The organism is Thalassoglobus sp. JC818 (genome assembly GCF_040717535.1).
Lineage (GTDB): Bacteria > Planctomycetota > Planctomycetia > Planctomycetales > Planctomycetaceae > Thalassoglobus.
The window spans coordinates 1-106,907 of sequence record NZ_JBFEFI010000011.1 but is presented as its reverse complement, the minus strand read 5'-3'; the positions used below and the strand labels follow the sequence as shown (position 1 = coordinate 106,907).

64 protein-coding genes, 2 tRNA genes and 1 pseudogene are annotated in these 106,907 nt (G+C 51.8%); 34 read left to right on the top strand and 33 right to left on the bottom strand.

From position 1 onward, the window contains the following. The first annotated feature begins 1,370 nt into the window (after positions 1-1,370). From AB1L42_RS21450 to AB1L42_RS21440, 3 genes are all read left to right on the top strand, one after another. Positions 1,371-2,372 (top strand): glycosyltransferase family 2 protein, encoded by a 1,002-nt coding sequence (locus AB1L42_RS21450; protein WP_367061297.1) that lies wholly within the window; start codon positions 1,371-1,373, stop codon positions 2,370-2,372. 4 nt (positions 2,373-2,376) lie between these two features. Further along, positions 2,377-3,060 carry a polysaccharide deacetylase family protein gene (locus AB1L42_RS21445; RefSeq protein ID WP_367061292.1) on the top strand — a complete coding sequence of 228 codons (684 nt, stop codon included), beginning with the start codon at positions 2,377-2,379 and terminating at the stop codon, positions 3,058-3,060. A gap of 176 nt (positions 3,061-3,236) precedes the next feature. Continuing rightward, positions 3,237-4,454, top strand: a complete 1,218-nt coding sequence (locus AB1L42_RS21440; protein WP_367061287.1) for an ATP-grasp domain-containing protein — start codon at positions 3,237-3,239, stop codon at positions 4,452-4,454. Positions 4,455-5,550: 1,096 nt separating this feature from the next. On the opposite strand, the pseudogene AB1L42_RS21435 reads toward AB1L42_RS21440, so the two are convergent. Together AB1L42_RS21435 and AB1L42_RS21430 are read right to left on the bottom strand one after the other, a co-directional pair. Then, a pseudogene (locus tag AB1L42_RS21435) lies at positions 5,551-6,147 on the bottom strand (IS630 family transposase); the annotation flags it as partial. A 131-nt stretch (positions 6,148-6,278) separates the two neighbouring features. Next, on the bottom strand, positions 6,279-6,479 hold the full coding sequence (locus AB1L42_RS21430) for a hypothetical protein (protein ID WP_367061284.1): 201 nt from the start codon (positions 6,477-6,479) through the stop codon (positions 6,279-6,281). Between the two features lie 325 nt (positions 6,480-6,804). Between AB1L42_RS21430 and AB1L42_RS21425 the strand changes: the two genes are divergently transcribed. Next, positions 6,805-6,993, top strand: coding sequence for a hypothetical protein (locus AB1L42_RS21425; protein WP_367061279.1), 189 nt, complete (start codon positions 6,805-6,807; stop codon positions 6,991-6,993). A gap of 447 nt (positions 6,994-7,440) precedes the next feature. Here AB1L42_RS21425 and AB1L42_RS21420 read toward each other — a convergent pair whose 3' ends face one another. The 3 genes from AB1L42_RS21420 to AB1L42_RS21410 all read right to left on the bottom strand — a co-directional run bounded on the left by AB1L42_RS21420 (position 7,441) and on the right by AB1L42_RS21410 (position 13,402). Next, positions 7,441-8,949 (bottom strand): sulfatase, encoded by a 1,509-nt coding sequence (locus AB1L42_RS21420; protein WP_367061276.1) that lies wholly within the window; start codon positions 8,947-8,949, stop codon positions 7,441-7,443. A gap of 110 nt (positions 8,950-9,059) precedes the next feature. Further along, entirely contained in the window at positions 9,060-10,286 is a 1,227-nt protein-coding gene (locus tag AB1L42_RS21415; protein WP_367061272.1) for a hypothetical protein, read from the bottom strand. A gap of 125 nt (positions 10,287-10,411) precedes the next feature. After that, positions 10,412-13,402 (bottom strand): FG-GAP-like repeat-containing protein, encoded by a 2,991-nt coding sequence (locus AB1L42_RS21410; RefSeq protein ID WP_367061267.1) that lies wholly within the window; start codon positions 13,400-13,402, stop codon positions 10,412-10,414. Between the two features lie 605 nt (positions 13,403-14,007). On the opposite strand from AB1L42_RS21410, the gene AB1L42_RS21405 reads away from it, so the two are divergent. The 5 genes from AB1L42_RS21405 to AB1L42_RS21385 all read left to right on the top strand — a co-directional run bounded on the left by AB1L42_RS21405 (position 14,008) and on the right by AB1L42_RS21385 (position 20,563). Then, entirely contained in the window at positions 14,008-15,114 is a 1,107-nt protein-coding gene (locus tag AB1L42_RS21405; RefSeq protein ID WP_367061264.1) for a DUF1559 domain-containing protein, read from the top strand. A gap of 162 nt (positions 15,115-15,276) precedes the next feature. Beyond that, positions 15,277-15,777, top strand: a complete 501-nt coding sequence (locus tag AB1L42_RS21400) for a carboxypeptidase-like regulatory domain-containing protein (RefSeq protein WP_367061260.1) — start codon at positions 15,277-15,279, stop codon at positions 15,775-15,777. A 48-nt stretch (positions 15,778-15,825) separates the two neighbouring features. Continuing rightward, a complete protein-coding gene (locus AB1L42_RS21395) occupies positions 15,826-16,932 on the top strand; it encodes a DUF1559 domain-containing protein (RefSeq protein ID WP_367061254.1) in 1,107 nt (368 codons plus the stop codon). 170 nt (positions 16,933-17,102) lie between these two features. Then, on the top strand, positions 17,103-17,579 hold the full coding sequence (locus AB1L42_RS21390; RefSeq protein ID WP_367061248.1) for a hypothetical protein: 477 nt from the start codon (positions 17,103-17,105) through the stop codon (positions 17,577-17,579). 98 nt (positions 17,580-17,677) lie between these two features. Then, positions 17,678-20,563, top strand: coding sequence for an FG-GAP-like repeat-containing protein (locus AB1L42_RS21385; RefSeq protein ID WP_367061245.1), 2,886 nt, complete (start codon positions 17,678-17,680; stop codon positions 20,561-20,563). Positions 20,564-20,609: 46 nt separating this feature from the next. Here the strand turns inward: AB1L42_RS21385 and AB1L42_RS21380 are convergent, their stop codons facing one another. From AB1L42_RS21380 to AB1L42_RS21370, 3 genes are all read right to left on the bottom strand, one after another. Then, the gene (locus tag AB1L42_RS21380) at positions 20,610-22,151 is read right to left on the bottom strand and encodes an arylsulfatase (RefSeq protein WP_367061242.1); all 1,542 of its coding nucleotides are present in this window, start codon (positions 22,149-22,151) and stop codon (positions 20,610-20,612) included. Positions 22,152-22,435: 284 nt separating this feature from the next. Further along, positions 22,436-23,740, bottom strand: coding sequence for a hypothetical protein (locus AB1L42_RS21375; protein ID WP_367061240.1), 1,305 nt, complete (start codon positions 23,738-23,740; stop codon positions 22,436-22,438). Positions 23,741-24,108: 368 nt separating this feature from the next. After that, on the bottom strand, positions 24,109-27,114 hold the full coding sequence (locus AB1L42_RS21370) for a protein kinase (RefSeq protein ID WP_367061237.1): 3,006 nt from the start codon (positions 27,112-27,114) through the stop codon (positions 24,109-24,111). A 449-nt stretch (positions 27,115-27,563) separates the two neighbouring features. Between AB1L42_RS21370 and AB1L42_RS21365 the strand changes: the two genes are divergently transcribed. After that, positions 27,564-28,091, top strand: a complete 528-nt coding sequence (locus AB1L42_RS21365) for an ECF-type sigma factor (RefSeq protein WP_367061234.1) — start codon at positions 27,564-27,566, stop codon at positions 28,089-28,091. 154 nt (positions 28,092-28,245) lie between these two features. On the opposite strand, the gene AB1L42_RS21360 is transcribed toward AB1L42_RS21365, so the two are convergent. Next, positions 28,246-28,319: transfer RNA gene (locus AB1L42_RS21360), tRNA-Val, on the bottom strand. 213 nt (positions 28,320-28,532) lie between these two features. Beyond that, a complete protein-coding gene (locus AB1L42_RS21355; RefSeq protein WP_367061231.1) occupies positions 28,533-30,152 on the bottom strand; it encodes an arylsulfatase in 1,620 nt (539 codons plus the stop codon). Positions 30,153-30,635: 483 nt separating this feature from the next. Here AB1L42_RS21355 and AB1L42_RS21350 point away from each other — a divergent pair, with 483 nt between their 5' ends. From AB1L42_RS21350 to AB1L42_RS21335, 4 genes are all read left to right on the top strand, one after another. Beyond that, positions 30,636-32,096: a sulfatase gene (locus AB1L42_RS21350; RefSeq protein WP_367061228.1), complete on the top strand. Its 1,461-nt coding sequence runs from the start codon at positions 30,636-30,638 to the stop codon at positions 32,094-32,096. 169 nt (positions 32,097-32,265) lie between these two features. Next, on the top strand, positions 32,266-33,333 hold the full coding sequence (locus tag AB1L42_RS21345; protein ID WP_367061225.1) for a DUF1611 domain-containing protein: 1,068 nt from the start codon (positions 32,266-32,268) through the stop codon (positions 33,331-33,333). After that, the gene (locus AB1L42_RS21340; RefSeq protein ID WP_367061222.1) at positions 33,330-34,370 is read left to right on the top strand and encodes a dipeptide epimerase; all 1,041 of its coding nucleotides are present in this window, start codon (positions 33,330-33,332) and stop codon (positions 34,368-34,370) included. Before AB1L42_RS21345 ends, AB1L42_RS21340 begins: the two co-directional genes overlap by 4 nt. Positions 34,371-34,489: 119 nt before the next feature. Further along, positions 34,490-36,883: a serine hydrolase gene (locus AB1L42_RS21335; RefSeq protein WP_367061219.1), complete on the top strand. Its 2,394-nt coding sequence runs from the start codon at positions 34,490-34,492 to the stop codon at positions 36,881-36,883. Between the two features lie 120 nt (positions 36,884-37,003). Here the strand turns inward: AB1L42_RS21335 and AB1L42_RS21330 are convergent, their stop codons facing one another. From AB1L42_RS21330 to AB1L42_RS21315, 4 genes are all read right to left on the bottom strand, one after another. Beyond that, on the bottom strand, positions 37,004-37,729 hold the full coding sequence (locus AB1L42_RS21330) for an N-formylglutamate amidohydrolase (protein ID WP_367061216.1): 726 nt from the start codon (positions 37,727-37,729) through the stop codon (positions 37,004-37,006). Then, positions 37,719-38,966 (bottom strand): glutamate-cysteine ligase family protein, encoded by a 1,248-nt coding sequence (locus AB1L42_RS21325; protein WP_367061212.1) that lies wholly within the window; start codon positions 38,964-38,966, stop codon positions 37,719-37,721. The genes AB1L42_RS21330 and AB1L42_RS21325 overlap by 11 nt, the downstream gene beginning before the upstream one ends. Positions 38,967-39,035: 69 nt before the next feature. After that, complete coding sequence (locus AB1L42_RS21320; protein WP_367061209.1) at positions 39,036-40,502, bottom strand: RimK family protein; 1,467 nt, start codon at positions 40,500-40,502, stop codon at positions 39,036-39,038. After that, positions 40,480-41,241 carry a hypothetical protein gene (locus AB1L42_RS21315; protein ID WP_367061206.1) on the bottom strand — a complete coding sequence of 254 codons (762 nt, stop codon included), beginning with the start codon at positions 41,239-41,241 and terminating at the stop codon, positions 40,480-40,482. The genes AB1L42_RS21320 and AB1L42_RS21315 overlap by 23 nt, the downstream gene beginning before the upstream one ends. A 577-nt stretch (positions 41,242-41,818) precedes the next feature. On the opposite strand from AB1L42_RS21315, the gene AB1L42_RS21310 reads away from it, so the two are divergent. The 4 genes from AB1L42_RS21310 (at position 41,819) to AB1L42_RS21295 (ending at position 48,895) form a co-directional block, all read left to right on the top strand. Beyond that, positions 41,819-44,221, top strand: coding sequence for a DUF1592 domain-containing protein (locus AB1L42_RS21310; protein WP_367061203.1), 2,403 nt, complete (start codon positions 41,819-41,821; stop codon positions 44,219-44,221). After that, the gene (locus AB1L42_RS21305) at positions 44,218-45,564 is read left to right on the top strand and encodes a DUF1552 domain-containing protein (protein WP_367061200.1); all 1,347 of its coding nucleotides are present in this window, start codon (positions 44,218-44,220) and stop codon (positions 45,562-45,564) included. Before AB1L42_RS21310 ends, AB1L42_RS21305 begins: the two co-directional genes overlap by 4 nt. 13 nt (positions 45,565-45,577) lie before the next feature. Beyond that, complete coding sequence (locus tag AB1L42_RS21300) at positions 45,578-47,047, top strand: ankyrin repeat domain-containing protein (protein WP_367061197.1); 1,470 nt, start codon at positions 45,578-45,580, stop codon at positions 47,045-47,047. 267 nt (positions 47,048-47,314) lie between these two features. After that, entirely contained in the window at positions 47,315-48,895 is a 1,581-nt protein-coding gene (locus AB1L42_RS21295; protein ID WP_367061194.1) for an L-serine ammonia-lyase, iron-sulfur-dependent, subunit alpha, read from the top strand. Positions 48,896-49,086: 191 nt separating this feature from the next. Here the strand turns inward: AB1L42_RS21295 and AB1L42_RS21290 are convergent. Next, positions 49,087-49,160, bottom strand: a tRNA-Val gene (locus AB1L42_RS21290). A gap of 281 nt (positions 49,161-49,441) precedes the next feature. On the opposite strand from AB1L42_RS21290, the gene AB1L42_RS21285 reads away from it, so the two are divergent. Then, entirely contained in the window at positions 49,442-50,755 is a 1,314-nt protein-coding gene (locus tag AB1L42_RS21285) for a PLP-dependent aminotransferase family protein (RefSeq protein ID WP_367061191.1), read from the top strand. A gap of 140 nt (positions 50,756-50,895) precedes the next feature. On the opposite strand, the gene AB1L42_RS21280 is transcribed toward AB1L42_RS21285, so the two are convergent. The 4 genes from AB1L42_RS21280 to AB1L42_RS21265 all read right to left on the bottom strand — a co-directional run bounded on the left by AB1L42_RS21280 (position 50,896) and on the right by AB1L42_RS21265 (position 59,686). Then, a complete protein-coding gene (locus AB1L42_RS21280; protein ID WP_367061188.1) occupies positions 50,896-52,413 on the bottom strand; it encodes a glutamate synthase subunit beta in 1,518 nt (505 codons plus the stop codon). Between the two features lie 295 nt (positions 52,414-52,708). Beyond that, complete coding sequence (gltB, locus tag AB1L42_RS21275; RefSeq protein WP_367061185.1) at positions 52,709-57,316, bottom strand: glutamate synthase large subunit; 4,608 nt, start codon at positions 57,314-57,316, stop codon at positions 52,709-52,711. A gap of 423 nt (positions 57,317-57,739) precedes the next feature. Then, entirely contained in the window at positions 57,740-58,675 is a 936-nt protein-coding gene (locus AB1L42_RS21270) for a LysR family transcriptional regulator (protein WP_367061182.1), read from the bottom strand. A gap of 291 nt (positions 58,676-58,966) precedes the next feature. After that, positions 58,967-59,686, bottom strand: coding sequence for a hypothetical protein (locus tag AB1L42_RS21265; protein ID WP_367061179.1), 720 nt, complete (start codon positions 59,684-59,686; stop codon positions 58,967-58,969). A 214-nt stretch (positions 59,687-59,900) separates the two neighbouring features. Here AB1L42_RS21265 and gatB point away from each other — a divergent pair, with 214 nt between their 5' ends. Both gatB and AB1L42_RS21255 read left to right on the top strand, forming a co-directional pair. Beyond that, positions 59,901-61,400 (top strand): Asp-tRNA(Asn)/Glu-tRNA(Gln) amidotransferase subunit GatB, encoded by a 1,500-nt coding sequence (gene gatB / locus AB1L42_RS21260; RefSeq protein ID WP_367061176.1) that lies wholly within the window; start codon positions 59,901-59,903, stop codon positions 61,398-61,400. A 413-nt stretch (positions 61,401-61,813) separates the two neighbouring features. Continuing rightward, positions 61,814-62,833 carry a hypothetical protein gene (locus tag AB1L42_RS21255; protein WP_367061173.1) on the top strand — a complete coding sequence of 340 codons (1,020 nt, stop codon included), beginning with the start codon at positions 61,814-61,816 and terminating at the stop codon, positions 62,831-62,833. 109 nt (positions 62,834-62,942) lie between these two features. On the opposite strand, the gene AB1L42_RS21250 is transcribed toward AB1L42_RS21255, so the two are convergent. Both AB1L42_RS21250 and AB1L42_RS21245 read right to left on the bottom strand, forming a co-directional pair. Next, positions 62,943-63,437, bottom strand: a complete 495-nt coding sequence (locus AB1L42_RS21250) for a hypothetical protein (RefSeq protein ID WP_367061171.1) — start codon at positions 63,435-63,437, stop codon at positions 62,943-62,945. A 1,514-nt stretch (positions 63,438-64,951) separates the two neighbouring features. Continuing rightward, positions 64,952-67,417 carry a DUF4185 domain-containing protein gene (locus tag AB1L42_RS21245; protein ID WP_367061168.1) on the bottom strand — a complete coding sequence of 822 codons (2,466 nt, stop codon included), beginning with the start codon at positions 67,415-67,417 and terminating at the stop codon, positions 64,952-64,954. Between the two features lie 312 nt (positions 67,418-67,729). On the opposite strand from AB1L42_RS21245, the gene AB1L42_RS21240 reads away from it, so the two are divergent. From AB1L42_RS21240 to AB1L42_RS21230, 3 genes are all read left to right on the top strand, one after another. Then, entirely contained in the window at positions 67,730-67,900 is a 171-nt protein-coding gene (locus tag AB1L42_RS21240; protein WP_367061165.1) for a hypothetical protein, read from the top strand. Between the two features lie 49 nt (positions 67,901-67,949). Next, the gene (locus AB1L42_RS21235; protein ID WP_367061162.1) at positions 67,950-68,588 is read left to right on the top strand and encodes a hypothetical protein; all 639 of its coding nucleotides are present in this window, start codon (positions 67,950-67,952) and stop codon (positions 68,586-68,588) included. A gap of 124 nt (positions 68,589-68,712) precedes the next feature. Then, a complete protein-coding gene (locus AB1L42_RS21230; RefSeq protein ID WP_367061159.1) occupies positions 68,713-69,063 on the top strand; it encodes a hypothetical protein in 351 nt (116 codons plus the stop codon). Between the two features lie 115 nt (positions 69,064-69,178). Here AB1L42_RS21230 and AB1L42_RS21225 read toward each other — a convergent pair whose 3' ends face one another. From AB1L42_RS21225 to AB1L42_RS21210, 4 genes are all read right to left on the bottom strand, one after another. Then, the gene (locus tag AB1L42_RS21225) at positions 69,179-69,820 is read right to left on the bottom strand and encodes a DNA alkylation repair protein (protein WP_367061156.1); all 642 of its coding nucleotides are present in this window, start codon (positions 69,818-69,820) and stop codon (positions 69,179-69,181) included. Between the two features lie 187 nt (positions 69,821-70,007). Further along, positions 70,008-71,081, bottom strand: a complete 1,074-nt coding sequence (locus tag AB1L42_RS21220) for an FUSC family protein (protein ID WP_367061153.1) — start codon at positions 71,079-71,081, stop codon at positions 70,008-70,010. Between the two features lie 12 nt (positions 71,082-71,093). Continuing rightward, a complete protein-coding gene (locus AB1L42_RS21215; RefSeq protein WP_367061150.1) occupies positions 71,094-72,359 on the bottom strand; it encodes an HlyD family secretion protein in 1,266 nt (421 codons plus the stop codon). Between the two features lie 63 nt (positions 72,360-72,422). Beyond that, the gene (locus AB1L42_RS21210) at positions 72,423-72,641 is read right to left on the bottom strand and encodes a DUF1656 domain-containing protein (protein ID WP_367061147.1); all 219 of its coding nucleotides are present in this window, start codon (positions 72,639-72,641) and stop codon (positions 72,423-72,425) included. Positions 72,642-72,912: 271 nt separating this feature from the next. On the opposite strand from AB1L42_RS21210, the gene AB1L42_RS21205 reads away from it, so the two are divergent. From AB1L42_RS21205 to AB1L42_RS21180, 6 genes are all read left to right on the top strand, one after another. Continuing rightward, positions 72,913-74,469: an efflux transporter outer membrane subunit gene (locus AB1L42_RS21205; protein ID WP_367061144.1), complete on the top strand. Its 1,557-nt coding sequence runs from the start codon at positions 72,913-72,915 to the stop codon at positions 74,467-74,469. A gap of 23 nt (positions 74,470-74,492) precedes the next feature. Further along, positions 74,493-74,837: a potassium channel family protein gene (locus AB1L42_RS21200; protein ID WP_367061141.1), complete on the top strand. Its 345-nt coding sequence runs from the start codon at positions 74,493-74,495 to the stop codon at positions 74,835-74,837. A 269-nt stretch (positions 74,838-75,106) separates the two neighbouring features. After that, positions 75,107-76,459 carry a Gfo/Idh/MocA family oxidoreductase gene (locus tag AB1L42_RS21195; protein ID WP_367061138.1) on the top strand — a complete coding sequence of 451 codons (1,353 nt, stop codon included), beginning with the start codon at positions 75,107-75,109 and terminating at the stop codon, positions 76,457-76,459. 48 nt (positions 76,460-76,507) lie between these two features. Further along, positions 76,508-77,812, top strand: coding sequence for an arginine deiminase family protein (locus AB1L42_RS21190; RefSeq protein WP_367061135.1), 1,305 nt, complete (start codon positions 76,508-76,510; stop codon positions 77,810-77,812). A gap of 89 nt (positions 77,813-77,901) precedes the next feature. After that, the gene (locus AB1L42_RS21185) at positions 77,902-79,989 is read left to right on the top strand and encodes a sigma-70 family RNA polymerase sigma factor (RefSeq protein WP_367061132.1); all 2,088 of its coding nucleotides are present in this window, start codon (positions 77,902-77,904) and stop codon (positions 79,987-79,989) included. Positions 79,990-80,219: 230 nt separating this feature from the next. After that, entirely contained in the window at positions 80,220-81,119 is a 900-nt protein-coding gene (locus AB1L42_RS21180; protein WP_367061129.1) for a hypothetical protein, read from the top strand. 191 nt (positions 81,120-81,310) lie between these two features. On the opposite strand, the gene AB1L42_RS21175 is transcribed toward AB1L42_RS21180, so the two are convergent. The 5 genes from AB1L42_RS21175 to AB1L42_RS21155 form a co-directional block, all read right to left on the bottom strand. Further along, complete coding sequence (locus AB1L42_RS21175; protein WP_367061126.1) at positions 81,311-82,696, bottom strand: DUF1501 domain-containing protein; 1,386 nt, start codon at positions 82,694-82,696, stop codon at positions 81,311-81,313. A 153-nt stretch (positions 82,697-82,849) separates the two neighbouring features. After that, positions 82,850-85,750, bottom strand: coding sequence for a DUF1553 domain-containing protein (locus AB1L42_RS21170; protein WP_367061123.1), 2,901 nt, complete (start codon positions 85,748-85,750; stop codon positions 82,850-82,852). 300 nt (positions 85,751-86,050) lie between these two features. Beyond that, positions 86,051-87,505, bottom strand: coding sequence for an arylsulfatase (locus AB1L42_RS21165; protein ID WP_367061120.1), 1,455 nt, complete (start codon positions 87,503-87,505; stop codon positions 86,051-86,053). 171 nt (positions 87,506-87,676) lie between these two features. Beyond that, positions 87,677-89,971, bottom strand: a complete 2,295-nt coding sequence (locus AB1L42_RS21160) for a DNA translocase FtsK 4TM domain-containing protein (RefSeq protein WP_367061117.1) — start codon at positions 89,969-89,971, stop codon at positions 87,677-87,679. Positions 89,972-90,282: 311 nt separating this feature from the next. Beyond that, positions 90,283-94,371 carry a proprotein convertase P-domain-containing protein gene (locus AB1L42_RS21155; RefSeq protein ID WP_367061114.1) on the bottom strand — a complete coding sequence of 1,363 codons (4,089 nt, stop codon included), beginning with the start codon at positions 94,369-94,371 and terminating at the stop codon, positions 90,283-90,285. Between the two features lie 877 nt (positions 94,372-95,248). Here AB1L42_RS21155 and AB1L42_RS21150 point away from each other — a divergent pair. Beyond that, entirely contained in the window at positions 95,249-97,729 is a 2,481-nt protein-coding gene (locus AB1L42_RS21150) for a DUF1549 domain-containing protein (protein ID WP_367061111.1), read from the top strand. 117 nt (positions 97,730-97,846) lie between these two features. Here the strand turns inward: AB1L42_RS21150 and AB1L42_RS21145 are convergent, their stop codons facing one another. Further along, positions 97,847-100,108 carry a hypothetical protein gene (locus tag AB1L42_RS21145; protein ID WP_367061108.1) on the bottom strand — a complete coding sequence of 754 codons (2,262 nt, stop codon included), beginning with the start codon at positions 100,106-100,108 and terminating at the stop codon, positions 97,847-97,849. 91 nt (positions 100,109-100,199) lie between these two features. After that, complete coding sequence (locus AB1L42_RS21140) at positions 100,200-101,327, bottom strand: M20 family metallopeptidase (RefSeq protein WP_367061105.1); 1,128 nt, start codon at positions 101,325-101,327, stop codon at positions 100,200-100,202. Positions 101,328-101,801: 474 nt separating this feature from the next. On the opposite strand from AB1L42_RS21140, the gene AB1L42_RS21135 reads away from it, so the two are divergent. Beyond that, positions 101,802-103,379, top strand: a complete 1,578-nt coding sequence (locus tag AB1L42_RS21135; RefSeq protein ID WP_367061102.1) for an ABC transporter permease subunit — start codon at positions 101,802-101,804, stop codon at positions 103,377-103,379. Positions 103,380-103,418: 39 nt separating this feature from the next. On the opposite strand, the gene AB1L42_RS21130 is transcribed toward AB1L42_RS21135, so the two are convergent. Beyond that, complete coding sequence (locus AB1L42_RS21130; RefSeq protein ID WP_367061099.1) at positions 103,419-104,273, bottom strand: purine-nucleoside phosphorylase; 855 nt, start codon at positions 104,271-104,273, stop codon at positions 103,419-103,421. A gap of 270 nt (positions 104,274-104,543) precedes the next feature. Here AB1L42_RS21130 and AB1L42_RS21125 point away from each other — a divergent pair, with 270 nt between their 5' ends. Then, complete coding sequence (locus tag AB1L42_RS21125; RefSeq protein WP_367061096.1) at positions 104,544-105,338, top strand: hypothetical protein; 795 nt, start codon at positions 104,544-104,546, stop codon at positions 105,336-105,338. A 52-nt stretch (positions 105,339-105,390) separates the two neighbouring features. Next, positions 105,391-106,104 (top strand): phosphatase PAP2 family protein, encoded by a 714-nt coding sequence (locus AB1L42_RS21120; protein WP_367061093.1) that lies wholly within the window; start codon positions 105,391-105,393, stop codon positions 106,102-106,104. Positions 106,105-106,907: the final 803 nt, after the last annotated feature.

The following is a 106,907-nucleotide window of genomic DNA, read 5'->3' as shown; positions in this document are numbered from 1 at the left end:
CTAGTGCCCCGATGCGAAACGTTACTGAAGGACAAAAGTTGACCTCCGATCCTAACCAGTCCGATTGGTCGTTTGAAGACTTGTCACCCAGTCCATTCCGAGGAGTCGACACAACTGCTTGACATGCATGAGGTCGCTGGTTCGAGTCCAGCCGGGTGGATGTCCTGGAGACTCTTTTAGTACTCCAATCTAGTAAACAGGTTTGGCGAGGGGTAGCATAGTTGATTGGGCGAATGGAGACGCTCATGCTCAATCCCCTGTGCCGTAAGTTGACAGAACGTCGGTCAATGAGAACAGGGGCCAGATTGGACCGTCGGCGATCGCGCCGAACACGGCTCCGAAGCCGTATCTCTCGAATTCACAACAGCTTCTGATTGCAGACATGTTTCCGAGTGTATCGAACTCCTGCAACTGGGGACGCGCCAGAGTTTCTCCGCTGCTGTGTTTGGAGGTTGTATTATGCGTAGTTCAAACTGGTGCTCGATGGCAATTCGGAACCTCTCAAGTTGGCGAGAACGGTTTCCAAGTCCTACAACATTCTGGCGTCGATTCGATCAGTGAACAAGCTTCGGGTGGATCAAGTCAGCCTAGTTGAGACTGTTCGGAAAGCTTGACGCATTGAAACAACTTTGTTGGATAAAGTTCATGCTAGATGCCACGTTTCCCCCAGAGAAAGAGGGGGAGGCAGCGTCGGCCTGACGAAAAAGCGAAATTCTACGAAGAGCGGCCTAATGGTCGATGGTCACGGTCTGCGGCTTTCCGCTGTCATCACAAAAGCCCACTGCTTTTGAACGGTTGACGGCTTCGTCGTTACCGTCGGAGGTGAAAAGTTGAACGAACACTTGCCTAGCTCCGGAGCATTCATTTACTCGTGATCTGCTAAGAGAATCAATATTGTTCTTCAATGGTTTCGTTCAACTCGCCTACACCTTTCACTATCATTGTTGGTTTTGATAGGTCCTTGCAGAGTTTCCGGTGCCCTTTCGTTAAAATCGCCCCAGATCTCAAGAAAGTTCCAATATTCTACAAAGTTCCAACATTCTGCTGATATCGGCTTTCAAATGATTGAAATTGAAACAAGTCTCAAGGAGTTTGCACCTCTTGAATGACGAGCGCTGAGTGAGTCGACTCTATTTTATCGACAAGTGGCAGCACTGTCGGTTCCACAGAATTTGCGTCGCGTCGATGATGAAAGTTCGATTTGGCAGAAGGGCTTATAGTCATAACAAAGTGTTCTCCCAGAGTCGAGTCCTGACCAAATTCTGATCAAGAACTCGCCCCACAGGTTACTAGAATATCACGCATCAATGATCTCTCAAACATCTCCCATTGATTCACCCCAAACTGACAATCTATTGGGGGTTGTCATTGTGTCATTCAATTCTTCGGATGTGATTATTCCTTGCCTTCAAAGTCTCATTGAATCGAGCCACCAGGCTTTGAGGATTGTCGTTGTTGACAATGCATCTCCAGACAACACCATCGAGCTGATCGAGAGATGGGCTGGACAGCTCGTAGAATCGGGCCGACTTTCATTTGATATCATCACAAGTAATGAGAAAGAATTTCCCAACGACGCCAAAGCCCATTCCGTGACAATTTTCCGCAACCATCGAAACTCTGGTTACGCCGGGGCCTGCAACATCGGATTTCAGCTCCTCTACTGCAATTCCAAAATACTGAATTACTGGATTCTCAATCCTGACTGCGTCGTCTTGCCTGACACAGCAATAAACGCACAGAAAGCAATTGACAAGAACCCCGAGTACTCACTCATGGGCGGAAGAATCAATTTCACAGAGCCTGCCAACTCAATCCAGTCTGATGGCGGACAGGTCAACATGTGGACGGGGAGATGCAGAAACATTCACCAAGGACTTCCGCAAGACTCGACACCTTATCCCGAACTCTCGGAGATTGATTATTGTCCAGGTGCGCACTTCTTTGTGTCGCGTACTTTTTACGAGATGACAGGTGGAATGCAGGACGACTACTTTCTCTATTTTGAGGAGATTGACTGGGCGTTTCGACGGGGAGAACTTCCTTTGCAGTATTGTCATCATTCAGAGGTTTTTCATCAAGGAGGTACATCGATTGGCAGTCGAACGATGTACAATCGAGCGTCTGCCTTTTCGAATTACTTCAATTTTCGCAATCGAATCTTGTTCCTGATTCGATTTCACCCCTTGGGGATTCCAACTGCCTATGCCTATTCCATGGCATTGATTGCAAGACTTTGCCTGTACCGAGCATGGGATGAAGCGTATGGAGCATTCTGCGGTTTACACCAATTGCCCCCTCCAAAAAACATTAAAAAGCGACTCCAACAAACCAACGCGACATTTCTCAAGAACGCATTCGTCGAAACGTGAAAATATGAACTCTTCTAGAATTTCAATCGTAAATTTCCACGGCGTTGGTCAGCCATCGGGCGACATTCCGAGAGACGAACTGCCTTACTGGATCAGCGTAACTAAATTCAATGACATTATCGACCTAGCAATCAAGGAAATAGCCCTAGGCAATAAGATCGAATTCACAGTGGATGACGGAAATAGCTCAGACATTGAGATTATTGCCCCCAAACTTGCTGAAAACGGATTGAGTGCAACTTTCTTCATTTTAACCGGACGATTGACCATGTCTGGTTACCTGGATGCAGACGCAATTAAGAAACTTCTGGACTCCGGAATGTCGATTGGGCTTCATGGAAAAGAACACTGTGATTGGCGTGCTGTGAACGACACACAATTTTATTCTGAAACGATCGAAGCAAGACATCAGCTTGAAGAGATTTGTCAGTCTCCAATTGACACGGTCAGTATTCCCTTTGGAGCTTACAACAAGGCCGTTATCCGAAGACTGAAGGCAACTGGCTTTCAAAAGATTTTCACGAGTGACGGTGGCACGTCAACCCACTATTCTCAGATATGCCCCCGCACATCTATCCGCAATGATATGTCGGATGGGCAGATCACTGATATTCTCACTGGTAGAATGTCCATTAAGCGATTTGTGAAACGAAATGTTTCAATGTTTTTACGAAGGCATGTCGTTTGAATTTTGTTTTACAAAAAAGAACATTAGAATCAACAAAATCTACATGGTAGCGAAGGTAGAGTCTCGTTTTACACAACAATTGAGGCGGTGAGGATGGTTACTAATTTAATAGGTGTCAAATCAAGTATTAGAGGTGCTCGTATGATAACAATGAAACGCTTTTTGGTTCGTCAGTCATGAAGACTTCTATTGGAGGCCGTCAGCAACCACGTATTCTGATTGGGTTCGCGGATGCGATTTCAGCACCGGAAGTCGTATGGAGTTTGATTGACTCAGGTTTCTCAGTTGTTGTATTCCAGAGAAAAGCGACTTCATGCAGCCTTCGCTGGAGTCGTTTTGTAGAGATTATTGAGATCACAGCGCCAGAGGTCAGTGTTCTGCAATGCCAAGAAGAGTTGGTCACTGTATACAAGAGGCATTGTTTTGATGCAGTCCTGCCGTTAGACGATCAGGCTTTATTGGTTTGCTCCTCCTTGAACAAAGATGGCACGCTGATTCCACTCGCGTGTGCAGATGGCGCGAATGCATCGTTTGCACTTGACAAACGTCTCCAGATTCAGGTAGCTGTGGAGTCGGGGATGGATGTACCGGAGACGCATTTCATTCAATCTGTTGACGATCTCCGCATCGAGAATATCGCCTATCCTGTCATATTCAAACCTGCAATGGCAGCACGCGTATCGGGCAACAAAGTAACTCGCGGAAAGGCTTATTATTGCAACGATGGAAATGAAATGGCTCAAGCGGTTAAAGTGTGGAATGGGCAAGAGCCAATGTTGCTGCAGCCAATTCTTCACGGGCAGGGAGTCGGAGTTTTTGGTATCGCAAAGCACGGCAAAGCTTTGCATCTTATTGGGCACTCTCGAATCCGAATGATGAACCCTCATGGTTCCGGTTCAAGTGCATGTCAATCGATCGAAGTGGTTCCGACTCTTGCCGAGCAGGTTAGGAGATTCATTAGTAAAGCCGAATGGCATGGACTGTTTATGGTCGAAACTCTGATGGATGAATCTGAAAATTATTGGTTTATGGAACTGAATGGGCGACCATGGGGAAGCATGGCTCTCGCTCGAAGTTGCGGTTTCGAATATCCGTCCTGGACTGTGCAACAAAAGTTGGGGGCTGAACTCTCACCGCCTCCACCCGAAAACTGCTCTCACAAGATATGCCGTAATCTTGGAAGAGAGATTGTTCACCTAATAATGGTGGTTCGTGGACCTCAGTCAGATGCGATTCAACAATGGCCGTCAGTCACATGGACAATACTTCGACTTCTTAAATGGACTCCATTTCAATCCTGGTACAGCTTCCGTTGGTCAGATCCGATGGTTTTCGTTTTAGACACGTTACTGACACTCAAAAAGCAAGTCTTTGACAAACTGAGGTCAAGATGATTCTTCGCGCTGCGTGTCACGTTCATTCGACTTGGTCTTATGACGGGTCTTGGACGATCAATGAGTTGTCACAACTCTTCAAGGGTCGAGGATACGATGTTGTGCTTCTGACAGAGCACGATCGTGGATGGTCTGAAGAAAAGAGGCTCCGGCATCGCAATGAGTGTCGAACTGTATCTTCAGATGGGTTTTTGGTTATTTCAGGAATCGAGTACAGCGAGTCAACGAATACAAACCACGTCTTAACCTGGGGAGATGTTCCATTTGCAGGAGAAAACGTCCCAACTGTAGATCTTTTGAGGCATGTCAAGATTCACGAGGGCATCTGTGTGTTCGCACACCCTGCTCGCAAGAATGCCTGGAAGAATTTTCTACCGGAATGGAAAGACTTGCTAGATGGAGTTGAAGTTTGGAATCGAAAATCTGATGGATGGGCGCCAAGTGAATCAGGTATAGAGATCGCGAATGAATACGGCTTGCCTGGTTATGTCGGCCTTGATTTTCACACTCGCAAGCAGCTCTGTCCAATTACATTGAGAATCGATGTCGACGGTGGATTAACTGAAGAGAATGTCCTCCTAGCGATGCAGCAAAGATGTGTTACCGGAATCGCCTTCACTGTGACATCGGATACTTTCTTGCGTCCTGTCTTTCGTAGTGTCGCTGTTGTCCCTGAGAAAATTAGGTCAATTGGGGCGTTTCTTCTGAAGTGCACACAAAGATCAGTTTCTCAATTCAAGTGATGACTTCGTTAAAGCACATTTCAAAACCCGTTTCTATTGGATTTGCAACTTTCTTGCCAATCGACAAAAAAGCGGTTTCGAAATAGCCTCGGTGCATGTGAATTGTAGAAACCGTCGAGTTGCAATAAAGTAGCTTTACTCGCGGGCCCTTCTCGAAATCGAACAGTGTTGGAACATTCGCTAATGGAGATTTAAGTCTCCGAGTGTTGGGCCTCAAGGTTCTTGATCGGCCTCGCAGCAGCCAGCGCTATGAGCTTCATTCAAGAGATGGTGAAGTGGCTTTGTCAATGCGATGTTGAAACTGGTTCGTTCGCTTCCGTATTCGGTTATCGTCAAGTTAGAGCGCGTCCTAGTTAGGTGTAGCGGTAGCCGCAGTGTTTGAGGTAGTTTGCACACTCGTGGGCGGGGAAACGATCGAGCAATTGGCCACAGGTCTCCCAAAGCGCGTCCACCGTACGGCAGCCGCTCCTGCATAACAGCCATTTGAGTTTTGAGAACACCTGTTCAATCGGATTGAAGTCCAGGCAGGGGGGAGGCAGATACAGCACTCGGGCGCCGACCTCTTCGATGGCTTCGTGTACGCCAGCAACTTTGTGACTGTTGAGATTGTCCATGATCAGGATGTCTTCCGAATGGAGCACTGTTGCCAAGTGTTGGCGGACATAATTCACGAAGACTGCTCCGTTCACAGCGCCATCGATCACCAGCGGAGCAATCAGTCCGTTCAGCCGTAACCCCGCCAGGAAGGTCGTCGTCTTCCTATGCCCAAACGGTGCGTGACACACCAAACGTTCGCCACACAGAGCACGTCCACGAGGCCGGGTCATGTTTGTCTTGGCGCAGGTTTCATCGAGAAACACCAGCTTTTCAGGATCGAATCCCGATTGCATCAGTTTCCAAATCTCTCGATGAGCTGCCACATCAGGACGAAACTGTTCAGCCGCTCTTAAGACTTTTGTTTCAAATGGAGTTTCGAATGTTGCAGCGCGCGACACAACGTTTGAACGCTCAAATTTGTTCCGAGGATAGCCTTGAATTCCTTCAGCGTAAGATCAGGCTGACGCTGAATGGCCCCCTTGATCTATTCGACTTCAGGCATCCACTTTGGAGTCCGCTTTCGCGTCGGTGTAGGTGTCGTCTTTCCCTGTTCGCGGCGCTCCTGCTTGATTCGACGCACCCATGATTCACCGACATTGAACCGTAGTGCGACAGCGCGCGAGCCCCCACCCGCATCGCACGCAGCAAGAACATCCCTGCGAAATTCCTTCGAATATGGCTGCATCACCAACTCCCTTGTTATGACGCAACGCAACCTACCTAAACTTCGCAAAGGGCGCTAGTCACTCAAGGAATGCGCTTTAGTCGCCCGTTGCGTCATGACGGCTGGCAGGTGAGTGCAACGAGAGTTTATCGCTTGTGGCGTTGAGAAGGGTTGAAGGTCCTGAAAAAGATGCGGAAAAGAGAAGGCGGGGAACTAGTGGAAATGGTTGTCATCGGCATTTTGCGGAGTCCAAGGATCATGACTGGAGCTGGAACTTCATTTTTGATTACATCGAAAATGGGACCAAATTGAAGCGGCTCTTCATCGTCAAAAAGTACTTCAGAGAGTGTCTGGAGTTGAAGGCGATCGCATGATCACATGCGAGAATGGAGTTTATATTACGGCAGAAGTGTTTTCGGTGAGAGGAGAATCGCAGTACATCCGTACCGACAGCGGCCCTGAGTTTATCGAAACTGCGGTCTATCGATGGTTGGCTGAACGGAAGATCGAGGCATTAGATATCGAACCCAGTTAGCATTGAGAGAACGGTTATGCCGAGACCTTTCGCAGTCGTCTTGGAGACGAACTTCTGGAGATGGAAGACTTTGAGAGTTTATTCATCGCACTGAGACAAATGGCTTCTTAGAACGATGATTACAACCAAGACCGGCTACGCAGTTCGCCGGGCTATCTAGCCCCTTCCACAGAGTACACGTCTCCGCGTCGCGACAGGATGAATGACGCGGCTAGTTGCTCGGCATCCGCTCGGCTTATGGCCTCACTCCAGCAGTGCAACGAAAACTACCTAACGCAACTTTCATAATAGCTGATACCATTTTTGCAGACATCCCACATTTCGGCCGATTTGTGATCGTGAACTCCCGCGTACTACGGGGACGAGCCGATTTTTAGTGAGGTGCTGCCGGTTTTTCGTTCTAACAAACAACTGAGCTGCACCGACGATGACCCGATGTGATGTTCGTTACAGTCGCTCGGGGTTGAACGGCGTTTCGGGGATCGCTCCGGAAGCAAAGTTTCGGAGGAGCGGGCGCAACCGTTGAATCACTCGTGCCGCGCGCTCATCTGGAGAGACAGCCAAATTGTGAAACTCTCCGGGGTCGGTCTGATGGTCGTAGAGTTCGATTCCGTGCTGGCCGTCACCCCATTCAGTGTATCGGTAACGGTCAGTCCGAATACTGCAACCCATCACAGGTGTTTCGAGACGATCATCCTGAGGACGTAAGACCTGTGTGATCGCTAATCCGTCCCAGTCGGCATTCACGTCATCCAGAAGTGGGCGAAGGCTGCGACCTGCGAGTTCTTCAGGAGCTTCGATTCCGGCCAGGTCGGTGATCGTTGGATAGATGTCCACGAACTCGACGATGCGCTGGCACGGTCCTCTATCTTGTTGATGACCCGGAGAACGAATCATCAACGGAGCGCGGGCTGATTGTTCGAACAACGATCGTTTCTGCCACATCCCGTCGTGTTCTCCGAGATGGTATCCGTGGTCGCTCCACAAGACGACGATCGTTTTGTCGGCAATCCCAAGCCGGTCGAGTGCTTCCATCAGACGACCCACTTGAGCATCAATAAATGACACCGAAGCATAGTAAGCCTGAGTTGCTCTCAGCAGCGTCTCCTCATCGAGTCCATAGTTCGGGACGGGGCAGTTGTGAGCGAACGCTGCCACGGGGATGTCAGCGCGATCATCCGGCGGGCTGAAAGGGAGACGAAGGTCTCGAAGCGGGTATTGAGCGAAGTATTTCTTGGGAGCGACATAGGGCGTGTGCGGTCGAAAAAATCCAACACCCAGAAAGAACGGCTCGTCACGTTTTTCTTCGAGGATGCGAATTGCCTCCGTTGCGATCATTCCGTCGGTTTGTTCGGCGTCGTTCCCTTCCGCAGCCAGCCAACTCAGAGCTGCGCTGATCTTGCGATGAGGTTCCGCATTGAAAATCAACTCTTCTTCAACCTTATCACGCCCCGACGGATTAACCGTCCGATTCCAGGATGGAGGATCATCGAATCCGTCCGTCCCGATCGAGGCAGGTACGTTGTAGTGATAAATCTTCCCGACGCGGCCAGCAAAGTAACCTGCCTTTTGAAAGGCCTGCGGGAGCGTCACAGCATCCGGGACTTCGTCGCGAAAATGACGGTCGAGGTCATAGACCTTAATGACATCAGGTCGCAGCCCAGTCATCACCGATGCCCGCGTTGGATTGCAGAGCGGTAACTGATTGTAAGCACGCTGGAAGCAAACACCTTCCGCAGCGAGTCGATCAATGTGCGGTGTATGGGCGATCAGATCGCCATAGCATCCCAGCGTGCACGCTAGATCGTCGACAGCAATGAATAGCACGTTGGGCGATTCATCTTCACCTGCGACGATGCTAGCCAGTGGGACAATTAACAAAGCGACCGAAAGCACCAGTCGTTCGATTGGAGCAAACACGGGACAGATCTTCCTGAAGATGTTTGCTGAAACCATGATCGCCTCTTTCAGACCATGAAGGTGAGTTCGACGCTTACACTCGATGAGAAGCTGAAGAATTCGGAATCGCTGCAGCGACCAGGTTTCGAAACCTGCTCTGCACGTACCTATCCGCCGATTGCAAAAGTCGCAGCAATATCAGGTGTGACTTTCGATCCTCGAAGTTCGATGTGAGTGATGTGCCGGAGTTTCCTCAGGTAGTCTACGCACTCATCGGTCACATTCGTCCCAGCGAGATTGACGAATGACATCTTGCGAAGTTTTTCGAGAAACTCGACTTGCTCACACGTAATCGGTGAGTCGATCAAGCTCAGTGACTCCAAGTCCGGATGCAATTCGGAAAGCTCATCAAAAGCCGATTGTTCAGCATTCGGAAACGAGAGTCGGAGAAGTTTGACGGTTCCAAGGCGACCGAAATTCTTTAAACCGCTCGCCAGAGGTGACTGGGAGATGATCTCTAAGCTTTCGAGCACGCAATCCTCGGGAAGGCGATCTAACCCGTCAGATGTAATGTTGGCGTTCTCGAGTGTCAGATACCGAAGATGATCCAGGCCAACGAGAAGGATGAAGTCATCGTCGTCAATTTCCTGACCAACTTTCACTTCCTTCAAGTTCTCAAAAGTGGTGGCTGGCTGATAATCAATGTCTGCTTCAACTTCGACCGGGACGAGCAAATTCGCGATCAACTGCGGCTGTTCAACCGTTGAAAGAATGTCTGCCGGGGAATCCTCGGTCAGTTGAATGGTGATCATTCTCTGGTCATCCCATTCGTACACAGCTTTCGCTTCCTCGGGGCTTCCAAACACACTTTCAGCATTGATGAAGATGTCCGTGTTCTCGCCGAGATCATCTTCAAGTTGAAGCAATTCTTTGTACGGGATGGAGACGTCGTAGACAGAAAGCTCAATCAGATTGGGAAGTCCTGCTAGTGCCTTGAGTGCTTCAGGGCTGACGGCACATCCATCCAGCACGAGCGTCTCCAGCGACTTCAGTTCCGTAAGTGTTGGGATCGCAGAGTCGTCGACAGAAGTATTTGCGAGCGAAAGATATTCGAGCTTGGGAAGCTTCTGTAAATGTTGAAGGCCTTCGTTCGTGATCGATGAGTTCGATGCGTTTAAGGATTCAAGGGTCTCGATCTTTGAGACGGTCTCCAGGTCGGAGTCATTAAACTGATCGGTCTTCATTTCGACGGAAACAATCTCGCCGGAATCCAGCTGGCGAAGACTCATGCCTCGACTCCGAAGTGAATCCGCCGGTCCGTTGGATTGAGTGAACCAGTAGATCAAGCCAGCCACAACGATCAGAGCGGGCAACCAGATTTTCGCTTTATTCATTCTCAAACACCTGACAAAAGATACATCAACGATTGAGAATGGGAGTCTAATCGTTCATCCGCCAGCTGTCTATTGGGCGATTTGAGAGACTTTCATCGATCTCTTGCAGAGAGCGAATCAAGAAATCAGTTGGTAATCGTGGAGTCAGGTCGATCGTTTTGAGAAGCATTCACACCGATGGAATAGATTTTTTCTTGTTCTTCGACGATCAAAAAATGCCCCGGCACATTCACATCTTGGATGACCTGTCGAATGCCGCTGGGCCACTGAATTTCAATCTGAACAGCGCGGTCGAGGTCAGCCCATCCGATATTCAAAACGCGCTCGTTTGAGGCCAGATACCCATCTCCCGCTGTCAGTTGCACGAGTCGAGAGCTCTCCTTTCCGGTGATGCGAACTCGCGCACCGATGGCATCTCGTGCAGACTGAACCCCTTTCAGGGTGAGCTTGAGATGCTTTCCGACAGGGAGAGTCTGATTCGTCAGTAGGGCATAATCTTCGTCAAGATGACCGACAATCAAGTCGTCGAGGCCATCACGATTCCAGTCAAGCTTGACAGCTGCTCGTCCCAGGTGAAGTCGTTGAAAGTATTCGCCGACTTCTGATCCTGGCAGCTCGTGAAATTGGATTCCCGCTTGATAGAAGAGTTGCGGCGCCATTCGAAACGGCCGACCAAAACGTGTGAGGTCTTGAAGATGCCCGTTCGCAACGAACAGTTCTGGAGTGCCGTCAAGATCGGAGTCGAGTGACTGCGTTCCAAATCCGAGGCTGTTCCATGTCGTGCTTTCAAGTTGACTGGCGACTGTCCGGTCTTCGAAAAATCCCGGAGTCAGTTGCTGGTAGAAGGTATTCGACTCAGCCAGGAAATTAGTCGTATGAAGATCAAACAGGCCGTTCTGATCGAAGTCGCTGACAACGACTCCCATGCAACCTTCCGCTTTTCCATCGCGGTTAAACGCCACTCCAGAAGTTAAAGCGACATCGTTCAGTTGAAGCCCGTCAGTCTTGCTGCTGCATTGAAACAGGTAATTCGCGGTTGTGTCGTTCGCCACAAACAGCAACGGCCCGTCGGAGTGTTCTTCCCGCCAGGTCACGATTCCGAGCCCTTTGCCGTCCATCGCTGGGAGTACGTTGGGCTGAATGGATTGAAACATTCCTGATCGAGTATTCAGCCGGATTGAGTCCGGTGCCCCGTCAAAATCGTACGGCTGACACATTGCAAGTGAGCCGTCAGCATGAAGACAGGTCTTGCTGAGACCGTCGGTCCCGCTGAGGTAGTTGACGTCATAGAGGTCCGCCAGACCATCGGAATTGAGGTCTGCCACGAGGCAACTCGTCGTCCACTGTTCTTCAGAATCGAAATCAGCTGACAGCGCAAAAGTTCCGTCCCCGTTGTTGATGTGCAGAGCGTTTTTGCCGAAGTTCGCGATGTAGACATCAGGGAATCCATCAGAGTTGACATCGCCGATCGAAACTCCCTGTCCGAAACCTGTCTCTTCGACGAGAGCACGCTGCTCGACGGAAACAAACTGTTCGCCGGACAGATTCCGGAACAGTTGATCGTGACTTGATCCCGCAGGTTCCAATGGGCGGCAGTCAGCTTGTGTGCAAATCACGTCCGGCCATCCGTCCAGATCGAAGTCAATGACTCCGATGCCACCTCCTGAAAACGTCCAGATCAGTGGCTTCCCATCGGCACCGGTTTTGTTTTGGAACCGAAAGTGAAAACCAGTTTGCTGTGCTTGATCGACAAAGGCGATTGCAGGAACTGCCTGGCTCGGAGCGTTCTGCTGAGGAGAATCATCTCGAGACGGCGGCGAAAGTGGAAATTCATCCGGAGTCAACGGGACAGGATCGATAAAAGAGATGAGCGTTAGTCGAAGTGGAGTTTCGCGACAATCGCTTTGCAGCTGTTCGTACAACTTGCGAAACGCTGAAGAGTTCGGATCGATATCGATTGCGATCTTGCAAAAGTGAAGTGCTTCCCAAGCACGGCCGACTTCATAATAAGCGTTCGTCACTGCCAGAAGATCGTCGATTCCTCCCTGTTGTCCTCCGAAAAGAACGCGCGAAATGACTTGTTCAAATTGGTCGAGCTTCTGAAGTCGATCTTTGAGGACAATCACCCCTTCGTCTCGATCAGCGTCGGCAGCCAGTTGAATGAGTTGGCTGGTCACAGATCGAGATTCCGGAGCGAGTTGCCAGGCTTTCAGGTAGCAGTGCATTGCAGAAGAACGATCACCTTGTCGGGCAGCAAGCTCTCCTCGTGCTTGCCAGTATTGCGGATATGACAACTCTCGATCTCTTGCCGTCTCAATTTCAATCGAAAGCTCTCGGTCTCTTTCAAGTTTCGACAGTTCAAGCATGAGCAGTGGTCGAGTGATTGAAGGAGCGTTGCTCAATTCCAGGGCTTCTCGCAATAGTCTGATCGCCGCTTCGGGATCGTCATTGAGAATGGCTCGCTGTGCGAGTCCGAGAATTGGAAAGGAATCCTCTGGGGTCGCTTCTCGTGCTGCGAGTAACGTCGGCAGATCATCGATTCCGCTTTCCTCGCGAGCGAGTAGCATCACGAGATCCGTCTCAGCTCCAGACTGAATCACTCGTAAGATCAGCTCGACCGAGTCACTCTTTTGACCACACAGGGTGAGCAGATTCGCCTGGTCGGTAAGCGTCTGAACGTCGTTCGGTTCAGCATTGAGAGCGAGTTGAAAGCATTTTGCTGCTTTGTCGAGCTGAAGTAAGTGATCGCGATAAATCAACGCAGATCGCTTCTGCAGTCCTGCACTCTCAGGAAACTGCTCGATCAACGAAACGGCCTCCTGAAACTTCTGTTGGCCTGTCAGACATCGAGCAAGAAGTTCTGCGGAAACGGTGTCTTTTGGAGAAGACTCGTGCAGTTCGCGAGCGAGTTCTTCCGCCTCAATAAACTCACCAGTCTTTAACGATTGTTCTGTCTTCTCAATGAGCAACTCGCGGGTTGGAGTCGCGTTGAAGGTTCTCAGTAGTACTGTCCCGACGACTCCAATCAGGATGCCGGCGAGAATGATTCGCATCGCGAGAGCAGAACGTGATCGAGTGATCGGCGGTTGATTGCTTTCTTCGATTTGCACAGCCACTGCAAGTGTCTTGAGATTTGATGTTTGAGCAGCGAACGAAAAGTGTACGTGCCGTTTTTCGGGGAGGGGATACTCTGATCCAGCTTCAGAGGATCATCATATCCGTTGGCATTGATGCAATGCGAGCAGTCAAGGTCGAAAGCCAGAACTGCCGACGTTGCATAACAGCAAAAGCAACGAACGCGTCAAAGGTTGTTGATGGGTTTTGCCGAGTTGAGTTTACAGCAAGATCTGTGCCTCCATGTGGTTCACTAAGCTGGGAAAACATGATGTGGAAACATCAGTTCTCTCAGATGTGACAGTATGGTTCATAAGTCTCATAGGTGGAGTTGTTTACGATTCTCTGTGACGTACTCGTTGTTGCTGTTGTGATTGGGGTTCACAAAACTTTTGTGTATTTTTGCGAACGTTGGGGTTGCATCCCGAAACCCATCAACTATTCTCAATGAATGCGGGGCGTTCTGACCCGGTAGTCTGATCGACATTTCTATTCAATATCCATCTCGTTCACGTCTCCCAACCACGGGGGATTGCGTCTGCTTGAATGGCATTTCTGATAACTTTTCCCTGTTTCGCGTTTTATGAAATTTTCGAAAGGATGTGGCATGCTGAGGCCAACTCTCCAACGAAAACGAGGGTTCACGCTGATCGAACTCCTCGTGGTGATCGCGATCATCGCGATTCTGATTGCACTCTTGCTGCCAGCTGTGCAGCAGGCACGTGAGGCGGCTCGCCGTACTCAATGCCGAAACAACATGAAGCAGTTGGGACTCGCTCTCCACAACTACCATGATGTCTACCGCTCCTTTCCTGCTCGACAGGGTGGAACAGGAACAATTCAGAGTCGAGCCCTTCGTTTGAGAATGTCGGCCTACGTCGCTTTGCTTCCTTACATCGATCAAAGTCCGCTCTACAACGTCATCGTCGACAACCAGACCAACGCCTGGGCGAACAACGAGTGGAACAAATCCGTACTTGAAGCTCTTAACTGCCCGAGTGATGCCGGTTCAATTGAGCCGAACAACGCCGGTCGTCAACGCGGAACAGAGAGCTACGGTTTCTGTGGTGGAGACAACTACCTCGGTTCAGTGGTTGCTTCGAATGAACGAAACGACAGTGCGTTGGCGGAACAAACTCGCCCGATGTACAACCGCGGTATCTTCGGTCGTGGTGCCGTTACTCGAATCCGTGACATCACCGACGGAACAAGTAATACCATCGCGATGTCTGAGCGATCACGACCAGAAACGCAACTTGCTCGCGGAATGCCAGTTAAAGAAGCTGGAGCGAGCGTCGACACTTACGCTCCAATTTCCTGCGAAGCTTGGCGACAAGGTTCCGGTCTGCGTCCTGATGCTCCGTACTTCACAGAAGATACTCTGCCAGGTTACCGCTGGAGCGATGGAGCAGCCTTCTTCGTGGGCGTCACCACAATCCTCCCACCGAACGCACCAGTTTGCCTCATCGGATCTCCTCGCTGGCAGGACGGTGGCGGTCACTATGGTCCAGGTGTCTGGACACCAACCAGCGAGCACATCGGTGGCGTGAATGCGTTGCTTGCTGATGGTGCAGTTCGGTTTATCAGTGAGAACATTGATTCCGGTAACAAGTCAGCCATCGCACCTGCGCCAAACACGGCTGGACCTTCTCCGTATGGTGTCTGGGGAGCTCTCGGAACCAAGTCCGGCGGAGAAATTGTCAGCGAGTTCTAAGATAAGCCATTTTGAAGATGGTTTAAGCTTTGTTTGACAAATTGACTGAATGGGTAAAGGCCCATTCGAATCAAAACTAAGTCTGAGGACCTCCTTCGATGATGATTGGAGGAGGTCCGTTTCTAAGACCAAGACAACTCCTGCGGAATCATTCTCGCAAGAGTGAAGTTGCAAGAGGAGAATGCTTTGAAAGGTTTGTGGCGAAGTTCCCTCTCCTTGGGGTTGATGGCTTTCATCGCTGGATGCGGATCGTCGGATTCTTGGACCAAAAGTCTCCCCGACACAATCGAAGCATCCGGATATGTCACATTAAATACGGTCCCTGTCGAAGGGGCGTCTGTCGTTTTTGCACCGGTTGATGGCAAGTACGCTGCAACTGGAGTGACGAACAGCAGTGGTTACTTCGAATTGAAAGCTTTCCCATCCAAATCTGGAGCAGTTCCTGGCAGCTACAAAGTTGGCGTCATGCAAACCGTTCAGTTTGATGACAGCGGAAAAGCTTTTGATCCAGGAGAAGACTCAGAACATCATGATGCCGCGACGGCATCTGTCGGTTGGAAGAACGCACTTCCTGAACGGTACAAGAGTCCTGAAACTTCAGGACTCACAGCCAGTATTCCCGAAGAGGGAACGAGTGAAATTAAGATTGAGTTGTTGCCTTAGAATTCCTGCGGTATTTCTGGTTTATTGCTTTTAGATTGTGGAGTGGTTATGAGGTTACTAAACAAGAGGAAAGCATTCACCCTCATCGAACTGCTGGTGGTGATTGCAATCATTGCGATTTTAATCGCGCTTCTCCTTCCGGCGGTCCAACAGGCGCGGGAAGCTGCTCGTCGAACGGAATGTAAGAACAAGCTGAAACAACTCGGGATCGCACTCCATAACTATCACGACACTTACAATGCACTCCCCTGGGGGTCCGGACCAGAAAACATTCATGGTCGTGCTGGAGGAAATGGAAACGCCCGTGGCGGTGGACGTCGTCACAACGGGATGGTTGGCCTTCTGCCTTACATCGATCAAGCCCCGATGTTCAATCTCATCTCGGCTGGGGGAACAGCTGCTTCCGTAAACGGTACGACGAACTACAACGGTTTTGTTTTCACTCCTTGGGACAACAATCACCAGGCTGTTCGTGCCAACATCCCAATGCTTCTCTGTCCATCGGATGGAGATACGACTGAGCAATCTCCTCGCGGAAAAAACAACTACATGTTCTCCCGTGGCGATCAGTGTTGGGACACAAATCCAAGCTGGAACGGGAATGGCGGTCGCGGACTGCGTGGAATGTTTGTCGGTGGGCGCGACGTCTACAACCGAAACTTTAAGGAAGTTGTTGACGGTTTGAGTAACACCATTGCAATGGGTGAGCGAATCAAAGCCAAGAACGGTGGAACCACTGTTCAGAGCGGTGCGACACACATCGACATTCAACAAAGCCAGTACCGCGTCAATCCTTCAGTCTGTGAAACTGCCGTCGGTCCCGGCGGTGTTTACAACGGGGGCGTTCGCCGCTGGGCGGGAACACGTTGGATGGATGGAACGAATGCATTCAGCGCCATGACCACCATCCTTGGTCCGAATTCACCGTCCTGTTCGCAGGGTCCTGGTGACCAGCGAGACGGAATTTTCGAGCCATCCAGCTTGCATCCAGGTGGAGCACAAGTGTTGATGGGCGACGGTGCCGTCCGATTTATCAGTGACAGCATTGACACCGGTGATACCACTCAAGAATCACCCGTCAATGGCCCAAGTCCATATGGTGTTTGGGGTGCTCTCGGTTCTATCAACGGCGGAGACATCGTCGGAGAGTTCTAGGATAAAACCAAATCTTTGAAGCGGTTCAGTCACGACCGCTTCAATGTTGATTTGGTACCAATCTCTCATCGATTGTTTAACGACCTCATGAATTTGATCCCCAGAACCTCAGGGCAGAATCTGTTCTGGGGTTCTTCGCTTCCAGCTTTGAATTTATAGAAAGACGACGAATGCCAGTTCGATTGCTGATGATGTCTGCTTTACTGATGGCAGGCTGTGGTAGCGGTGATGCCAATCAGGTTCCGGTCTATAAAGTGACTGGGAAAGTAATCATGTTTGGAACACCTCTGTCCGATGCTTCGGTTTCGTTTTCGCCCAAGAACGAACAACCAGTGGCGACGGGACGCACAGACATCAATGGCGAGTTTGTTCTAACGACATACGAATACGGCGATGGAGCGGCCGAAGGAAGCTATGCTGTTCTGGTTGACAAAGCTGGAACAGTCGCCGGAGCGAATGACGCTGGTGGAGACGATGAGCATTCCGCGGACGTCAATTTTGATCCGGGAGCTTCTGGTGAACATGAGGATGGTGAGACGTCGAAAAGTCTTGTTCCTCCTGCCTACAATAGTTCCAGTGATACGCCGTTGTCCGCAACGGTGACAACCGATGAATCGCAGAACGTTTTTGAGTTTACGATCAACTGATGATTCGAACGCGAATTCCGAAAAGTCAATCTCACAAATCACAGGGCAGGTCACGTCGATTCGTCGATGGGGTCTGCCTTTTTTGCATTTGCTTAGCCATGACCAGTGGTTGTTCATCACCGACGGATGAACAACTTCTGCAACAGTCTCGTGATGCTTTGTCGATTCGAGACTATCAGAGTGCTCAGGAACTGGCAGCGAGTGTTCCGGAGTCCAGCCCCTTACGATTTGATGCACTGATGATCGCTGGTGAGGCGGCCATGAGAAGTCGGGACTTCGAAGACGCACGCGTCTATTTTCAAGCGGTCGCGGATTCAAACAACTCGCAATCACACAATGCACGTTTTTATTTCGCGGAAGTGCTGCGAGAACTCAAACGACTCTCCGAAGCGGTTGAACAGTATCACCTGGTTCTCAAAGATGATCCGCAGAATATCGCCTGCCATGAACGGCTTGCATTTCTCGAAGCGATGGCAGGTCGACGTTGGGAGGCTGAGGGCCACTACTTTGCTTTAATTCAAAGCGGCTCCGCGACTCTTCAGGAACTAGCCCTGTTTGCAGATCTGGATCGCCCGATCGAACCAGGAGAATACCTCGACGAGTGCATCGCCGTCGCGCCAGATGATCGCTATGTCCAGCTTGCACAAGCTCAGTCCGCGATTGCTTCAGGTGATCGGGCAACTGCCGTGGAACTACTTCGAGACGACCTTGCGCGGTATCCAGATGACGTCTCAACACTTTCCTCGTTGGGAAAACTGATCTCCGAGTCGCATGATCAAGAACTGGCAGCCTGGAATCGGTCGCTTCCCGAACAAGCAGAGAGTCATCCCGACATCTGGTACGTCCGAGGACGTTGGGCCAGCCAGTCGAAAGAGTTCTCCGTGGCAGAGCAGTGCCTGCGAAAATCATTAATGCTGGCTCCTCAGCACAGGCAGGCGATGTACTTGCTCATTCAGTCGATCACCGCATCGGGAGAAACTCCGAATATTGAACTCGTTAATCGTTCGAAAGCGCTGCTTGAGCTTTCTCAACAGGTTGATCAAGTCTTGCGGTCCAATGGAAAGTCGGAAGAGAGTGTTCACTCGGTGGTTGAACTGCTGAAATCAACAGGCCGAATCTGGGAGACGTGTGCCTGGTCGGTTTTCGCGAAGAAGCAATTCCCAGCAGCAACATGGCCAGACGAACTATTGGCGGAGTTCGGCCCACGTCTCGATGACGATCTTGAAATCGTCGCGGCAGCGTCTCGTGTCATGTCGGCGATTACTGATGATCAGGAAGATCTTTTCGCAAGTTTTGTTGAGCGACGGCAGGAAGTTGAGTCAAAGTCTTCGTTGCCATCCGCAACACCATCGGCGATTCATTTCGAAGAATTGCCATTGAATTTCATCTATGAAAACGGGGCCGACGATGCCACACCGGGCGCTCGCATGTTTGAGCAAACGGGCGGCGGAGTTGGCGTCTTGGACTTCGACTGTGATGGGAGGATGGATCTCTTCTTTTCACAGGGGGGCGAGTGGCCAACTGGTCAGTCCGCTCCCGGAATGACAGGTCGAGTGACGGATGCGATCTTTCGCAACATGGGAAGCGAAGAGTTTCAGAATGTCGCAGATGCGGCGGGTTTCAATTCGGAACGCGATTTCGGTCAGGGTGTCGCGATTGGTGACTTCGATCAGGATGGGTTCGCAGATATCTATGTAGCCAACATCGGAAAGAACGCCTTGTACTGGAATGCTGGCGATGGAACATTTCTCGATGTGTCCGAGCAACTTGGCGAGCGGCAGGGAGAGTGGACAGCGAGTGTTGCCATCGCGGATCTCAATGGCGATTCCAATCCTGATCTCTTTGATGTTAATTATCTGCAAGGGCCTGGCATTTACGAACTGATCTGTCAGGGGAAAGCTTGCTCACCGAGCGTATTTGAAGGGGCTGCCGATTCTATTCTGATCAGCGACGGAAGCGGTGAGTTTAAGACTTGTTTAAAGAGTGAAATTACTGAGCATAGCAAAGGGCTGGGGATCGTTGTGATCCCCGAAACTCTGCCTGAACCACCGTCACTATTCATTGCTTGCGATCAAGTTGCGAACCAACTGCTGAAAGTGAAATCGGACGCTGAGAGTGGTGATATCAAACTCGAAAATCGAGCGTTGGTTTCAGGGGTAGCTTTCAATAACGACGGGTTGGCGATGGCTTGTATGGGAGTTGCTTTAGGCGACGTAAATCGCGATGGCTTCGAAGATCTGTTCGTGACGAATTTTGAAGACGAATTCAACACGCTGTATCTCAGTCACGGAGATCGAATGTTCGTCGATTCAACTCGATATTCGGGTTTGATGTCGCCGAGTTTTCCGAAAGTTGGTTGGGGAACTCAATTCTTGGACGCGGACCATGACGGATGGCTGGATCTGATCGTCACGAATGGTCACGTCGATGACTATCGCGATTCCGGAGGTGAGTTCGCGATGAATCCGCAGTTGTTTCGAAACATCGGCGAAGGACGTTTCGAGGAGATCGCTGCGGAGGACGCAGGAGCATTCTTCGAACGCAAACAGCTTGGACGAGGACTGGCTGTTGGTGATTTGAATCAGGATGGGTTACGAGACGCAGTCGTTTCCCAAATCAATTCCGCAGCGACGATTCTTTTGAACAGGACGGTTAGTGAGAATCACTACTTCAATGTGAAGCTGGTAGGAGTGCAAAGTTCTCGAGATGCTGTCGGAGCTCGAGTGATTGTCAAAGTCGATGACGTTGACTTATCCGCAAGCGTATCAGCCGGCGACGGATATATGGCTTCGAACGAGAAGACACTCAACTTCGGCCTCGGAAACCATTCCGAAGTTAAGTCGGTTTTAGTTCGTTGGCCGAGTGGCCTCGTCACCGAAGTCGATTCGCCCCCGGTTAACGGAACTTTGCTTGTGATCGAGTCAGACGAGAACTGTTTCTTTGAGTCAGTTGACGGCGTCGCGAAAACGATCCCATGCCGCTGATCACGTGAACTTGTGAGTTGATCCGTTGTCGATCCTCCCAGTAACCTCACTCGGTTGGTCGGCTTCGTCCGCTTTCGATAATCTCAGCGAGTTCTGCTTTCATGCGTGAAGCAACTTCCGGATGTGCTTCGATGATGTTTTTCTTTTCGGCCGGGTCGTCGTCGAGGTTGAAGAGCTGGAATTGCTCGACTGGGGTATTCGCAAGTTGCGTTTCGACAACAACGTTTCGTGCTTGTTTCCTGTCGTGTCGATGCAGCTTCCAGTTCCCTGATCGGTACCCGAATGTTCCGCTGGCTCCGTTGTCTTGCTGGACGAGTGACTGACGTCCTTTCGCTCCTTCGACTCCCAACAGAGCATCGAGAACGTTGAAGCTGTCGAGGCATGCATCGTTTGGGAGTTTTTGATCGGTCAAAGCAGCTGCACTCGCTGCGAGATCGATGGTGCAGACAATTTCATCACTGACGCCTGGCGAGATTCGACCAGTCCATCGGGTGATGAATGGAGTTCGAGTTCCCCCTTCGTAGACGCTGTACTTCCCTCCCGAATACTGGCCAGCCGGGCGATGAGATCCGAGCTGTTCAATCGCTCCGTCTTCGTACCCATCGTCCAGAACGGGACCGTTATCCGAACAGAAAACGACGAGAGTCTTATCCGACAGGTTGTTCTCTTCAAGTGCGTCAAGAATCTCTCCGACACACCAATCCAGTTGGATGATGGCATCTCCACGGTAGCCGAGCGAAGTCGCCCCTTGGAACCGCTCGTGAGGAATCCGGGGAACGTGGATGTCATGGGAGGCGAAGAAGAGAAAGAACGGTTGGTCTTTATTGTTGGCGATGAATTCTTTTGACTGCTCGACCCATTTGTCTGCGAGGTCTTCGTCACGAAAGCGGGCTGCGTGACCTCCGGTGTAAAATCCAATGCGGCTGATGCCGTTGTGAATCGTTGAATTGTGACCGTGTGACCAGTTCATTTTGAGTGTGTCACGATGCGTGATTCCAGTCGGATGATCAGGTGAAGGCTTTTTGTTTCCCACCCAGAGAGGATCGTTCGGATCGAGATTCAAAACGCGATGATCTTCGACGTAGACCTGCGGAACACGATCGTTCGTCGTCGGAAGGAGAAAACAGGAATCGAAACCAATCTCGAGCGGACCGGGTTTCAATTCTCCGTTCCAGTCCGGTCCGTCTGGTCCCCCGAGTCCGAGGTGCCACTTTCCAACAACAGCTGTTGTGTATCCCGCATCTTGCAGAATTGACGCGATCGTTTCCGTGCTGGGTTGAATGATCGCCGGTGCGTTGGGAGGAGCAATTCCGGTTCGTTCTCCGCGGAATGCGTAAGTTCCAGTCAGAAACGAATAACGAGTGGGGGTACATGTCGAGGCGGAGCAGTATCCGCTGGTGAATCGAATTCCTTCGGATGCGAGTCGATCGATATTCGGCGTTTCCAGAGACGTTGCTCCGTAGCACGAAACGTCGCCATATCCCAAATCGTCAGCCATGATCACAATGATGTTCGGCGTTTCCGCAAAGGCCGAAGAAACGAACATCAATAAGAATGAGATGGCAAACGAGATTCCAATATGTTTCATCGAGCGTTTCCTTGAAGAGCGTCTGTCGATCGGGGCATCCTGACTCAACACGACCAAGAATGAAGCAACGCTTCGTCGGTGACGAATCGGTTGCTGCAACTCATCACTAGTTCTGTGAGATGCTGGTCCAGCAGAATCAGGATTTGCCGATGATAGCCGATGGCTGAAAGAGATTCAGCATTGCGCGACTTCAAAGACTGAATGAACTCAAAGCGATACTCTCACACATCCAGAGCAGTGGAGAGACTGACCTTCCAGGTCAATAATTCCGAGGCGAGATGGAATTAGTCTCGATCGCGAAAGAAGCCTGAACGGTACTCTCGCATTGAGAAGTCCGCTTCCGAGAGTTGTGAACTAATTTGTTCAGGAACTTCGCATCGGATGAGGAACAGCTGGTCGAGTCGCGGAAGGCTGAAGATTACTTCGGCCCTCATTTCGTCGATATTCTCATCGTGGATCATCAGCGTTGTGAGTTGCGGATGCCCTTTCAAGCGAAGCCAATCTTCTTCGGTCAGATTCTGTTCGATGCTCAGGAAGCTGAGGTTGTCTGACGAGAAGTTTTCCAGAGAAACTCCCGGAGAGAGTGGAGACTTGAGAGTGAGGGTGTGTAAATTCGGAAGCTCCGGAAGAATGAGGAACTCATCTTCATTCTCTGAGGTGATCACACCTTCGAGGTACAAATGATGCAGTTGTGACAGTCGATGAGGTTCGATCGAGCGGTCAAGGTCCATCGTTGAATTGACGATCGTCAGCGACTCCAGTTTCTCCTGCTTTTCGATCCAGTCCCAAATTTCTTGATCAATGCTGCTCTTGGACAATCGTAGAGAATTGAGTGTCTTGAACAGGTCCTGATTGGTTTCGAGAATTCCTGCAGTGTCCTGATTGATTTCGACGCCGATGATTCGGAAATCATCATCAAGATGAGTTACTCCATACCGTTCGGTCAGCGGTTTGTACTCAATCAAATCTTCCGGTTGAACGCGAAAGGTCAAGTCCGGTGAGTTCTGAGCAATGTGCCTGCAGAGTTCGATCGAAACCGGAATTCCTCGCGTTCGAAGTTTCAGAAGATACTCAGACTCCGCGAAGGACTTAATCGACTTTTCGGTGAGTTGTCCGCAGTCTTTGAGATCGAGTGACGTCAGCATGTCCCGGTTGATCCGAATGAGTTCTTCATCCGTGATGGTGACGTTGTCGAGGACAAGATCTTCGAGCGTTAATTGGTCGAGGAGAGGCGACCAGTTGGTCGATGGATCCGTCGAGGAGTTGAAAAGATAGAGGTGTTTGAGGTTCGGCAACCGAGCCAGCACGTCGAGAGCTGAGCTCTGAACGTCACATTCAGAAAGCGTCAGTCGGCGGAGTTCTTTCTTTTCAGAGAGTTCCTCAGCGAGTTCGACCGTCAAATCCGTGCCATGAAGTTCCGCAGCGAGAGCGGTTTCTCCATCGACGTCGTATTTGAAGGTGACGCCAGATTCATTGAACAGTTTTTCAAGTCGCTGATTGTCGTTCTGAAACTGATAGGCAACGAGAAAGACGATCAGCCCGATCACAGCCAAAGCCGCGTTGAGGATATGTCCAGAGTTTGGGATCATTTGCAGCGATTCTCTTTCGGGATTAACAACATCGCCACGGTTTTCTCAGGCAAAATGGCCGAAAACACTGGGGAGCAAGACCGAAAATGGCTGCAATCCTCTCGATGATTCGAGGAGAATCGTACTGCAATCGTTCCCTCTTAATCGTGCCGATCTTTGTTCGAGCGATTTTGCGGTTTCAACCCCAACGGATGAAGCAGGTTTCTCGGAAAATCAAATAAAATCCGATTTTCGACCGAAACCCTGAACATTCGCTTCATGAACTCCAGAAAACGGGGCGTGGAGGGAAACTGCATTTGGTACGAACAAGGTCACATTCATGAGCAGTTTGATCTGTTGACGACCACTTCAAACGCTCTTGGATGTGACTATTTCACGGTGATCGCAGAGATTTGGAAGTCCTTCGGCGAACTCACATCGAGTTCAATTTGTTCGAAATTCCCAACGTCTTTTGCATCCACAACAAGAGTATTGGAGGGGTCACCCACGGTGATCCGCAGTTCGTCTTGAGACTTGGTGATCTTCACGATGTAGGAAGTGTACCGATAATCGAAATCTCGCTGGGCACCACATGCGGACATCGACGCGACACCGCGGGCGAAATCGAATTTGACTGGGATAGTCATGCTTCCCGCCTCGCCAATGAAGTTCAAATAGAACTCTCCACGTCGCAGGACATTGATTCGAAAGGTTACCGTGAAGTTCTCACCAATCTGCAGAGAATCGGAAATCCATCTCGTTCGCCGATCAGGATTTGCAGGGCCGATCCGGGTCCAGCCTTCAGGGATCGCAGGCGCGACAATCTTCTGATCAGGGTCTCCAAACTGCACCGTCTGGAGTTGTGGCGTCGGAGAAATCGGGCCCCAGCGAAGGTTATGGATCGAAATCTGCTGATACCGGTCGTGAAAACGCACCTTGAGAAAATCGAATGGACCTGTGACGTGACCTCCGAGTTTCTTGGCATTCATCGAGTCTCCGTTCACGATGAGAAGAAGACCTTTGTCAGGGTCATTCTCAATGCGAAACCACACAGCGTCGCGACTGCCAGAGGAACTCGGAGCCAGGTTCTCAAGCTTTGTTAACCCAGAATTGACTGTCCATCCCACTACGCTTTTGGTTCCAATTCTGAAGGGAAAGACCTCTCCTGTCTTCGATGACTCCAAAGTGAATTCAAGTTCGTTGTTGCCTTCGTCGACGAGTTGCATTTCGAGAAAGAATTGGCCACCAACTCGAATCGTACGATTGGTGACGGCGTTCTCATCACTCCCTGATCCAACGATCTTGAGAGCAGGGAGTCCACTTGCGAGGTCGACTCCTGTATTCCCCTCAATCTTCCAATCGTCCGGTAGCGATCCGCGATCCACCAGTTGAAAGTCGAGCTTTCCAGGTTGTGATGGATAAAGATCATCATTGAGGATGGTCCCGGTTGCGATGTCTCGAGAAATTTCTGCGTTCTCAGGGGCGATCAGCTGAACGCTGAAGGTTTCGTCAGGTTCAAAATCCTGGTCGCCGACGATATTGACCTTAATGAATTTTTCAGTTTCACCCGGAGCGAAGGTCAGAGTCCCTTTTTCGGCAGGCTGGTAATCTTGCTCGTCAGCTGATGTGCGTGAAGTTTGTGAGCGGGTGAGATAGCCGACACGGATCGCTTCTGTGCTCTGTTCCGAAAGTCTCACAGGAAAGACAAGAGCTTGGGTTCCAGTGTCGCCTTCATAGATTTCTTGATCAGCAATTTCAATCGAGATCTTGGGAGGGCTCGGTGGCGGAGCAACATCTTTCTCGTCCGGCTTCACAGGCTCGGTCTGATTGCCTTTTCCTGACTCAGGATGCTTTGAGTTTTGGTCTTCCGGTTCCACACCTTCCGGTTCCACACCTCCCGGTTCCACACCTCCCGGTTCCACACCTCCCGGTTCCACACCTCCCGGTTCCACACCTCCCGGTTCCACACCTCCCGGTTCCACACCTCCCGGTTCCACACCTCCCGGTTCCACACCTCCTGGTTCCACACCTCCTGGTTCCACACCTCCTGGTTCCACACCTCCTGGTTCCACACCTCCTGGTTCCACACCTCCTGGTTCCACAGGGGCAGCAGGAGTGAGGATTGCAATTGCTTGCCGTGCCTTCTCGTTCGCTTCTGCCAGCAACTGTGAAATCTCTCCCGGAATGACGTACTTGTCCAAGATGTATCCCGCTCCGGTAATTCCCCCGAGAAACAGGATCAACAGGAACATCCACGAAGCGAACGAGAGCTTGCTTCCTCCGCTGGGAACCGACACTTGCGATTGTGCAGGAATGGAAATCGACTGCTCGAGCATCCGAGCCAAGGCTCTTGCAGAAGAGAAGCGATCATCTTGCCTTTTGCTGAGAGCCTTGCTGAGGACGGTTTCAATTCTCTCCAGCTTCTTATCTTTGCCGGCATCAGGCAGCGGTTTGGGGGAAACGTCGAGGATGCTGTGAAAAGCTTCGAGGAGTTCCCCAGTCACAGGGTAGGGGAATTCGCCGGATGCAAAGACCTGATAGAAGACGACACCTAATTGGTAGACGTCCGTCTTGGCACTGATCTCTCCGAATTTGCGGTTGACTTGTTCGGGGCTTGCCCAGGGAACGCTTCCGACAAAGCTTCCGGGAACTGTCTTGAGGTTGGAGTCGATGGACGATTGGCCGTCAGTTCCTTTAGCAAGTCCGAAGTCCAACACATAGGGTTCGCCATGACGGTCGATTCGAATGTTGGAAGGCTTCAAGTCTCGGTGAATGATTCCCGACTTGTGTGCTGCATCGACAGCTCGAGCGATTTTCGCACAGAGAGCGACCCGCTGTTCCAGCTTCGGAGACTTCTCCCTGATGTACTCGTCGAGGTTGTATCCGGAGATGTAGCGAGTGATGTAATACTCGCGCCCGTCAGCTGTGACGCCGCAATCGACAATCGAGACGATGTTCGGATGTTGAATTCGTGTCAGAGTGCGAATCTCTTCGAGATGTCGACTTTGGGCTGACTTATCGCCGAGAAGGTTGTCCTTCAAGACTTTTATGGCGACTAGCTGATTCGTTGATTCCTGCCGCCCCTGAAAGACAACAGCTTGTCCTCCCTCTGCGATTTGTCGAATCGCTTGAAAGCCGGGAATGGCCGGAGGAGTTCTCCAGATTTGGGTCTCCCCCAAATTGAATTTGAGTGCGTCGCCATCTTCAAGAAAAGAAGAGTCCTCTCGGTGATGGGCGAGAAGCGATTCCAGCTCCTTTGCGAGCGTCGAATCCTCGGTGGCGAGTTCTTTTAAGCGGCGACTTCTCTGTTCTGCAGGCAATTCGACGAGTTCGATAAACAGTTCTTGCACTCGTTGGGCCCGCTCCGGATGACGACTCCGGTCCTGGTTGTTCACGGTCGATCTCCTGGCTGAATCTTGCGTCGACAACACTTTCTCTTTTAATGCATTGAGGGACCGATGAACACAAACGGCTGGTTGAGATCGCGAAATGATCACGAGATGACCTCCTTCGAAGTGCCAAGAAATGGAATGCGGATTGATGACCTCAGCTCAAGTCAGAACGAGAAAACGCCATACAGTCAGATCCACTCGCTGAAACTCATACTTGTTGATGAACCCTCTGCCTGCGGTGCAAGACGCTGCAAACGAGAGATCAGGAACTCGCCGAGAACACGGTGAGAGTCGAAAAAAACTCAGTCACTCAAGGCGAATTTCTTTGAGCGGCAAGTTGTTCTTGCTGTGAAGATTGGCGAGAATTGAGTTCAGGTTGTGCAGCAGTATTTTCAAGTTTTCTGAAGCGATGAGTTTTCGTCGCACTTGAGTGAAGAAGGGCTTCGGGATTGATGGCAGGCAGGCAAGATTCTTCGAAGCCGAAGTGGCATCAGTCGATGTATGACCAACTGCATCAGCTCGCCGATCGAGAACTGAAGAAAGAGACGCCGGGCCACTCACTGCAACCAACACTGCTGGTCAACGACGCCGTCATGAAGCTGCTCGAACAGCGCAATGTCGATCTCGAAGATCGAACGCACGCGATGGCAGTCGGAGCGAACATTCTTCGTCGCCTGCTTGTCGATCACGCACGCAAGCGGAAATCACTCAAACGAGGTGGCCCTGAAGGTCGGGGTGAAGAACTCTTTCCTTCCATGACGACGGGCACGTCACGTGTGAACGTCATCGAGTTACATGATGCGTTGAAAGTGCTGGAAGAATCACATCCCCGCCCAGCCCAAATTGTTGAGCTGAAGTTCTTCGGCGGTTTGACTGGCGAAGAAATCGCGACTGAACTCGACGTTTCCCGCTCGACAGTTCAAGCAGAACTGAGTTTCGCCAAAGCGTGGCTGAAGAAAGAACTCAGCGAAGAGATTTAGTGAGCGACTCGCCGAGACACTTATGGATCGAAGCGAAACCCACCGGCAGTGTCCTGGCATGTTCCTGCCACGAAACTGTCAAACTCTGGATGGTCCATCATTTTGATGACCGATGGTTGACACAAGAAGCGTGTCCACAAGAAGTTAAAAGAAGTGCACCCGGCTGGACTCGAACCAGCGACCTCATGCATGTCAAGCATGCACTCTAACCAACTGAGCTACGGGTGCCTGAGTGCGAACTGTATCTACAGGGTTTGGCTCCGTCAAGCAAGAAGATTGCGCGAATCGGCGAGTTGATGTGGTCGTCTCGGTGCGTGTTTGATTCTGTCAGGCGACGGGGTTCTGCTGGTTCCGATGTTGGTGCAGATTTCGTCACTCAAATGGAAATTTCTTAAGGTTGCCGAACTCCTAAGCAACTTCAACGGTGAGTTGCCAAAAGAACTAGTTGAGGTCGTTCGGAACCGTCTTGCCTGTCGCTTGCTGATAGAACTGATTTCGAAGATCGGTCCACTTCGCTCGTAAGGATTCGAGACGGTCTGGTTCCTCAGTCGCTAGATTTTGCGTTTCGGTGCGGTCTTCCTCGAGGTTGTAGAGTTCCCAGTCTTCATCAGCACCGGAGACGACTGCTTTCCAGTTTCCCATTCGGATCGCGTGATTGTTTTCGTGTGACCACCAGAGTGTTCTATCTGATTCAGAGTCATCTGAGGCGAAGGAATCGACGAGGCTTTGGCCCGGCGGAGTTGGAACCGGGGCACCTTCCCATTCAGTGAAGCGGGTTGTACCTGCGAGTTCAATCAGTGTGGGGGCGATGTCGATGACGTGAGCGGGTGTGCTTCGGAATGCACCCGGAGTCGAGATTCCGTTGGGCCAGTGGACAATCAGAGGTGTCGAGATTCCTCCTTCGTGTGTCCAAGTCTTGTGTCGTCGAAACGGTGTGTTGGAACAAGTCGACCATCCTGGGCCGAGGCAAAGGTAACTCTCCGCGGAACCAAAGCTGGCTTCGGGGTCGTGGCCATCAGCTCGCACCATGATTTCGGCACTCGCCCCGTTGTCTGAGAGGAACATGATCAGTGTGTTGTCGAGCTGGTTCATCTCTTCGAGTTGATTCAACACGCGTCCGATTTCCTGATCGACACGATCAACCATCGCAGCATGAACCTCCATTTTCTGTGCTTGGAACTTTTGTTGCAGAGTGGACATGGTGTCCCATTCCAATGGGCGGTTGACCTCTCCCGGGCCCAGAATCTTGAAGTGCTCAGGGAAGTCGTACGGAGGACCAATTTCTGATTCGACAGGAGAGAGCTGACCGGTCAGCAAACCGATTTGCTGCATCCGGTTCCAGCGATCAGCTCGGACTTGCTCCCAACCCTGATCGTAGCGACCGGCGTAGCGCTCGATGTCTTCCGGCAAAGCGTGGAGCGGGAAATGAGGAGCGGTGAATGCGAGGTAGTGGAAGAAAGGTTCATCAGCGTGTTCGCTATTGTGCTCCGCAAGGCAAGCGATAGCGTGATCGGCGATGGCGATCGTTCCATAATATCCGCTGTTCTTTTCGACTGCGGGAAGTCGTTCATCGTCCTTCCAATGGACCTGTGGATTGAAAAAGCGACCCTGATCTTTCAACAGATACGAACGGTGAAAACCCGTTTCAATCGGCATGCCATCGAGGTGCCACTTGCCTGAATGGTAGGATCGATAACCCGCTTGAGCGAGGACTTCCGGGAGCAGCCTCGCCCAATTGGGGCGATCTCCACGTCCACCACCTGCAATTCCCGGAAACCCATCTCGTCGGACTTGTTGAGCGTAGTAACCGGTGAGCAGTGCTGCTCGTGAAGGCCAGCAGCGAGCGGTATTGTAGAACTGACTGTAGCGCAATCCGTTCTCTGCAAGTCGATCAAGATTGGGAGTCGCGATTTCTCCGCCGTAGCTCCCAACGTCTGAAAAGCCCAAGTCGTCGACGATAATCACGAGGAAGTTCGGACTCGAAGCGATCGTTTCCTGGGCCAGTAAGCTCAAAAAGACGACCATCGCGACAACGGTTACGGCGTTTCGAAAAACTGTCACTATTCACCTGATCCAGTTTGAAATTTGAGCGTCGGAGAAGTTCTCACGGCTTTGAAGGCTTGTCATGTTCCTGAAGACGATCGTCGATGCTCGGGCTGCCATTGATATCGACGCATTGTGATGAATGAATGCTTTGTTTGCACGCGTGCATCAATCGATCTCTGCCTGCGGCACCTTTCGTGACGGCACGAGTTGTGGAAGCTTCGAGGCTTTGCAGGTTGAGCAATCCGATTCCGCAACCCGCAGAAGCGGTGACTTTGAATGGCGTCTGAATTTTCGATCGGACTCTCAATTCCGCATGAGATGCTGGCAAAAAAATTTGAGGACGTGCCGATTTTCGGTGGTCCGATTGTCAGGATCATGTTGGGTGGAATCGGTGTTCTCATTCGATCCAGACCGGAGTGGATTGCGACCCAATACCGGTTGCCATTAACGTTTGTTTGATGAGTCGTTGTCGCCATCTTTGAATTTCAAATGGGTGAAATGATGTTCTTGATACTCCGAAGTTGCCTGCCTGCTGTTGTCGCTTTCGGGCTCGCTTTCTGTTCTGTCGCAGTTTCCGAAGATTCTTCCTCGAAGAAAGATGCTTCGCCGAATTTTATCGTCATCTTTTGTGACGACATGGGATATGCCGACATCGGACCTTTCGGGGCTGAAGGCTATCAGACTCCTCATCTCGATCAGATGGCCGCGGAAGGAATGAAGTTCACCGACTTTTATGTCGGACGTTCGTTCTGTAGCCCTTCAAGAGCAGCACTCATGACGGGCTGCATTCCCACGCGAGTTGGTGTTGGCGGAAACTTTGGGCCGCATTCGAAGAACGGATTGAACCCGGAAGAAGAGACAATCGCAGATATTCTCAAAACGAAGGGATACGCGACAGCTTGTTTTGGGAAATGGCACTTGGGACATCAGCCAGCGTTCCTGCCTCCGAATCAGGGATTCGATGAGTACTTTGGTCTGCCGTACTCCAACGACATGTGGCCGTTTCATCCAGGAGTTCGACACTTGCCACTGGAAGAGCGACTCAAGAAGTGGCCGAACCTTCCGCTTTATAATGGGCTTGAAGTTGTGAACGAAGCCGTTCAGCCGGAGGATCAGGTTCAACTCACCACACAATTGACCGAACGCGCCGTTGACTTCATTCAGCGGAATCATGCGAATCCGTTCTTTCTTTACTTACCGAATCCGCAACCGCATGTTCCGTTATTTGTGTCGGATAAGTATGAAGGGAAGACACCTCGCGGGTTGTATGGGGATGTCATTAGCGAGATTGACTGGCAGGTCGGCCGAATTATCGAAACACTCCAGGAATTAAACATCGACGAGAATACTCTGATTGTTTTCACTTCTGACAACGGCCCATGGTTGTCCTATGGGGACCATGCAGGGTCTGCTAAGCCACTGCGTGAGGGCAAAGGAAGCAATTTCGAAGGCGGCTTCCGTGTTTCATGTCTCATGAGATGGCCTGGGGTGATTCCAGCCGGTGTGGTGTGTAAGGAAGTGGCAGGGACAATTGATTTGCTGCCGACGATCGCCAATTTCGCTGAAGCAACTTTGCCTGAGCGAAAGATCGATGGGCACGACATCTCGAAACTTATTCGTGGGAGTGAAAATGCACAGAGCCCGCATGAAGTGTTCTACCACTACGATGGTAAGAATCGCCTAGTGGCCCTGAGAAAAGGCAAATGGAAGCTGATGTTTCCTCAGAAATACGGAACACCGATTCCTGGAAAAGGAGGGCTTCCCGGAGGTGGTTCAAAGCCGCATCAACTTGAGCTCTCCCTCTTCGATCTTGAATCAGATATTGGTGAGACAACGAACCTTGCAGAACAGCACCCGGATGTCGTTGAAGAACTCCAGATGCATGCCGAGGAAATGCGAAAAGATCTCGGCGACGGAGAAGAATCAGGCCCGGGACGTCGACCGCTTGGACAACTCTAGGCTTCGATCATTTGCGAAGTCATTGCTGATTAATGAATCGCTTGTGAGTTCCTAATGACGCTCTAATGTATGAGTGAGAACGAACGAAGCCTTTCCTCTTCAAGATCGACTTGTATTAAGTAAACCGAATATAGACTCGAAACGATTAATTAGACTAACTGGGACGACGATGCCTCAACCGACGAGTGAGTTTCTTTCCCATCATCGCATTGCACTCCTTACAGATGGATACTCGACTCCATTTCTCGCGAAAACCGCCATCAGCATGTTACGTTATCGAACAGCCGATATCGCAGCTGTGATCGATCGAACGGCAACAGCTCAAACCGCTGACGAGCTCTTTGGTGTCGGAGGTGAGATTCCCGTTGTCAACGAACTCTCCGAGGTTCCCAATGCAGACGCACTGTATGTTGGCATTGCTCCACCAGGCGGAAAGCTGCCAGAAGAATGGCAACCAATTGTTCGGAGTGCGATTCGAAGGAAACTCGATGTTGTTTCCGGGCTGCATGACTTTCTCACCGACAACGATGAATTCGTCGAGTTGTTGGCGGATCATGGCGGAAGACTGATCGACGTCCGTAAGAACAGCTTTCGTAGCACAGCAACGGGGGCGAAGTTTCGTTCCGGAAGTCTGCGGATTCATGCTGTCGGCCACGATTGCAGCGTTGGCAAAATGGTGACGATGATTGAGTTAGAGCGAGCCCTCAAAGAACTCGGGCACGACGCGAAGTTTCTCGCCACAGGGCAAACCGGCATTATGGTCTCCGGAGCTGGTGTGCCGATCGACTGCGTAGTTGCAGACTTCATCAACGGAGCTGCTGAGAATCTTGTTCTTGAGAGTCAGGAACACGACATTCTGCTCGTTGAGGGGCAGGGAAGTGTCGCCCATCCTGCGTTCTCTGGCGTGACCGTCGGCCTGCTTCACGGATGCGCCCCTGATGGTCTCATTTTCTGCTATGAAGCTGGCCGTGAGGAAGTGAAAGGTCTCGATTCAGTCCCGTTGGTACCAATCCTTCAGCAAATGCTTGTTGCGGAAGCGATTGCCAATCTACGTCATCCGTGCAAAGTCATTGGAATTGGAGTGAATACACGGACACTGAACGAAGAAGAAGCAGAAGCTGAAATCAGTCGAATTAGCGATGAGACCGGGCTGCCAGCTTGTGATGTTTATCGAGAAGGGCCGGACAAGCTGGTGGAAGCGTGTCTCAACTTGCGTAAGGGGGCAAAGAGCTCATGAAACTGACGAAGCATCATCTGACGCTTAAGCTTCGAGAACCATTCACAATCGCGCGTGGCTCGATTACACATCAGAAGAGCCTCGTCGTGCAGCTTGAGCACGACGGCATCTCTGGTTTTGGCGAAGTGACCGAGAATCCCTATTACGGTCACACGATTGCATCCATGGAAGAATCGCTTTCGAAAATCGAGCCACTGCTTGAAGAGTATATCAGCCAACCTCCCGAAGACCTTTGGCAACAGTTTCGCGAAAGACTTGATGGCGATCTTTTTGCTTTGTCCGCCTTCGACATGGCTGCCCATGACTACTTTGCTCGGACGAAGCAGTTGCCGACTTGGAAACGTTGGGGGCTGACGTGGGAGAACGTTCCCGTGTCGAGTTACACTATCGGTATTGATTCTATTCCCAAGATGATCGAGAAGCTGAATCAACAGCAGGGGTGGGGAATCTATAAGATCAAGTTGGGAACAGACCGTGATCTGGAGATCATGAAAGCCTTACGGCAAGAGACTGACGCGGTGTTTCGGGTCGATGCCAACTGCGGATGGGGCCCTCAGGAAACCGTCGACAATTCGATGCTCCTCAAAGATTTGGGGGTCGAGTACATCGAGCAACCCTTGCCAGCCGATGCGTCGGTGACCGATCAAGAGTTTGTCTTTGAGAATTCTGCACTGCCAGTGATCGCCGATGAGAGTTGTCAGGTCGAAGAAGATGTACGTCGATGCGAGGGGCGGTTCCATGGCATCAACGTCAAGATCTGCAAATGTGGTGGACTGACCCCGGCGCTCAGCATGCTAAAGAGTGCGAGAGAAATCGGCTTGAAGACTATGGTTGGGTGTATGATCGAAAGCTCAATCGGGATTAGCGGAGCAGCCCAATTGCTCCCACTCTTGGACTATGCCGACCTCGATGGCTCCTGTCTAATTGAAAGTGACCCGGCAGTCGGCGTTTCCGTTTCACAAGGAGTCGTCAATCTTGTTGATGGCAACGGGAGCGGTGGGGGCCTGAAGTCGAAACCGCAGCTATCAGCTTCTTAACGGCGATTGATTTCGGTTTGTGAAAATCAGCTGGGCTCGACTATTTAAGGAATATTGAAGTGCTAAATCGTTTGGACTATTGGAGCAAAAACGTGTGTCGTACGAAGACTTGCTGGAATATGAGAGTTGCTCTACTGACGTTGTTGTTGGTGGCCGGCAGTGATTTGCTTCTAAGTCATGCTCCTCGACTGTTTGCGCAAGACAAAGACGTTGCGAAAGCTGAAGCATCAGCTGCAGTAAGTTTCAACGACGCTGCGATCCAAAAACTGGAAGCCGCCATTTCCTACGAAATGGAGCAGAAGAATCTTCCCGCGATTTCAATCGCTCTCGTCAATCGTGACGGTGTTCTTTGGAGTTCGGGTTTTGGTCATAAAGACCTGGAAGGCGAAACTCCCTGTGATCCAGCGACGATTTTCCGCCTTGGTTCGGTTTCCAAACTGTTCACCGACTTGGCGATTATGAAGCTTGCCGACGAAGGCAAGCTCGATATCGATGCTCCTGTGACGGATATTCTTCCGTCTTTCCAACCGGAGAATCCAACCGACAAGCCGATCACGCTGCGAATGTTGATGTCGCATCGTTCTGGAATTGTCAGAGAGCCACCAGTTGGAAGTTACTACGATGCTTCTGAGCCAACACTTGAAGAAACTGTTGCTAGTTTGAACGACACCAAGCTTGTCTATCCTCCAGAAACAAAGACGAAATACTCCAACGCGGGAATCACCGTCGTTGGCCTTGCCTTACAGGAAGCTCTTGGGAAGTCATATTCCGAGTGTATTCATGAGGAGTTAATAAATCCTCTCGAAATGAAGCAGAGTGGTTTTAGTGTTACTGACTCAATGAAACCCAATGTTGCGCAAGGACGTTTGCAAACGTTTGAAAGAGGTCAATTCCCAGCACCGGTCTTTAGTCTCGGGATTGATCCAGCCGGTGGGCTCCGGGCCAGCATGGTTGATTTGTCCAAGTTTGTTCAGTGCATTCTTAATGACGGAGTTTTTAAAGGGAAACGCATCATCAGCCAGAAATTGCTGGAGGAAATGATGGCTGAACAATTGGATGAGTCCGGGAAACCACAGCAGTTCGGCATCGGATTCGATATCAGCCAACTCGACGGCACTAAGAAGGTCGGGCATGCTGGGGCGGTTTACGGGTTTTCAACTCAGTTGTCTGCTCTCCCCGATAAAGAACTCGGAGCGGTTGCTTCATGTTCTCTTGATAATACTAACGGCGTCGTCGATCGGCTCGCGGACTACGCTCTTCAACTGGCGCTAGCAACGGAGTCAGGAGACTCACTTCCTGAATATCAAACGACTGTCCCGGTTCCGGCTGAGAGAATTCAAGACATCATCGGTCTCTATCAGGAAGTCGACGGAGGGAGTTGGTCACGGATTAATGAGATCGCCGGAAAAGTAACTGTCAGCTACGGCCCTGTTCATTTCATCGTGCGTGCTTCAGCGAACGATGGGAATCTGGTCGTCGACGATGTCTTCGGGTTTGGTTTGCCAGTCGACTTTCAGAGTCACGATGAGTTGACGATCGGTGACAAAAAATTCCGTCGAGTTCCAGACACCTGCCCGGAAGGCGTGCCCGATAAGTGGAGAGACTTAATCGGTGAGTATGGAGAGGAGCACAGCCCGGTCTATATTCGCGAAGTCAACGGACAACTTCATGCGCTGGTGGAATACCTGTTCGATTACCCGCTGACAGAACTCGGCCCCGATCAATTCAAGTACAACGAACATGCAATGTCAGGTGGTGAAGGAGTTGAATTCCTTCGCGATTCAGACGGAAAAGTGACAGCTGTTGTTTCGGGCGGAGTGGTCTTTGATCGGCGCGAGGTTGGTACTGAAAAGGGAGAGACATTCCGCATCACTCCTGTTCGACCGGTCGAAGAAATACGAGTCGAAGCACTTCAGGCCAGTCCGCCTGCAGAGTCTGGAGACTTCCGTAAGTCGGATCTTGCCGAACTCGTCAATCTCGATGACAGCATTCAACTCGACATTCGTTATGCAACGGACAACAACTTCATGGGAGCGGTTTTCTACAAGCAGCCGCGAGCGTTTCTCCAGCGGCCGGCTGCTGAAGCTCTGGTGCGTGTCCAGAAGCGGTTGAAAGATGAAGGTCTCGGCTTGCAGATTTTCGATGCTTATCGCCCGTGGTATGTCACGAAAATGTTCTGGGAAGCGACTCCCGCCAAACTCAAGGACTTCGTCGCGAATCCACAAAATGGATCCCGGCACAATCGCGGCTGCGCTGTCGACCTCACGCTGTATGATCTGACTTCTAACACTGAAGTCCCGATGGTGGCAGGCTACGATGAGTTTTCTTCTCGATCCTATCCGGAGTATCCCGGAGGAACGTCACGCGAGCGCTGGTACCGCGATCACTTGCGGAGAGCAATGGAGCGAGAGGGCTTCACCGTTTACGAATACGAATGGTGGCACTTTGACTACCGCGACTGGAAGAAGTATCGCATCGGAAATCAGACGTTCGAAGAAATGTCCAACAAATAAGAATCGTCGATGGTCCGCTTAGACTTAGAACTATAAGCTCAGTCGTAGTTCAAATTCTCTTAGAACTTCGGCTGAGCTTTCTTCCGTTGGATTTCAATGTGATTGTAACGATGAATCGCTTCAGCGAATTGCTAGCAGGGGCGACGTGGCTTTGACCAGTCGGTGACGAAACGTTGATGCCTCATTGTGCTGACTGAGCAGTTTTTGATTGACTTCGAGTTCGATTCCCGCGTACTTCGAATCAGAGAACTGCGTCCGCAAATACGTCGTTAGTCCATCATCAGTTCCCAGGTACGGTTGATTGTCATCGACCGTCATGTCCGGGAATTCATTGATCAGATGCTGCTTCCATATTGTGCAAACATCAGTCTCAAATTGTCGGCTTGGATCAAAGAGCAATCCAATGTCTGTCGATCGAGGAACGGAATTCCAGATGGGAGTGAAGGAATGGATCGACAGATGGATGACTCGGCTCGATGCAGTGATTTCGCGGATCGAGCTTTCAACCTTCGAACGATAGCTCGTGTAATCGCCGGCGATTAACTCTGTCCGTTGGGAGTCAGAAAGTGCCCGAGACCATTGTGAAAACAGGTCGGGGTGGTTTGGGCTGCGGTTCAGGTCGATGAGTAAGCGAGAAGTTGTTGAAAAGTGCAGGGGCGCATTGAGAGCTTTCGCCAGCTGTTCAGCAACTGCAAGTGCTCCCAGGTCGAGACCTCGATGTGTTGCGAGGGTTTCCTCGGCGTCGGAAAAGTAGGCAGCAAATTCTTCGGGAAGTTCGTTTCCCCCATGCTCACAGGAGACGATCAGCGAAGTCGTCTGAGATGAGGATTGAGACTTAGAGTCCATCGAAGGCTCGTCCCTGTGCCAGGCATTCCGCGAGTGATCGATACAGAGCACGCAGTTCTTCAGCGGACGGAGTTTCGCCAATCGCATTCTGCATTCGACGGGCAAGTGGTCCCTGGATGAGAATGAGTTCGATGCAAGGAATCGCTTCCGAGTGAGTCGCTACGATCTGTTCGCGGCTGCCTTCGAACAGCTTCTGCCACATCTCACGCCCGGTGATTTGCGGATCTTCGATTCCGAACAAACGAAGATACTTCTGATCTGAAACGACTGAGAGTTCGCCGTCCTGGATTGTCTGATCTAAAATAGCCCTCAACGGAGCGACTTCCATTGCTTGCTGCTGTTCTGTGCTCGACCAGCGTTCTTCAACCAGTCGCTGCAGGGTTTCAGTAACCAGTGAGGCGATGGCGATATCGCACAGCGGAGTCTCCTGGACATCGATCAGACGGATTTCGATCGCATTTCTGTCGAATCTTGCGATCGCGCCGCGAGCATTAAGGAACTCGTGTTGCAGAAGTCCATCGGGATCGAATGGTCGAATCTCTTCATACATCGGCTCAAAAATCTGCCGGTGATATTCATCTCGTGTGAACGCCTGTTCCGGGATCGCATCACCTGTCACCGACGGGATCTTTCGCGAGTTTCTCACATAAGCGTTGAGGCGAGAGTCAATGAATCCCGTCTTCTGGCCATCGCAGTATGGAGAACTGGCTGCGATTGCAGGGAGAATCGGCAGGATTAAGCGAATCGCTGCGTGCAGTTTTCCGAATTCCTCATCGTCCGCGAATGGGAAGTTGAGGTGCATGCTTTGTAAGTTTGCCCAGCCGTGTCCATGGCAATTAAAGACGCGATGGAATGCCGTGTAAACCGGGCTGTAATCGTATGGCCACAAATATAACTCGCGTTCTGGATTCATCCACGGGTGCATGGCTGTCGGAAGCAGCAATGCGTTGTGAGGTTGAAGTTGCGAGTTGATCTGCTGCACCTGATCCTGAAATCTCGCTGCCAGCGGAGCGAGTGTCGGATGCGGGCCGTTGGTCTTGATCTCAATGACATGATGAGTCAGCTCATTCGACCATGCCATGTCGCCGTGTTCGACTTCCGAAACTGGCAGGTCATCTTCTCCTTTGAGGAGTCTGTCGGAGATCGGAAGAATGTCGAGCGTGTCTGCATCGACGATCATGTATTCCAGTTCGACTCCGAATGCTTCGAACAGATGAAGTGGCGAAGAGGTCGTCATTGAGCGATCATTTCATCCTTGAGTGATGAAGTTGAGAGGAGCTTTGAAGTGGTTTAATAGTATTAAATACTAATTCGTTTTAGACTTCGCCTGTTCAATCCGGCGTAGGAACGATTCCATAATGCGGCGATAGAGATCGTCACGAAGGACTTCGTCTTCGTATCCTGAATTGATGTTCGGGTTGTCATTCACTTCGATCAGGATGAACTGACCGTCCGACTCTTTGACGTCGACTCCGTAGAGGCCGTCGCCGATTAGATTCGCAGCTTTGAGTGCCATTTGAATGGCTTTTCGCGGAGCGAGTTCGACCGGAACGGTTTTCGACTTCCCGTAGCGTCCTCGGCCATCCGATTCCTGACGAATGATTTGCCAGTGTCCGGGCGCCATAAAGTACTGACACGCAAAAATGGGGCGTTGATCGAGAATCCCGACGCGCCAGTCAAAAGTGGTCGGCATGAATTTTTGGGCGACGATCATTTCCGACTCGGCCAAGAACTCTTCCAGACGCTGGTCGAGTTCCTGTTGGTTGGTGACCTTGACGACACCTTGTGAAAAGGAGCTGTCCGGTTTTTTGAGGACACAGGGAAAGTCGAGTCGAGACGCAATTTCGTGCACATTGTCGCGGTGAACGACGAGCGTGTCCGGTGTCGGGATTTTATGACGAGTGAGCAACTCCGCCAGAAACACTTTGTTCGTACAACGCGCAATCGAGACGGGGTCATCGATGACCACCAGCCCTTCGCTCGCAGCTTTTCTCGCAAGTCGATAGGTGAAATGGTTTACGGCTGTGGTTTGCCGGATAAACAAACCGTCGTATTCCAAAAGCGAGGCCGACTGATCGCGCGTAATCAGTTCTGCGGCTAAACCGACGGACTCAGCCGCTTTGACGAATTTTTTCAATGCTGCATCGTCGGATGGAGAATTCTCTCCTTCGTCGGGATCGTGAAGAATGGCGATGTCGTATCGGAGTCGCTTACGCTTCTTCTGAATTGCGGACGATCGTGAAAAGTGCTTGGCAGCTGCGGCAGCGACGAAATCGCGATGTGATTCAGGAATTTCTCCTGTCCCTAGTGCTCTGACCCGTCGGATTTGCCATGTCTTGTTTTTGACAAAGCGAAACCGCAACAGAGGAACCTGAAACATGTTGAACAGATGTCTCGCCAGTCGATCGTACCGCTTGGCGAGGTTCGCGCCGAAGTAAACGCTCAGTTCAAACTGATCTGATTGAAGCGGAGCGAGTGACTGTTGGATCAGGTCGTTAAGTTCGTCTCCGACGTATCGAATCATCGACGGCGACTTCAGATCCTGCAGGGCGATCACTCCGGGAACAGGTTTATGTCCCCGGGCTTCTGCCAGCAGTGAGACGTAATATCCCGTGCTTTGATATTTCAGAGACTCGCAAAGGTTGAACAGTTTGACGTTTCGTCGTTCTGCAAACTCAGGATTGGTGAGATAAGCCCACGCGTCCACACTCTCGACATTGGGGAGGTCGAGTTCGATCTGTTTAGGGGAGTCACTGACGATCAGCGTGGGCATCCATGGTCTCGCATTTCGTATCTGAAGGTTGAATTACCAGCAAGTTGGCGTCGTAGGTAACGACTCCCAACATGATGGCGGAAAAAACTCGATCGATGTCGACAGCGTACTGATGATCCTTGGCGAACGGATTCGGGTCCAGTGGATCAGCCACGAGGACGGTTTGCCGGGTTTTATCGTAACCGCACAAAACGACAAAGTGACCGGCAGGATAACCGCCAATGTCGTCCGCGACGACAGAAGTTTTTCCATCCGGGACTTCCAGAGACCGCTCGCGGGATTCGCCAAACAAAAACGTGGCGCTCAAGCCGGTTAGAATTGGAATCCGTCGTTTGAGATACCTGCGAATCAGATTGATGTTCAGCACTTCCATCCGCAGGCTTCCCCCCAGCCGCAGGAATTCGATGTATGCCTGTGATGCTGCTCTCAGCTTGGGGGAGGTCTTCACTTTCAGCTGCGATTGAAGCTTTTCGGACAGGTCAATCTGATCGTTCAGAAACCATGTCGGGTCGAAAACCTGAAGGTTGTACGTATAGATTTTGGCCTGATACCCCCGCTTCAAAGCGTGGCAAGCCAGGAAGACAGCGAGGGTCCCCCCTTCTTCGAGGCGGCCGGTTTCAGAAATCACCGTTTCCAGCGAGATCTGATCGTCGAAGTAGTCGTAAACAGAATGCAGACACGTGGGCCCGCATGTGGAATCGGTAGGCTGCGAGGAAATCGGAAACGCAAACTCGTGCACTTCGGAGCGCCTGGAAAGACGATGAGCAAAATGGGAAACGCGAACTCACAACGAATCCCTGACTCAGTGAACATGCGTTGACATGAGCAGGAGCGTCTCATCAACAGGCAAGGCCACCATGTCTGAATAAGCTGGGATTGCTGGTGAAATGAAATCGACTGACCCCAATTATATCCTGCTTGCGAGTGGATGGTATTGATCGACACTAACGATTTTTTCACTTTGTTAGGCAGTGTCGAATCGGATTGGCGGGCGAATTCTTGAATCGAAAGTCCTTAAGCGAGGCCCATGTGCGAACGAATCAAGCTTTGAGGTTGAGGCCCGTCAATGTCGCGAATCGCGATTTTTATGCGAAGAAGTGAAATCTCAGTCCGTGGTCTCTAGATCTGTCGGGAGTTGATTTACCCGCCGAAATTCCGAATGGAGGGATGATTCGAGGAAGCGTCAACAAAACTGGCAACACATCAAAAGATGGCGATGAATCTCTTCCGCTTCGAACAGCTGGAGAATATGATGTCTGAAGGCCAGCGAAGGACGAATCTCAAGTTTTCAGGCATACAGGATTTCGAGTATCGGAATGAGTGCGCTTCGCAACAATTTACACGATCCGCCTCATCGACGTTGGTCGTTCCTTTTCTCATTCTGTTTCATCCAGTGGATGTGTTTCTCTCCTGCGGCGACTCTTCGAGCCGACGAGCGACTCGAGCAGATTCAGGGTTTTCTCAACTCCCACTGCATCGATTGTCATAATTCGACCGAGAAGACCGCAGGTTTGAATCTCGAAGAATTCAGCGGGCACTATCAGAAGTCGGCTGACTGGGATTCCACAGCGTGGGAGAAAGTGGTCAAAAAGCTGGCGACCCGGCAGATGCCTCCCGCAGGCAGCGTCCGACCAGACGATGTGGAGATTGAATCGTCCCTCGGAGCCCTGGAATCCATTCTGGATGAGACTGCCGAAGCTTTTCCGTTTCCCGGGCGAACAGATCCGATACGCCGCCTCAATCGCACGGAATACCAGAACGCCATTCGAGACCTGCTGAAGGTTGAGATCGATGCGAGAGAACTCTTGCCCGCTGACCAGTCTGGTCACGGTTTCGACAACGTCACTGTCAGCGAGCTTTCCCCGGTACTGCTCAGCCGATACATCACCGCCGCGGAACGCATCAGTCGACTCGCGGTCGGTGGTCCGATGCGGGGGCCAGATGGATTGACCGTCAGGCTTCCAGCCGACCGCACTCAGGAAGCTCACGTCGACGGTCTTCCCCTCGGGACGCGTGGTGGAACGTTGATCAACTATCACTTTCCACAGTCCGGAGAGTATGAGATTCAGCTGAAACTCATGCGAGATCGCGATGAGCGTGTCGAAGGTCTTCGCGAAGAACACCAGCTCGATGTTTTGCTTGATCGGCAACTCGTGCATCAATTCACAATTCAGCCGCCAAGACCGTCAGGCGATGGTCCTCGAACTGATGCTCTCGTCGATGCCCATTTGAAGAAGCGCTTTCACGTCAACGCTGGGGCTCACGACATTGGTGTCACATTTCCGCGTAAGTTTTCCTCGATCTCGGAAATCAACCGGCAACCATTTGAGGCCAGCTTCAATCGGCACCGTCATCCGCGGCAGACTCCTGCGATCTATGAAGTCTCAATTGTGGGGCCATTCGCTGCTGAGGGACCGGGAGATACAGCCAGTCGACGGCAAATCTTCACCGTACTTCCGAACGGTCCCGAAGACGAAGAAGCCTGTGCGAAGAACATTCTGTCGCGATTGATGCGGTTGGCGTATCGCCGTCCAGTGACGGAAAGTGATCTCGAAATCCCCATGCGCTTCTTTGATGAACGCAACTTGGCCGATGGTTTCGAAGCGGGGATCGAGTCGGCAATTGCAACAATTCTAGTGAATCCCCATTTCCTCTTTCGCTCAATTGCTGTGCCTGAAGGTGTTGGGAGCGGAGAAATCTATCCGGTCTCCGATCTCGAACTTGCTTCGCAGCTGTCGTTCTTTCTCTGGAGCAGCCTCCCCGACGATGAACTTCTCACGCTCGCATCAGAAGGTCAGCTCTCTGATCCGACTGTGTTGAACGCTCAGGTCGACCGGATGCTGGCGGACAGCCGTTCTGACTCACTTGTTGACAACTTCGCTGCACAGTGGCTGTATCTTCGCAACCTCGATTCCTTTCGTCCCGACCGGCGTCTGTTTCCAAACTTCGACGACAACTTGAGGAAAGCTCTTCGACGCGAAACCGAGCTGCATTTTCAGCGTGTACTCCGCGAGGACAGAAATGTTCTCGATCTAATTCAAACGGACACGACGTTTCTGAACGAACGTCTCGCCCAGCATTACGGAATACCGCATGTCTTCGGCAGTCATTTTCGACCGGTCAAAGTCGATGAGCAAAGCCGACGCGGGGGACTACTGCGGCAAGGCAGCGTGCTGGCAGTGACCTCATACGCCACGCGAACTTCTCCCACGATCCGGGGAAGTTGGATACTTGAAAACCTGATGGGAACTCCTCCACCTCCGCCGCCTCCGAACATTCCATCGCTCAAAGAAGAAACCAAAGACGCCGCCGTCACAGTACGCGAACGATTGGCAGAACACAGAGCGAACCCCGCGTGTGCTAGCTGTCACGACTTGATTGATCCGATCGGTTTCGCACTCGAGCATTTCGATGCTGTGGGCCGTTGGCGAGAATTCGATCAGAGCGAAGAAATTGACACTTCAGGACTCTTCCCCGATGGGCAGCCGATCTCCGGAATCGAGGATCTCGAGAACCACCTTGTCGAGCATCCGGAAATTTTCGTGAGCACGCTGACGGAAAAACTGCTGACGTTTGCACTGGGACGCGGTATTGAGTTTCGCGATGCGCCCGAGATTCGCAAGATCGTCCGCAGGGCAGCTGATCATGAGTATCAGTTTTCGTCGATCATCAAAGGAATCGTGTTGAGCCAGCCATTTCAGATGAGGACCGCAGAATGATCAACACTCGAAAATCCATTTCGCGACGAACGTTGTTGCGAGGAGCAGGTGCCGCGTTCGCACTTCCTCTTTTGGACGCAATGATCCCTGCGAGCACAAGCCTCGCAGAAACAGCCGCATCTCCGACCCAACTGCGTCGGCTTGGATACGTCTACATTCCAATGGGGTATAACCCTGTCGATTGGACGCCGACGGGAGACACACTCGACGATCTTCCGTTTACTCTGCAACCGCTGCAAAACGTTCGCGACCAGACAGCCGTCGTGAGCGGGCTGGAACTTCGAAACGCTTATCCCGGTTCGCATGCGACTTCGAACTCTGCGTTTTTAAGCGCAGCGACCGCGCGACGTACGGAAAGCTCGGATTACTTCCTCGGAACGACTGTCGATCAGATTGCTGCGAAGCATTTGGGCCAACACACTCAATTGCCCTCGCTCGAACTCGCGATGGATCTCTTAGACAACGCAGGGCAGTGCGATAACGGCTACGCGTGTGTCTATCAGAATTATCTCTCCTGGTCATCACCCACTTCTCCACTCCCAGCTGAAGCGCATCCGCGACTCGTCTTCGAAAGCCTGTTTGGAGAAGGGGGATCAACTGTTGATCGACGCGAAGCACTTCAACGCCGGGCCAGTCTTCTCGATGCAGTGACGTCTGAGATGCGGCGATTCAAATTGCAGTTGGGAGCGAATGACCGAAACCGCTTCGATGACTATTTCGAAAGCATTCGCGAAGTTGAAAAACGAATTCAGCGAGCGGAGAGCAATGTCAACGAAAATCCGCTGCCCGACCTCGATCGTCCGGTTGGAGTTCCAGCCGAGTATGCAGAACATGCGCGACTCATGTTCGACCTGCAGCTTTTGGCTCTCCAGGGAGACATCACGCGAGTTGTCTCTTTTCAGTTGGCTCGGGAAGCCAGCACACGTACATATCCGGAGATCGGTGTTCCAGACCCGCATCATCCAGTTTCGCACCATGGAAAGAATCCCGAGAAGCTGGAAAAGCTCTCGAAGATCAATCAGTTCCATGTCTCGCTGTTTGCTGAGTTCGTAGAGAAAATGGCTGCCTGTCCTGAAGGGAATGGCTCGCTGCTGGATCATTCTCTGTATCTCTACGGAAGTGGTATGGGCGACCCTGATGCCCACGATCACACCGACCTGCCGATCATCGTCGCTGGTGGTGCTGCTGGCAACATGCAGGGAGGACGGCATGTCGTATATGAAAAACATACCCCGATGGCCAACTTGCACCTGTCATTGCTGAATAAGGTCGGAATCGAAATGGACTCATTCTCCGATAGCACCCGACCTGCGGATGAATTGTTTGAGCCACTCAGTCTTTAACGCGAGTTCGTCGATGCAAACGAAGTGGGGTGGATGGATGAATCGAGCGTTGTTTCTGACAGTCTTGATAATCTCCTTCGGGCTATTCGCGACGCATTCTTGCGCTGGTGAAGTTGATCCGAATTCGACAGCTCTCCCTGACGCGGCCGAAGCTCAGGATTGGGATGAAGTCGCGCGGCTGTTGGAAAGCAACTCGCCCATCGCCGCCAGTCAACCCGACGGAATGACTGCTCTGCATTGGGCTGTCTTCGGCGATCGTGTCGATGTGGTCAAACTGCTTCTATTGAAAGACAGCGATCCGAATTCCAAGACTCGTTACGGAATTACTCCACTCATCATCGCATGCGAAAGCGGTTCTGCGGAATCAATCGCGGCACTGCTCGAAGCAGGCGCTGATGCAACCTACGAGCTTTCTGGCGGCGAAACTCCACTCATGATCGCAGCTCGGACAGGATCTGCTGAGGGGATTCGGCATCTTCTGAAACATGGGGCAAATCCCGAAGTCGCTGAGCGGAGTGGACAAACCGCATTGATGTGGGCAGCAGCGAGAGGAAATGTTCAAGCGGTCGACGCTTTGATCGAAGGCGGAGCCGATCTGAATCGCTCGTTGAAGTCAGGATTCACAGCGATGATGTTTGCTGCCCGGAATGGACATGCGGATGTTGTTCACCGGCTGTTGGCTGCTGGCGTCGACGTCAATGCAGTCATGGAACAAACAAGGCCCGGGGCTCGTGCGCCTCGCAAAGGAACTTCAGCACTCACACTCGCAGTCGAAAGTGGACACTTCGAACTGGCAATGATGCTGATTGAAGCCGGAGCTGATCCCAACGACCAGAGAAGTGGATTCGCACCTCTGCATGCGATGTCGTGGGTTCGAAAACCTGCACGTGGAGAGGGAGCCGATGGCGATCCTCCTCCTCGAGGTTCTGGGCATCTGACGTCATTGCAGTTTGTGCGAGCGCTCGTCGCGTCTGGGGCTGACGTGAATTTGAGATTGAAAGACGGAAAAAAGGGGCGGGCTGTTCTGAGTCATGAGGGAGCGACTCCTTTTCTACTGGCATCCAAAAACGCAGACCTCGACTATCTGAAACTTCTCGTGGAACTCGGAGCAGATCCGACGATTCCGAATGTCGATGGCTGTACAGCGTTGATGGCAGCAGCCGGTGTTGGAGTGAGAGCAGTCGGCGAAGAGGCTGGCACGGAACCTGAAGTCATTGAGACCTTGAAGTATCTCATTGCTCACGGTCTCGATGTGAATACGGTCGACAAAAACCGGGAGACCGCAATGCACGGTGCTGCTTATCGGTGTTTTCCCGAAGTGATCGAATTCCTCGCTGCTCAAGGTGCCGATCCTGCGCTCTGGAATCACAAGAACAAATCTGGCTGGACACCAGTTCTGATCGGTGAAGGTCACCGCCCGGGATCTTTCAAACCATCTCCAGAAACAGTGCAGGCGCTCATGGCTGCAATGGGAGAGAACTGACCGCTTCCGCTGCTCTCGCGACTCTGTGTTCGAAGCCATCTCGGCATCAATTGCTTCTTGTTCTCGATGTTTCTATGTCATTGAGAGAATTCATGAATCAGCGAAGACCGAGAATGTGATCGATGAATGACATCAAAACAGGTACGATGTCGACGTCTCCTTTCGATCACGATTGGACGAGATGATGCAACTGAATTTGTAGAACTGTTGCTGCAGGTGTGACCAGACGCCAGCTCGAGCGTCATTAATTCGGAGATGGCCTGTCTCATGAAGACGATCAGTATTTTCAATCATGTGCTGGGACCCGTCATGCGTGGTCCATCGAGCTCGCACACAGCTGGGGCTTACCATATTGGCTGCATGGCACGATCAATTCTCGGGAGCGTCCCAGCCAGCGCCGTTCTGGCCTTTGACCCGAACGGGTCATATTGTGTGACCTACGTTCCGCAAGGTGCTGATCGCGGATTTGCCATGGGGTTGATGGGCAAAGATCTCACCGACGAACTCTTTCATTCATCGCTTGCCGAAGCGGCGTCGACCGGACTCGATCTTCAATTCGAAGTACGGCCCCTGAAACACGCCGACCATCCCAACACCGTTGAAATGCAACTCACCGGGAACGATGGTCGTCGCGTGGAAATCGTCGCCCGCTCAGTCGGAGGAGGAGAGGTCGAGATCACTCATATTGATCACGTTCCCGTACTGTTTAATGGAACGGCATGGGAATCTCTTATTGTGACTTCAAGCGAAAACAAAACAGAAGTGTTGGATCTACTTTCGAGGAAGTTTACAGACATCGAGGAACAAGCTGGCAATCCGGATGGAAGCACCGTTCGCCTCACATGGAGCAGCCACGAGTCCCTTGGTTTGGAGATGCGAAAAGTACTTGCGAATTGCGATCCGGAGATACGAATTTGGGAATCCTCGCCCGTCTATTTTCCTCAACAGAAAGAGCCGATTTACACTAGTGCTGCGCAGATCGTTCAAATGTGTGAAGAGCGACAAGTCAGCTTAGGGCAGTTGGCACTCGAGTACGAATCCCATCTTCTCGGACTAACACCCGATGAAGTGATTGCCGAATCATTGAGACGCTATTCCATCATGGTTCAATCGGTCGAGCGAGGGCTGGCACTCGACTTCAAAGGGCTGCAACTTCTTCCTGCATGTGCAGGTGCGATCTTTGCTGCAGAGTCAGAAGGAAAGCTGTCCGTGCGAAGTTTACATACTCGCGCAGCTGCTCGAGCGATGGCGGTCATGCACGTCGACGGAGCAATGGGAGTCGTCTGCGCCGCCCCCACGGGAGGTTCAGCAGGCGTGATACCCGGCGCATTGCTGACACTCGTCGAAGAACGAAACCTCGATGACGAGCAAATCGCGAAAGCATTCTTAACCGCCGGAGCGATTGGCTCAATTCTCGCCATCCGCGCCACGTTCGCTGCAGAAGTCGCAGGATGTCAGGTTGAGATCGGAGCATCAGGAGCGATGGCAGCAGCAGCCATCGTCGATGCTGTGGGTGGGTCGGCCCGTCAAGCCTGTGATGCGGCCGCGATTTCATTTCAGAATACAATGGGGACCGTTTGCGATTTACTGCACGGCATGGTCGAGATTCCCTGCCACACACGCAACGGCACAGCAGCAGCGAGTGCTTTTGTGAATGCCGATTTGGTCCTCGGCGGCTACCCGAATCCGATTCCGCTGGATGAGACGATCGACGCCGTCTATGCGGTCGGTCTGGCGATGCCGTCCGAGCTGCGATGCACATCCAAAGGAGGTCTGGCCGTCACACCTTCTGCGCTCGCTCTACTCGACTCTTGCTGTGGGTCAGGTTGTTCAAGCTGTGCGTGGTAGCTCACAAAGTGGTGGGCAGTGTTGCATCTTGGTAACGGTGCGCGCAAAGTCCAAAATTTGAGCTGGGCCTATTTGTTTCGTTGCCGGTACCAAGGCGAAGAGTGCCTCGCAAAGAATTCGGAACGACTTTTCGGTGTTCCGTCTCAGTTTTGAGTGAACTTGTGTTGACACAAAACTGTCAGAGAAAGAAGTGGTCACAGCCAGACTCGAACTGGCGGCCTTCTGTTTGTAAGACAGACGCTCTAACCAACTGAGCTATGCGACCGAGGGCAGTTTACTATCGATGACCTGAGTGAGCAAGTGGAGGTTCGGTGAGACTTCGAGTTTGAGGACCAAAGTTGGATTGAAGTGGTCATTGCGAGTTTGCACGATCAAGCTGGTGGTATGAGATTTTAATCACTTCAGAAGAGACTCAGTTTTCTCAGCGATTTGCTTGCTCACGTGGATCACATCATCGGTTGTTGAATCGATGAAGCTGTCGCTGAAACGATCGGGGCAAGTTCGTAGAATGAATTTTGACGAAACAATTGGAGATGAGACGAGACTATGAAGACATCCGCAGAACTGCCCGTCTTAATGAGTCAGCGAAGCAAAATGACCAAGGATCTGGCGATCAGCTTCCTGATGCAGCAGGGGGTGGAAAATCCAGATTGCTTGTCGTTGGCAGCTGGTTTGGTCGATCCCGCGACACTCCCGGTCGAGGAAACGCTTCGAGCTTCACAGCAGGTTCTCGCGACAAAAGAATCCGGGATGCGGGCGCTTCAGTATGGAACGACCCCCGGTAGTGCTGAGCTTCGATCGGAGCTGCTTTCTTATTTTGCGGAGTTGGAGAAGTGCTCGGTTGAAGACCTCGGGATCGATGCCAGTCAGATGATTCTGACGACCGGTTCTCAGCAACTGTTGTCGCTGGTGTGCGAAACCCTGCTCGATCCCGGAGACATCTGTCTTGTCGCTGGGCCGACGTATTTTGTGTTCGCAGGAAATCTCGCGGGAGTGGGAGCGAGAACAGTCACAATTCCGTCGGATGAAGAGGGGATGGATCCCGCTGCACTCGATCATGCTCTGGAGCAAATTGCTTCGATGGAGGAGCTGCATCGGGTGAAGTTGATTTACGTCGTCAGCTACTACGACAACCCGAGCGGTGTTTGTCTGTCGACTTCGCGTCGCGAGCAGATTGTCGAGATCGCTCAGAAGTATTCTCGCGAACATCGACTTCTGGTTTTGGAAGACGCCGCCTATCGGGAGCTTCGATACGATGGAGAAGAACACCCGAGCATGTGGGGTTTCGATCAAGACCGGTCGAGCGTCATTTACACACAGACGTTCTCAAAAACGTTCTCTCCGGGGATTCGAGTTGGATTCGGAATCGTCCCCAAAGAGTTGGTGACCGCCATTTGCGAGCGAAAAGGGAATGAGGATTTCGGATCGGCTCACTTCAATCAAAAACTCATCGCAGAGGTGTTGCGAAGCGGTGCGTATCGTGGGCATCTCGCGAAAGTGCGCGACGGATACCGATTGAAGCGTGATGCAATGTTGGCCGCTGCTGAGAAGTATTTTTCGGATCTGCCGGGAGTGAGTTGGGTGCATCCCAAAGGGGGATTGTACGTCTGGATGACTCTTCCAGCGTCGATTCAGTCGGGGTTTGACAGTCCGCTCTTCTCACGTGCTGTCGAGCATGGCGTGATGTATGTGCCTGGAGAATTGTGTTACGCCGGCCCGCTGGAAGATCGTCCCAGATCGCAGTTGCGATTGAGCTATGGGGTCTTGACGGTCGAATTGATCGACGAAGCGATGCGTCGACTCGCCGATGCGGTCCGGGAAATGCAATCAGCTCGACCGTCAAACGACGTATGGAGCTGATTGAAGAACTCATCAAGTCGAGTTGCTCCCCGCGCTCTTTCTATCAAGCGAATGTCTGGAGGCATCCGCTTGAAGATGTCTAAATGCGGCGAGTGGCCTTAATCATGTCGACCTTTCAAGGGGTAGCGACGCTCAGTGCATTACGGCAATTCAGTGACGCCCATCAGGTAGCGGTCACATTCGCGCGCAGCTTCTCGGCCTTCGTTGATGGCCCAGACGATCAGACTTTGACCGCGTCGACAGTCACCAGCGGCGAACACACCTTCGAGATTGGTGGCGTACTTTCCGTAAGTCGCTTTGAAGTTGCTTCGTGCGTCGACTTCAATTCCGAGTTGTTCGGCAATTATCTGTTCAGGTCCGCGGAAGCCGAGTGCCATGAAGCACAGATCTGCTGGCCACTCTTTTTCTGAACCGGGAACCGGAGAGAACGGGGCGTTTGCTGTCGGATTTGACCAATCAACCTGTTGGGTTTTGATCGCCTTCAGGTTTCCATTTCCATCGCCGATGAATTCGGTTGTCTGAATTGCATACTCACGCGGGTCATTGGCCAGTGTCTTTTGACCATTGGACTTGTAGTTGAAGACAGCCGCAGCTTCGGCGTGTCCGTAGTCGACTCGATGCACCTTCGGCCATTGTGGCCATGGATTGTTCGATGCACGTGACTCAGGAGACTGAGGAACGATCTCGAAGTTGACGAGGCTCTTACAGCCGTGTCGCAAACTTGTTCCGAGGCAATCGTTGCCTGTATCTCCACCGCCGATGACGACGACGTGTTTGTCTTTCGCCGAGATGTAGTTGCCATCTTTGAGCTCGGAGTCGAGCAGGCTCTTCGTGTTGGCGTGTAGGAATTCCATCGCGAAGTGAATTCCGTTCAACTCTCGACCTGGAGTCCGGGCGAAGAAGTCGTTCGGGACCGTGGCTCCTGTTGCGAGAACGACGGCATCGAATTCGTCCATCAGTTCTTGAGCTGGAACGTCTTTGCCAATTTCGGTCTCTGTGAGGAACTTGACGCCTTCTGCTCGAAGCAGATCGATGCGCCGTTCGACAATCCACTTCTCGAGTTTCATGTTCGGAATGCCGTACATGAGAAGTCCGCCGATTCGATCGGATCTCTCATAAACGGTGCACAGGTGGCCTGCGCTGTTCAGCTGGGCTGCCGCGGCTAAACCAGCAGGGCCGGAACCGACGATAGCGACCTTCTTGCCGGTCCGTTCGCTAGGTGGATTCGGGCGAATCCAGTCTTCGGCGAAACCTCGATCAACGATGTTGCGCTCAATGGTCTTGATTGCCACGGGAGGTTCGTTGATCCCAAGAGTGCACGAACCTTCGCACGGAGCAGGGCAGACGCGACCGGTGAACTCCGGGAAGTTATTCGTCTTGTGCAGTCGGTCGAGAGCTTCCTGCCAGTCGTTGTGGTAGACGAGATCGTTCCACTCAGGAATCAGATTGTGGAGCGGACATCCTGTCGCCATTCCGGCCATGATGTCACCGGTATGGCAGAACGGAATTCCGCAGTCCATGCAGCGCGCTCCCTGCTGCTTCAGGACTTTCAATTCGATTGGATTGGCGAATTCGTTCCAGTCTTCGAGTCGTTCTTTGGGCGGGCGTTCGCTCGCTGTCTGCCGCTCGTACTCCTTAAATCCGGTTGGCTTTCCCATGATTTGTCTTTTCCGTTATTTCAGAACCATTGATACGGTTGTCTTTGGATTCGAATCGTTCCGAGAAGAATGTTGCTCGCCCCGAAAGTCATTCGTCGTGCTAGAGCAAGTTGCTCTTTCCTGTGCACTCGCTGGCGCGGTCTCACTTGTTGTAAAGCAGAGTTTGCTCGTGCGAGTCAGTGCAAACCAAATTCGAAAATGTTCTCGCTTCGTGAGGAAATGGAAACGGCATTCCAGTCGGGAGTCGACAAGTCGCTGAACTCGTCGACTCCATGAACTGGTTGCTAGTGACACATTATGTCGCTGAAACTTCCGTTGAAGCAGAATTGACATCTGCTTGTTGAAGTGCCATTTGTTCCATCGCACGTTTGAAATCGCGTGGCATCACTTTGACGAATTGCTCCAAAGACGTATCCCACGTGTCGAGGATTTCAGCGGCTCGAGTCGAACCGGTGTAGTTTTGATGGCGTTCGATGACATCTTTGAGTTCGGCAGCTTCTTCAGAGCCTTCGACTTTTTCGAGGTCAACGAGTTCCAGGTTGCAGTTCTCGAGGAATCGCTGTTTCGGATCCCAGACGTAGGCAATTCCGCCGGACATTCCAGCTGCGAAGTTGCGTCCGGTTTCGCCGAGAATGATGACTCGTCCACCGGTCATGTATTCACAACCGTGATCGCCAACTCCCTCGACGACTGCTGTTGCTCCTGAGTTTCGAACACAGAAGCGTTCGGCGGCAATTCCTCGGAAGAAGGCTTCGCCAGAAGTTGCACCGTAAAGGGCAACGTTTCCGATGATGATGTTGTCTTCTGCCGGGAAGCTGCTGTCCGGTGATGGGTAAACAATCAGGCGACCGCCGGAAAGTCCCTTACCGCAGTAGTCGTTGGCATCTCCGATGACTTCAATCGTCACACCGTTGGTCGCCCAGGCACCGATTGATTGACCGGCGGAACCGTGGCAGACGAGGTGAATGGTGTCTTCGGGTAGACCTTTCAACTTCCAGATCTTGGAAACTTCATGACTCATCGACGTTCCAAAGGCGCGATCGATGTTTTGAATGTCGAGTTCGATACGAATCTTCTCTCCCTTTTCAATCGCTTCGCGACATTGCGGGATGAGAGTCGACTGGTCGAGAGTTTCCTCAAGTCCGTGATTCTGTGACTTCTGGCAGTAAGTCCCTGCATTCGGGTAGGGACTTTTGACTGGAGTCAGAATTTTGGACAGGTCGAGATGCTTCGCTTTCCAGTGATCGATGTCGGTGTTCAGTTCGAGCATGTCCGAACGTCCCACCATCTCGTTGATCTTGCGGAAGCCGAGTTCCGCCATGATCTTGCGAGTATCTTCAGCGACCATGAACAGGTAGTTGACCACGTGTTCCGGTTTTCCTGCAAACAACTTGCGGAGTTCCGGATCTTGTGTGGCAATACCAACAGGACATGTGTTGAGATGACACTTACGCATCATGATGCAACCCATCGTGATCAGCGGAGCTGTTGCGAATCCGAATTCTTCAGCTCCCAACATTGCTGCGATCACGACGTCGCGGCCAGTTTTGATTTGGCCGTCGGTTTCGAGAACCACGCGACTTCGCAGGTCGTTCATGACCAGAGTCTGATGAGTCTCGGCGATCCCGAGTTCCCATGGCAGACCGGCATGCTTGATGGATGTCAGTGGCGATGCCCCGGTTCCTCCACCATCGCCGGAAATCAGAATCTTGTCCGAGTGTCCTTTGGCGACACCGGCTGCAATGGTTCCGACTCCGACTTCGGAAACCAGTTTGACACTGATCCGAGCGGAAGGATTGGCGTTCTTCAGGTCGAAAATCAGCTGAGCCAAATCTTCGATGGAATAGATGTCGTGATGCGGCGGAGGACTGATCAATCCGACTCCGGGCGTCGAGTGACGCGTCGCAGCAATGATCTTGTCCACTTTGTGGCCAGGTAGTTCTCCACCTTCACCCGGCTTGGCACCCTGAGAAACTTTGATCTGAATCTCATCAGCGTTGGTCAAGTACCATGAAGTCACACCAAAGCGACCGGAGGCCACCTGCTTGATGGCAGATCGCTTGCTGTCACCGTTCGGCATTGGAGTGAAACGCTGGGCGTCTTCTCCACCTTCACCGGTGTTGCTCTTTCCGCCGAGGCGATTCATCGCGATGGCGAGAGTCTCATGTGACTCCGCAGAGATCGATCCGTAACTCATCGCTCCCGAGCAGAATCGTTTCACGATCTCCTTGGCGGGTTCAACTTCGTCCAGTGGGATCGACTGACCGGTGCGGAAGCGAAGCAGTCCACGCAGGGTTCCCTGACGCTGGTTGCTGGTGTTGACCAGTTCGGCGAATCGCTCGTAAGCGTTTTGATCGCCAGCGCGAGCTGCCTGCTGGATTTCGGCAATTGTCATTGGGTTCCAAGCATGCTTTTCACCCCCATGACGCCAGTGGACCAGTCCCATGTTGGGAAGAACAGGCAGACGCTTGCTTTCGTGTCGGGCCGGGAATCCCATTTCATGGCGTCGGAGATGTTCCTCAGCCAGAATCCGGAAGTTGACTCCCTGAATTCGACTTGCAGTTCCTCGGAAGCAGGTATCGATCACATCATCGGCGAGGCCGAGTGCTTCGAAGATTTGAGCTCCCTTGTAAGAAGCCAGCGTCGAAATTCCCATTTTACCCATCACCTTGAGCATCCCTTTGAAGACGCCCTTGCGATAGGTTTTCACGATCTTTTCTTCGTCGTAGGACTCCTTCAGATGCCCATGATCTTTCGCATCTCGAATGGCTTCGAAAGCGACATATGGGTTGATGGCATCGGCACCGTATCCTGTCAGGAGGCAGAAGTGATGAACTTCCCGAGCTTCTCCCGATTCAATCACCAAACCGATTCGAGTACGAAGCTCTTTGCCAACGAGATAATGGTGAACGGCTCCAGTGACGAGCAGTGAGCTGATCGGCACTCGATCGGCACTACAAGCTCGGTCGGAGAGGACGACGAGGCTATAACCATCTGCGATGGCCTGTTCGACTTCCTGACAGATTCTCTTCAGGGCTGGCTGAAGGCCAGATGTTCCCTCAGAACGATCCCAGGTGGTGTCGATGGTCTTCGTTTTCCATCCACGGTATCCGTCGAGAGATTTAATGGCTGCCGTTTCTTCATCCGTCAAAATTGGATGAGGAACGCGGAGGCGATGAGCCTGTTCTTCTGTTGTGTCGAGAAGATTTCCTTCCGGACCGATGTAGCACTCCAGCGACATAATGACTTCCTCGCGAATCGAATCGATCGCGGGGTTCGTCACCTGTGCGAAGAGTTGTTTGAAGTAATCGTAAAGGAGGCGTGGTTTGTCTGAGAGACAAGCCAGCGACGAGTCATCGCCCATCGAGTAGATGGGATCTTTTCTCTGATTGAGAAGAGGGATGAGCATGAACTGCATCGTTTCGGTGGTGTAACCGAAGGCCTGCATTTGGCTCAGCAGGTTTTCTGACTCGATTCGCTCAGTGGTTCCCTTCTTAGACTCCCAGTTGTCGACAAGTTCGTTCAAGTCGACGCGTTGTCGCTGCAGCCACTCGCCGTATGGGCGACGTCCAGCAACATCGTGCTTCAACTCTTCATCGGGAACGAGTCGTCCCTCTTCAAAGTTGACGAGGAACATTTTTCCGGGCTGTAGTCGGCCTTTGCTTTTGACATTCTTCGGATCGATGGGAAGCACACCGACTTCGCTGGCCATGATCACGCGATCATCGTGAGTCACGTAATAGCGACTTGGTCGCAGACCGTTTCGGTCGAGGCTGGCACCGATGAAGCGACCGTCTGTGAACGAGACACTCGCAGGTCCGTCCCATGGTTCCTGCATTGTCGAGAAGTACTCGTAGAACGAACGCTTGTCCTCGGACATTTCGTGATGATTCTGCCAGGCTTCGGGAATCATCATCATCGCCACTTCCTGAAGTGTGCGTCCCGAGTGGTAGAGAAGTTCCATCGCGTTGTCGAAATTCCCCGAGTCGCTGCAATGCTTTTCGATGATCGGGAAGAGTTTCTTAAGATCGTTGCCGAACAACTTCGAAGACATCGCACCCTGTCGAGCGTACATCCAGTTGCTGTTGCCTTTAACGGTGTTAATCTCGCCGTTGTGGGCCATGAAACGCAACGGTTGAGCGCGGTCCCAGGATGGGAACGTGTTGGTGCTGAATCGACTGTGAACCATCGCGAGGTGCGATTCAAAATCGGCATCGTTCAGGTCTTCGAAGTAGGGAAGCATCTGATCTGGAGTCAGCATCCCTTTGTAGACAATGACCTTTGTTGAGAGCGAACAGGAATAGAACTCCGTAGCGTGAGGGAGTTCCGATTCGCGAATGCGATGGCTTGCCATCTTGCGGATGATGAACAGCTGTCGTTCCAGCTCTTCGGAATTAAGTCCCGGAGCGGCTCCGATTAAGAGCATTTCCATATGCGGCTCAGCGGCGCGTGCAGATGGTCCAATGTTGGCCACGTCGGCTCGCTGTGGAACTTTCCGCCACCCGATCAATGTCTGACCTTGTTCTTTGATCAGATCACCGACGATTGATTTGAAATCAGCTCGGGCTTGTTCGTTCTTGGGAAGGAAGATAATTCCCGCCCCATATTGCCCAGCTTCAGGCAGGTCGACTCCGAGTTCCTGCTTGACGACTTTACGCAGGAACTTGTCCGGAAGGCCGACGAGCATTCCGGCACCGTCCCCGGTGTTCTCTTCACATCCACAAGCTCCACGGTGAGTCATGTGTCGCAGAATGTGATCCGCATCCAGCACGATCTGGTGCGAAGCTTGTCCCTTAATATGTGCAACAAAGCCAACGCCACACGAATCGTGTTCGTTGTCAGGGTGATACAGCCCTTGCGGTTCGGGAAAACCAGCGAGTTGATTGTTGGAGAGATTTTCCATGATGCACAATTCCTTTGTTGTCTCAAATCCGGAACCGGTAAGCCTCTCAACGCGTAGTTCGGCTTTCGGTTGAAAACTCAGGAAAGCCTGAGTCTTTGGTCGTTTGGTCTCCATCTCCACATTCTTCGCAGACGGAAGATGCAGAAAATCAGACCGGTTGGGGTCAGGTTGACTTGCCTGTCAGCAAGTCGCGATGTGTCGTGAAAGGTTCCGAGTGGAATGTCGATATCGACCCGGACTCTGATTGCGATGGACAAATCCCACTGCTGAATGGTTCCCGAACACGGAAGCCCATCTCAAAGAACTTGTCCACTTCGCTCCGTCATTGCTCAGGCGTCCTGATTGACGCGTTGCGAGCGGAAAATCGGCCCTGTTGCCTCATGCGTTCGGACCGTTTCGGTTGGTTCCCCAGGAACCTCCCAGCTATGCGGAACTACTGCTGGTGGCAGTAGAGAATGGCGACACCGGTTCGTGTTCAGGAGACTCTTCGTGAAGCAACTCCACGAACTTCTCGGCAGCACGAGACAGGTGTTTGTGACGTTTATGAACAATTCCCAAGGGACGCACGAATGTGCAGTCTGAAAGAGGGATCGCACGCAAAGTTTCAAATTCCAGTTCACGTCGAAGTGTGGCCAACGGTAACAGTGCCACACCCAAATTGATTTCGACTGCCCGCTTGACGGTCTCAAGGTTATCGAACTGATGAACGACGTGCATGGTCACGTTCGATTTTCTCAGTAATTTCTCAGTGGCACGTCGGATCATCAAATCATGTGTGAACGCAACTAAATCGAGTCCTTGGAGATCCGTCAATCGGATCGACTCCCGATCGGCAATCGGATGTTCTGGAGCAACTGCCAGAACCATTTCCTGATCAATCCACGGAAGGCAGCCAATGTCCCCGCCATCTTTGGGGAAGGAAACAATCCCGAGCTCCACTTCATCCCGAAGCACGCGATTGTAAACTTCGTCGGGTTGAACGTAGTCCAGACTCAATTCGACATCGGGATATTCGCTGCGAAACTTTCTCACATAGTCTGCCATTTGCAGCAGACCGACGGAATAAATCGAGGCGACTCGAACCCGACCCGTTAGTCGACCGCTGAATCGTGTGACCGCGTCTTCAATTTCCCGGTAGTCGTCCAGCCATTTCTGGCATCGTTCAAAATAAACAGTTCCAGCAGGTGTCAATCCGATCGGACGTTGCGATCGATCGATCAAAGCGACGCCGAGTTGGTCTTCGAGTTGTTGGAGAGCCTGACTCACCGCCGGCTGTGAAATTTGACGCGCCGACGCAGCCCGGGAAAAGCTGCGCTGCGTTGCGATTTCACAGAATATTTCGGTATTCCGAAGACTCACGGGCTTCAATAACCAATTTCAAATAAAAGAACCATTGTTCGATAAGTGGTGGAGTGTATCCTCGCGAACCGCAGCCGTCAAGGATTTTGGAGATGGTCCGATCAACTCATCAGAATCCGGGATTTTATGATCCGCCCGGACACTTTCACGACGTCAGATTGAGTCGTATCAATGGTTTTAGATGTGAGTGCTCGGCAGCATTTCTCCGACCAGTGATCGACTGTAAATACGACGATCACGTGGAGATCAGTCGCTTCGTCGCATCAAACGAAGCGAAAAGAGAACTCGTCACTATTTGGTCGAGATGGATTCGATCATGCGAACGACTTCTTCTTCGTCCCAGTTGTTGTCTGTCTCGAAGATCATGAGGAAGGCGACTCCCTCGCGTCCTTTGAAAAGTCCCACCACCTGATGGACGACTTCGTCCGATTCGGGACGAGTTCCGGTCACAAATTCGAAGTCGACCTCTTCGCCGTCAATCGTGAATGTGCGAGTTTCCTGGGATGTGACGTTGATGTCCTGGTTCGTCCCCTGTTTCTCGGCTTCCTTTTCAAACTCGAGCCGAAGGTCATCTTTCTCTGTTATGGAGGAGCCAGACATCTGCATCAGAACTATTCCTCCATTTTCAGGGTCTTTGCTCCGACCGTAAGCGACCATGTCCATCTTGACGATGTCGAACACGTTGAACCCCACGCCAGCGCCGGGCTCATAGACGGCCGGCAAAACGATCGTGGCGATTTTGTCTCGCATCGCATCGATTTCTGCCGGGTTGTTTGTCGTTGTTGTCGAATTCGAAAGGAACCAGTAAGCACCGCCACAACAGACGACCAGACTCAGGGCTGAGAAAATGAGAAGCCCCATCAGCACCTTCATTCCGGTGCTCATCCCCGGAGATGGCGACGGTGTAGAGAAACCATCATCATCGTCGTCATTAAAATCGTCGAAGGGGGCATTCTCTGACATGAAGAGTTCTCGATCTGGGAGTTGTCGGTCTGAATTTGAATCGTCCATCGTCGGCGACCAAAGATCAAGCGCACCCACCAATCCATTAAGACATGCAATCTCGTTTCAGGTCTTCGATTCGACGATTGTTTGGAGATCGAAGAGAGAGGCTCGCGACACTCCGCCCGGGTGATTCAGGAATCAACAAAGGCGTGAAAAGAGTGACTCGTCAGTCGCAGCGTGCTGGGCTACACTTCGGCCAATTGTGAACGCGAGGAATGCTATGAATGTCACGACAATTGTGGGCCTGGAAGTTCATGTCCAGCTTCAGACGAAAACGAAAATCTTCTGTGGGTGCGCAAACCGCTTCAATCCAGACGCTCCCAATACGCAGGTCTGCCCGGTCTGTCTGGGACATCCAGGCACCTTGCCGGTCATGAATCAAGAAGCCTTCGATCTCTCGCTGATCACAGCCACCGCTCTGAACTGCGAAATCGCAGAGTTCACGAAATGGGATCGCAAGCAGTATTTCTATCCCGACCTCCCCAAAGGCTATCAGATCAGTCAGTACGATCTTCCCTTCAGTAAACAGGGATGGCTTGAGATCGACGGCGACGACGGGAACCGACGCAAAATTCGCATCAATCGAGCACACCTCGAAGAAGATGCCGGGAAGAACATTCACGACGAAACCGGACGTGGGAAAGACAGCCAGGTCGACCTCAACCGGGCCGGAACTCCGTTGCTCGAAATCGTCAGCGAACCTGATCTTCGATCCGGTGCCGAAGCCAAGCAGTATCTCGAAGAGATGCGCCTGCTCCTCACCTTTCTCGATGTCTCCGACTGCAACATGCAAGAGGGCAGCCTCCGCTGTGATGCCAACGTCAACCTGCATCTGACTGACGACGCAGGACAAACAGTCGCCACGCCCATTGTTGAAGTCAAAAACCTCAACAGTTTCCGGGCTGTCGAGGCAGCCATCGATTTCGAAGTCCAGCGACAGCTCAAAGAATACGAAAAGTCCGGCCGCAAGCTAGGCGATCCGGGAGTGGAGAAGGAAACGCGCGGTTGGGATGCCAATCGAAACGTCAGCTTCGCACAGCGAGGCAAAGAAGACGCCGCCGACTATCGATACTTCCCCGATCCCGATCTCGTCCCCGTCACAGTTACGAAAGAACGCATCGCCGCCGTCCGCGCCGCACTTCCAGAGGCACCCGCCACTCGACGCCGACGCTTCGAAAAAGAGCTCGGTCTCTCCACCTACGATGCCGACGTCATCGTCAATCAGGGACGCGAACTCGCCAGCTACTTTGAAGAGGTCGTCGAAGTCAGCGGAGACGGAAAGCAGTCCGCGAATTTCGTCACTCAGGACGTGCTCCGCGAGATGAAAGAGCGCGGAGACGAAATCGGTGAGTTCCCCGTCTCTGCATCAATCCTCGGGACGATCGTCAAACGAGTCGTTGACAACAAAATCACCACCAAAAGCGGCCGCGAGGTCTTCTCCGCTCTCCTCGAAGAAGCAGACAGCGACCAGGAAATCAGCACCAACCGCGTCGACGAAATGATCTCGGAACGCGGCCTCAAAGTCGTCTCAGATACCGGCGCTCTCGAAGAAGCAGTCCGCTCCGCAATCGCCAACTGCTCCAGCGCCGTCGAAGACTACCGCGCCGGCCGAAAACAAGCGATCGGAGCAATCATCGGCCAGGTGATGAAACAAGCCAAAGGCGCCGACGCCAAAGCCGTCCGCGAACTCATCATCAAAGTCATCGAAGAAACCGCCTGAAGTTCTCTCACACCCGACCGGCCAACAACATGCCGAATTCGAAACTGCAAACGTAATTCGAAAACCATGCCCACGCAAGCGGGGGCATGGCACCCGTGCTGAGCAAATCGGCCGGGCGTCAACGAATGGTGTCGGTCTTGCGAAATATCGATATTCGCCTGCCAATTGAGTGGAGACCCTGAATCATGTGAAAGATATGGTGCCGATCAAGCTACGGAAGCTGCACGTGCGCGTAGAAATTTTTCAAGCTTCGCGAATGCTACTGGCTGTTCAGTGAATGTGCCATCATGTGTAGTACAGATGGGACTCAATCATACAATGGATCCTGATGGGGATGAAGATGGACGTGACTACCCACCGATGGATAACTATCCCCCAACGTCTAACTGAGCCATTCAAAGGATGGTGTGCAAATGGAATATCGCATATTGGCTGTTTTGACGATTGTAGTGGCAAGTGGTTGTCGAGATGACCCACTAGGAGCATTCGTGAGAATTCCCACAAGTGAGGTGGCACGTGCCATCAGCATTTCGAGCAACGGTGACCTATTAGCGATTGTGACCACTCACAAGCTGATTGTAGTCAATCCAGATCAATTGTCGCAACGGCTGGAATTCGAATCTAGTGCATACGACCCGTGTCTTGCTTGGGTGGATAATGATGAATTGCTGGTGTTATCGAAAAGTGGAACAATAACGACTTTCGACCCTGTCCACTTATCGTGGGAGGATAGCAAGTCAAATGACAGGTACACTTGCGATTGCAGCGTTCTCAATGACACACTGTTCTTTTCGAAAACTGCCTCATTGAGGTTCGCAGAAACGGGCTGCGTGTACAACCAACAGCTGACAAAAGATTTGCAAACCAAAATCTACGAAATGCCAATGCCATTGTGTGGAGATGAATGCCCATGGTCTTTGGATTTAGCAGAAACATCAGACGGTCTCGTACGGCTTGTCGTGTCACGATACGGTAAGAACGGGGTTGGTTTGTTCGACCTTAAGCGTTCATCGGGTAAGTTCGAGATTGTTAGTCAGGATTTTCTGATCACAGGAGGAACTCGAGTATTGTCAGCACGAATTAGCAAATACGCAACACATATTGCAGCTTTGACAGATGAGACCTTTGAGTTGCACTCTTTGCAAAATGGGAGGTATGAAACATCATATAGTCTATCATACGACGGCAATCTTTATGACGCATTTCCTCTTGGTCCTGACGGAGTTGTTCCACTCGATATTTCAGAGTCGGGAAACTCCATAGTCTTTTCGCTTGGAAAGGAATGTAGGTTACTGGTCAAAGGCAAAGCTGGATACGTACAATTTGTGATCGATCGGCCCACAAATGCCGTGTCGCTTTCGTCGGACGGTAGGTTACTATTTGCGGGGCACAAGCGAGAATGTGTAGGTTACGAAATCCCTGTTGTGAGGTAGGTGGGCACCCGTGCCGTCATATTCGAAACGGTTTTCTACGTGTTTAGAGTCGGGTAGTAGCATAAACCGCCTTCGTGGAACAGAAAGTATTCTGGGCCACTCACGAGTTCTATTCTGGCAACTTTGAGATGTCGACCCATTTCATTGTCTTCGACTTGAAGTCAATGACTACCAATTGACTACTGTTTTTTACAACGACTGCGTCTGAAAAAGTTTCATTCGAAAGCGTTCGGTGCTCCTCCTTTTCTAAGTCGATCCCACAGTACAGGGATCCATTGGGAAGAGGAACTGCCTCCTTCGGTCCAAATCGCAAAAACAAATTGTCGGCGTTGACTACCAGGTCCACTTCATCAGAAACGTAAATACTACCCGGTTTTTGGAGCCCATAAGCATCTACATGAGCAAATTCTCGAAACCCTTCTCGCAATTGTGCAGCGAAGATCCAATCATTCGTTTGCGCGTCCAGATCTGAGATCCACTTTCTCTCTTTTTCGAAAGCTCTAGTTTCAGCTGTCGGCTGCGCTTGATGATTTGGTGGCTGAGCGAACACTGTGGCCGCAGCTAGAATAAACAACAAGGATTGCACATATTTGTGTTGCATCATTGCGCTTCACCTAATGGGCGAATGTCTTCGCCCAAGTCTCCAGGGTTAAAAATCGGATCTGGCCACGATAAAACGCGTCGGCCAGTACGTGGGACGTGCTCAGTTACAATCTCAACGCACTCCAATGCCCAATTTACACGAATCGTATTCGTGTACCTCGTATAGTGGCAGTCTCCGCTGTGAGTGTCTGGTGAACGTTTGGACTTCAGCAGCGTAAGGTCTGCTGAGCGGACCGAATAGTGCCGCCGATCTTCCTGAAATCGTTCGATCGTCACCTGGGACTACACGTCGCGGGGACGGCTGGATGAGATGTTTCACGCTGGGGGCGTCGACGTGTTCGCCGTAGGTGTAGGTTCTCGCCAGAGATGTACGTGCGATTAGTCACCCGTTCGTTTCCATGCGTCTGTGACGATTTCCCGTCCCCATGATCATACCCGAATGACGCCATCCTGACAGGGGAACTTGGTCACAGATTCAGACGGTTTCAATACGGAACGAACGCTGAGGGTGAGGCATCTTGTCGCAAAGCAACCTAACCGCTAGAAATCGGTCGGGCCACCCAGCGAGTTATGCGTCTTCACAATCTCCGTGCTGACCGGGTGCGTGATCGTCAACGTGGTGCTGGTCGTGCCGCATTCGAGAGAGGTGGTATACGTTTTTCCGCCAACAAGTGAATTCACACCATCTGTGGCAAATGCTTGGTTTGGTCCTGTTTACTTCATCGACCTCTTCACGATCAAACCCCATTGACCTCGCCAACCCAGCCTACGCCACTTACGTGGTACTCGCGTTAAGATTGTTCATCCCACAAATAGTCAGGGGCAGGTGGCATTGCTGGCAACGATCGAAGACATGGGGCATGAGTTGAAAACTCGCACCTTAGAACCGGCACAAGTTCACTTTTTTCTGTTCTCATATGCCGAATAAAGCTTGTCCGCAAGATCGTCTACAAGCGATCCTGTCAGAAGTGCTAGAAAGCCAGAAGTGACAAACGTAGCAGTGTCAGCACTTCCTAAGAGGTACAAGAGTAGCAGCAACCAAAATGAAAACGATATTGCGTATGGCAATAAGAATATTACTGGAAAGAGAACAACTATTACTGGAACGAGAACACAAAGCGATATCAGACTTCGTATTCTATTCGCACGCCGATCATGTTTCGGAATGTCATTTCTTGTCATCACGCAGCCCGGGTGCCATGCTCTCGCTTGTGTGAGCATGCCTATGATGTTGGCGGACGATTCAATCAGCTGATCTCCACGCATCATCTAAAAACGCATAGCTTATACGATATCGATGCTGGCAGTGGTTCTTGATCCAATTTGGGTTTCCTTGATTGCGAATACGATCAATGAGAAGAACGTCATCCCTGAGCATCTGCGGAGAACTTCCTCAAGGTGGTTTGGCATCAGCGCGTTAGTGGCGAACGTGTAATCGGAGAGACTCGTTTTCAATCTTGACGGCGAACTCAATTTGATCATTCGTCGGATCCTTCTTTCGATTCGCAACGACAACTATCTGAGCTTCAATTTCCCGTAGACTGTATTCCACGCATCGTCGCCAACGTTGAAAACCAGGCCAAATTCGGTTCCGTCGCTGCTCCACCATTTGGGGGCAAAGTGGAACGTGCTCACTCGACCGTTCGGTTTGGGAGGCATGAACAACGGTTGCGATTTGAGATAGACAACCTTATGCCACGGTCCCCACGGTTGTTGAGCCTCAAAGAGGGCGTAGTTGCCTGAATTGTCGCGAGGGCTGTAGCTAAGCAAATAGCGTTGGATCGCAGGTTGATAACAGATGCTGACAATTTTGATTCCGTTAGGGTCTTCAAAAGCCGGTTGGCGACTGCTGATGTCTAACGACCATTGCGGTTTGTTGTTGGCGTCCATTCCAGAGAACCATTCCCACACGGAATGATCGAGCACACGTTCGCGAGGAACTCGTGCCAGATCAATGCGTCCTGGGCGTTCGTAGATCCAGCCGCGATCGCTGACTTCAGCGGTTTCGATTCGCGTGAAACAGGCGTAGATGTATCCGTCGGGGGCAGATGAGTTGTCGCGACCACAGTTGATAAACACTCCCGCAGAGACTCTGTCGTGCATCGACCAGTGCCAATCAGCCAGCTCCCAAGTCCGACCATGGTCTTGAGAAAATGCCAGGCCCGTTTCTGCCATTAATTTGGGACGTCCGACCCACATGTAAAGCGTCCCGTCGACGCTGATGATGCCTGTTCCCTTTCCGTTCATTGTGGCTGCGCGATCCGCATCCTTTCCTCCCCAGACATTCTTTGTTTGATAGTCCTCGAGAGCACCCATCACGCACGCAACTCCCATGCTCACTCGGCCTTCCTGATTCGAACCACCAAAACCTCCGCCATCGCCGAAAGCTGTGTATTGACGATCGTCGTCGGCCCATGTGATCGGCCAGATATCACTCCCTGGTGCCTCTGTACGCCGACTCTCAGCGTCGAATTCGATTCCAACGATACGGTCGCTTGAAGGGTAATTAAGCTCTTGCCACTCCGGGACCGGTGCTGGAGGATCGTCGATTGAACGAAATTGAGGGACATTGGATTGTGTATTTGGGGCTGCGGTGATGACCACCACCCAATTGCCTTTGCCTGGAGCGGTCAGCAGTCTCTTTCCACCGCCCTTCAGCGATTTCCTTTCCCCGAACTCTCCAGTATCGATGTCGATCCACTGCTCAATGTGAGAGGCTGTCGTATCGGTCAAGTCTATCGTCACGTCGCCTCCTGCGGGAAAATACACGACGTAGGCGTTTCCTCGGTCAGCAGCTGCATAGGCTTCGTTCTGTTGTCGGTCGGATAGGAGATCATTGTCAGGTTCAATCGACCAAAGTGGAACGAGTGATTCCAAATTGCGTGCTGCGCGGAGACAGTTAACAGCTTTGTTGCCCAGCCCGAGTCCAGAGTCTGGCCGATGAAAGCGTATGGATGCGGCTCCTGCCAACAGGTGCCGCCAAAACCGTTCAATTCCGTCCTGGTCCGAATGACCAAATTTATTTCCACTCGCACCGTAGGTCTTAGTCGTGTTAATCGGCCGTGGTTTGTTCGACAGATAGTCTCGCACGAACAGGAAGTTGTCCCAGTGCTCTTGACCCTTGTTGTGATTGTTTTGTGACACATCCACAAAGTCGTAGAGTTCTGGATGGTCAAAAGTTTGTTTGTGTCGATCTGCCTGCAGGTTCCAGTCGTCCCACATTTCGGTCACACAGATCGTCTTGTTTTCACTCTGAGCCCGGTTCTTGATGAACTGAGCCCAGTAGCGTCCCCATTGCTCGTCGGCTTTAGTTTCGTTGTCGATGCAATACAGAATGTGATCGTAATGCAGGGAGTGATCGAGAAGCTTATTCACGAACTTCTGCTGATACTGGAGCAATAGCTTATTGTGACGCTGTTCAGGAGTGGTGAAGAAGAACGGTTGTTTGTTACTTCCCGGATGGTCTGGATACCGCTCTGCGAACCCCGTCTGCTCGTATGTGTAGTTGACGTTGTTGACTGGATTGTAAGGATGGATCTGCCAGCGATCTTCGCGATGATCGGTGTAGTCGAAGCGGTCCCAGATCTCGATCTGGACAAAGATCTCGCGTTTCGCGGTTTCGCTTAAGAGTCTCTCAAATCGAGTCCAGTATTCATCGTTCCACTGTTCGAGGTCATATCTTCCGTTGTCGAGTTTGCGAAATGGATAGACCTCGAAGCCTTTGTCTTTGCGGTCGCTCATCGTGTTGCGAATCACGTTTCCGTCGGCGTCCGCTAATCGATCGAGTTGTGCGATCAAATCCTCATCTTGCCACTGAAACAAGTTATCATCGTCGCTGCCGCCGAGTAGCAGAACGGGCTCACCGTGATAGCTCCAATACCAAGGATTCTCACTCCATGGACTGATTGGTGATTGACCAGACGCAATTCCCGCAAACAAGGTCTGAGTCAGAATCAATACGTAACAGGGAAGAGTTCTCATTGATTCATCTCGCGTTTGTCAGAAGCGTCGAATTCTGTGGCTGACCCAATCGGGTATAGCCCTTTCTACTACATGAATCGCCAGATCGGAAGCAAGAAGGGGTCGCCGTGCGGACCGGTGTGATGTACCGCTATGAATGCTTGCCAAGCAACTATGCCGTCGCTTGCGTGAGCATGCCATTGGTGTTGGCGAACGGTTCAATCAAATGATGCCCGCACATCGTCTCGGAATAGAAAATTTGTACGTTTTCGATGGTGGCAGCGATTCACTCCCCTGTTTGTGTTTCCCCCGATTGCGAATGCAGTCAATCATGTGGACTTCAATTCTGGGTATTCCCAGGGAGTTTCTTCAGGGCAGGGGAGCATCGGTCATAAGGATTGCGGGCATGGCACCGGTTTTCGGTCCGTTCTGACGGCGGCTTTGATGCAACTTGATAACGTCCTGGAGATTGACGGGCATTTCTTCGATTATTACTCTTACTAACGTTTGATGAGAGATAACCAACGAATACAGCAATCCACGCTGTAGATTAATGCAGAAACTCCCGTATCGAACAAACACAACTTCGCTTTCGGATGACGATCTTATCCTTCTTGACGTTCTCTTTAATGGCTTCGTTCCGTTCAGCATGCTGTGCAGTGACGCCTTTCAATTCCAAGGGCTCTTGGGTTACACGCACAACCTTAACGACGATGAATTGCGGTGCCGCCTTCGACGGTTGGTTGAGCATCGCGTTCTAGAGATTAAGCGCGATGGAAACCGTACCTCTTTTGGTATGACTGCGTATGGTGGAGAACTGTGGTCGCAGGAACGCTGTCCGATTTGGGACCGCTACTGCAGGGACTATGACTCAACAGGATCGGAAATTCGGACGATGATGTCGGTCGTCGCCGTGTCACCGCAAATACGAGATGATTTTCTCCGCTTGTATCCGCTGTATCCAACTCGCGTTCGCACAGCTACAATTTCCAATCATGTCTTGGTTCCCTGGATTACGTTTCCCAAACTTCACGTTGGCATCATGACCTACGTCGAAGAAACCGAAAGGACAGCTGAAGAATATGCTGTCTACTCGGATCGATTGCGTAGACATCACGCGGCGCTGGAGCGTGAACGTAGTTGGTGGAGGAGCGTGTCGGAACTTCAACGATTCATCCCCAACGCTTCGTAGAGGTGCGATGCATCGGAGGTGAATCTTGGCTGGGATTGAGGGCTTTGAATTCTTCACAGTTTTGTGGTGAAGGTCTGCAACTCAGCGGTCTTAGGTTCTTGGTGTCTACAAATGGGGAGGGCGTATGGTCTCACGTCGCAAGGATGATAATCCGAGTGTCTCGTTGCATTCGATTCAGATTGTGGTTTTCTTAGTCGTCAACTTTCTGCTTTGGGGAGTTGCAGCAGGGATCTACAACGGCGGAAGCGGGATGGGAAGCGCTCGTCGATCCCGCAGCAATGTTACCATTTTCGTTGTTTCGTCGGTTGCCACAATTCCTGAGGTCGGATCTGTCATTCCGCACATTTGGAGAAATCACAAGTGGTACGTGGTCGTCTTCGTTGTGATCGAATCATTCTTGGTTTTGTTTCTCTTCTGGATGAAGAAAGTCGATGAAGACATGAAGAGCGGGAATCTCTTTCGAAAGCGCAAGTAATAGTCATTCAGCCTGCCGCCTAAGGTTTCAGGGCGCGATGGTGAAGTCGTCCAGAAAAACCAACAGTTGGATCCGTCAACCGCCTGGCTGTCGAGAGTCTACCCAACAGATACAATTACTCGCGTTTGGCGACTTCGATTCGGATGAATTCGGGAAGGTAGGAGGGTGTGCAGTTCTTCGAAACTGGATCGTCTTTATAGAGCCCCAGTTTTTTCCCCAGCTTGACGCATCTCGCTCGCAGTTTGGGTTCGTATACGCCGATCCAGCCGGCACAGAAATTCATTACCCACTGAACTTCTGGTTCCGCCGACGGCATGTCTGCTTCCAGAGAATCCAGCAGTTCTGAGCTGTTTTCCGGTGGTGGAGTCCTACCTGTCCAACGCAACCGAGCCTGGTGATACCAGAACCAGCGACGCATCACCCGTGACGGATGATCCTGCCACGTCTCCATGAGCGGGACAATCTTCTTGCTCTTGGTGAGTTGATTCGCCAAAAGCCAGTCACTCAGCTGATTACGTTCTTTCTCGTCATGTGCCAACAGGTCGGAGGCAAGTACTTCAATGTCTTGTTCTGTCAACAGTTTGTTGTCAAAGATCAGGGTGGAGAGCAGTCGCGGGTAATACTCTCCGGTCGCCCACAACTCCCCAGCCAGGTCGTGGTCTTTCTTAATCTCTTTTCCGAGTTTCTTGATGTCGCCGAGCTTTGGTTGATCACTCAACTCAGCGACAAGCTTTCGTGCTCGCGATGATAAGGGCATTTCCTCAGCCTCCAACTCACTTGCGAAAAATCAAGACATCGAAAACTAACTAGTCAAACTGCTACGTTCCTTCAGCTTGACGCTGATCTCATTTGGAATGTCCAACGTGGCTACAGAATCTTGCCAACGCAAGCGAGGGCGAAGTACCTGTCGCTTCGTGCAAATCGGTTGAGAGGCGAACGAGATCCTACTGTTCGTTGCCTGGTAATGCGATTTGACGCTTCGGAATGAATGGTTCGAACAACGAGTACACCACCGAGATAATCACTCCTACGATGACGACCAGCAATGCGGCGTCGATTGGCAATTGAAATGAGTATTGCTGTTGGTTGCTGATCCCGGCCATCGCAAAGAACAGAAACAACATCATTAGTTTCGGAGCTCCCCCTAGGTAACCTGCGATGTAAGTGTAGCTAAACACCAAAGTCAGGAGTTCTGCCCCCGTACTCAACCTGGGCATGATCAGCCAGGTCATCGGGGCAGCGACGAACAAGGTGGCTGCAACTAAGGCTGGCCAGATTTTCCAAGGCGGCGAGACAGATTCGCGAGCGAGAACCAGCGACAGAACGCCAACCAACATCGGGACTTTAGATCCTGGGGGAAGATAAACCAGATACCAAATGACAAAGGCGACGATAAAAGCCAATGGCGGAAAGAGTAATTCGATGAGAGTTCTCGGTTCCCACAAGCGTGCAAGTGCTGAGGCTGGCGGATTCGGTTCCGGACCAGTTCCTGTCTGAACCTGAGAAGCCTCCGATTCAGGCTGTGGCCAAAACATCCATTCGATCATCGAGAAGATGATGACACCAGCCGTTGTTTCTAGCCAACGAAAAGTGCCAAAGTAGAATGCGTTTTCAAAATGAGGATAGGTGTCGGCCCAGACAATCAGTGGCAAGAACGCGGCCATGAACCATGCGTACGGGTACTGACTGGCCTTCATCACAGCCCCGATCATGAATAAATTCACCGAGAGGGCCAGCAACATGAGGCACGGGTTTGAATTGAACAGTCCCAGTAGTACGAATCCTATTAAGATGCCGACCGTAGTCCCCAAGACACGCGAGCTTCCTTTTTCGATGGAGGCTTCTGCAGTCCCCAAGCTAATGATTGCGATTGCGAAGGCGCCGTATTCCGTCAGTGGCCAATTTAAATACAGCGCCAACCAATAGAACAACGTCATGCTTAAGGCGAGTTTAAATGCCTCTTGGTGACGAATGACAGTTTTAGCGCCGGTAGGAGAACTGTCGGGTGGTGTGACCATTGCAATCTGGGATTATTGCTGAATTGAAACTGACGCGGTTGTCCCCGCGACGAGGTGGAGGTCGTCCGGAATTTCTTTGAGGCGAATCCGCACGGGAACGCGTTGTGCTAGCCGAATCCACTCAAACGTTGGCGCAATCGTGGGAACAAGGTTATCCGGCCCCTCTGTATTCGCGAGGTTGGGTGGGTTGATTGCGTAGCCAATGCTCTCGACTTCTCCTTCGAGTCGGCGTTCTTGGTGCCCCATCAGGGTAATGAGAGCCCGATCACCAGGTTGAATCTTTTTCAGTTTTGTTTCCTGGAAGTAGCCGTCTACACGAAACGATGTGGAGTCAACAAACAGAGCAAAAGGAGTTCCCGGAGTGACAAAAGTGCCGCTCAGCAGATCCATGTTGGTGATGTACCCGTCATTCGGCGCGAAGATTTCAGTCCAACTCAGATTAAGTTTGGCCTCTTCCAGTTTCACGCGTGCGTTACGAATACGTACGTTCCCGTCTCCTGGCTCGCCGAGAGTCGCTCGAGTCTGTTGGAGTTCCGCTCTTGCGGTGATGACACCGGAATGTGCTTCTGCCAACCCATCTTTGGCGATGGCGAGTCGGGCATTTGCTTCGTTTCGTAAGACCTGGGTTTTCGCGAGCGTTGCCAGCGCTTTAACTTCACCCGCCTTGGCGATCTCAAGATCTGCCAGAAACGCATTAACTGATGCGGCCTTGGCTTCTGCGATTTCCTCCGAACCAGCCTTTTGATCTGCCAACCGTCGGGCACGCGCTGCTTCTCGCTTGGCTTCTTCGAGCAGTGCTTTCGTTCGTTCCACAAGCGCTCGTGCAGAGGTAACGCCTGCCTCGGACTCTTTGATCGTCGCTTCCGCAGACTCGATGCTCGACTGCGCTTCGACAATCCTGCTTTTGGCTGAATCGACGGACGTCTCACGCTGCTTCACCATCGCCTCTGCAGCTTTAACGGACGCCTCGAGCGCCGCAACTGCTTCACGAGCCTCGTCCAGAGCGACCTCGGCATTGTCCACGGCCAACTGGTAGGAGCTTGGATCGATTCGGAAGAGCAGATCTCCCTTCCGGACGAATTGATTGTCGGTGACATTTACGTTGACGAGGTAGCCACCTACTCGAGGAGCGATTCTGACGAGGTCTGCCCGCACCTGCCCATCCCGAGTCCAAGGGTGGGATTGATACTGTTGGTAAAGCAAATAGGCGGAACCCAGCCCCACGAGAAGTAAACCAAGTGTGGCGAGTTTGGGAATGAATTGCTTTCGCTTACCCATAGTAGTCGAGGTCTTCCAAGATTGGTCGGACGATGTTGAGAGATCTGGCGATTTTGTTCCAAGCTAAGGAGGGATGACGGTCAAACCGATCAATGATGTCATCAGAAGCCAAATCGCAATGAAGAGCAACCCGGGGTTCCAGAACCATCGGTCACCCCCAGTTAATTTGAGTAGTTTGTGAATCCCAATTGCACAAAGAAAGCCGACCATCACGGTAAAGAAGAATGGGGGAAAATAGATCGAATTGAACGCGACCTCTGTTGGAGTTCTTTGGCCAAGCACGAAAAAAATCCCATTATGTCAAGAATATCTTGAAACAGTGATCTTAGTCAGTCCCTCTAAAGATTCGCAGGAAGTGAAAACATTTGAGTAAGAAACCTCACTGAGATCGAGTGATTGCGCCGATGATTCCGATTGTAGGGAATTGCCGGGTTGGATGGTATTGCGACTATAGTGACGGTTCAATGGAATGTGCCAACGGAGTCATACAGCTTGGAGTTTTTCCATTGCCGTAAGATTCCGCGCGCTGTGGTTGATCTGCATTGGCTTCTCGGTGACAGGAATCTTCGGTTGCAGCCTACCAGAATGGGCCGATAACGGCCTCAAACTCGGGCCGAATTACCAAGCTCCAGCCGCTGGAATTGCCGAGAATTGGATTGACAGCGATGACCCGCAGGTTCTCGAATGTCCTCCGAGCTATGTGAACTGGTGGGCGGTGTATCAGGACCCAGTACTCGAGCATCTGATTGAAACTGCTTATCAACAGAATCTCAGTGTGCGGGAGGCTGGCTGGCGAATTGTCCAGGCTCGGGCACAACGAGCGATCGTGGTCGGAGACCTGTTTCCTCAAGATCAGTTTCTGAACGGCGGCTACACGAGGCGGCAGATTAGCGATCTTGCGCAACCCTTACTGGTCCCCGAACCAGAGTTCAGGCGCAGCTTTGATAATTGGCTTTACGGCGGCAAACTCAGCTGGGAACTGGATGTGTGGGGGCGGTTTCGTCGTTCGGTTGAGTCGGCTGATGCTGGTTTAGATGCTTCCGTCGCGGAATATGACGCGATTCTCATTTCACTGATCGCCGAGGTTGCAACGACTTACATCGAAATTCGCACGTTGGAGCAGCGTTTGGAATATGCTCAAAAGAATGTGCGGACTCAGGAAGAGAGCTTGCGACTAACTAAGACCCGGGCAGAGGAAGGCAAGACAGCTGATGTCAGTGTACATCTTGCAAAGTCCAACTTAGCATCGACCAAAGCCACCATCCCTTCTCTGGAAATCGGCCTCAGGCAAGCGAACAATCGTCTCTGCACGCTGCTTGGATTTCCGACTTCCGACCTGCACTATATGCTCGGAGACGGTACCATTCCGCCTCCCCCAGCTCAGGTTGCGGTGGGGATCCCGGCGGACCTGTTGAGGCGTCGGCCTGACGTTCGGGCAGCAGAAAGGCGAGTGGCAGCTCAAAGCGCACAAATCGGTGTGGCCTTAGCGAATCTCTATCCTTCGATCTCCATTACCGGGGAAATCGTAGTGACTGCTGAGAACTTCTCCGACTTGTCCAACTCTTTGAGTTGGGGCGGGAGCATTGGTCCATCGTTTCGTTGGAATTTTCTGAACTATGGCCGGCTCATTAGCAATGTGCATCTCCAGAATGCACGTCTTCAAGAATTGATCACAACCTATCAAAACACCGTACTCGTGGCGAATGAAGAAGTGGAAAGCGCTTTGGTTTCCTATCTTCGAACTCAGCGGCAGGTTGTCTCGCTCTCAGAGAGCGCGCAAGAAACAAAGCGTGCTTTGGAACTGGAATTACTGAGATTCCAAGAAGGCGAAACTGACTTCTCTGGCGTTTTTGTACTTCAAGGTGACCTGGCATTAAAGCAGGATCAACTCGCGACTGCCCAAGGTCGAGTGGCATCGAGTTTGGCAGAGGTTTATAAGGCTTTGGGTGGTGGTTGGGAAATCAGTTGTCGAGAAGTCTATGAGCATCCAGGAGAATATTCCGAAGAGTTTGTTCTCTCACCAATCGAGGAGACGGGTGAAATCGTCCCACCTCAACCGACTCCGCGACTTGATGCCGAGACTTCCATGTCAGACCTTCCCGAGAATTGAGCGGGCGATCAAGGGCTGGAAACATGAAACAACGCATCCACGCTTTTTCAACTTTTTGCCTGCACTTCTTCACGTATGTGCTTCACGTCCGTGAAGCACTGTTCGGATTGGTGGCCTTGGTCTGTCTGGGAGCTCTTGGATTCTCCTCATTAGAAGGGCGAACGCTTTCCGAATCGATCTACTTCGCATTCATCACAGCTCTGTCAATCGGCTACGGCGACATTGCACCAAAAACTCCAGGTGGCCGCATCCTGAGTATTTCGATTGGCTTGGTTGGCATGGTCTTCATTGGCTTGTCAGTTGCAGTTGCCACGAAGGCTCTAGGCGACACAGTCAAGCAGTTTCACGAAGAGAACACCGATACCTAAACATTGAAAGAGTAGGCGGGAGCTCGGCCTGCACATACTGAGTCGGATTCATTGCTGATTTAAAATCCTAAGAAGACTCTGAAGCCGTTCTTTGATTCCATTCTCGAGGAAAGAATCCCTCGACTTTGAGCGATTTATTCGCTCGCATCTCTGATGTGGTGAGTTGCAGTCGACTTGTCTACATCGCTTTCAGCTGGCGAGGCTTGCAATCCGTGTGCTGAATCAATGAGAGTATTGAGAAGAGAATCGAATTGACCTTGGGAATCATTATGAAACGCAGAAGATTTCTGCAGCTGAATGCGTTGGCGACTGCTGCTTTCTTGACACGATCTTTGAACGCAAAGACCCGGGCATCTGCGAATGAGCGGTTGGGAGTGGGGATCGTGGGATTAGGCTCGCGAGGGTTCAATCTCCTCGACGAGTTTCTGGTTCATCCGGAAGTTCAAGTAACAGCTGTATGTGACGTTCACGATCTTCACTATCGAGATCGCCCGTGGGGAACTGGCCCAGCGATGGGACGTGTTCCGGCTCGTCTCGCTGTGGAAGAGAAGTATGGAAAGGCCCGCAAGTCCGGCACGTATCGCGGGCTAATGTTGACCTCCGATTATCGTTACGTGTGCGATTTTGATCGAGTCGATGTGGTTGTTGTTGCGACACCCGATCATTGGCACGCAGGATGTGTGTTAGCCGCGTTGGAAAAAGGTAAAGACGTTTACTGCGAGAAGCCAGTGACTCATCTGTTTGCGGAAGGACAGCAGATTGTTGAGAAGGTCAACTCGACCGGAGCTGTCTTTCAAACCGGTTCGCAGCAGCGGTCGGACAAACTCTTTCAGCGTGCAGTGAATCTTGTTCGCAATGGAGTGCTGGGCGAAATCTCATCGATCGAAGTCGGATTGCCGCCAGGATATGATCAGCCTCAAGCGAGTATCGAAACTCCTCAGCCACCGATCGGGTTGGACTACGAGATGTGGTGCGGTCCGTCGCCGAAGTTGCCTTACATGCGAGCGAGGCATCATCGCTGGTGGCGCGGGTCACGAGCCTATGGTGGCGGAGTGCTGATGGACTGGATCGGCCATCACAACGACATCGTGCACTGGTCACTCAACCTCGACAAAGGGGGCCCTACGGTTGTGGAGGCGGTCGATTGGTCGTTTCCAGAAACAGACGTCTACAATACGCCCCACCATTACACCATTCGGTGTGAGTACGAGAATGGAGTTACTTCGACGATCTCCGACAAAAATACTTTGGGGACGAAATGGATCGGGACCAATGGTTGGCTGCATGTGACCCGTGGCAAGATCACTGCTTCTGACACGCGTTGGGTTGGTAAGGATTTCAATCCAGGGGATGAACGTGTCGAACAGGTGATCAGCCACGTCGACAATTTCGTCCAGAATGTTCACAGTCGCGGTATCTGTCTGGCTCCTGCAGAGACAGCTCATCGCTCGATAACTCCGGGTCACTTGGGATATGTGTCACAGGTACTTCAGCGGCCTTTGAAATGGGATGCGGAGCGTGAAGTCGTCGTGAATGATGATGAAGCCGATCGTATGCTGAAGAGCGTGGACTATCGGTCGAATTGGGAGTCGCTCCTGTCACAGCGGAGTGACAAGTCGTAAGAAACCGGAGTCGGTTTGCTGTTCGTCAACCCGTAGGACCAAGTGCGTATGAACTCTTTGCAGCTGTGTCGACTCGTTTTGGCAGTGTTCATCACTCTCGTCGGAGCTTCGGATCGCCTTGCTGCTCAAACGGCTTCGTTTAAAGCGGGCAGCAATGCAGAATGGGACCGTGCTACGTGGGCACTCGTGCATACTCCGGGTGAGGAACTTTTCTACGGCGTTCTGCATCCGGAAGCAGCCCTGTTTGAGCGTCCATTTTCTTCAACGCTTGCAGCGAAGGAACACGAACATTTTGTTCAACAGCTGCGAAATCAGGGAATTTCAGTTGTTCAGCTGCGCGATGCGGTTCTCGCAGGCACTGTCGACGAGAACGGCCGTGAGCTGCCGGGGCCTGCTCTCGATGAGTTGAGAGAATTTGCGTTTCGGTTCGTCACACTCGAATCGGACCCTCCTGTGTCGGAGAGTCAGCAGGATCAACTGAAGAAAAAATACTTTGCTGAATCGTTCCAGCAATTACATCCCGATGAGTTGTGGTCGACGATTGTTTTGAATCCGAAGATCACGCTTCGATCGACAGGTGATCTGAATACGGGAGTCGTCGCGGACTATGCCGTTCGGCCGGTGATGAATTTGTATTTCATGCGAGATCAGGTCATCACCACGCGTCGCGGAGTTGTCGTTGGGAAAATGAATTCCGAACAACGACACATCGAAACGGAAATCGTGCGGTTCGCTCTCGGACGAATTGGAATCAAGCCGATCGGTGTCATCGAAGAACCCGGACGCCTGGAGGGAGGAGACTTTCTGCCCGCCGGAGATCGAGTGTTTATCGGTGAAGGACTGCGAACCAATTCGGCTGCGATTCAGCAACTCCTCGATGCAGATGCATTCGGGACTGATGAAGTCGTCGTCGTCAAAGATCCGTGGCGGCAACAGGTGCAGATGCATCTGGACACCTACTTCAATCTCGTCGCTGACGATCTGGCTCTGCTCGCGGAAAATCGACTTGGCGAAAGCGATCACGGCCCCACGGTTGATGTCTTCAAGAAAAATGCAGACGGGTATGAGCTGCAGGCATCCGGAATGAAATTTCCCGCTTACTTGAAATCTATTGGCGTCCGAGTGATTCCCGTCAAACAGCAGGACCAATTGAAGTACGGCTGTAACGTGCTCACCTTGAAGTCGAACGAGGTCTTCGTCGTCGACGGGGTGAGTAATGAGTTTCTCAAGACACTCAAGGAAGCAGATGTTACTGTGCATGTTGTCGATTTCTCGAATTTGACAGGAGGTTACGGCGCGTGTCATTGCACCGTGCAGGTGCTGTCACGCAAACAAGCTGTTGATGGTCGTTAAGTGGCGCGGCGAAGAACTTCTGAGAATCTTTCGTATTCTTTGCATTCTCCGCGCCCGAATCTGGTCCGTGGTGGAACTTCCTTTCTGATATGTCTCAGCTCACTTCATCGCACGCAGCAACGAATCTCGACAACTCCGATTCGCACGAACGTCTCAGCGACTCGGATTTGTTGGCGAAATTCGTTCGATTGAAGAGTGAGTCTGCATTTGCCGCACTGGTTGAGCGATACGGAAGCCTCGTTTATTCCGTAGCGATTCGCACAGTCAGGCATCGTCAGAGTGCTGAGGATGTCACGCAAGCGACATTTCTGGTCCTCGCTCGTGATGCCGGAAAAGTCCGTAAATCAGAAGCGCTCGCAGCATGGTTGCATGGAGTTTCGCAACGAATTGCGCGGAAGGCTCTGAGACGCAAGAGTAAAGAACTGGTGAGTGATGCCGTGGAGAGGATCCCGAAATCGTCTGAGACGCTGGAAGAAATTCAGTCCATTCATGAACAGAAAGTTCTGGACGAAGAGCTTCAAGGGCTTCCTCCTCAATACCGCGATGCACTCATTCTTCACTTTCTGGAAGGACTCACTTACGACCAGACAGCTGATCGTCTCGGAGTGACGGTCGGTGTCGTCGAAGGCCGGATTAAGCGTGGGAAGCGAGAACTCCGCCTCCGCCTCACTCGGCGTGGTGTCGGGCTGATGACAGCTCTGGCAGCCATGTCGTGGTCGCAAGAAGCCGCTGCTGCGGTCGTTCGTCCAGAACTCATTCAGACCATCACATCGACCGGACTGGCCGTGACTCAGGGAACAGCGTTTCCCGGAGCATGTTCCCCGGAAGCCGTCTATCTCGCGGGAAAGGAAGTGGCAATGATTTCGACAGCAAAGTTGGCATTGGTTGTCTGCAGTCTCACGATTGCAGTTGGAACAGGTTGGGCGACGCACGCCAGCCTGGCGAGTGACGTCACCTCAAGTGGCAATCCATTCGGGACAGTCGTTGAGAAGGACTCACAAGCAGACGCGTTCGACGCCAATTCTACAGACTTCAAAGCAATCGACTCGACGGCGAGTCAATCGTCAACTGAGACTCAAGATGCCTTTGGAGTTGCGAGTGATGTGAGTGCTCTAGCACAAGGAGGCAGTGCTTCGAGCGGACCCGGAGATCCCAATCGTTCTAATGCTGGCCCTGGTGTTGATGCGGGGAACGATCCTCTCAGCGAATTCAACTCAGATCTTCTCTACTCGATGGCAGATGGGCTCCCTGAAGGAGCTCAACGTGAAGCGACTCGACAGGCACTTGACCGATTGATTGCTAATCTCATTGCAATCGAGAAGTCGTTAAACGCTCAAGAGATTTCAAATCCGCAACAACTTGAAACAGCCCGAAAAGAGATTGAGTTTCTGAAGGCACTCTTGAAACTCCAAGGTGGATCTGAGGTGCCAAGTGCCAACGATCCAGCGAGCGGCGCAGGAAGCGGAATGGCCGATCAAGGTGGGGCATCCGGGATGTTTTCCCAAAATCCTTTCGACGGCTCTGGGGCGGGAGCGAGCGGAGTTCCGGTTGATTCACCGATTGCAGTCGAAAGAAATCAGTCTCCTCAGGAAGAACGAATTTTGGAATTGCTGGATGAGACCACAAGTTTAGAATTTCCAGGGTCTCCACTGAGTGATGTGACCACATTTCTTTCGGAGCACTACAACATCCCTGTCTATATCGACGAAAGAGCATTGAGTGAAGAAGGGCTCACTGTTGATGACGAAGTTTCCATTGACATCAAGAATGTCCCATTGTCGACAGGTTTGAAGTTAATGCTCAAACCGCTTGAATTGACCTATCTCGTGAAAGACGAATTGCTTTACATCACGACAAAGTACAGCGCAGAAGAAGAGTATGTGACTCGCGTTTACGATGTTCGATCACTCAATGTTCATGACCCTGAAACTTTGGCTGATGTTCTTCTTAACACCGTTGGAGTTGTTTCCTGGAGACATCAAGATGGAGAAGGGGATATCTCGTTTTTCAACGGAAGTGTCATCATTCGTCAGACACCTGCCGTTCATGACGAAATTGAAACGCTCCTCAATCAACTTGCCAAGCAGATTCGTTCCAATCCAAACTCCCCCGATTGGCCTGTCCATGATCGGCCCGAACCTGCCTCATTCGGTGGCGGATTTATGGGTGGTGGTTAATCACAGTAAAAAAGTGTTGATTCTCTCAACGGCCGACGTTTCACTTGAGAGAGTGTTTCAACGACCGGAACAAGTACAAGCAGCCACTCAGTCGACAATTCTTACTGCGTGGCTGCTTTCTATCTTTTATTTCATTGAGACAATGCAGAAGGTTTTCGCGAATCCTTCACCGATCGCTCGGTAAATTCCATCTCAACTCCGCTAACAATCGCACTCGCTGGGAGATATGAATGAGAGTTTTCAATCACTGCATGATCTGTTCGACGGGGATTCTTGGACTCATCATTCTTATTTCGCCGGTGAATGCTCAGGAAGGTGAGATTCAACTCGAAGAAGCGCGGCCACCGGTCATTGGAACAATTGTTGTTCCCGAGGAAGAACAAGCTCAGAGCGATGACAATCCTTTTGGCCCTGACAGCGGAGAAGCTGATTCTACAAAAGATAAAACGTCCGAGTCTCAAGTCAGCCCTCGGATCCGCCCAGTGCGAAAGAAAGTCGAAGATGCTCTGCGCGAAACGACAGCTGTCGAAATGTTTGATGTCCCCCTGCGAGATGTCGTCGAATACTTCTCAAGCCTTCATGAGATTCCCATCCTGCTAGACCAAAAAGAACTGGACAACGAAGGGATCAGCCAAGATCACGAATTGACTTTAACGGTCACCGGAGTCGAGTTGCAGGACGCTCTGACACTGCTGCTGGAAACTGCCGAACTTGGTTTCATTGTGAAGAATAACGTTTTGGTCGTGATGCCCAAATACGTTGCAGATGAGTACTACGAAACACGTGTCTATGATGTTCGCGACTTGTATATCGACGATCCCGAAGCTCTGGCGGATGTTCTGATTCACACAACAGGCGATAACTCGTGGAAAGAGCAGGGTGGATCTGGCGATTTGAGCTTCATCCATAGCAGCTTCGTGATTCGTCAGAATCGAGCTACTCATCGCGAGATCGATCGACTCCTCGTTAAGCTGCGAGAAAACCTGAAAGGCTTGGACGATCTTCCAGGTTGGCCAAGGAAAGAGCGAAACGAAGGGGATTCACAAGCACCTCAAGGCAGTGGATTTGGAAGCGGGTTCGGTGGCGGCGGGGCAAGTGCTGGTGGAGGGGGTGGAGGTGGATTCTTCTAAGCCGTTTGTTGAGTTAACAGCATGACTTGCACGCGATCATTTAACATCCGTTCCGGGTTGGAGTTACAGAGAATCCCATCACGCGGGGCAGAGTACCTTAAGAGCATTTTCTTTTTTCGTGTGCACGAGCAAGCACAGCCATTTAACTTATGAAACAGTGCAAGCGACTGCACAGGTAAGAGCAACTTGCTCTAGGCAATGATTTCGTTGACCACTCTGCCCGCCACATCGGTCAGACGGAAGTCGCGACCGGCATATCGATAGGTCAGTTGTTCGTGGTTGATTCCGAGCAGGTGGAGGATCGTTGCATGCAGGTCGTGCATGTGAACTCGGTCGATTGCTGCATGATAACCGAAATCATCTGTTTCTCCGTGTGAGAAGCCAGCTTTGACACCACCACCTGCGAGCCACGTACAGAATCCCTGCGGGTTGTGATCTCGCCCGTTGCTCCCTTGCACAGTCGGTGTCCGTCCAAACTCTCCGCCCCAGACAACGACGGTATCCTCAAGGAGACCTCGAGCTTTCAAATCAGTCAGAAGAGCGGCGATCGGTTGATCCGTTGCGAGGGCGTTTTTGGTATGTCCTTCTTTCAGACCACCGTGTTGGTCCCAAACGTTTCCGGTGGAGAGTTCAACATAGCGAACTCCAGCCTCCAGCAGTCGCCGACCCAGAAGACATTGCCGACCGAAGTTTTCGGTCTCCTTCTTGTCCGTTCCATACAGTTCATGAGTCGCCTGTGACTCTTGCGACAAATCGAGCACTTGCGGAGCGACGCGTTGCATTCGACTTGCTAGATCGTACGACTCGATCATCCCCGTGATTCGAGGGTCACGCCCGATTCGATCGAGATGCGTTTGATTCAGCGACTGAATGAGTTCGAGACGCCGGTGTTGACGTGTGCCATCTTCGCTCGTCGAAGCATGTAAGTGTTCGATCGTGGCGTCGCCCAATTTTCCCTGACGTCCGATCGTTGTTGCCTGATGTTCCGTCGGAAGAAAAGCGGACCCATAGTTACGAGGACCTCCATGGCCGCTGCTTGGACCGATCGCAACAAAAGCTGGAAGATCGTGATTCTCTTTTCCGAGTCCGTAGGAAATCCAGGCTCCTACAGATGGGCGAACAAGATTGTCACTCCCGGTGTGCAGCATGGAAACGGCCTGCCCATGGGACTGTCCCTTGCTGTGCATCGATTTGATGAGTGAGATCTCATCAACTTTCTTGGCGAGATGCGGCAGGAGTTCAGAAACCCACTGTCCAGATTCTCCGTACTGTTGAAACTTCCACGGAGATGCCATCAACGTTGTTTTGGCATCGAGGTTATCGGGAACATCGAAGGGGATTTGACCGCCGTCTCGTTTCTGAAGTTCCGGCTTGTAGTCAAACAGGTCCACCTGACTCGGACCGCCATGCATGAACAGAAAAATCACTCGCTTGGCCGCCGGGCGATGGTGCGGCCCCGGATTCTGAAAGCTGGTGGCTGCTTCGAGTGTTCGGCCCTGAAGACCAGCGAGTGACACGCCAATGCTTCCGGCGGTCAGTTGCTGAAGATGATGACGACGGGTGATCTGTCGTGGCATGGAAGGCTTCCCAGGGATTACAGGCATGTCAACAAATTGTGGCGGGTTGGCTCACGATGTTTTGAATCAGAATTTGATGGAGTACGTCTCTGCTGATTTCGGTTTGATTCTTTGAATTCAACTTCGCTCGGAAGTCCAAAGTTCTTCTCACAGCTAGTCGAGCATCCGAAATGTCGATGATGCGATGATGGCATGGGCAAGGTCAGCCCAGTCCTCTGCGTTCGGCTCTATCTCAGGTGTCTTAGAATCGCTCTCGGAATTCGTTCCGACAGCCGGTGATTGCTCGAATGGCGAAACGAATTGAATCGCAACTTCAGCCTCCTGACTTGTTGCGGTTCGCCCCAGAATTCGGCGATACAACGCTTGGACTTTCTCTTCACTGGTCAACTCGGCCAGTTCGGTAATCTGCTTGCCAATGATTTGCGATCGTTCCGAAATCATCGGCGAATTCAACATCCACAACGATTGGGTGGGCACTGTCGTTTCGGCCCGGCGACCAGTCACGAAATCTGGGTCCGCAAAGTCGAAGACTCTCATCAGAGAGGAAAGCTCATTTCGAATCACCGGTTGATAAATCGTGCGTGTGTTTGTCGAGGCAAGTTGAACTTTCGCATCGTTCGGATTGTTTTGTGAAACGAGAGTTCCCAATGCTGCCACCGGAGATTCTGTCTGTGAATCATCCAGACTTCCCGTAGCTTGCAGCATCGTGTCTCGGATCTGTTCGGCAGAGAGCGGCTTGCGATTCATCCGCCACAACAGACGATTTTCCGGATCGATCTTCCAACGAGATTCATCGTGTTCGCTCGTCTGCTGATAGGTCCGACTCAGCACGATTTCTCGGATGAGCCATTTCGTCGACCAGTTGTGCTGAATGAATTCAACAGCCAACTGATCGAGCAGCTGAGGATGAGAAGGTCGTTCCCCCAAGTGCCCAAAGTTGTCGACGCTGCGCACGAGACCATGACCAATGAGATGCTGCCAGACGCGATTGACATAAACGCGAGCTGTCAACGGATTCTGCGGGTCGGCCAGCCATTCAGCCAGGCTGAGGCGACCACTCTGACCAGCAGGAATCTCCGGAGCTGAATCGTAAGTGGCGACTGTCAGGAATCCGCGAGGCACTTTCGCGCCGAGGTTTCTGGGCTCACCGCGGATGCAAATTGAATAGTCACCTTGATCCTCTGCTTCACGAACCGCCAGTGCGACAGGTGCAGGGGGCGGAGCATCGTCTTTAACTTCCTTGAGGCGGGCTTTTAACTGATCCAGGTGCTCTCGCTGCGCCTCGATTTTGGCGAGGTTTTCATCGGCAGCTTCGGTGTTTTCTTCAGATAGTTCATTCACATTGACGACTTGCAACGCGTCGACAATGACGTACCCATTGGTGTCTGTGTTTGAGATTGTGACAACGAACGGCTTGTCGGCTTGAATCGGGAATCGTCCCACAGGCTGAAGCATCGTCAGCAGTTTGGCCCGCTTGGTTTGATCGACTGAAATCGTCGCTGACCCTTCTGCGTGATCGATAACAACCGGAACATTGCTGGCACGGCCACCCGATCCGGGAAAAGCGAGCCGCACTTCATACTCTCCATCTTCCGGAACATTGACTTCAAAGATGACCTTCTTTTGCCCGAGATCTTGCTTGTCGTCGTGAATGTACCCTTTGCCGATGAAGTTCTTGGAATAGGTCGACGACTTCCAGTTGCCAATCAGCTTTGCCTCGGAATCATCAATTAGAATGCCTTGTTCGAGGATCAAAGAGCGAGTCGATGAATCCTCAAGTTGAGTCAGCTCGGTCTGTGCTTCTTTGATCTCTTTTTCCAGCTTTTGAACTCTCGCGTTGTATTCTGCCAGCGATTGTTCATGCTCCTCTGTCATCGGGAGAGGCTGACGCGTCCAGTTCGAGACGTACTTCTGGATCTCCCCGTCAAGAGTCTGCGTGCTGCGAAGAATGCCAGCGAGAGCGTAGTAGTCTGACGTTGGAATCGGGTCGAATTTGTGATCGTGACAACGGGCGCATCCGACCGTCATTCCAAGAAAGACTTTGCCGATCGAGTTGATCTGTTCGTCGACCACATCCATCCGCAGCTTCTCTTTGTCGCGCTCGCTGAGCATCTTGGTTCCGACCATCAGGAAACCGGTGGCGATCAAATTTCGAGAAGTCTCTTCCATTGACTCTGCGTCGAGAAAGTCGCCAGCAATTTGTTCTCGCACAAATTCGTCGAATGGACGGTCTTCGTGGAAGGTGTCGATGACATAGTTGCGGTAACGCCACGCATTGTGAAATGTCGCGTTGAAGTCCGCACCGTTGGAATCAGCATACCGCGCGACGTCGAGCCAGTGTCGGGCCCAATGTTCGGCAAATCTTTGTGATGCCAGGAGCCGGTCAATGAACGCTTCGATTGCCTTCGGGCTCGCGTCCTCATCAAGGGCTTTCAGATCGTCGAGCGAAGGCGGCAGCCCAGTTAGATCGTAAGCAATTCGACGGATGAGGCTTGATCGTTCGACGTCGGGCATCGGTTGAAGGTCATGTGCTTCCAACTCACTGAGAACAAAGGAGTCGATCCAGCTTCTCGGCCATTCCACATCCTGAACCGTCGGGACGACATGTGATTCAGGTGGCTGGAATGCCCAGAACTGCCGGGCTGCTTCGAAGTCAATTTCTTTCGACTCGCTGCCTCCTTTGACCGGGTCTGTGCGCGAATCAGGAGCACCCATGCTGACCCACTTTTCAAAGTCCTGTATGACTTCTTCCGGGAGCTTCCCCGACGGCGGCATTTCGTAAGACTCGTATCTCAGTGCTTCAAGCAGCACACTCTCGTCGGGTCGACCCGCGACGAGCGAAGGTCCCGAGTCGCCCCCATTCAGGAGTCCAGCTGCCGAATCGACGAGCAGACCTCCCTTCACAGATTTGGTTTCGACGGAGTGACACTCGTAGCAATGTTTGATCAGAACGGGGCGGATTTTCTGTTCGAAGAACTCAATCCCAGCAGAGTCAGCAACCGCTTGCAGGGAGAACAGGAGGGGTAAAGTCGTCCAGAATAAAAATCGGCACACTTGGCGGGTCCGCTTCTTGGGAAGGATGCATCAACGGAAAATGATATCTTCTTGCAGGGTCAAATGAAAACCCCGGTGCTCATCTCGCCGGATGTTCCGAAACACTCTCTCCAACAGGCCGACTGAAAATCGTCACAGAGCTCGAGATGCGATTCTTCGAAACACATCGGAAAGCTTACCTCGCAGCAGGTACTTTACGAAAGAAAGTCTCTGAAAACGCCGCGATTCGCGTTCGAATTGGAATCACAACTCAAACGGCACTTCTCGAGTCAAGCGAGCCTGAGAGGCTTTATGAAACAGCTAATTCTGCGGGTCCGAGCTTTTCGTAGTTTCGGCCTGTGGGCGAGTACGTGAGGATTCAACCTCGTTTGACCAGTCTTGCAACTGTTGAAGCATTCGCTGGGTCAGTTCCGGTTCACTCGCTGACAGATCATTGGTCTCGAAGGGATCTTGTTCAAGATTGAATAACTCGGCCGGTTCCGACGAATCTCCTTTCGGGACATTGCGAGTGACAAACGGACGGACGAGCTTCCAGTTTCCTTCGCGTATCGACGCGTTGTGCGAGTACCTTGGCGTCGTTCGGTTCCACTGCCAGAACAATGGGGTGTTGCGCTCTGCGGGGGATTCCGTTGTCAGACTCGTTACAAAGCTGACACCATCCAGCCGATTGGTTGGCGAGTGTTCGAGGCGGCAAACTTCGATCAGGGTGGGCAGTACGTCGGTGAAATGGACAGGGCGGTCGATAACATGAGGGGCGAAGGTCTTCTTCCAGTTGACCATCAATGGAACGTGAATCCCGCCTTCGTTGACCATGTACTTCGTCCCTCTCAGGTTCAGGTTGAACCGTTCAGCAATAACCGGATCGGGCCCATTATCGCTCGCGAACAGAATAAGAGTTTGCTCGCGAATTCCGAGTTCGTCGAGTTGATACAGGAGCCGACCGATTCCCTCATCGAGAACTTCGATCATGGCGTAAACGGTTGATGTTTGCTTGTCGAATCCTTGCTCAAGAAAGTACCTGATCTTCTCTTCTGGAGCTCCGAGCGGCCGATGCGGAGCGTAATGAGCAAGATGAAGAAAGAACGGTCGCTCGGCGTTTTGAGTCACAAAGTTGATCGCTCGGTCGGTGAAATCGTCGGTCAAATAACGATCTTGGAATTGCTGTGTCTCGTTTTGAACTTGCAGCTTGTATTTAAAATAGTTAGGGACATATAGGTGTCCTGAGAACCCTTCGAAGACATCGAATCCACGATTGAGTGGGTGGTACTCGGAACCGAGCCCCAAGTGCCACTTCCCGATCAGACCGGTCCGATAGCCATTTTTCCGAAAGATGTCTGCCATCGTCGTTTCGTCGAGCCGAAGACGAGTTAGCTCCGGGTAGTCGACCATGTTCAGCGTTACGACTCCCGTCCGGTGAGGGTATCGCCCCGTTAGCAACGCAGCCCGAGCAGGAGCACAGACGGGAGATCCGGAGTAAGCCTGTGAGAACCAGACACTTTCTTCTTTAAGCTGGTCAAGATGCGGAGTCTTGGTGCGGTTCCCGTTGAGGCAGGAGAGATCGCCGAGAGCCATGTCGTCCGCGAGAATCAGAATCACATTCGGGCGAGTCTGATCCAACGGGGATTTCGCAAGGACTTCCGAGTAAGCCTCGATAGCGAACAGCAAGAATCCAATGACAACGGCACTCAACGTATGAAGACAACGGAAGATATTGGACGCCCATCCCGTTGACGAATTCGCTCGAAGATCACGCAATGAAACGCTCCGTTAGATCACCTTCATGGTTTCTCTGGACGTTGCAGAACGGGTGACTCTCGAAGAAACCCGCAGTCGTTTGAGTGAATTGCCTTTAGGGAGATCACTTCAAGCGACAGTCACCGTTCGCATCGGACATTGTGCATAGTCTTGTGCACAGAGCGTTCAGTTTCAATAAGCCATTTCCATTTGCTGTTGGCGTTCTTCCCACTCTTCGTAGCTGCAAATGACTTCACGGCATTTGGAACCGTTGTAATCGCCGACAATACCATCCTCGGCCATGTGATCGATCATTCTCGCCGCTCGGCCGTACCCAACTCCCATCGCTCGTTGCAGAAGGGAAACGCTTCCGCGACCTTCCCGCAGGACGATCTGAACAGCTTGCGAGTAGAGATCGTCTCGTTCGGTCGAAACCCCACCACTCATCGCTCCGGCGGAACTCGCTGCCTTAGTTGCTTGAGCAATTTCCGGTGAGTAACGCGGCTCGTAGTCGCTGTAGAAGTTGATGATCGAGTTGACTTCGTCGTCACTCACGTACGTTCCCTGAGCACGAGTCAGGTTGCTCGTTCCGGGAGCGAGGTACAACATGTCTCCGTTTCCGAGAAGCTTGTCAGCGCCCATTTCGTCAAGCACGACGCGGCTGTCCGTTCGGGAGGCAACCTGGAAGGAGATTCGAGCCGGCAAGTTTGATTTGATCAAACCAGTGATGACGTCCACGGTCGGTTTTTGAGTTGCCAGTACAAGGTGAATTCCGACAGCTCGGGACTTTTGAGCAAGTCGAATAATGTGTGATTCGACTTCCTTGCCGTTCGTCATCATGAGGTCGGCCATTTCGTCGGCAATGATCACGATGTATGGCATCCGCTCAGGAACCTGATCGGCTTCTTCGTCGTCTTCGGTGAGACCCATTCGATCCAGAACGGTTTCCCGTCCCAGCTTGTTGTAGCTGTCGAGATGACGCACTCCGACACGGGCCAGCATGTCGTAGCGCTCTTCCATTTTGTCGACTGCCCAAGCCAAAACAGCCTCAGCCTTTTTCATGTCAGTGATGACAGGGTTCATCAGGTGAGGAATTTTGGTGTACGGACTGAGTTCGACCATTTTCGGGTCAATCATCAGCATGCGCACATCTTCCGGCGATCGCGTCATCAGGATGGAGGTGATCAGCGTGTTGAGACACACACTCTTTCCGGTTCCTGTTCGTCCAGCAATCAACAGGTGAGGCATCTTGGTCATGTCGACGACGAGTGGACGGCCACTCACGTCTTTTCCGAGAAAGATCGGGACCGCCATTTTCTCAGCCTGTTCAGAGCAGGCTTCGGCGAGTTCTTTCAACCGGACGGTCACTTGTTTTTCGTTTGGAACTTCAACTCCAACGGTATTCTTCCCGGGAATCGGTGAGACCACACGAACAGCTGGAACGCGCAGCGCGACAGCCAGATCGTCCGCCAGGTTGACAACCTTAGAAATTCGCAGCCCCGCTTCAAGTTCGAGTTCGAATTGAGTCACCACCGGACCCGTGTCGATCTCAGCGACTTTCACGTTGAGACCAAATTCGTCGAATGTTCGTTCGAGAACCGCGGCTGCTTCCTGAGCTTTCTTGGCGAGGAGTTCAAACGGAAATTCTTCAGCTTCTTCGAGAATGTCCAACGAGGGGAGTTCGACATGCTGAAGCGACTCTGAAGTCTTCGGACGGAACATCTTCCCGAGTACGCTGTTGTTGCGCGATGCGACAGTGATCGGAGGATTGACTTTGAATTCCGTCGGCACCCGGTGTTCGATTTCAGGCTCGTCGTCTTGCACTTCTTCGTTTTGAATTTCTGCGACTGAGTCCGATGCGGTTTCGATTTCACGTGCACGTTCAAGCAGTGCCTTCTGACGTTCGCTTCGACGTTTGTAGAACTGCGTCACCAACCATGTCACAGGGCGGATCAGAGCCTTGAGTACGCGGAGCGTGAGACGAAACAGAACCGTTTCCGTCGCCAACAGCAAGCCGACTGAGAAGATCGTCCCGATGATGACTGTGGAACCAACGACTGAAAATCGTTCGGTCAGCAGGACTTTTCCCCATGCTCCAAGATAGCCGCCGCTTCCGATGAGTGGAGAGGCTGGCAAGCGTGGAACAGCGAGTTGCAAGAGCAGACACAGCGATATCAACATCGCCACAACTCCGACCATTCGAATGAATGGGTCAGCAATTTGCTTTCGGGAGAAGAGTCCAATGTCCAGACAGAACATCCCGAACAGCAGAAACCAGGCTCCCAATCCAAATGTATTCACGAGCGCGTGAGAGAGGAGGGCACCAGTCGGTCCACAGAGGTTCATTGCTTGTGACCGCGCAGGGTAAACCAGATTCGACGGTGGATCCGCCGGATCGTAGCTGTACAGGGCCAATCCGATGAACAAAGTGACAGCGAACAGCCCCAGCGCCAGCAGGTCGGTTTTTAGGCGATGGTAATCGATCATAATGAACAGGCATCGCAGAGAGTACTGTCTGCGATTCTTTCCCAATTGGAAAGTCGTGTTCTGGCGGACTCCGGTCCGCGAGGCTGAAATCGATCACAGCATTGCGCAATTCAACGACCAACTGTGACAGAATCCAACATCAAACGTTACACCGCGGAGTTGAGCGTGAGGCGAAAAGTCACCAAGAGTGTGTACTTTTTACAACATTCTGAAGCGATTGTGCGGATCGTAGAGGTTAGGGCAGCTTGAACGAAAAAAGCCCGGAGCTTTCCACTCCGGGCTTCAATCAACACTCAAGTATCGGCAGTCACTCAGACCGACAGCGATTCGAACTGCGAAAACCATTCGTCGTCGAGTTTCGCTTTTCCGAAGCGACGCAGTTGTTTTAATGCGAGCGGGTTCATGCTCGAGACTTCGTCGACAGTCGGCATGATGATGTAGTCAGGGATGTAAACAATCCCGAAACCGTGATCATGGTCGTGGTCCTCATCTTCATGGTCGTCATCGTGGAGTGACTTTGAATCAGAACCTGTAGCTGTTCCATTTTCGGTTGTCGTTGAAGTCAATGACCCCGGCAACGTGTAGAAGTCGGCTGCGGCCATGTTGACCTCATATCCCATGTCTGCCAGAGAAGCGACGGTGACTGAACTGATCGGGTTTGAGACTCCCGAGTTCAGGTAACCGGTCATCAACTCAGTTCCGAAGATTGATTCTCTCCAGTGAGCATCACGAGTTCCCGCTCCTCCAGCATTTTCCACAGGAACATCCTGAGGTCCGGTTCCGAGAAGGTTGCCGTATGCGATGCGAGCCTGGGTTCCAGTAAAGATCGGATTTGTCGATCCAAGGCCAGAAACAAGTCCCATCCCTGACCACATCGTTCCAATTCCGAGGACGTGACCCATTTCATGGATGATGACATCAACGAGTCGTCCCTGAGCTTCCAGCCAATCAAGATCAGCCGAGTCGAATCTCATCACACCATATGACGGAATCAAAGATCCGCCGCGGACTTCACGTGGGCCAGCTGATCCGAGAATTCCTCCGCGTCCGTCAATTTCTGGAGCACTCGCGTCGATGACAATGTCGTCGACAACCCCGATGCTGGTAAACGCATCTGGAAGGTCTCCAATGATGATTTCCGACCAGCGAGCTGCTGCGTCAGCAAAGATTGCCTGCTGCGAAGCAGTGAGGTTGTTATCAGTGAAGCGGACAACAATCTCGAACTCAGAGACTGGAGGCGGAACGTAGGTAACGGTTGACGTTGCCTGAATGGCCTGGTTATTGCCTGATGCATTGTTCTGATCGAGATAGGTTGCAGTCAGGGAGATGGTGTTCTGGAAGTTGAGCGTTCCGTTCCCGCTACTCGCTGCTTGGTTGTTTGAGCCGATACTCCCTCGAAAGGCTCCATTTCCCAATGCTGTCAGCGTCAGCGTCTCTGCGTCACTTCCGGCATTGAGCTGCACCTGAACGGAACTCAATCCGGTGAGGTCAACATCTTGCAGCGTTACGGTGACGACGTCACCAGCTTCATAGTCTGATTGATTGAGGCTGATCTGGCCTGTGTTTGACCGAACGTTCGCGAACGAAAGGCGTGTCTGCTGACCGCCGTTCGAATCAAGTTCGTCGACGTAACTGGCGGTGATTGTTTCGTCCGCGACAACCGAAAGCGTTCCGTTGTGGTTCGAAGTATTGGCCGCTGTCGTTCCAATTGTGCGAGTGAAGAGACCTCCACCTTGAGCGTTCAACGTGAGTGACTCTGAGTCCAGAGACGTCGACAGGTGAACAGTGGCTTGCGACTGCCCAGCGAGATCCGGATCGTTGAGCGTGACCGTCAACACACCGCCGACATTGAGGAGTGTGGGTGACAGCGTCAGCGTTCCGTTCGATCCAGTCGGTGGAGGCGGGACATTGATCGAAGCAGTCCGAGAGACTGTTACCGGTTGTCCGTTGGATGAAACAGGATCGAGGTAAGAAGCTGTGATCGTCACTCCACCGTCAACGCTGAACACTGAGTCATTGTTGCTCGACGCAGCATCGCTCGAAGTGATTGATCCTCGGAAGAGTCCTCGAGAAATTTCCGTCAGCGTCACGGATTCGGAATCGCTGGCCGACGTGAGAGAGACATCGAGGCTGCCCAATCCAGACAGATCGATGTCGTTCACTGTGATCGTCAGGACGTCTCCGGCATCGTAGCTCGTCTGATCGAAGCTGAGCGTTGCAGTCGTTCGAGCGAAAGTCTTCGTGCTGGTGAGAGTCGTGGACTGACCATTCTCATCAAGCGTGTCGACGTACGTCGCTGTGACTGTTTCTCCAGCAATGACCGACAAAACTCCATTTGCGTTCGCCGCCGCAACGGCTGAAGTGGCGAGTTGTCCGGAGAATTGTCCATTTTCAAGAGCATTCAGCACGACAGTTTCCTGATCGTTAGCTGAGTTGACCTGGACTGCGAGTGTCGATGCGCCAGCGAGATCCGGATCAGTCACGTTAATCGTCAATGCATCGCCGACTCGAACGACTCCCGTCGCAAACTGAATTGTGCCTGTTTCACCTGTCGGTGGGGGAGGAGTTCCGTCATCTGTGGTGATGTCGAGTGTCCATTCATTGAGTTGCCCGCCGCGTCCCGGTTGATGGTCCACAACTTCCAGAATCCATGTTCCGTTCGGATCAGCTCCGTTGAGTGCTTCGAGCAGATCCTTGGGCTGGAACGATCCTGTGAATGGAGCACTGGCGCCCTGAATGGACTGTGATGCCTGATCGTCGAGGATTGTGCCGGTGAAGTCCGGCAGCCAGAGTCCTGTTCGCTCGAACAATGTGATTCGCGTTCCGTCGGGAGCGATTATTGTTCCAGTCAGATTGCCAGAGGATTCGTGAGTGATCTCAACGCCGACGTTGATATCTGCGATGAGTCCGTTGAGTCCAGCGACATCGATTTCGGATGTGATGGTGGAAGCGACATCGGAACGGATCAGGAAGTTCTCTTTGTTGTAGAAGACGCCGTTTGCATCCTGTCCGCTGGGAGAAACGTCTTCCGCGGTGATGGTAATGGACCAGTTATCGAGTGATCCTCCACGGCCAGCCTGTCGGTCGATAACCTTGAATGTCCAGGTTCCGTTGGGATCGATTCCATCGAGCGCCGCAAGTTCCTTCATCGGCCGGAATGTTCCGGTGAATGGTGCACCAGCATCCGCAATCGCAGTGTCGGCAGCATCGTCGAGAACAGTGCCATGGAAGTTGGGGAGCCAGAGTCCGATTCGATCGAAGAGTGTGACGGTTGATCCGTCGGGAGCGATGAGAATTCCGGTCAGATGGCCGGTCGACTCATGGGTGATGTCGAACGCAATCTGCAGGTCCGTGACGATCCCGTTGATTCCGCTGACTTCAAGTGAAGAGGTCACCGTATTCGCAGAGTCGGCGGAAATCGCAATCGGGGTATCGTTTGTTTCGGTCGTTACCGTTTCGCCTGTTGGTGGAGGAGGCCCATCGTCATCTGTGGTGATGTCGAGTGTCCATTCATTGAGTTGCCCGCCGCGTCCCGGTTGATGGTCCACAACTTCCAGAATCCATGTTCCGTTCGGATCAGCTCCGTTGAGTGCTTCGAGCAGATCCTTGGGCTGGAACGATCCTGTGAATGGAGCACTGGCGCCCTGAATGGACTGTGATGCCTGATCGTCGAGGATTGTGCCGGTGAAGTCCGGCAGCCAGAGTCCTGTTCGCTCGAACAATGTGATTCGCGTTCCGTCGGGAGCGATTATTGTTCCAGTCAGATTGCCAGAGGATTCGTGAGTGATCTCAACGCCGACGTTGATATCTGCGATGAGTCCGTTGAGTCCAGCGACATCGATTTCGGATGTGATGGTGGAAGCGACATCGGAACGGATCAGGAAGTTCTCTTTGTTGTAGAAGACGCCGTTTGCATCCTGTCCGCTGGGAGAAACGTCTTCCGCGGTGATGGTAATGGACCAGTTATCGAGTGATCCTCCACGGCCAGCCTGTCGGTCGATAACCTTGAATGTCCAGGTTCCGTTGGGATCGATTCCATCGAGCGCCGCAAGTTCCTTCATCGGCCGGAATGTTCCGGTGAATGGTGCACCAGCATCCGCAATCGCAGTGTCGGCAGCATCGTCGAGAACAGTGCCATGGAAGTTGGGGAGCCAGAGTCCGATTCGATCGAAGAGTGTGACGGTTGATCCGTCGGGAGCGATGAGAATTCCGGTCAGGTGACCAGTCGACTCATGGGTGATGTCGAACGCAATCTGCAGGTCCGTGACGATCCCGTCGATTCCACTCACTTCAATTGAAGAGGAAACCGTGTTCGGAGCGTCGGCGGAAATCGCAACCGGGGTATCGTTCGACTGTTGAACAATCGTTGGATCGACCAGCGAGGCAGTCGAACTGAGCATCGTTCGCGGTTCAAGCCATTCAATCGCAGGAACCGTCGAAAGAATATGGCGACGTGAGCGCAGTTTGGGTCTGATCATAAATGGCGATTTGATTTTGAGATGGGATCGTGTGATGTGATTGAATCTCGAACCGCGAGCCCAAAATCGCCCAGATCAACTTTCTTTTTCCGTTTCCACGAGTCGAGACTGGCCACCACTAAATCAGCAACTTCTACGGAAGTCAACCTGTAAAGATGGGAGATTCAAGAAAGTTAATTGAATTGAGCGAACAGAATCGGTTATGCGGATGGCATGCCTGTGTCGGCAGCGGGCGACGTCCGAATTCGATCGGAATCGGAGGCAATTTGCAGTAAATCTTGACCAAATCGGAGCTTGGGACTGCCTCGTCGATGCAAAATCATCGCTTACCAGCTCGTTGATTCGGTCACCTGCAATCCGAGTGCAACGGCGTTCGAAAAATGATTCGATGAACACTCTGAAAACTTTCTTTAGCTCCCCAACACCAACTTCTCTCCGGTGATTATTGACCGTCGTTCGGAATCGTTTTCCGAACACGAAGGAATCGAATTCATGAGCGGAATTGTCTCGACACTCGAAGTTGTTGCAGCACAGCAAAGAGACCGAAGATTCAAGTCGCCGTGCTTCGGGATCACAGATACTGTGATGCATTTCTTCAAATTGAGGACTTCTTTGTGATCAGAACAGAGTTTTCGGATGGAATCTCTCGCGAAATCAGGCACAGTTCAAATCATCCCAAGTTGCCTTCTCTCGCGAGTTCCGTAAGAATTGGTTCTGAGAGTTTCATCTTGGTAACAGATCTCAATTTCGGTTTGACCGAAATCCCACCTTCGTCTTCCGACGGCTTTAGAGTCTTCCCATGAAACAACTAGCTTTCTTCCTTGCTTCGCTAACAGCTTTGATGCCATTGGGCACTTCAGCGGATGAATCTGGAGTCGACTTCTACGTTGAGAAGGTCGAGCCGATTTTCGCCGAACACTGTTATCAGTGCCATGGGAACGGAAAAGCCAAAGGAGGGCTCAACCTCTATACCCGCGAGAACGTTCTCGCGGGGGGAGAGAGTGGGGCAGGGGTTGATCTGGAGTCTCCAGAGTTCAGCATGATCCTGGATGCGGTCAACTACGAAAGCTACGAGATGCCGCCTTCAGGCAAACTGCCTGAAGAATCGATTGCCATCATCCGCAAGTGGATTGATATGAAAGCTCCGATGCCGGAGCGAACGGATGTGATCGCGATTGAAGAAGAGCACGGCATTCCTGAAGTAAATGAGGAAACTCGAAATCACTGGTCGTTCCGGCCGCTCGAAGCGGTGGAAGTTCCTCAAGTCGACTCCGAATTTGTTCAGACTCCCATCGACGCGTTCATTTTCCAGAAGCTGAAAGACGCCGGCCTGCAACCCAATTTGCAAGCAAGTCGTGAGTCACTTGTACGGCGCCTCTCTTACACCTTGATTGGCTTGCCTCCCACTCCTGAGCAAGTGGACCAATTCGTCAACAATGATTCCCCGGACGCATTCGAAGACCTTGTCGACGAATTGCTCGAATCTCCACACTTCGGAGAACACTGGGCTCGCTACTGGTTGGACCTGGTTCGATATGCAGAAACCAACAGCTTCGAACGGGACAATCCGAAGCCGTTTGTCTGGAAATACCGTGACTATGTCATCAGGGCCTTCAACGATGACAAGCCGTACGACGAATTCGTTCGAGAGCAACTCGCTGGCGACGAACTCGACGAAACGACACCCGATTCAATCATCGCTACCGGTTACTATCGCTTGGGGCAATGGGATGATGAGCCAGCTGATCCGAAACTGGCGATGTTCGACGAGCTGGATGACATCATCGCAACGACTTCACAGGGCTTTCTCGGGCTGACGATGAACTGTGCCCGTTGTCACGATCACAAACTCGATCCGATTCCGCAGGCCGACTATTACCGAATGGTCGCATTCTTCCGGAACGTCAAACGTTACGGGCTTCGCTCCGACGAGTCCGTGTACGAGCGATCAGTTCGCAGCATCGCGACTCCTGAGCAGGAAGCAATGTTTAAGGAGGAATCTGCGGCGTACCACAAACAAGTCGAGAGTCTCCGCACAGACTTAGACCAAATCGAAGATCGAATTCGTGAAAGCCTTCAAGGAGGGGAAAAGGACGATTTTCAGGCTGATTCCGTTCGGTTACGAATCGTCAAAAAGTATGTCGGCAAGTATCTCACGCAAGAAGAGTTCGACGACTACGCTCGCATTCGAAAAGAGTGGACAGAGCTGAAGAATCATCCGCCGCAAATCGCTGATCAAGCACTCGCAGTGACCGAACACGGAATGGATGCACCAGCGACTTACATTCTGATTCGAGGAAATGCATCTTCGGAAGGGGATATCGTTGAGCCCGGATTTCCCACCGTGTTGACGGACGACTCTCCTGTGATTTCTCCACCAGCGCACGGTCAGAGCAGCGGGCGACGACGTGCTTTGGCCGACTGGGTTACAGATCCTGAGAACGGTCTGCCACTTCGCGTGGTTGTGAATCGCATCTGGCAGTGGAGCTTCGGTCGAGGACTGGTCCAGTCACCCAATGACTTCGGATTGACCGGTGTCGCTCCGACGCATCCGGAACTGCTGGAGTGGTTAGCGGTTCAGTTCCGCGAGGATGGTCAAAGTCTGAAGTCGTTGATCAAACAAATGGTCATGTCTTCGACCTGGAGAATGTCTTCAGCTCCTCAGGAACAGGGACTCGAAGTTGATCCAACGAATCAGCTTTACTGGCGATTTGATATGCGACGCCTCCGAGCTGAAGAGATTCGCGATTCGATTCTCGCAGCGAACGGAACGTTGAATCTCAATGACATGTACGGACCGAGCATCTATCCGCTCATTCCAGAAGAAGTGCTCGCTGGACAGTCTCGACCTGGTCAGGGATGGGATGATTCCAGTGAAGAAGAACGACGGCGGAGAAGTATTTACATCCATCTCAAACGCTCGCTGACAGTTCCGCTGATGGCTTCATTTGATGTGGCGGACACAGACTTCACCTGCCCGGTTCGATTCGCCACGACGCAGCCAACTCAGGCGCTCGGCATGTTGAACAGCGACTTCCTGAATTCGCAAGCAGCCCTCTTCGCGAAAGACATCGTGGCTGAGGCCGGCGATGACTTGAGCGATCAGATTCAGTTGGCTCTTGAACGAGTTTTGCAGCGTGATCCTACTCAGACGGAGATTGATCGCGGCACGGACTTGGTCAATGACTTGCAGTCTGAATACGGTCAGGATCAATCGACTGCCCTCAAGAACTTCTGCCTGCTGGCATTGAACCTGAACGAGTTCATGTACCTCGATTGATCTTGCTTCTTTGACCAATTGTTAAAAGATCGAACGGCGGAGCGTGCTGATGGGCGCGCTCCGCCGTTTCGTTGATTTCAGAAACGATGATGGGAAGGTGAAACGGGTGCGTTGAAATCAGTCGTTCGTCGTCACGATGGCGTAAATCGCATTCTGTGGAAGTGTCACTCGACCGTTGCTGACATCTAGAGTGTCGACGAGGTGCCCAGCGATGTCGAGGACTTGAACCTTGTTCAACGCAGGGTTGTTAAGTGTGACACTGACTTCGGTGTTGGCGATTCGAAACGGTGGTCGTCCGATTCTTACGATCTGCTCTCCCTCGATCTCCGGGCTGTCTTCCTTGTTCCCGAGTCGAAAGGTTGCAGGCTGAGTCTCAAAGCCAGTCAATCGATTAACAGTGACGACTTGAATCAAGAGTTTCTTTGAGTCTTGAATGGGCTGGTCATCGAGGCTCACGACGTTGATGGTGGCATATTCGTTTTTGCTCTCAATCGTCACATCAGACAATTCGAAAACTCCGCCGTTCTGCCTTAAGAAGCCTGTCACTCCCTGTGCTTTCGGAGCGTCCATGGTGCACAGTTCGCGGCGATAGTCCCACTTCAGTTCTCCGGTAGAGCTGGTAATCGTTCCCGATTGAGGTTCGAAAAAAGGAGTGAGATCTGGAGGAACTTGCGGACTGCTCTCCTCAGATTTCGTTGTTTGAACCGGCCCAATCAAGAAGGCTGCCCGGTTCACTTCATCACCATCGGGAGACCAGCCTGCGTTGAGGTCCGGCAAGTTGCGTTGATCTCCATAGGCTTCGTTGTCTGCGATTCGTGGGATCTCACGGTTGAAGATCTCTTCGAAAGTTCGACTGTCGATGACGATGGGCGAGGCTTGTTTCAGATCGCCTCGACGGTATAACAGTGCATTTGCTGGGAATCCGGCCATCATTGCCGGGTAGCAATGGTTCCACTTGTGAGTCGACAACTGGTCGCCTGTCCGCCAGAACGGCTTCAGCGGGTCTCGTTCATATTCAGGTGTCTGACATGAAAACCACGCCACCCCGTCAAGACCGTTGAGGCTTTGATAGGCGGCGACCAGAAATGGACCCTCGCTTTGATATCGGTTGGGATTTTTCCAGGCTGTCTCAGTGACAATGAATGGATACCCCACGTGCTGCCGAAAGTTCGTACACATCTCGAATGGCTTGGAGAGCACCGACTCGTTGACCAGGTAGTCGCCGGGGTCGATTCGGTATCCATCGTTAGGACCTTGATGCTGAAAGTCTGAGCCGACGTATTCGTTCTCCGCATCAATATCGAGAGCGTGATACGAATAACGCTCTAAAGCTTTCAGCTTCTCATCATTGGCTGTTCGCCAGTTCGTCGCATTGAGCAGTTGCTGACAGCCGAGTTCATCTCGCAGGTAGGTTCCCATTTCGCGATAAAACTCAAATTGAAACTTGGCAAGGAACTCAGCTGTATCGCGTTGCCGCTTGGCGAAAGCGCCTTCTCCATCAGTTGTTAAATCGTAGATCTTCAAACAAGCGATTCGCCCGTTTTGCGGGTCATCCAACGGGTCGTTCCCTTTCCAGCCGTCTCCCCAGGCATCCCAGGCTGCTGAGGTCGAGCCGTAACGTTCGGCGAGGAAGTTGGAGAAGTGTTCGGACAGCATTTCTCGATGGTGATCTGGAAGCCGCTGCATCGTCCAGAAGAGAAGCGAATCCTCATTGTGGATTTGGAGAATGGCGACCGTCGGATCGTCCTTGATAGCCAATCCGGTGTAAGGATTGACGCGTGTATAGAGTGTTTGCGTCCAATGTTCGTACGCATCTTGCAGCGTCGGATCGATAAACAACAATCCTTCCATATCAACTTCTCCGCCGGGCAGGTTCCAACTGGCGGGAGCATCGAAATGGGCATAGAACGGCGACAGAAGAACGTAAATTCCGTTCTGTTTTGCGGACTGGATGAATCGGAAAACGCCGTCGATCAATTCTTCGTCGACGTCCGTGATCTTCGATCCGGGTGATCGATCGCACACTGTGACGTGAAGTCGAACCATGTTGACGCCCAACTTGGCCAGCCAGCGGGCGTGGTGATCCATCTGTTCGGGCGGGAAGCGATGAGCATCTGTGCCGACCATCCAGAACCTTGCCGGTGTTCCATCTCCGAGGACGAAGTCGTTCTTGTCCGCTGAGAGTCGAACGAATCCGCTCTGTCCTGACTCCGCTTCGTTGAGATCTCGCAGATCGAGAAGGGCATTGTCCGAGAGCGGATCGGTTTGTTCAGGAAGAGGCCATGAGTTGGAATCGTCGAGCACACCCTCCCAGGCAAATGTCAGCGATGGGAAGAGGGTGGCGATCACAAGAAACGTTCGGCCGAAACTTCGCATCATTTGGCTTCCTGATTTCAACTCGTTGCGATTGTTGTCAGTCGTGTGAGTTTTCCGGAACGAATTCGAATACGTACAGACCCTCAAGCCCGCTCTAAGAGCACCAGTTGTCGATCATCTGAGAATAAGTCTGCGTGCCGTGTTCGAGATCTTCGAGTTTGACCCACTCATCGTGTGTGTGTGCTTGAGCGATGCTGCCGGGACCGAACACGACGGCCTGTTTGAGTGCTCCAAACCAGGCACCGTCTGTACCGTATGAGACGGTCTTCGGGCTCTTCTCTGGTGAGAACTTGAGGCACTCCTGAACGAATGGCGATTCGGGATCAATATCGAACGGCGGAGCTTGAAAGACGATTTCCATCTTTAGCTTGAATCGATCGCATGTGTCGCGGACGCGATCGATGATCGGAGTCGCATCTATGCCTGGCATTTGACGAAAGTAGATCGTGCATACGCTTTGTGGAGGGGTGATGTTCACAGCATGAGTGTGATCATTGATGCCGAGATTCATCGTCATCGTTGGAGGGTTGAACATTGGATTCTGCCATGCGGTTTCAGTTTCCATTTCGTTGTTCAGTTCCCACATTTCCGACAGGAACGGAATCATTTTCCAGTTCGCGTTGATTCCTTCTTTCGTGCTGGAGTGAGCAGCTTTTCCGGAAGCGGTCACCTTAATCAAGCAACCTCCTTTGTGAGCATGAACGACTTCAAAACGAGTCGGTTCTCCGATGATCGCTCGTGTCTGGCCCTCGACCATTTCCTGGTAGAGTTTGGATCGCTCAACGACCTGCTGAGCACCAAGCATTCCGACTTCTTCGTCTGCGGTGCAACAGAAGTAGACGGGGGCGGACAGAGTTCGGTTTCGGAACTGTTTCATTGCCGAGATAAAGCACGCGACCGAACCTTTCATGTCAGTGCTTCCGCGTCCGTAAAGTCGTCCATCTTTGATCGTCGGGGAGAAGGGCCCATGCTCCTCAATCACCCAATCGTCGGCGGGGACCACATCAGAATGTCCAAAATACGCCAGCCCGCCGGTTCCGGAACCAAGCTTGCCGACCACATTCGATTTGGCGATTCCTTTGTGATCGGTGTAGTCGATCCGCTCAACTGTCACATCGATCGACCGCAGCCAGTCTGCGATCTGGTCCGTAACTTCAACGTTGGAAGTCGAACTCACCGACGGAAATTTGATCAACTCGCTGGCGTACTCAAGTGAATTCATAAGAGTCTCTTACTCAAAAAAGGGCGACCATCCGATTCTCTGCGTTTCACTCTGTCTGGTCTACCGACTCGCCATTGGAAATCAGGCTGTCTTGTCAAACTTGAACAGCCTGACTCATTGCGAGATTGTACGATGCTGGGATTGTGATGCCGGTTGATTTGAGAAGGCGCCATGATTGTTTGTGTGAGTTGCTTCAGACAAGTCAGGGGCAGCTCCGATACGGCGATTGATTGAAAGATCATGCCGTAAACGAACGGGTTCAGGTGTTTCTGGGGCATTATGAGAAAAACTTCCCTGATCCATTGCGCCTTCCAATTCGTTCAACGATCAGAGGTGCGTTTCGCGTAGTTGAGATTGCAATGAACAGCGACTTCACTTGTGAACTGCAAAACAGGGTTCCTACAGTGACGTCATTCAAGAGGTTGGGGACGTTGTCCAATTTACTCACGAGTTCCTGAAGGGCTGGATTGACAGGTGCGAAAGACGACCGCTTTAGCGACCCGTGCAATGAGGGTTGATGCCAGAAGTCTCACTCCGCATTTGATGCGTATGGGCCTCGCCTTCTTCATTTTGATGCAACTGATTTCGGCGGGTGTGGCGTTCAACTCACAAGCACCAGGGAAGTCGTTCTTTCAATCAATCATCTACGCAAACGCAATCTTTGCCTCGTTTGTCGTCCCGTTGCTCTTTGCCAATTCGATCACGGAAGAAAAAGAAGAGCGGACTCTTCCGCTACTCCAAATTGCGGATGTCTCTCCGCTTGCGATCTTGCTCGGGAAATTTGCACCAAGGATGATTTCCATCCTGCTGATCCTCGTCGTGCAGGTTCCGTATTCACTTCTCGCCGTCACGCTTGGTGGAGTGACGCTTCATCAGGTTCTGGCGAGTTATCTGGCTGTCGCTGCATATATCGTGTTGATTGGGAACATCTCGCTCTGGTGTTCGGTGATTTTCAGATCGACAGCGAATGCCGCAGGGCTCGCCGGAATTCTGGTGCTGGTTTACCACGCCCTCCCAGCCTTGTTGCACACGATCTTCGTTCTCTTTCAGAACGACACAGTCTTCGGGCAAATTGCCTCGGCTGGCGTGAGTTTGATGAGTAAGTACTGGCAGACAAACGTATTTGTTCAGCTCAGCCAGATCCTTGCAACTGGCGGGAGCCAGCCTTACTTCAGTCTTCAATTCGTCTCGAACATGCTGGTCGGCGTCCTGTTCTTCGGCTTCTCCTGGATGGTTTTCGACTGGTTCAATCGAGAGACCGAATCTGCTCCGGTCGCTTCCAAGTCAACGCGTCGCGCAGCACGTGCAACACATCGTCCGCGAGTCTGGAGCCATGCACTCGTTTGGAAAGACTTCAAATTCGTGGCGGGGGGCCGGCGTTCGATTGTGTTCCGAGTGGTCGCCTATAGCTTGCTGGCGTTCATCGTGGCTGGTGTGCATTCAGGCTGGAGATTGAATCAACTTGACGTGGAGGAAAGCGCCGGAATTGTGGCTGCATTTTTGTGCTTTGGGTTTATTCCGCTGGAAGTGGCACTTCTGGTGGGAGGCACTTTCCACAGAGAGGTGAAAGACAAGACACTTGCGAACCTGATGATGCTTCCAGAATCGACGGCGAAGATTGCCTATTCGAAACTGGCTGGTGCGTTTATCGGAGTGATCCCGTCTGTGTTTTTTCTTCTGCTCTCGCTCGCCTTCGCGCCCGGGATCGTCAGTGAAATCCTGAAGGAGATCGGACGAGGAGAGAATTTTGCCATCGGCATGATCATTGTCGCGAATGTCGTCGCCCAATTGCTGCTTTATTATCACCTCGTTGCCTATCTTTCATTGTCCTTCAACGGATGGTGGGCACTCTTCGTCGCCTATTTTGTGCAGTATTTTGGGTGTCTAATTCCGACAACTCTGGTCGGGATTTTCGTTTCAGCATTCAACATTCGCTTCAGCGAGGAGTTTGGATACCTCCTTGGGATGATCGCTGCTGGGGTCGTGTTCGTGCTGGTATTATTGCTGCACGTGTTGATCGGCAGGACACTCGAAAAGAAAGCCGCAGCCTGATCTTGAACTGGAGGACCATGAGTCCCATTCGATGCGGACTCAGATGTCCTGCTGCTTTAGAAAGTCGGTCACGAGATTCTGAAATCTCGGAAGAGTAGATTGTGCCACCTGGACGACGTGATCACCGTCGGCAACTTCACCAGCATCTGGCAGGCATAAATTTGTAATTGCAGCGACGGCGATCGTCTTCATCCCACACCGTCTTGCATGGATGACTTCGGGAACCGTCGACATCCCAATTGCTTCACCAATTCGGCGAAAGAAGCGGAGTTCCGCTCGCGTTTCGTAATTTGGCCCCGGCACAGCGATGTAAGTTCCCTCATGCAACGGGAAGTTGTGCCTTCGGGCAATCCGCTGCAAGCGCTTCGCTGTCAGAAGATCGTCATCGACAGACTTCTCACGGGGCAGGGGGGCGCGATCGCCGAATTGAGCCGATCTCGCTTGCAGAAAGTTGACGTGATCGCGAATCAACATCAAATCGCCGACTTGATAGTGACTCGACAGCCCTCCGGCAGCACACGAAAGAAACACCGTTTCGACACCGAGACAACTCAAGACTTCCATTGGATAAGTGATTGTCGAGACGTGATGCCCCTCGTAAAAGTGCGGGCGGCCTTGCAAAACGATGACGCCGCAGCTTCCGACGCGTCCAATGATGAACCGTCCTAAATGTCCGGTTGCGGTCGTCTTCTCGAACCCTTCGAGGTCTTCAAATTTCAAGATACAGGCGATGTCGAGGGATTCGGTGAATCCTCCAAACCCGGTTCCGAGTACGATCGCAATTTTGGGAAGCTCTGACGAAGTCGGAAGCGTGTCGAGATATTGTGTCCGAATCTGCTGACACGCAAGATCGGCAAGATGCGACAGTGGGTGACCAGAATCAGGCTTGGACACAGAAATGCGGACTTCTGAAATGAGACGGGAACTGCTGGACGCTTTGATTGAATTGAGTAACCATGCGAACGACTGCGACCTGGCAAGTCTGCTTGCATCGTCGCAATGTTCATTCAATCGCTTCGAAGAATAGTCGATCAGAAGTCGATTCCCTATGCTTCGCATTGCGGAATCCGCGATAAGCAGTCAATTGCCGAATTGCCTCGGTCGAATTGAACCAGATAAGTTCCCGCGAACAACTTCGGTGAGCAGCGATAAGGATCAGATTGGATGCGAAGCTTCTGCCGTACTTCCGTTTCAATGAAGCCAACGGTCGCCCTCGCCGTGGTGCTTACCGTGTGTCTTGCGGCACACGAAACAGAAGGTCAGGAACAGGCAAAGCCCAGCTTCGAAGCAGAGAAGTGGAACAATCGAGTCGCGCAGCTGTCTGAGGCAATCATTGCTGCACCACAGAATGAGGGTCTTTACTCAGCGCGAGGCGATGCCCATTTCTTTCTCGGTCAATTCGAGGCAGCACTGGCCGATTACGACAAGATTGTCGAGCTGGTTCCTGAGCGTGATTCCTCACATTGGCGACGAGGAATTGCTTACTACTACACCTCAAATTTCGCCCAGGCGACTTCGCAGTTCCAACGATATCATTCGTTCGATCAGGTGGATCGTGAGAATGGCATCTGGAGGTACCTGTCTCAATTGAAGCATTCCGGGAGTGAGGTTGCTCAAGCCGAGTTGCTCAAGTACGAGAAAGATGATCGTGAACCGTTCGGAGACATTTACCGTTTGTACTCAGGAGAAATCACAAAGAAGGAACTTCTCGAACGCATTGCAAACGCAACAATCAGCGATGAAGAGCGAAGTAAGCGGATGTTCTACGCGTCTCTGTACATTGGATTGCATGAAGACGCCCAGGGACGAACCGACGAAGCCAAGCCATTTCTCAGACAGGCAGCTGTGTCGGACTGGGGACGAACTGCCGGATACGGCCCGAACTTCATGTGGCATGTCGCCCGACTGCATCTTGAACGCCTGAGTCAACTTGAGCCCAGTCAGAACCAAACGGATTGATAGAGTCTCGAATCGAGCCAACTGATATTTCGCAGGCAAGGAAGTGAACGAAATGACTGACAACAGTGATGGCGGATTCGCAGCTCAGAGCGAAGGATTCGTCAATCCGGGAAGGTGGACCGTCCCTTTCGTCTGTTGCGGACTCGGTGTGTTTTCAGTGTTCCTCTTCGATAAAGCCGCCGGAGTTTACTTTCTCGACGACGACTGGCTCGACGAATTCCACGAGTTGGTGGATGCGGCAGAACACTTCGGAACTCCCTACGGACAATTGATTGGGCTGTTTTGCCTCACATCTGCTCTGAAGTGGAAAGAGTGGCGAATCGTCCGCTTCTTTCTGGCGGCATCCTGTGCCGGCGTCGCTGCGAACATTATGAAACTCTTCATTGCCCGTTCGCGTCCCAACTCCTTCGACTTTCAGTCTCCGACAATCTGGGAGAGTTTCGGTCAGTGGCTTCCATTCGCTGAAGGCGGATCAGCATGGCAAAGCTTTCCGTCAGCCCACACAGCTTCAGCGTTCGGGTTTGCAGCAGTTCTCTCCGCCGCTTACCCGCACGGGAAACCGATGTTTGTGTTTCTGGCGATCTTAACCGGTTTCCATCGAGTCTCAGTTTCAGCCCACTTTCCCAGCGACGTCTTCTTCGGAGCAGCTCTCGGCTGGCTCGTCGGGTGTTTGTTTGTCGGAAACAATTGGCTGTCGAGGAAATTTGACCGGCTGGAAACCAGACGGCCGGACTGGCTCAGAGAAATGGACCGCCTCCGATCTTGATCAAGTTGGTCGCAACTGGGCGAAATTCTTCGCGTCGTCGAAAGGAGACGCGGGGTAAGTCTGCAAATGTCCGGGTCGGCGAAGGTGGAGCTTCAGGCAATCTGGGTAGCTCTCGATGCCTCGACCTGCCTACGGAATCCTCTTTTGATTTTTTCTTTCGAAGGTCCTTGACCCTCTCATCGGTCCCGCTATTATTCACTTTGGTCGTCGCGAACGGGGCAATCAAACCTCAACGCTCAACGACACTTGCAAACGGATGAATGACAAGTGTGGTCTCCACATTTTCTACTATAAACTCTTCTCACTCACGGATTTTTGTTGAGTGGTTTTGGAAGGGGCAATCCGTCAGCAAAGTTCTCTCAACGAGATGTCTTTTTAAGATTCGTCTTGTTTGAAAAACTCTGCTGTTAGCAAGTTGACTCCTCGGCAACTGTTGGTATTGTTCCCGCAGCAAGCGAAAGAGTCGAGTCGGCTTCACAAGCCCAATGTTGATAAGGTTTTGTGTCGCTGTCTCTTTTGTTTTTTGTCACATGTGTTAGAGTAAGTTTTTGGCGCTTGTGGCAAGCCAGTTGAGAGTCAACTGGTAAAGATCTTTGGCAATTTGGTTGGTGGACGTCTTGTGATTTAACGTTTTGCGTTAAAGAGCTTGGGTTCAGTGTTCTTGTTTTTCTCTGGTGTTGAGAGGTTCTGCGAAGAGCTTTGATCGCCGGGGTGCGAGAATGCGACGCGTGTTTAACCATCACACGCGCAGGTCAAATACCTGAATTTTATTGCTATCCGCCGATGCTGCCCTTCGGGGTTGC

Coding starts and splice junctions, on each gene's coding strand:
- AB1L42_RS21445 (WP_367061292.1), top strand. CDS start 2,377: ATGAACTCTTCTAGAATTTCAATCGTAAATTTCCACGGCGTTGGTCAG.
- AB1L42_RS21440 (WP_367061287.1), top strand. CDS start 3,237: ATGAAGACTTCTATTGGAGGCCGTCAGCAACCACGTATTCTGATTGGG.
- AB1L42_RS21430 (WP_367061284.1), bottom strand. CDS start 6,479: ATGCAGCCATATTCGAAGGAATTTCGCAGGGATGTTCTTGCTGCGTGC.
- AB1L42_RS21420 (WP_367061276.1), bottom strand. CDS start 8,949: ATGGTTTCAGCAAACATCTTCAGGAAGATCTGTCCCGTGTTTGCTCCA.
- AB1L42_RS21415 (WP_367061272.1), bottom strand. CDS start 10,286: ATGAATAAAGCGAAAATCTGGTTGCCCGCTCTGATCGTTGTGGCTGGC.
- AB1L42_RS21405 (WP_367061264.1), top strand. CDS start 14,008: ATGCTGAGGCCAACTCTCCAACGAAAACGAGGGTTCACGCTGATCGAA.
- AB1L42_RS21395 (WP_367061254.1), top strand. CDS start 15,826: ATGAGGTTACTAAACAAGAGGAAAGCATTCACCCTCATCGAACTGCTG.
- AB1L42_RS21390 (WP_367061248.1), top strand. CDS start 17,103: ATGCCAGTTCGATTGCTGATGATGTCTGCTTTACTGATGGCAGGCTGT.
- AB1L42_RS21385 (WP_367061245.1), top strand. CDS start 17,678: ATGACCAGTGGTTGTTCATCACCGACGGATGAACAACTTCTGCAACAG.
- AB1L42_RS21380 (WP_367061242.1), bottom strand. CDS start 22,151: ATGAAACATATTGGAATCTCGTTTGCCATCTCATTCTTATTGATGTTC.
- AB1L42_RS21375 (WP_367061240.1), bottom strand. CDS start 23,740: ATGATCCCAAACTCTGGACATATCCTCAACGCGGCTTTGGCTGTGATC.
- AB1L42_RS21365 (WP_367061234.1), top strand. CDS start 27,564: ATGGCAGGCAGGCAAGATTCTTCGAAGCCGAAGTGGCATCAGTCGATG.
- AB1L42_RS21350 (WP_367061228.1), top strand. CDS start 30,636: ATGATGTTCTTGATACTCCGAAGTTGCCTGCCTGCTGTTGTCGCTTTC.
- AB1L42_RS21345 (WP_367061225.1), top strand. CDS start 32,266: ATGCCTCAACCGACGAGTGAGTTTCTTTCCCATCATCGCATTGCACTC.
- AB1L42_RS21340 (WP_367061222.1), top strand. CDS start 33,330: ATGAAACTGACGAAGCATCATCTGACGCTTAAGCTTCGAGAACCATTC.
- AB1L42_RS21335 (WP_367061219.1), top strand. CDS start 34,490: ATGAGAGTTGCTCTACTGACGTTGTTGTTGGTGGCCGGCAGTGATTTG.
- AB1L42_RS21330 (WP_367061216.1), bottom strand. CDS start 37,729: ATGGACTCTAAGTCTCAATCCTCATCTCAGACGACTTCGCTGATCGTC.
- AB1L42_RS21325 (WP_367061212.1), bottom strand. CDS start 38,966: ATGACGACCTCTTCGCCACTTCATCTGTTCGAAGCATTCGGAGTCGAA.
- AB1L42_RS21320 (WP_367061209.1), bottom strand. CDS start 40,502: ATGCCCACGCTGATCGTCAGTGACTCCCCTAAACAGATCGAACTCGAC.
- AB1L42_RS21310 (WP_367061203.1), top strand. CDS start 41,819: ATGAGTGCGCTTCGCAACAATTTACACGATCCGCCTCATCGACGTTGG.
- AB1L42_RS21305 (WP_367061200.1), top strand. CDS start 44,218: ATGATCAACACTCGAAAATCCATTTCGCGACGAACGTTGTTGCGAGGA.
- AB1L42_RS21300 (WP_367061197.1), top strand. CDS start 45,578: ATGCAAACGAAGTGGGGTGGATGGATGAATCGAGCGTTGTTTCTGACA.
- AB1L42_RS21295 (WP_367061194.1), top strand. CDS start 47,315: ATGAAGACGATCAGTATTTTCAATCATGTGCTGGGACCCGTCATGCGT.
- AB1L42_RS21285 (WP_367061191.1), top strand. CDS start 49,442: ATGAAGACATCCGCAGAACTGCCCGTCTTAATGAGTCAGCGAAGCAAA.
- AB1L42_RS21280 (WP_367061188.1), bottom strand. CDS start 52,413: ATGGGAAAGCCAACCGGATTTAAGGAGTACGAGCGGCAGACAGCGAGC.
- gltB (WP_367061185.1), bottom strand. CDS start 57,316: ATGGAAAATCTCTCCAACAATCAACTCGCTGGTTTTCCCGAACCGCAA.
- AB1L42_RS21265 (WP_367061179.1), bottom strand. CDS start 59,686: ATGGACGATTCAAATTCAGACCGACAACTCCCAGATCGAGAACTCTTC.
- gatB (WP_367061176.1), top strand. CDS start 59,901: ATGAATGTCACGACAATTGTGGGCCTGGAAGTTCATGTCCAGCTTCAG.
- AB1L42_RS21255 (WP_367061173.1), top strand. CDS start 61,814: ATGGAATATCGCATATTGGCTGTTTTGACGATTGTAGTGGCAAGTGGT.
- AB1L42_RS21250 (WP_367061171.1), bottom strand. CDS start 63,437: ATGATGCAACACAAATATGTGCAATCCTTGTTGTTTATTCTAGCTGCG.
- AB1L42_RS21245 (WP_367061168.1), bottom strand. CDS start 67,417: ATGAGAACTCTTCCCTGTTACGTATTGATTCTGACTCAGACCTTGTTT.
- AB1L42_RS21235 (WP_367061162.1), top strand. CDS start 67,950: ATGCAGAAACTCCCGTATCGAACAAACACAACTTCGCTTTCGGATGAC.
- AB1L42_RS21230 (WP_367061159.1), top strand. CDS start 68,713: ATGGTCTCACGTCGCAAGGATGATAATCCGAGTGTCTCGTTGCATTCG.
- AB1L42_RS21225 (WP_367061156.1), bottom strand. CDS start 69,820: ATGCCCTTATCATCGCGAGCACGAAAGCTTGTCGCTGAGTTGAGTGAT.
- AB1L42_RS21220 (WP_367061153.1), bottom strand. CDS start 71,081: ATGGTCACACCACCCGACAGTTCTCCTACCGGCGCTAAAACTGTCATT.
- AB1L42_RS21215 (WP_367061150.1), bottom strand. CDS start 72,359: ATGGGTAAGCGAAAGCAATTCATTCCCAAACTCGCCACACTTGGTTTA.
- AB1L42_RS21200 (WP_367061141.1), top strand. CDS start 74,493: ATGAAACAACGCATCCACGCTTTTTCAACTTTTTGCCTGCACTTCTTC.
- AB1L42_RS21195 (WP_367061138.1), top strand. CDS start 75,107: ATGAAACGCAGAAGATTTCTGCAGCTGAATGCGTTGGCGACTGCTGCT.
- AB1L42_RS21190 (WP_367061135.1), top strand. CDS start 76,508: ATGAACTCTTTGCAGCTGTGTCGACTCGTTTTGGCAGTGTTCATCACT.
- AB1L42_RS21185 (WP_367061132.1), top strand. CDS start 77,902: ATGTCTCAGCTCACTTCATCGCACGCAGCAACGAATCTCGACAACTCC.
- AB1L42_RS21180 (WP_367061129.1), top strand. CDS start 80,220: ATGAGAGTTTTCAATCACTGCATGATCTGTTCGACGGGGATTCTTGGA.
- AB1L42_RS21175 (WP_367061126.1), bottom strand. CDS start 82,696: ATGCCACGACAGATCACCCGTCGTCATCATCTTCAGCAACTGACCGCC.
- AB1L42_RS21160 (WP_367061117.1), bottom strand. CDS start 89,971: ATGATCGATTACCATCGCCTAAAAACCGACCTGCTGGCGCTGGGGCTG.
- AB1L42_RS21155 (WP_367061114.1), bottom strand. CDS start 94,371: ATGCTCAGTTCGACTGCCTCGCTGGTCGATCCAACGATTGTTCAACAG.
- AB1L42_RS21150 (WP_367061111.1), top strand. CDS start 95,249: ATGAAACAACTAGCTTTCTTCCTTGCTTCGCTAACAGCTTTGATGCCA.
- AB1L42_RS21145 (WP_367061108.1), bottom strand. CDS start 100,108: ATGATGCGAAGTTTCGGCCGAACGTTTCTTGTGATCGCCACCCTCTTC.
- AB1L42_RS21140 (WP_367061105.1), bottom strand. CDS start 101,327: ATGAATTCACTTGAGTACGCCAGCGAGTTGATCAAATTTCCGTCGGTG.
- AB1L42_RS21125 (WP_367061096.1), top strand. CDS start 104,544: ATGCGAAGCTTCTGCCGTACTTCCGTTTCAATGAAGCCAACGGTCGCC.
- AB1L42_RS21120 (WP_367061093.1), top strand. CDS start 105,391: ATGACTGACAACAGTGATGGCGGATTCGCAGCTCAGAGCGAAGGATTC.